Annotated in this window: 114 protein-coding genes and 1 tRNA gene (1 of these 115 running past the window's edge); 73 read left to right on the plus strand and 42 right to left on the minus strand. The window is 26.5% G+C overall.

What is annotated here, in order from left to right:
• Nucleotides 1–128: 128 nt before the first annotated feature.
• The 3 genes from QZ288_RS02530 to QZ288_RS02540 all read left to right on the plus strand — a co-directional run bounded on the left by QZ288_RS02530 (nt 129) and on the right by QZ288_RS02540 (nt 5,387).
• Nucleotides 129–2,927, plus strand: coding sequence for a TaqI-like C-terminal specificity domain-containing protein (locus QZ288_RS02530; RefSeq protein WP_295154864.1), 2,799 nt, complete (start codon nt 129–131; stop codon nt 2,925–2,927).
• 605 nt (nt 2,928–3,532) lie between these two features.
• Entirely contained in the window at nt 3,533–4,489 is a 957-nt protein-coding gene (locus QZ288_RS02535) for a reverse transcriptase family protein (protein ID WP_295154626.1), read from the plus strand.
• 76 nt (nt 4,490–4,565) lie between these two features.
• On the plus strand, nt 4,566–5,387 hold the full coding sequence (locus QZ288_RS02540) for a hypothetical protein (protein ID WP_028330795.1): 822 nt from the start codon (nt 4,566–4,568) through the stop codon (nt 5,385–5,387).
• An 86-nt stretch (nt 5,388–5,473) separates the two neighbouring features.
• Here the strand turns inward: QZ288_RS02540 and QZ288_RS02545 are convergent, their stop codons facing one another.
• Together QZ288_RS02545 and QZ288_RS02550 are read right to left on the minus strand one after the other, a co-directional pair.
• On the minus strand, nt 5,474–5,716 hold the full coding sequence (locus tag QZ288_RS02545; RefSeq protein ID WP_295154629.1) for a DUF2442 domain-containing protein: 243 nt from the start codon (nt 5,714–5,716) through the stop codon (nt 5,474–5,476).
• 130 nt (nt 5,717–5,846) lie between these two features.
• On the minus strand, nt 5,847–5,957 hold the full coding sequence (locus QZ288_RS02550) for a DUF4160 domain-containing protein (protein WP_295154631.1): 111 nt from the start codon (nt 5,955–5,957) through the stop codon (nt 5,847–5,849).
• Between the two features lie 207 nt (nt 5,958–6,164).
• Between QZ288_RS02550 and QZ288_RS02555 the strand changes: the two genes are divergently transcribed.
• From QZ288_RS02555 to QZ288_RS02575, 5 genes are all read left to right on the plus strand, one after another.
• Nucleotides 6,165–6,743: a TaqI-like C-terminal specificity domain-containing protein gene (locus QZ288_RS02555; protein WP_295154633.1), complete on the plus strand. Its 579-nt coding sequence runs from the start codon at nt 6,165–6,167 to the stop codon at nt 6,741–6,743.
• An 80-nt stretch (nt 6,744–6,823) separates the two neighbouring features.
• A complete protein-coding gene (locus tag QZ288_RS02560) occupies nt 6,824–7,117 on the plus strand; it encodes a type II toxin-antitoxin system HicA family toxin (RefSeq protein ID WP_295154635.1) in 294 nt (97 codons plus the stop codon).
• Nucleotide 7,118: 1 nt separating this feature from the next.
• Entirely contained in the window at nt 7,119–7,295 is a 177-nt protein-coding gene (locus QZ288_RS02565) for a type II toxin-antitoxin system HicB family antitoxin (RefSeq protein ID WP_295154637.1), read from the plus strand.
• Between the two features lie 244 nt (nt 7,296–7,539).
• Complete coding sequence (locus QZ288_RS02570; RefSeq protein WP_295154639.1) at nt 7,540–9,285, plus strand: DUF4209 domain-containing protein; 1,746 nt, start codon at nt 7,540–7,542, stop codon at nt 9,283–9,285.
• Nucleotides 9,286–9,987: 702 nt separating this feature from the next.
• The gene (locus QZ288_RS02575; protein WP_295154641.1) at nt 9,988–13,329 is read left to right on the plus strand and encodes a TaqI-like C-terminal specificity domain-containing protein; all 3,342 of its coding nucleotides are present in this window, start codon (nt 9,988–9,990) and stop codon (nt 13,327–13,329) included.
• A 41-nt stretch (nt 13,330–13,370) separates the two neighbouring features.
• Here the strand turns inward: QZ288_RS02575 and QZ288_RS02580 are convergent, their stop codons facing one another.
• Nucleotides 13,371–13,520 (minus strand): hypothetical protein, encoded by a 150-nt coding sequence (locus tag QZ288_RS02580; RefSeq protein WP_295154643.1) that lies wholly within the window; start codon nt 13,518–13,520, stop codon nt 13,371–13,373.
• A gap of 434 nt (nt 13,521–13,954) precedes the next feature.
• Here QZ288_RS02580 and QZ288_RS02585 point away from each other — a divergent pair, with 434 nt between their 5' ends.
• Genes QZ288_RS02585 through QZ288_RS02595 form a run of 3 tightly spaced genes read left to right on the plus strand, consistent with a single transcriptional unit; the run spans nt 13,955 to nt 15,481 of the window.
• Nucleotides 13,955–14,521, plus strand: a complete 567-nt coding sequence (locus tag QZ288_RS02585) for a hypothetical protein (protein WP_295154644.1) — start codon at nt 13,955–13,957, stop codon at nt 14,519–14,521.
• A 15-nt stretch (nt 14,522–14,536) separates the two neighbouring features.
• Nucleotides 14,537–15,004, plus strand: coding sequence for a hypothetical protein (locus QZ288_RS02590; RefSeq protein ID WP_295154646.1), 468 nt, complete (start codon nt 14,537–14,539; stop codon nt 15,002–15,004).
• A gap of 45 nt (nt 15,005–15,049) precedes the next feature.
• A complete protein-coding gene (locus QZ288_RS02595) occupies nt 15,050–15,481 on the plus strand; it encodes a hypothetical protein (RefSeq protein ID WP_295154648.1) in 432 nt (143 codons plus the stop codon).
• An 809-nt stretch (nt 15,482–16,290) separates the two neighbouring features.
• On the opposite strand, the gene QZ288_RS02600 is transcribed toward QZ288_RS02595, so the two are convergent.
• The 3 genes from QZ288_RS02600 to QZ288_RS02610 form a co-directional block, all read right to left on the minus strand.
• Nucleotides 16,291–16,995, minus strand: a complete 705-nt coding sequence (locus QZ288_RS02600; RefSeq protein WP_295154650.1) for a phenylalanine--tRNA ligase beta subunit-related protein — start codon at nt 16,993–16,995, stop codon at nt 16,291–16,293.
• A gap of 147 nt (nt 16,996–17,142) precedes the next feature.
• Nucleotides 17,143–17,346: a 50S ribosomal protein L31 gene (gene rpmE / locus QZ288_RS02605; protein WP_295154652.1), complete on the minus strand. Its 204-nt coding sequence runs from the start codon at nt 17,344–17,346 to the stop codon at nt 17,143–17,145.
• 697 nt (nt 17,347–18,043) lie between these two features.
• Nucleotides 18,044–19,438 (minus strand): hypothetical protein, encoded by a 1,395-nt coding sequence (locus tag QZ288_RS02610; RefSeq protein ID WP_295154654.1) that lies wholly within the window; start codon nt 19,436–19,438, stop codon nt 18,044–18,046.
• A 257-nt stretch (nt 19,439–19,695) separates the two neighbouring features.
• On the opposite strand from QZ288_RS02610, the gene QZ288_RS02615 reads away from it, so the two are divergent.
• Both QZ288_RS02615 and QZ288_RS02620 read left to right on the plus strand, forming a co-directional pair.
• Complete coding sequence (locus QZ288_RS02615; RefSeq protein WP_295154656.1) at nt 19,696–20,373, plus strand: transcriptional regulator; 678 nt, start codon at nt 19,696–19,698, stop codon at nt 20,371–20,373.
• Between the two features lie 674 nt (nt 20,374–21,047).
• Complete coding sequence (locus QZ288_RS02620; RefSeq protein ID WP_295154658.1) at nt 21,048–21,401, plus strand: hypothetical protein; 354 nt, start codon at nt 21,048–21,050, stop codon at nt 21,399–21,401.
• A 230-nt stretch (nt 21,402–21,631) separates the two neighbouring features.
• Here QZ288_RS02620 and QZ288_RS02625 read toward each other — a convergent pair whose 3' ends face one another.
• Nucleotides 21,632–22,408 carry a TSUP family transporter gene (locus QZ288_RS02625; RefSeq protein ID WP_295154660.1) on the minus strand — a complete coding sequence of 259 codons (777 nt, stop codon included), beginning with the start codon at nt 22,406–22,408 and terminating at the stop codon, nt 21,632–21,634.
• 317 nt (nt 22,409–22,725) lie between these two features.
• On the opposite strand from QZ288_RS02625, the gene QZ288_RS02630 reads away from it, so the two are divergent.
• Nucleotides 22,726–23,238, plus strand: coding sequence for a chemotaxis protein CheW (locus tag QZ288_RS02630; protein WP_295154662.1), 513 nt, complete (start codon nt 22,726–22,728; stop codon nt 23,236–23,238).
• Nucleotides 23,239–23,241: 3 nt separating this feature from the next.
• Here the strand turns inward: QZ288_RS02630 and QZ288_RS02635 are convergent, their stop codons facing one another.
• Together QZ288_RS02635 and QZ288_RS02640 are read right to left on the minus strand one after the other, a co-directional pair.
• Complete coding sequence (locus QZ288_RS02635) at nt 23,242–23,838, minus strand: 5-formyltetrahydrofolate cyclo-ligase (protein WP_295154663.1); 597 nt, start codon at nt 23,836–23,838, stop codon at nt 23,242–23,244.
• The gene (locus tag QZ288_RS02640) at nt 23,822–24,577 is read right to left on the minus strand and encodes a PilZ domain-containing protein (RefSeq protein WP_295154665.1); all 756 of its coding nucleotides are present in this window, start codon (nt 24,575–24,577) and stop codon (nt 23,822–23,824) included. The genes QZ288_RS02635 and QZ288_RS02640 overlap by 17 nt, the downstream gene beginning before the upstream one ends.
• A gap of 297 nt (nt 24,578–24,874) precedes the next feature.
• Here QZ288_RS02640 and hisA point away from each other — a divergent pair, with 297 nt between their 5' ends.
• The 6 genes from hisA to QZ288_RS02670 all read left to right on the plus strand — a co-directional run bounded on the left by hisA (nt 24,875) and on the right by QZ288_RS02670 (nt 30,040).
• Nucleotides 24,875–25,588 (plus strand): 1-(5-phosphoribosyl)-5-[(5-phosphoribosylamino)methylideneamino]imidazole-4-carboxamide isomerase, encoded by a 714-nt coding sequence (gene hisA / locus QZ288_RS02645; RefSeq protein ID WP_295154667.1) that lies wholly within the window; start codon nt 24,875–24,877, stop codon nt 25,586–25,588.
• Nucleotides 25,589–25,694: 106 nt separating this feature from the next.
• The gene (locus QZ288_RS02650) at nt 25,695–26,672 is read left to right on the plus strand and encodes an FkbM family methyltransferase (protein ID WP_295154669.1); all 978 of its coding nucleotides are present in this window, start codon (nt 25,695–25,697) and stop codon (nt 26,670–26,672) included.
• A 73-nt stretch (nt 26,673–26,745) separates the two neighbouring features.
• The gene (locus QZ288_RS02655) at nt 26,746–27,210 is read left to right on the plus strand and encodes a polymer-forming cytoskeletal protein (RefSeq protein WP_295154671.1); all 465 of its coding nucleotides are present in this window, start codon (nt 26,746–26,748) and stop codon (nt 27,208–27,210) included.
• 14 nt (nt 27,211–27,224) lie between these two features.
• Nucleotides 27,225–28,019 (plus strand): type I methionyl aminopeptidase, encoded by a 795-nt coding sequence (gene map / locus QZ288_RS02660; protein ID WP_295154673.1) that lies wholly within the window; start codon nt 27,225–27,227, stop codon nt 28,017–28,019.
• 95 nt (nt 28,020–28,114) lie between these two features.
• Entirely contained in the window at nt 28,115–28,921 is an 807-nt protein-coding gene (locus QZ288_RS02665) for a hypothetical protein (RefSeq protein WP_295154674.1), read from the plus strand.
• 114 nt (nt 28,922–29,035) lie between these two features.
• The gene (locus QZ288_RS02670; RefSeq protein ID WP_295154676.1) at nt 29,036–30,040 is read left to right on the plus strand and encodes a hypothetical protein; all 1,005 of its coding nucleotides are present in this window, start codon (nt 29,036–29,038) and stop codon (nt 30,038–30,040) included.
• 85 nt (nt 30,041–30,125) lie between these two features.
• Here the strand turns inward: QZ288_RS02670 and QZ288_RS02675 are convergent, their stop codons facing one another.
• Nucleotides 30,126–30,545, minus strand: a complete 420-nt coding sequence (locus QZ288_RS02675; protein WP_295154678.1) for a hypothetical protein — start codon at nt 30,543–30,545, stop codon at nt 30,126–30,128.
• Nucleotides 30,546–30,805: 260 nt separating this feature from the next.
• On the opposite strand from QZ288_RS02675, the gene QZ288_RS02680 reads away from it, so the two are divergent.
• From QZ288_RS02680 to QZ288_RS02705, 6 genes are all read left to right on the plus strand, one after another.
• Nucleotides 30,806–31,783, plus strand: coding sequence for an ankyrin repeat domain-containing protein (locus tag QZ288_RS02680; protein ID WP_295154680.1), 978 nt, complete (start codon nt 30,806–30,808; stop codon nt 31,781–31,783).
• Nucleotides 31,784–31,870: 87 nt separating this feature from the next.
• Complete coding sequence (locus QZ288_RS02685) at nt 31,871–32,206, plus strand: hypothetical protein (protein ID WP_295154682.1); 336 nt, start codon at nt 31,871–31,873, stop codon at nt 32,204–32,206.
• A gap of 312 nt (nt 32,207–32,518) precedes the next feature.
• On the plus strand, nt 32,519–33,205 hold the full coding sequence (locus QZ288_RS02690) for a TrkA family potassium uptake protein (protein ID WP_295154684.1): 687 nt from the start codon (nt 32,519–32,521) through the stop codon (nt 33,203–33,205).
• 2 nt (nt 33,206–33,207) lie between these two features.
• Nucleotides 33,208–33,414, plus strand: coding sequence for a DUF2905 domain-containing protein (locus QZ288_RS02695; RefSeq protein ID WP_295154686.1), 207 nt, complete (start codon nt 33,208–33,210; stop codon nt 33,412–33,414).
• 156 nt (nt 33,415–33,570) lie between these two features.
• Nucleotides 33,571–33,999, plus strand: coding sequence for a YkvA family protein (locus QZ288_RS02700; RefSeq protein ID WP_295154688.1), 429 nt, complete (start codon nt 33,571–33,573; stop codon nt 33,997–33,999).
• Nucleotides 34,000–34,010: 11 nt separating this feature from the next.
• Nucleotides 34,011–36,101 (plus strand): ATP-dependent DNA helicase RecG, encoded by a 2,091-nt coding sequence (locus QZ288_RS02705; RefSeq protein WP_363322953.1) that lies wholly within the window; start codon nt 34,011–34,013, stop codon nt 36,099–36,101.
• Nucleotides 36,102–36,339: 238 nt separating this feature from the next.
• Here the strand turns inward: QZ288_RS02705 and QZ288_RS02710 are convergent, their stop codons facing one another.
• From QZ288_RS02710 to QZ288_RS02720, 3 genes are all read right to left on the minus strand, one after another.
• Entirely contained in the window at nt 36,340–38,142 is a 1,803-nt protein-coding gene (locus QZ288_RS02710; RefSeq protein ID WP_295154692.1) for a LysM peptidoglycan-binding domain-containing protein, read from the minus strand.
• Between the two features lie 31 nt (nt 38,143–38,173).
• Nucleotides 38,174–38,452: an acylphosphatase gene (locus tag QZ288_RS02715; protein ID WP_295154694.1), complete on the minus strand. Its 279-nt coding sequence runs from the start codon at nt 38,450–38,452 to the stop codon at nt 38,174–38,176.
• Between the two features lie 120 nt (nt 38,453–38,572).
• Nucleotides 38,573–39,238, minus strand: coding sequence for a phosphatase PAP2 family protein (locus tag QZ288_RS02720; RefSeq protein ID WP_295154696.1), 666 nt, complete (start codon nt 39,236–39,238; stop codon nt 38,573–38,575).
• Nucleotides 39,239–39,406: 168 nt separating this feature from the next.
• On the opposite strand from QZ288_RS02720, the gene QZ288_RS02725 reads away from it, so the two are divergent.
• From QZ288_RS02725 to QZ288_RS02735, 3 genes are all read left to right on the plus strand, one after another.
• Nucleotides 39,407–40,159 (plus strand): pyridoxine kinase, encoded by a 753-nt coding sequence (locus QZ288_RS02725; protein WP_363322954.1) that lies wholly within the window; start codon nt 39,407–39,409, stop codon nt 40,157–40,159.
• Nucleotides 40,147–41,190, plus strand: coding sequence for a hypothetical protein (locus QZ288_RS02730; protein WP_295154700.1), 1,044 nt, complete (start codon nt 40,147–40,149; stop codon nt 41,188–41,190). The genes QZ288_RS02725 and QZ288_RS02730 overlap by 13 nt, the downstream gene beginning before the upstream one ends.
• Before the next feature lie 131 nt (nt 41,191–41,321).
• The gene (locus tag QZ288_RS02735) at nt 41,322–44,432 is read left to right on the plus strand and encodes an efflux RND transporter permease subunit (protein ID WP_295154702.1); all 3,111 of its coding nucleotides are present in this window, start codon (nt 41,322–41,324) and stop codon (nt 44,430–44,432) included.
• Nucleotides 44,433–44,719: 287 nt separating this feature from the next.
• Here the strand turns inward: QZ288_RS02735 and QZ288_RS02740 are convergent, their stop codons facing one another.
• On the minus strand, nt 44,720–46,306 hold the full coding sequence (locus tag QZ288_RS02740) for a DUF262 domain-containing HNH endonuclease family protein (protein WP_295154704.1): 1,587 nt from the start codon (nt 46,304–46,306) through the stop codon (nt 44,720–44,722).
• Nucleotides 46,307–46,503: 197 nt separating this feature from the next.
• Complete coding sequence (locus QZ288_RS02745; protein WP_295154705.1) at nt 46,504–48,930, minus strand: hypothetical protein; 2,427 nt, start codon at nt 48,928–48,930, stop codon at nt 46,504–46,506.
• A gap of 297 nt (nt 48,931–49,227) precedes the next feature.
• Here QZ288_RS02745 and rbsK point away from each other — a divergent pair, with 297 nt between their 5' ends.
• The 3 genes from rbsK (at nt 49,228) to QZ288_RS02760 (ending at nt 50,907) form a co-directional block, all read left to right on the plus strand.
• Nucleotides 49,228–50,115, plus strand: coding sequence for a ribokinase (gene rbsK / locus QZ288_RS02750; RefSeq protein WP_295154707.1), 888 nt, complete (start codon nt 49,228–49,230; stop codon nt 50,113–50,115).
• Nucleotides 50,116–50,257: 142 nt separating this feature from the next.
• Nucleotides 50,258–50,485 (plus strand): hypothetical protein, encoded by a 228-nt coding sequence (locus QZ288_RS02755; protein ID WP_295154709.1) that lies wholly within the window; start codon nt 50,258–50,260, stop codon nt 50,483–50,485.
• A gap of 8 nt (nt 50,486–50,493) precedes the next feature.
• On the plus strand, nt 50,494–50,907 hold the full coding sequence (locus QZ288_RS02760; protein ID WP_295154711.1) for a hypothetical protein: 414 nt from the start codon (nt 50,494–50,496) through the stop codon (nt 50,905–50,907).
• On the opposite strand, the gene QZ288_RS02765 is transcribed toward QZ288_RS02760, so the two are convergent.
• The gene (locus QZ288_RS02765; protein WP_295154713.1) at nt 50,908–51,618 is read right to left on the minus strand and encodes an LrgB family protein; all 711 of its coding nucleotides are present in this window, start codon (nt 51,616–51,618) and stop codon (nt 50,908–50,910) included.
• Between the two features lie 85 nt (nt 51,619–51,703).
• The gene (locus QZ288_RS02770) at nt 51,704–52,063 is read right to left on the minus strand and encodes a CidA/LrgA family protein (RefSeq protein ID WP_295154715.1); all 360 of its coding nucleotides are present in this window, start codon (nt 52,061–52,063) and stop codon (nt 51,704–51,706) included.
• A 632-nt stretch (nt 52,064–52,695) separates the two neighbouring features.
• Between QZ288_RS02770 and rpmG the strand changes: the two genes are divergently transcribed.
• The 10 genes from rpmG (at nt 52,696) to rpoC (ending at nt 64,164) form a co-directional block, all read left to right on the plus strand.
• A complete protein-coding gene (gene rpmG, locus QZ288_RS02775; protein WP_008723772.1) occupies nt 52,696–52,872 on the plus strand; it encodes a 50S ribosomal protein L33 in 177 nt (58 codons plus the stop codon).
• Nucleotides 52,873–52,907: 35 nt separating this feature from the next.
• A tRNA-Trp gene (locus QZ288_RS02780) sits at nt 52,908–52,980 on the plus strand.
• Nucleotides 52,981–53,021: 41 nt separating this feature from the next.
• A complete protein-coding gene (secE, locus tag QZ288_RS02785) occupies nt 53,022–53,342 on the plus strand; it encodes a preprotein translocase subunit SecE (RefSeq protein WP_295154723.1) in 321 nt (106 codons plus the stop codon).
• 6 nt (nt 53,343–53,348) lie between these two features.
• Nucleotides 53,349–53,936, plus strand: coding sequence for a transcription termination/antitermination protein NusG (nusG, locus tag QZ288_RS02790; RefSeq protein WP_295154725.1), 588 nt, complete (start codon nt 53,349–53,351; stop codon nt 53,934–53,936).
• An 83-nt stretch (nt 53,937–54,019) separates the two neighbouring features.
• Nucleotides 54,020–54,442, plus strand: a complete 423-nt coding sequence (rplK, locus tag QZ288_RS02795) for a 50S ribosomal protein L11 (protein ID WP_295154727.1) — start codon at nt 54,020–54,022, stop codon at nt 54,440–54,442.
• Between the two features lie 74 nt (nt 54,443–54,516).
• Complete coding sequence (gene rplA / locus QZ288_RS02800) at nt 54,517–55,218, plus strand: 50S ribosomal protein L1 (protein WP_295154729.1); 702 nt, start codon at nt 54,517–54,519, stop codon at nt 55,216–55,218.
• Between the two features lie 103 nt (nt 55,219–55,321).
• Nucleotides 55,322–55,846, plus strand: coding sequence for a 50S ribosomal protein L10 (rplJ, locus tag QZ288_RS02805; protein WP_295154731.1), 525 nt, complete (start codon nt 55,322–55,324; stop codon nt 55,844–55,846).
• Between the two features lie 60 nt (nt 55,847–55,906).
• Nucleotides 55,907–56,290, plus strand: coding sequence for a 50S ribosomal protein L7/L12 (gene rplL / locus QZ288_RS02810; RefSeq protein WP_295154733.1), 384 nt, complete (start codon nt 55,907–55,909; stop codon nt 56,288–56,290).
• Nucleotides 56,291–56,420: 130 nt separating this feature from the next.
• Nucleotides 56,421–59,942: a DNA-directed RNA polymerase subunit beta gene (gene rpoB / locus QZ288_RS02815; RefSeq protein ID WP_295154735.1), complete on the plus strand. Its 3,522-nt coding sequence runs from the start codon at nt 56,421–56,423 to the stop codon at nt 59,940–59,942.
• Nucleotides 59,943–59,961: 19 nt separating this feature from the next.
• Nucleotides 59,962–64,164, plus strand: a complete 4,203-nt coding sequence (gene rpoC, locus QZ288_RS02820; protein ID WP_295154737.1) for a DNA-directed RNA polymerase subunit beta' — start codon at nt 59,962–59,964, stop codon at nt 64,162–64,164.
• A gap of 762 nt (nt 64,165–64,926) precedes the next feature.
• Here the strand turns inward: rpoC and QZ288_RS02825 are convergent.
• From QZ288_RS02825 to hisG, 3 genes are read right to left on the minus strand one after another with little or no spacing between them, the layout of a single operon-like run.
• Nucleotides 64,927–65,691, minus strand: a complete 765-nt coding sequence (locus QZ288_RS02825; RefSeq protein WP_295154739.1) for a site-specific DNA-methyltransferase — start codon at nt 65,689–65,691, stop codon at nt 64,927–64,929.
• 6 nt (nt 65,692–65,697) lie between these two features.
• On the minus strand, nt 65,698–66,972 hold the full coding sequence (gene hisD, locus QZ288_RS02830) for a histidinol dehydrogenase (protein ID WP_295154741.1): 1,275 nt from the start codon (nt 66,970–66,972) through the stop codon (nt 65,698–65,700).
• Between the two features lie 24 nt (nt 66,973–66,996).
• Nucleotides 66,997–67,617 (minus strand): ATP phosphoribosyltransferase, encoded by a 621-nt coding sequence (gene hisG, locus QZ288_RS02835; protein WP_295154743.1) that lies wholly within the window; start codon nt 67,615–67,617, stop codon nt 66,997–66,999.
• Nucleotides 67,618–67,785: 168 nt separating this feature from the next.
• Between hisG and QZ288_RS02840 the strand changes: the two genes are divergently transcribed.
• The 4 genes from QZ288_RS02840 to QZ288_RS02855 all read left to right on the plus strand — a co-directional run bounded on the left by QZ288_RS02840 (nt 67,786) and on the right by QZ288_RS02855 (nt 69,355).
• The gene (locus tag QZ288_RS02840; RefSeq protein WP_295154745.1) at nt 67,786–67,983 is read left to right on the plus strand and encodes a hypothetical protein; all 198 of its coding nucleotides are present in this window, start codon (nt 67,786–67,788) and stop codon (nt 67,981–67,983) included.
• A gap of 2 nt (nt 67,984–67,985) precedes the next feature.
• Nucleotides 67,986–68,666 carry a hypothetical protein gene (locus QZ288_RS02845; RefSeq protein WP_295154747.1) on the plus strand — a complete coding sequence of 227 codons (681 nt, stop codon included), beginning with the start codon at nt 67,986–67,988 and terminating at the stop codon, nt 68,664–68,666.
• Nucleotides 68,647–69,021 (plus strand): hypothetical protein, encoded by a 375-nt coding sequence (locus tag QZ288_RS02850; protein WP_295154748.1) that lies wholly within the window; start codon nt 68,647–68,649, stop codon nt 69,019–69,021. Before QZ288_RS02845 ends, QZ288_RS02850 begins: the two co-directional genes overlap by 20 nt.
• 202 nt (nt 69,022–69,223) lie before the next feature.
• The gene (locus QZ288_RS02855; RefSeq protein WP_295154750.1) at nt 69,224–69,355 is read left to right on the plus strand and encodes a hypothetical protein; all 132 of its coding nucleotides are present in this window, start codon (nt 69,224–69,226) and stop codon (nt 69,353–69,355) included.
• Between the two features lie 77 nt (nt 69,356–69,432).
• Here the strand turns inward: QZ288_RS02855 and QZ288_RS02860 are convergent, their stop codons facing one another.
• From QZ288_RS02860 to QZ288_RS02875, 4 genes are all read right to left on the minus strand, one after another.
• Nucleotides 69,433–70,542 (minus strand): ATP phosphoribosyltransferase regulatory subunit, encoded by a 1,110-nt coding sequence (locus tag QZ288_RS02860; RefSeq protein ID WP_295154752.1) that lies wholly within the window; start codon nt 70,540–70,542, stop codon nt 69,433–69,435.
• A gap of 231 nt (nt 70,543–70,773) precedes the next feature.
• Nucleotides 70,774–71,406 (minus strand): DUF2726 domain-containing protein, encoded by a 633-nt coding sequence (locus tag QZ288_RS02865; protein WP_295154754.1) that lies wholly within the window; start codon nt 71,404–71,406, stop codon nt 70,774–70,776.
• Between the two features lie 17 nt (nt 71,407–71,423).
• Nucleotides 71,424–72,044: a DUF2726 domain-containing protein gene (locus QZ288_RS02870; protein WP_295154756.1), complete on the minus strand. Its 621-nt coding sequence runs from the start codon at nt 72,042–72,044 to the stop codon at nt 71,424–71,426.
• Between the two features lie 269 nt (nt 72,045–72,313).
• The gene (locus QZ288_RS02875; RefSeq protein ID WP_295154758.1) at nt 72,314–73,000 is read right to left on the minus strand and encodes a pseudouridine synthase; all 687 of its coding nucleotides are present in this window, start codon (nt 72,998–73,000) and stop codon (nt 72,314–72,316) included.
• Between the two features lie 324 nt (nt 73,001–73,324).
• Here QZ288_RS02875 and QZ288_RS02880 point away from each other — a divergent pair, with 324 nt between their 5' ends.
• From QZ288_RS02880 to QZ288_RS02920, 9 genes are all read left to right on the plus strand, one after another.
• Complete coding sequence (locus QZ288_RS02880; protein WP_295154760.1) at nt 73,325–74,035, plus strand: flagellar filament outer layer protein FlaA; 711 nt, start codon at nt 73,325–73,327, stop codon at nt 74,033–74,035.
• A 17-nt stretch (nt 74,036–74,052) separates the two neighbouring features.
• Complete coding sequence (locus QZ288_RS02885) at nt 74,053–74,751, plus strand: flagellar filament outer layer protein FlaA (RefSeq protein WP_295154762.1); 699 nt, start codon at nt 74,053–74,055, stop codon at nt 74,749–74,751.
• An 86-nt stretch (nt 74,752–74,837) separates the two neighbouring features.
• Complete coding sequence (locus QZ288_RS02890; RefSeq protein WP_295154866.1) at nt 74,838–74,990, plus strand: hypothetical protein; 153 nt, start codon at nt 74,838–74,840, stop codon at nt 74,988–74,990.
• A 12-nt stretch (nt 74,991–75,002) separates the two neighbouring features.
• Complete coding sequence (locus QZ288_RS02895; protein ID WP_295154764.1) at nt 75,003–75,521, plus strand: hypothetical protein; 519 nt, start codon at nt 75,003–75,005, stop codon at nt 75,519–75,521.
• A 46-nt stretch (nt 75,522–75,567) separates the two neighbouring features.
• Nucleotides 75,568–76,362, plus strand: coding sequence for a nucleoside triphosphate pyrophosphohydrolase (mazG, locus tag QZ288_RS02900; protein ID WP_295154766.1), 795 nt, complete (start codon nt 75,568–75,570; stop codon nt 76,360–76,362).
• The gene (locus tag QZ288_RS02905) at nt 76,359–76,832 is read left to right on the plus strand and encodes a glutathione peroxidase (protein ID WP_295154768.1); all 474 of its coding nucleotides are present in this window, start codon (nt 76,359–76,361) and stop codon (nt 76,830–76,832) included. Before mazG ends, QZ288_RS02905 begins: the two co-directional genes overlap by 4 nt.
• A 332-nt stretch (nt 76,833–77,164) precedes the next feature.
• Nucleotides 77,165–77,710, plus strand: coding sequence for a TetR/AcrR family transcriptional regulator (locus tag QZ288_RS02910; protein ID WP_295154770.1), 546 nt, complete (start codon nt 77,165–77,167; stop codon nt 77,708–77,710).
• Between the two features lie 27 nt (nt 77,711–77,737).
• Entirely contained in the window at nt 77,738–79,465 is a 1,728-nt protein-coding gene (locus tag QZ288_RS02915) for an ABC transporter ATP-binding protein/permease (RefSeq protein ID WP_295154772.1), read from the plus strand.
• Between the two features lie 24 nt (nt 79,466–79,489).
• Nucleotides 79,490–81,148 carry an ABC transporter ATP-binding protein gene (locus QZ288_RS02920; protein ID WP_295154774.1) on the plus strand — a complete coding sequence of 553 codons (1,659 nt, stop codon included), beginning with the start codon at nt 79,490–79,492 and terminating at the stop codon, nt 81,146–81,148.
• A 56-nt stretch (nt 81,149–81,204) separates the two neighbouring features.
• Here the strand turns inward: QZ288_RS02920 and QZ288_RS02925 are convergent, their stop codons facing one another.
• From QZ288_RS02925 to QZ288_RS02965, 9 genes are all read right to left on the minus strand, one after another.
• Complete coding sequence (locus QZ288_RS02925; RefSeq protein WP_295154776.1) at nt 81,205–82,407, minus strand: ABC transporter substrate-binding protein; 1,203 nt, start codon at nt 82,405–82,407, stop codon at nt 81,205–81,207.
• A 30-nt stretch (nt 82,408–82,437) separates the two neighbouring features.
• Nucleotides 82,438–83,247: an ABC transporter permease gene (locus QZ288_RS02930; RefSeq protein ID WP_295154778.1), complete on the minus strand. Its 810-nt coding sequence runs from the start codon at nt 83,245–83,247 to the stop codon at nt 82,438–82,440.
• 29 nt (nt 83,248–83,276) lie between these two features.
• Complete coding sequence (locus tag QZ288_RS02935; RefSeq protein ID WP_295154780.1) at nt 83,277–84,086, minus strand: ABC transporter permease; 810 nt, start codon at nt 84,084–84,086, stop codon at nt 83,277–83,279.
• Nucleotides 84,083–85,141 carry an ABC transporter ATP-binding protein gene (locus QZ288_RS02940; protein WP_295154782.1) on the minus strand — a complete coding sequence of 353 codons (1,059 nt, stop codon included), beginning with the start codon at nt 85,139–85,141 and terminating at the stop codon, nt 84,083–84,085. The genes QZ288_RS02935 and QZ288_RS02940 overlap by 4 nt, the downstream gene beginning before the upstream one ends.
• Nucleotides 85,142–85,441: 300 nt before the next feature.
• Nucleotides 85,442–85,945, minus strand: a complete 504-nt coding sequence (locus tag QZ288_RS02945) for a GNAT family N-acetyltransferase (protein WP_295154784.1) — start codon at nt 85,943–85,945, stop codon at nt 85,442–85,444.
• A gap of 97 nt (nt 85,946–86,042) precedes the next feature.
• A complete protein-coding gene (gene ruvA, locus QZ288_RS02950; protein ID WP_295154786.1) occupies nt 86,043–86,621 on the minus strand; it encodes a Holliday junction branch migration protein RuvA in 579 nt (192 codons plus the stop codon).
• Nucleotides 86,622–86,642: 21 nt separating this feature from the next.
• Nucleotides 86,643–86,852: a cation transporter gene (locus QZ288_RS02955; RefSeq protein WP_295154787.1), complete on the minus strand. Its 210-nt coding sequence runs from the start codon at nt 86,850–86,852 to the stop codon at nt 86,643–86,645.
• A 106-nt stretch (nt 86,853–86,958) separates the two neighbouring features.
• Nucleotides 86,959–88,689 (minus strand): HAMP domain-containing sensor histidine kinase, encoded by a 1,731-nt coding sequence (locus QZ288_RS02960; RefSeq protein WP_295154789.1) that lies wholly within the window; start codon nt 88,687–88,689, stop codon nt 86,959–86,961.
• Between the two features lie 15 nt (nt 88,690–88,704).
• Entirely contained in the window at nt 88,705–89,388 is a 684-nt protein-coding gene (locus QZ288_RS02965) for a response regulator transcription factor (RefSeq protein ID WP_295154792.1), read from the minus strand.
• A gap of 162 nt (nt 89,389–89,550) precedes the next feature.
• Here QZ288_RS02965 and QZ288_RS02970 point away from each other — a divergent pair, with 162 nt between their 5' ends.
• Nucleotides 89,551–89,973 (plus strand): metal-dependent transcriptional regulator, encoded by a 423-nt coding sequence (locus tag QZ288_RS02970; RefSeq protein ID WP_295154794.1) that lies wholly within the window; start codon nt 89,551–89,553, stop codon nt 89,971–89,973.
• Between the two features lie 36 nt (nt 89,974–90,009).
• Here QZ288_RS02970 and lysA read toward each other — a convergent pair whose 3' ends face one another.
• Nucleotides 90,010–91,248, minus strand: coding sequence for a diaminopimelate decarboxylase (lysA, locus tag QZ288_RS02975; RefSeq protein ID WP_295154796.1), 1,239 nt, complete (start codon nt 91,246–91,248; stop codon nt 90,010–90,012).
• A gap of 43 nt (nt 91,249–91,291) precedes the next feature.
• Nucleotides 91,292–92,191, minus strand: a complete 900-nt coding sequence (locus QZ288_RS02980) for a divergent polysaccharide deacetylase family protein (protein WP_295154798.1) — start codon at nt 92,189–92,191, stop codon at nt 91,292–91,294.
• 339 nt (nt 92,192–92,530) lie between these two features.
• Here QZ288_RS02980 and QZ288_RS02985 point away from each other — a divergent pair, with 339 nt between their 5' ends.
• Nucleotides 92,531–93,280 (plus strand): SDR family oxidoreductase, encoded by a 750-nt coding sequence (locus QZ288_RS02985; RefSeq protein WP_295154800.1) that lies wholly within the window; start codon nt 92,531–92,533, stop codon nt 93,278–93,280.
• Between the two features lie 220 nt (nt 93,281–93,500).
• Here the strand turns inward: QZ288_RS02985 and QZ288_RS02990 are convergent, their stop codons facing one another.
• Nucleotides 93,501–94,892: a DUF4132 domain-containing protein gene (locus QZ288_RS02990; protein ID WP_295154801.1), complete on the minus strand. Its 1,392-nt coding sequence runs from the start codon at nt 94,890–94,892 to the stop codon at nt 93,501–93,503.
• A gap of 54 nt (nt 94,893–94,946) precedes the next feature.
• Nucleotides 94,947–95,948: a C45 family autoproteolytic acyltransferase/hydolase gene (locus tag QZ288_RS02995; protein WP_295154802.1), complete on the minus strand. Its 1,002-nt coding sequence runs from the start codon at nt 95,946–95,948 to the stop codon at nt 94,947–94,949.
• A 378-nt stretch (nt 95,949–96,326) separates the two neighbouring features.
• Here QZ288_RS02995 and QZ288_RS03000 point away from each other — a divergent pair, with 378 nt between their 5' ends.
• From QZ288_RS03000 to QZ288_RS03010, 3 genes are all read left to right on the plus strand, one after another.
• The gene (locus QZ288_RS03000; RefSeq protein WP_295154804.1) at nt 96,327–96,977 is read left to right on the plus strand and encodes an amino acid ABC transporter permease; all 651 of its coding nucleotides are present in this window, start codon (nt 96,327–96,329) and stop codon (nt 96,975–96,977) included.
• Complete coding sequence (locus QZ288_RS03005) at nt 96,961–97,734, plus strand: amino acid ABC transporter ATP-binding protein (protein ID WP_295154806.1); 774 nt, start codon at nt 96,961–96,963, stop codon at nt 97,732–97,734. The genes QZ288_RS03000 and QZ288_RS03005 overlap by 17 nt, the downstream gene beginning before the upstream one ends.
• Before the next feature lie 213 nt (nt 97,735–97,947).
• Nucleotides 97,948–98,760, plus strand: a complete 813-nt coding sequence (locus tag QZ288_RS03010; RefSeq protein ID WP_295154808.1) for an amino acid ABC transporter substrate-binding protein — start codon at nt 97,948–97,950, stop codon at nt 98,758–98,760.
• 136 nt (nt 98,761–98,896) lie between these two features.
• Here the strand turns inward: QZ288_RS03010 and aroD are convergent, their stop codons facing one another.
• Together aroD and aroE are read right to left on the minus strand one after the other, a co-directional pair.
• The gene (gene aroD / locus QZ288_RS03015; protein ID WP_295154810.1) at nt 98,897–99,652 is read right to left on the minus strand and encodes a type I 3-dehydroquinate dehydratase; all 756 of its coding nucleotides are present in this window, start codon (nt 99,650–99,652) and stop codon (nt 98,897–98,899) included.
• A 40-nt stretch (nt 99,653–99,692) separates the two neighbouring features.
• Nucleotides 99,693–100,544, minus strand: a complete 852-nt coding sequence (aroE, locus tag QZ288_RS03020; RefSeq protein ID WP_295154812.1) for a shikimate dehydrogenase — start codon at nt 100,542–100,544, stop codon at nt 99,693–99,695.
• A gap of 186 nt (nt 100,545–100,730) precedes the next feature.
• On the opposite strand from aroE, the gene QZ288_RS03025 reads away from it, so the two are divergent.
• The 4 genes from QZ288_RS03025 (at nt 100,731) to QZ288_RS03040 (ending at nt 104,146) form a co-directional block, all read left to right on the plus strand.
• Nucleotides 100,731–101,114, plus strand: a complete 384-nt coding sequence (locus QZ288_RS03025) for a RidA family protein (RefSeq protein WP_295154814.1) — start codon at nt 100,731–100,733, stop codon at nt 101,112–101,114.
• 25 nt (nt 101,115–101,139) lie between these two features.
• Entirely contained in the window at nt 101,140–101,997 is an 858-nt protein-coding gene (locus QZ288_RS03030; protein ID WP_295154816.1) for a DUF368 domain-containing protein, read from the plus strand.
• 132 nt (nt 101,998–102,129) lie between these two features.
• Nucleotides 102,130–103,086, plus strand: a complete 957-nt coding sequence (locus tag QZ288_RS03035) for a hypothetical protein (RefSeq protein WP_295154818.1) — start codon at nt 102,130–102,132, stop codon at nt 103,084–103,086.
• A 19-nt stretch (nt 103,087–103,105) separates the two neighbouring features.
• Nucleotides 103,106–104,146, plus strand: coding sequence for a tetratricopeptide repeat protein (locus QZ288_RS03040; protein WP_295154820.1), 1,041 nt, complete (start codon nt 103,106–103,108; stop codon nt 104,144–104,146).
• Between the two features lie 34 nt (nt 104,147–104,180).
• Here the strand turns inward: QZ288_RS03040 and QZ288_RS03045 are convergent, their stop codons facing one another.
• Both QZ288_RS03045 and pfkA read right to left on the minus strand, forming a co-directional pair.
• A complete protein-coding gene (locus tag QZ288_RS03045) occupies nt 104,181–104,930 on the minus strand; it encodes a WecB/TagA/CpsF family glycosyltransferase (RefSeq protein WP_295154822.1) in 750 nt (249 codons plus the stop codon).
• A 24-nt stretch (nt 104,931–104,954) separates the two neighbouring features.
• Nucleotides 104,955–105,935 (minus strand): 6-phosphofructokinase, encoded by a 981-nt coding sequence (pfkA, locus tag QZ288_RS03050; protein WP_295154824.1) that lies wholly within the window; start codon nt 105,933–105,935, stop codon nt 104,955–104,957.
• A 110-nt stretch (nt 105,936–106,045) separates the two neighbouring features.
• Here pfkA and mgtE point away from each other — a divergent pair, with 110 nt between their 5' ends.
• From mgtE to QZ288_RS03075, 5 genes are all read left to right on the plus strand, one after another.
• Nucleotides 106,046–107,410 (plus strand): magnesium transporter, encoded by a 1,365-nt coding sequence (mgtE, locus tag QZ288_RS03055; RefSeq protein WP_295154826.1) that lies wholly within the window; start codon nt 106,046–106,048, stop codon nt 107,408–107,410.
• A 270-nt stretch (nt 107,411–107,680) separates the two neighbouring features.
• Nucleotides 107,681–108,373 carry an ATP/GTP-binding protein gene (locus QZ288_RS03060; protein WP_365970301.1) on the plus strand — a complete coding sequence of 231 codons (693 nt, stop codon included), beginning with the start codon at nt 107,681–107,683 and terminating at the stop codon, nt 108,371–108,373.
• Between the two features lie 7 nt (nt 108,374–108,380).
• The gene (locus QZ288_RS03065; protein WP_295154830.1) at nt 108,381–109,142 is read left to right on the plus strand and encodes a hypothetical protein; all 762 of its coding nucleotides are present in this window, start codon (nt 108,381–108,383) and stop codon (nt 109,140–109,142) included.
• Nucleotides 109,143–109,197: 55 nt separating this feature from the next.
• Nucleotides 109,198–110,187 (plus strand): glycosyltransferase family 9 protein, encoded by a 990-nt coding sequence (locus tag QZ288_RS03070; RefSeq protein ID WP_295154832.1) that lies wholly within the window; start codon nt 109,198–109,200, stop codon nt 110,185–110,187.
• Nucleotides 110,177–111,022: a glycosyltransferase family 2 protein gene (locus tag QZ288_RS03075; RefSeq protein WP_295154834.1), complete on the plus strand. Its 846-nt coding sequence runs from the start codon at nt 110,177–110,179 to the stop codon at nt 111,020–111,022. The genes QZ288_RS03070 and QZ288_RS03075 overlap by 11 nt, the downstream gene beginning before the upstream one ends.
• Nucleotides 111,023–111,024: 2 nt before the next feature.
• Here QZ288_RS03075 and QZ288_RS03080 read toward each other — a convergent pair whose 3' ends face one another.
• A complete protein-coding gene (locus QZ288_RS03080; protein ID WP_295154836.1) occupies nt 111,025–112,035 on the minus strand; it encodes a hypothetical protein in 1,011 nt (336 codons plus the stop codon).
• Nucleotides 112,036–112,213: 178 nt separating this feature from the next.
• On the opposite strand from QZ288_RS03080, the gene QZ288_RS03085 reads away from it, so the two are divergent.
• The 4 genes from QZ288_RS03085 to QZ288_RS03100 all read left to right on the plus strand — a co-directional run.
• Entirely contained in the window at nt 112,214–113,140 is a 927-nt protein-coding gene (locus tag QZ288_RS03085; RefSeq protein ID WP_295154838.1) for a flagellar filament outer layer protein FlaA, read from the plus strand.
• A gap of 143 nt (nt 113,141–113,283) precedes the next feature.
• On the plus strand, nt 113,284–113,847 hold the full coding sequence (locus QZ288_RS03090) for an isochorismatase family protein (RefSeq protein ID WP_295154840.1): 564 nt from the start codon (nt 113,284–113,286) through the stop codon (nt 113,845–113,847).
• 20 nt (nt 113,848–113,867) lie between these two features.
• A complete protein-coding gene (gene tpiA, locus QZ288_RS03095) occupies nt 113,868–114,629 on the plus strand; it encodes a triose-phosphate isomerase (RefSeq protein WP_295154841.1) in 762 nt (253 codons plus the stop codon).
• A 237-nt stretch (nt 114,630–114,866) separates the two neighbouring features.
• Nucleotides 114,867–115,343, plus strand: the 5' portion of a protein-coding gene (locus tag QZ288_RS03100) for a DUF4163 domain-containing protein (RefSeq protein WP_295154843.1). The gene runs 441 nt beyond the window's last position; the window shows 477 of its 918 coding nt (coding positions 1–477); it begins with the start codon at nt 114,867–114,869; its stop codon lies off the right edge, out of view.

Genomic DNA, 115,343 nt, shown 5'->3' on the forward strand with positions numbered 1-115,343 from the left:
GTCAACAGTCAACAGTCAACAGTCAACAGTCAACAGTCAACAGTCAACAGTCAACTAATTTAAACAATTTTCAGGATTATGTAAACTTTGATTTAAAAAATCAAGCATACGATAAATTACATTCTTTAATTACAAAATTTAAATCTAACTATTCTCAATACACAAATAAAAATTATAATGAAACAGAGACTAGAAGGGATTTTTTGGATCCTTTCTTTGAGGCATTTGGCTGGGATGTTTCGAACAAGGCAGGTAAATCGCAGACTTATCGTGATGTAATTCATGAGGATAAAGTTAAAGTGGGAAAAGAGACTAAGGCACCTGATTATGCATTTCGTATTGGTGGAAATAGAGTTTTCTTTGTGGAGGCTAAAAAGCCCGGCGTTAATCTTAAAGATGATAATCTGCCTGCTTTTCAGCTTAGGAGATACGGCTGGAGTGCTAAACTTGGCATAAGTTTTCTCACTGATTTTGAGGAGCTTGCCGTTTATGACTGCACTAGAAAGCCAAATGTTAATGATAAGGCTTCTACTGCTAGGATTGAGTATATTCATTTTGAAGATTATCTTAATAGATTTGATTTTCTTTATGAGATACTTAATAAAGAGAGGATTGAACAGGGTTCGCTTGAAAAATATATTGCGGGTACTTCAAACAAAAAAGGTACTGAAAGTGTTGATATTGATTTTCTTAATTCACTTGATAGTTTAAGGACTAAACTTGCATCTAATATTGCGAAGCTTAATAAAAATTTATCTGTACGCGATTTGAATTATGCGGTTCAGCAGATTATTGACAGGATTATATTTTTGAGGGCGGCTGAAGACAGAGGCATTGAGGAGTATGGGGATTTAAAAAAGACCTGTGAAAATAAGGGTGAGAGTTTTTATGGTAATCTTTTAAAAATTTTTGAGAAGGCTGACGGCAGGTATAATTCGGGGCTGTTTGATTTTTCTAAAGACAGTATTAGCAGCAGTATTGAGATTGATAATAAAGTGATAAAAGAGATTATTAATGAGCTTTATTATCCTTTGAGTCCTTATGAGTTTTCTGTTATATCGGTTGAGATAATAGGGAATGCTTATGAGCAGTTTTTGGGAAAGACAATCACTATAGGTAAGAATCATAGTGCGAAGATAGAATTAAAACCAGAGGTGCGTAAGGCAGGAGGGGTTTATTATACACCTGAGTATATAGTTGATTATATAGTAGCGAATACAGTTGGGGAGGCTATAAAGGGGAAGAAGCCTGAGGAGATAGCGAATATAAAAATATTGGATCCAGCTTGCGGCAGCGGAAGTTTTTTACTTGGGGCGTATAAATATTTACTTAATTATCATATTGAATATTACAACAAGATAAAGGACAAGGCAAAGTTTAAGGGTTCAAAAGAAGATGTAATAAAAGAGAATGGGGATTTAACAATTTGGATAAAGAAGCAGATATTACGCAACAATATATTTGGAGTGGACATAGACAGCAATGCGGTAGAGGTAACGAAATTATCATTACTTATGAAATGTTTGGAGGGGGAGAGTCCAGCGTCAATACAGAACAATCAGGATTTATTTAATGAGCGTGCTTTACCTTCATTGGAGGACAATATCAAATGCGGCAATAGTTTAATAGGCAATGATTTTTACGAGAGTCAGTCGGTGCTTGATTTTGACGAGGAGACGCAATATAAAATAAATTGTTTTGATTGGGAGGACGAATTTAAAAATGTTTTTAAAGGGGGCGGTTTCGATGTGGTGATAGGCAATCCGCCGTATGAAACATCAAGATCAGAAGGTATTGATAATATAATAAAAAATTATCTTAGAGATAATTATAAAACTTCAGAAGATAAATTTGATTATTATACATTTTTTATGGAAAAGTCTAGTATATTGTCAAAAAATGAAACTGGTATTGTATCATTAATAACGCCAAGTACATATTTGATGAAACCTCTTTCTAAAAAAATTAGACAGTTTTTATTATTTAAACATAATATTTTGAGAATAGATGAATTTAAAGGTATGGTTTTTAAAGCTGTAGTACCAACTTCTATAATTATTTTTAAAAAAACTGATGAAGTTAATATTAATAATAAAATAAAAGTTAGGTATAATATTTTTACTAGAGATAATTTTGATAATGAAGAATTTAATTTACAGTATATAGAACAAGATAGATTTAATAAAGAGCCAGATTTTTATTTTAATATCTATGCAGATGAGAGCTACTATAATATTTTAGAAAAAATAAATAAATTAGATAATGTAGTCAAACTTGGTGAATTGTCTGAGATTTATAACGGAATACAAACAGGCAACGACAAAGAATATATTAGTATGGATAAAAAGAATAATAAATGGTTTCCAGTAATAGTTGGTTCAGATATTAATAGATATACTAAAACTTGGGGCGGTAAGTATGTTTATTATGTTCCAGAAAAACTGCATAGTAATACAAGGGAAAATATTTTTAAAACGAAAGAAAAAATTATTATAAGACAGACAAGTAATAAAATAATAGGTACTTATGATGATGAAAGTTTCTTTACACTTGCTAGTACTTTTATAATTAAGCAATTTAATGAACAAATGGATTATAAGGCTTTATTAGGTATTTTAAATTCTAAATTATTCTATTATTTATATGTTAATTTAAATAATGAACAAGGACGTGTTTTGCCTCAAATTAAGAAGAAACATATATTTAATTTACCTATTATAATTGGATATAGTGATTTACATAATGAATTATCATCATTGGTTAATGGAATATTAGATTTAAATAAAAAGTTAGCTGTTGAAAAAAATCCTAATGCTGTTACTATGATTAACAGGCAGATTAATGCTGTTGACAAGCAGATTGATGCGTTGGTGTACAAGTTGTATAATTTGAGCGATGAGGAAGTTAGAATTATAGAGGGTGATTAAATAGAAAATAGGTATTATATATTGATTAAATAATTTTATATTATATTGACAAAAAAATTATGTATAGTATTATTATATAAGAATTGCCACCAAGCAATAAATATTGCTCTTTGAAAAATTTCACAATTAATTGAATTGTTTGATTATTGTGTTCATTGCTTATTTACTTAAATGTATTTTACATTAATTATGAATTGCTATTGTTTGTATTTCATTTATTCATTTAAAATATGTTTTGGGTGGCGATGATTTATCGCTCGTTATTAGCAATCATATATTGCATTAACTAACAATAGACTCGCAAAGCGAGTAATTTGTTAGAATATTGCAATAATTTATTGCTCGTTTACGAGCTAATGGTCTTAAACAGGGATATAATTTTTTCACTCCTTTATGGGTGGCATAGTGCTTCTTACATTGTGTAAGAAATCCAAAGTACTATATAAAGGAGATATTATGGTAAATTTTATCAAAAATAAAATTATATCACTATTCCTAAATATGATATTTTATTATGTAAAATATCATAAGTTGATACACTTTATTATTAAGGTTGTATCTTCCATTATGGATTACCTGTTTAGGTAACCAGCTTATTATTTTTGATGATAAAATACAATTTGGATATATTTAAAAATTTTACTTCTATAGAAAAAGTTTGTAAAGTTCTTTGTGTTAATAAAGTATTAAAATATAACATTATTAACAATAATATAAAAGAATGTTATATAACAGAAATTAATGACAATGGTAGAGAAATACACAAACCTATGTATTTTCTTAAAAAATCTCAAAAAAAATTATTAAAATGTTTATTACCAAAAGTTTTACCTAAATATTTATTTGCTCCAAGTATAAAAAATACTAATAAAAATAATATTGAAAATGCTAGATATCATTTAGGAAAAAAATATTTTTTGACTATGGATATATCAAGTTTTTATAATAGTATCAAAGGGAATATAATATATGATTTATTTTTTAATAAGTTTAAATTAAATAGTGATGTAGCATTATTTATTACAAAATTAACAGTTTATGATAATGGGGAAGAAACTTTTTTATCTACAGGAAGTCCATCAAGTCAAATATTAGCATATTTATGTTATAGTGATGTTTTTGATAATATTTATAATCTATGTTTAAAAAAAGGAATAAGATTTTCTTTATATGTAGATGATATGACATTTTCTTCAGATATAAAGTTTACAAATAAATTGCCTAATAAGATAATAGATATTTTTGAAAAAAATAATTTAAAGATAAAACCTGAAAAAACTAAGCGGTATAATAAAGGTTATGCTAAAATAACAGGTGTAATATTAAAAAATAATAAACTATATATAAAAAATTCAAAAAGAAAAGATATTATTGAAAATTTAAAATTATTAAATAAATCTAATGATATTATTAAAAAAGAGATAGAAAATAATAATATTGAAATTATTAAAACAATATCAAAATTAAATGGCTTACTTAATTATACTAAACAAATAGAAGAAGATCATTTTTTAGCTAATAGAAATAGAATAAGAAAATTATATAAATTAATACCTAAGTAATTTAATTTTTTATTAAATGTTTGGTATTATTATATTGTTTTATAAAGTAGTAATAAAGATTATTGAGAGGTAGTAAATGGAAAATAAAGATTTTATTTTAATAGAAAATTTATTAAATTCTCGTATAGAACAAATTAGTAAAATTAGACTTGTTCCAGATATTATTAATAATATGCATAAAACTCAAATACAATATTTGGAAGCGTATAAAAATTTACCAATAGCAAATTTTGATAATGTATTTAATAAAATTAATTTTGAAAAGATTTTAATTCCTAGATTTTCTGATGAAATTCAATCGACTATTTCAAAATTAGTAGATGTTCTTACATTTAGAGATATTAATATTTTAGGATTATCTAATGAATTTCAGCGTACTATTTCAATGCTAACTAATGTTTTTACATTTAGGAATATTAATATTCCAATGTTGCAATACAAAGAAATTATTTCTAATTCTATTGATGAAGCATTATTAAAATTAGAAGAGAATAAAGATATAAATTTAGAAAATATTGATAAAAATGAGATTGAAGAGTTAAAAAACGACTTAGAAGAAATACACAAAGAAAATGTCATATCACTTAATTGGCAGCAAAAGATATTTGATGTTTATAAAAAATGGGCTAAAAAAAATCCTATTATAGCACTAATATTATCTATAGTTGTTACGGCTATTATTAGTTTTTATGTAGGTCTTTGCTTGCCTGTAAGAAAAGATGCTAGTTCTAATTCTCAAATAATAAATAAAACTACTATTAATAATGTAACTATTATTGGGGATGTTAAATATTATTATGAAGTAGAAACTAAAGATAATGAAGGTAATATTATTAATGGTTATGTTAGTAAAAGAAAATATAATCAATTAAAGTCAAATAAAACTTTTCAAAAATAATATTGAGTAATAAACCGCACCTACATTTTACTGTCCTTAATATTAAGATATACGGCGCGGGAAAGCCCCTACTGTAATGAGTGCGTTTAGCTATGCGAGTAGTACAGAGTATTGCATGATATATCCAAATCATCGTTCCAAGAAATACCGTATCCGCCAATATCTACTTTTACAAGATTAAATAAGGTTTTATCATTCAAAATTTCAAACTCTTTATGTTCAGCGATTAATTTTTTCATATCATAATGTTTTATTTCTTCATTTTCAAATATTATTTCTAAAATGAGATTATCCAAAGCCTTAACATTTTTAATTTTATAGAAAGTCATAATTACTCCAAAGGTTCTAATTGTTTAAAATTTTGAGTATTCCAAATATTTAAAAGTTCGTCTTGATTATTTTTAGCCCATTCTAATACAAGCGGGTAAATCGCCTTCTATCATTTTTAATTTATTAATATCAATAACTCCTACATATTCCCATATATAGATGAAAATGCGGAGAATTATGTTCTTTTTGCTGAAAATACATTTTTATAATAATACCATAAAATCTTGATATAACAGGCATTTGATATCCTTATTTTTTTATCAATTTTAACATATAGATTATATTTTTACAAATAGTTTATTTCTTGTTTCTCGCTATAGGGAGTCTTGCCTTTGCAAAAAAAAATTATCCAATTATTCAAAATTAGGTTCACATTGTGATATTATCAGAGGTTTTGAATGCGGTTTTAATAATGAGAAAATTAATAAAGAAAAAAGTCAATATAAAATGATACGAGGTGAAAATATTAGTAGATATATTATAACAGAGGGCGAATATTATGTGCATCCAGATTTTAAAAATGAATCAAAGATTTTTAAAAGAGAAGAAATATTTACTAAAGTACCTAAAATGGTAACTAAATTTGTATCTAACAATATAGAATTTGCTTTAGATGAAGTAGGTTATTGTAATACTAATGTAGTTTATAATGTTCATATAATTGATGAAACTCATATTAATTATTTATTAGCTGTTTTGAATTCAAAAGTTGTTAATTTTTGGTTTAAAAATATATATGTTAATGATGATACCTTATTTCCTCATATACAAAAAAATCAATTAGAATCAATACCCATACCACTATTAGATATTTCTGATAAGCAAGATAAAGAAATGCATGACAAAATTGTTAATTTAGCTGACAATATAATTGAGTTAAACAAAAAGTTAGCCGTTGAAAAAAATCCTAATACTATTACTATGGTTAGCAGGCAGATTAGTGCTGTTGATAAGGCTATTGATAAAATTGTGTATGCTTTGTATTGGATTACTTATGATGAGATTAAAATTATAGAAAGTGAATAATATTTTATTATAGTTTTATGTTAATAGAGCGAAGAAAGTTATGCATATTAATACATTATATATTATGAAGTTTGCATAAGGTGTTCAAAATACTTGATTTTATATTTAATGGTTTTATAATTATATTAGATATGAATAAAAAAGAAATTATTGATAAACTTACAAATAATAATAAAAATATTAAATATTCTTATTTTTGTAATATTGTAGAATCTTTTGGTTTTGTATGTAAAAGACAAAGAGGAAGCCATAGAATATATTCAAGAATTGGTATTTCTGAATTAATTAATATACAAAATGTTAATGGAGAAGTAAAACCTTATCAAGTTAAACAATTTTTATATCTAATTAATAAATATAATTTGGAGGAATGATATGAAATACAGTATTAAAATTTTTTATAGCGAAGAAGATGAAGGTTATATAGCTTTATCAGAAGAGTTGGATAGTATAAGTGTTTTTGGTTCAACAGAAGAAGAAGCGTTAAAAGAAATAAAAAATGCGATATGCCTTTATTTTGAAGAGAAAAATATATCATTAAAAAGATCATAAAATTTTGTTATTACATATTCATCTATATAGCATGAAAATACTTAGGATAGAGAAAAACCTGCAGCTCTAAAAATATAATTGAAAGGCAGATTAAGGCTATTGATAAGCAGGTTTAACCGTTTAGTTTATAGGCTGTATAATTTGAGTGATGAGGAGATTAGAATTATAGAAGGGGAGTAAATAGAGCTATAATAGGTGTAAATAAATTATATTTTATTATATCATATATTAAGAGGGGCTACATATGTCTGAATTACAACTAACAAAAGAAAAATTTTTGGAATTACAAATAGATGAATTATTATTAAATATTGAAGAAAAAACATATTTAAATTATTCACATGTTTTTTTAGAGTATTATAAAGATACTAAAAATGAAATATTTCATCTATTATATAAAATTTGTACTATACAAATGGATATTAATAGTAATAACAAAGTTACTTATGACAACAACATATTATACAGAATAGATAATATATCTGAAATAGAGTTTAATTTTCTTGATGAAATTTTAGAAAGTATTTCAGATAGTTTATTAAAATCTAGGGTAGCAGATTTTTTATATATAAAAAAGAAAAATCATAAATATGCTGAAACAGCTATTGATAGTTTTTCTAAAATTAAATTAGAAAATAATTATAATAGTATATTAATTTGGAGTAGGATCGTAGATATTTTATTATATATAAAATGTAAAGATGAAAACTTAATAAATAAGTTATATGATATTGTGTTCAATGAAATAAATAATAATGATTTTAATATAAATAATGAAGAATATTTCCGTCATTTATTTTCAATAATAGTAAAATATCCATTAAAAGATAAAGATTATAATGTTGTTTTATCAAAAATAGATAATATATTTAATGGTATAAAAAATATAACAGAACCTGATTATACTTTTATTATTTATGAATATCTTAGTATAATAGACTTTATATTAAAAGATGATATAAAAAAATACGATTATTATAATGATATAGCTCAATATTATATAAATGCCAAAGAAGATGGTATTAAAAGAAATATAAATTTAGATAAAGCTATTAGAATTTTTTATAAAATTCCTTTAGACTATAGAATAAATATTATAAGTGATGAAGAATTACAAAAATTATTTATAGAACAAAAATATTCTAATGTAGAACAGATATCTAATATGTTTACAGATGAATTAAAGATAAAAATAAATATTGATGATGTAGAAGATGAATTTGAAAATTATATTAAGTCTTTTAATTATGAGCCTATTAAAAGTTTGCAATGTTTTTTTGATTTTATTCATTTTGACTATTATAATATAAATCCTAAATGTTTAGAACCTCAAATAATAGACTTTATAGCTACAAAAACTATATATGATAAAGATAAGTTAAGACATGTTTCTAACCCCGATTATAAAGATAATGAAGAAGAATTTAAATTATTTAAAAAAAGAAAATATTACTATTATCATATATCGTCATTTTCTTTCTTTTTTGACTATAGAAAAAGAGTATTAGAATTTAACTGTAATATTGATTATAGATTAATATATAATATATGTTTATATTCTGGAATTATAAAAGATGGTAGAATTAGTATTTTTGCTCATGCTCTTTTTTTATGTTTTAAAGGTGATTATGTTGCTGGATTATCAATATTAGTTCCACAGATAGAAGATTGGATTAGATATTTATTAAATATATGTGGAGTTAATACTAGAAATAAAGATAGATATGGTAAATTTGAAAAAGAGTTATCTTTAGATGAAATATTGAAAGTAAAAAAAGATGATATTATTAAAATATTTGGAGAAGGTTTATATTTTGAATTAAATACTTTATTATCAAATGAAGATTATTGTCTTAATTTAAGAAATAATCTTTGTCATGGATTAATAAACATTAATGATTTTTATTCTCAAAATTATGTATATTTGTGGGCTTTAATTTTTAAAATTATATTATATTTTTATATACAAAATAATAAACTGAATTCGTAATTTAATGTTGGATAATCAACTTCTACTATTCTTAAAGTCAAGATATGCAGTGCGGGTTGTTCGTATGGCAAATACTCATCAACATATTTAATTATATTATTATTTCAGTATAAAAGGCTTTAGCCTGCGTTCTATATTTAATAAAAATTTGCTTTAGTATTTTTGTATATTGCCAAATCGTTTTGATTATACCACAGTATATAAATGCTTTTTGTTTCTCGCTGTAGGCGGGCTTTGCCTGTGCTGCAAAAGAAGTAGTTTTTTGGTACTTTTTTCCTATGAAAAAAGTACAATCTTTTTCTAAAAAATTCAATTTATAGGCTTATTCTTTAGAAAAATTCTGTTTAACTTTAAAGTGTGGGTTAGGTAAATTTAAAAAAAATATTTTTTGGTAATGATTGTATAATTATACATTATGTAATTGTTTTTGTTTCTAGCTGTAGGCGGGCTTTGTGCATGTACCAAAAAAGAAATACCTTTTCGCATAACATATCTAAGAAAAGCGAAGACATAAGGTTCTTTTTTTGTATAAGCAAAAAAGAAAGATATTTTTTCGTGTTTTTCTAAAAAAATCTTGTTTTTAGATTTGTTTTTTTAAATTGAATGATAAAAGGATAGCTGTTTAGTAATAGCTGTCCTTTTTTATTTGTTTTTACTTCGTTATTACTGTATAATAATATAATTATAATCGGAGTATTATTTATGAAGTCTATTACTAAAAATGCAAAAGAGTTATTAAAATTAAGAAATTTATTAAATTATGAAATAGATAATGATAAATTAGATTTTTTTAAAAGAGATATTCAATGGTACAGAAATGAAATAAATAATGCCAAAAATAAAGGAGAAACAGAAGAACATTGTAAGGGTATATTAAATAAGTTTTTAGTTGATGCTTTTGGGTATAACTGCAATACAAGCGGTAAAATAGATTTGGTGATAAAATTTGATGATAATATTAAAACTATTATAGAGGCTAAAAATTATAATAATACATTAGAGATGATTGAGGATAATAATTATAATAATAAAGCATTTTATCAGACTATACTTTACTATTATAAAAGCAGAAAAAATAAAGATAATAAAGATTTTAATATTGATAATATTATTATTACCAATTTTGAAAAAGTGTATTTATTTTCTAAATATGATTTTGAAAAACTTATTAATGATAATCAGATAGCAAATTATTTTAATGAAAACGGTAAAGTGAAAAATGAAACTTTTTATAAAATTTGCGGCGGATTTTTAGAGAATATTAATCTTGAAGTTATAGGCTACAGATTAGATTTATTTAATGATGATTTAGAGACAATATATAGATTTTTTAATAGATATAATATTTGCAGTGTAAAACTTGAAAATGATATTAATTCTATATCTAATACTTTTTATAAAGAAATAATTTATATGATGGGGCTTGAAGAAGATAAGGATAAAAAATTACGCTTATCTAATACTCATAATAGTTTGATAAGGCTTACTATGGATATAGTCAGAGATAATTTTGATAATGAAAATGAAATATTTGAAGAGGCTTTGAAACTTAATATTATATGGGTTAATAGAATACTATTTTTGAAGATACTTGAGGCACAGCTTAGAATTTTTAGAAATGACAGCAATTTAGATATATTAAATCCTTTTAAGATTAAAGATTATAATTATTTGTATACATTATTTTTTAATGTGCTTGCTAAACCTAAAAATATGAGGCATTCTGATAAGATTTACAAATATATACCTTATCTTAACAGTTCATTATTTGAAGAGGGTAAAGATGAGATTATTTTTTCTATAACAAAACTGAATAATAATTCAAAAATGAAAATAATGTCTTCAAGCATACTTTATAATGACAGGGATTTTAATTTAAATCAATTAACATTTTTGGAGTATATACTTAGATTTTTGAACTGCTATATATTTAATGCTGATGTTAAGAATGCAGATAAAAATACAATAATAAAATCTTCAGTTTTGGGGCTTGTATTTGAAAGACTTAACGGCTATAAGGACGGCTCTCATTTTACTCCTCCTGCTATTACTATGTATATGGCTAAAAAATCAATAGAAAAAATTATAATTGAGAAGTTTAATAAATTTTTTACAGAAACACATTTTAATAATATAGATGAAGTAAAAAATTATGTTAGGGCTAATATACATATTTATAAAGAAAGAGTAAAAGATATTTTGAATTCTATAAAGATAATAGATCCAGCCTGCGGGAGCGGACACTTTTTAGCAGCTTGTCTGAATGAGCTTATAAGAATAAAAAGCGAGTTTAGAGTTTTGCATGAAATGATAGATATTGATATATTTCAAGATGAGTTAGTTATAAATTATATAGACGGTACTCATTTTAAGTATAATATAGAAAATGATAATATTACAGAGAGAAAACAGGATATACAAAAAACATTGTTTGAAGCTAAGGAGTATATTATAAGCAATCAGCTTTATGGTGTTGATATAAATCCGAATTCTGTAAATATATGCAGGCTAAGACTTTGGATAGAATTATTAAAGAGCAGCTATTATACGGATATTAAGAGTAATGAGAAATTTATAGATTTGGAGATACTTCCTAATTTGGAGTTTAAAATAGTATCTGCTAATAGTTTGATAGAGCTTGATGAGACGGAAGTGAATTTAATTTCTCTTACTTGGGATAAAAACGAGCTTGTAAAAAATATGAATAAATATTTTAATGCTAGTTATGAGAACAAGAAGAATATAAGAAAAGAGATTTTAAGGCTTATAAAAGAATATTCGCATAATAATACAAAATTAGAAAATTATAATCCTTTTGATATGCTGAAAAGCTATGATTTTTTTGACAGCGGTTTGATGTTCGGTATAGATAAATTTGATTTGGTTATAGGCAATCCTCCTTATGGCATAAAGATTAGTAAAGATTTGAGAATGATATATGAAAAATGTCATGGAAAAGTACCTGATGTACAAATTCAATATTGGTTTATGATATTAGCTAAAAAGATAGTATCTGAAGATGGATTTATAAGTTATATAATACCAAATTCTATTATGTTTAATGTATTTGCTGAATCATTTAGAAAAAAATTATTAGATGATAAAAACATAGTCAGTTTAATTGATTGTTCTAATTTTGATGTATTTGAACATGCAATTGTTAGAAATGTAATTATAACTATGTCATTGAAAAATAATAATAAAATAGAATATATACCTTCTCAAAATATCAATGATATTAATACATTATTAAAACAAAAATTGCAGTTATTAGATATAAAAATGCTATATGCTTTCATTAGAAATTGGAGCTTAATATATTTAAAATCAAAAGAAAATTTAAATATTGTACAAAAAATAGTTTCAAGCAATACAGTAGAATTAGAACATTATTATAAAGAATTAGTTTCTCAGGGTCTTATTGCTTATGATAAATATAGAGGGCAATCTGAACAAACTATAAAAAGTAGAAAATTTCATTCTTATAAAAAAATAAATGATGATTATAAAAAATGGTTATATGGTGAAGATGTTACTCCTTATTCTGTTAAATGGAATGAAAAAGAATATTTTAATTATTGTGATGAAGTAGCCAATCCCCGTAAACCCTTTTTCTTTAATTCTAGAAGAATATTAATAAGAGAAATTACAAATCCAAAAATATATGCAGCCTATACAGATGAAGAAATGTATAATGATCCAAGTTTGATTATTATTGTAGAAAATAAAGATAATCCAAAACATTTATTATTTTTATTGGGTTTATTAAATTCTAAATTAATGACTTTCTATCATTTTAATTCATCACCTAAGGCATCAAAAGGAATTTTTCCAAAACTTTTAATTGATGATGTGAAAAAATTACCTATAGTAAAAACTGATTATAAAACGATAGATAAAGTTTGTAAATTAGTTCTTGATATAATCGATTTAAAAAAAGAAAATAAAGATATTTCTAAACTTGAAATAAAAATTGATAAAATTTTTTATAAGCTTTATAATTTATCTGATGATGATATTAGGATTATAGAGAGAGACAAATAAAAAGCCCAAAAAATAATTTTTATTTTTTGGGCTTAGAAAAGTTAAGATGGTTTTACAAGTTCAAATGAAGTATTAGAACACTTTGGACAAGGAGGGCAAACATTATTAAGGCCTAATGATATTTGCTCACCATCTTTAGTACACTTATATATACCACCTTTTTGACACTTTTCACCTGTATTAATTTTCATAATGTTTCTCCTTAATTAATATATGATATAATATATTAATTAAAATTATTTTGTCAACTATATTTATAAAAATATTGATAATATTATCTACTCATTATTGATTGATGAGGAAATGTATATTATTGATATTAATTTCTTTGTGAAAGCAAACTTTTTATGTTCTTTTTTTGCTTACCCAAAAAAGAAGCAAAAAACATTTACAATATTAAAATATAACTCTTTATTTTTGGTATTGAGTTATACTTCTTTTTTCTACGCCGTAGGCGGACTTAGTCAAAAAAGAAAAAAAATTTTATTAAGTTTATGATGCGGGCTGTTAGCCCTTGTTTAGAATTTAAGGGTATATATAGTGGGTTGATAATTTACTTTTATTTGATTATAATTAAATAAAGATTATAACAATATATATTATATTGTTAACTTAGAGGTTATTTGTGAGTATAGTTGTATTTTATTATTTATTGAAATTTAGTATAGTAGCACCTATTTTTATAATAGTATTGTCAAAATTACTTGAAAATATATTCAAAGAAAAAATTAGTAGTATTATTTTTGTACAAAACAATATTTACTCTATATTATTAATAATTTTTTATTTGATTTTGTTATTAATATTATTTCTATTTATTTTATATATAAAAAGAAATAAATCTAAAAGTGGAAATATTACAATAGATAAAGTATCTAATGTTGGTAATGAATTTTTCTTTGATTTATATACTTTTATTTTATTAAGTTATGAATTTTTTGATAAAAACATTGGAGAAATATTAAATAAATATATTATTTGGATTTTATTTATAATACTACTTTTTATATGTTTATCAAATATATCTAATAATTATATATTAAAGATATTAGGGTATAATTATTATATAATTGGTACAAAATCAGAAGATGAATATATTTTAATTACAAAAAGAAAAATTTTCTTTTGTAATGGAAATAAGAAAATTGAAGTTGTTCATTTATATTCAAATACATACTTGGAAATTATATAATTTAAAGGAAATATTATGGATTTATTAAAAGTTTTTGCTGTAAAAGATATAAAAGGAACTAATTGTTTTAAGGATAGACTATTAGATATCAAAATAAATAATGACGGCTTTAAAAAAATATCTAACATTATTTCAAATCAATTTTTTAATTTTAGAAAGTTTGATGAAGAAATTGACTTTTCTAAAGTATGTAGTTTTTCTCTAGAAAAAAAACAAGTATTTTTTGTATGTAATGAAGAATATTTGAATAACACTTCTGATTTGTTTGATAATAATATTAATTTTAATCCATTTAAAATTGAATTAATGCAAGAAAATATGATTAAATCTTTTGCATATCTTGTTGAAGAGGATAATAATAAATATATACTTTTTCAACAATTTAGAAAAAATCATTTATATAAGAATAAAAATATACCTATAATAACTAAACTTATAGAGAATACCATAGGAGTATCTGGGGAAGAGTATACTACTTTTTAACAACCTTTGATAGTATTTCCAGACTTTATAGTCGGGTATTATGATTTGCAGAGTAAAAAGTTATATTTTAGATATACCCAATCTATTACTAGTACAGTTGATGTTTCTATTTATTACAAGGAAGCTAGTGCTAAAGAAATAGAAAATGATTTTTTAGGTAGTAATAGTTTATTTGTTGCTGATAACTGTCAATTTGTAATAGATAATACTACAATAAATGATAAAAAAAAGATATTTGCTATAATATCTAATTTAGAAAATATAAGAAAAATAGGTGTAGATTTGATTATGTCAGAAGCTAAAAAAGTTGGCATAAGCATGTCATTAGATGAACAAAATAAAATAATAATACCAGAAGATAAAAAAGAATTGCAAAAATATTTAAAGTTTCTTAATGCCGATTTGTATCATAATCCTTTATTTGATAAAATTTTTGAAAGTAATAGTAAAAAAGAAGTTAAGTATTCAAAAAAATAAAAAATATTTGTTGTTTAATATTGGGTAATCATCCGCATATTTAATTATATCATTATTTCAGTATAAAATGCTTTATCCTGCATTCACTATTTAATAAACATTCGCGTTATCATTTTCGTATATTGCTAAAATGCTTTTGTTATCCTGCAGTATGTAATTATTTTTTTGCTTCTTTTTTAAAAATAAATAGTATATTGGGAACTTTTATATTAATTATTTCGTCTAACAATACAAATAAAACAGCAGGATACTATTATGATAAAAAAATTACTTTTATAATTACATCTATAATATCAGTTTTTTTATTAAGTTCATGTTATCCTGCATTTGATAGAATATTCCGTATGCATCCTGCAAGGCATTATTTTTATTTTCCAGCACATTTTAATATTAACAGCATACTTAATATTATTATAAAAATATTAATAATTATTGCATTAATATTTTTAATAAAGATACTATACAATAAAAATAATAAAAAAGAGTAATTAATTTTATATATGCTTTTTAGAAATTTAAAATTGTATTTACATAATATTTTTATAATTAATATAGCTTTTTTTGGTACAGAAACCTGTCATTGATAAAATACTTTTGTTTATTCTAGTTTCAAAAGTATATTAAATATAAAAAATAATAAACTATTAAATTTACTATTTATAAAAGTCAGCTAACTGTGCTTTAATTAAAATTACAAATCTAATAAAAACTTGGGAAAATTTGCTTTTACAGTGTATGCAATAAATATAATTGGAATTTTTATTTTTTATTAAAACAATAAAATTAAAAGGGCGGGTATTAGAATAAAGTTAAAATTCTATATAATTATTTTTAGAATCTATCATACCTATTTTTATATCGCAGTTAAAAAATTTTACTAATAATTCAGCAAGTTCATCTCTGGCATTGATAGCTTTATCATCATTAATGCCTATAAAAGCATCTATAGGAAATATTATATTTGAAGAGTTTTCAGTAATTTTTCCGTATTCGCTTTGCCTCCATATCCATCTTCTAGTTCTTATATCATTAGCAGCAGCATAAACCAATTCATTATCATCAGCTTTTTCTGTTTCAGTTTCTCCGAATGGAAGGAATGTATCATCGCTTACAGAATATCTAATATAAAAATCTTCATTATTCATAGAATCTAAATCATGTGCTCCCATAGGAAGTTTATATTTAATAGAAACAGCATTAACTAAGTCTACTACGGAATTTATTTCAGGCATTCCTTTCTTTTTTGATATTCTTGTGAGCAATGCCTCTATAGAACACATAAATTTATTAGGATTAATATTTAATTTTTGAAAAGCTTCTCTATAACATTTTATATATTCGATTTCTTTCACCTTTATATTTTCAAATTCTTTTTCAGCACTTGAAATACTTTCTTTAAGCATTATTGATATATCATTTATCTTATTTTTATTATTAATTTTTTTAGCTATTATTACAGCAATGCATAAGTTATTTAAAGTTTCAAATACTTTATTTTCTATGATAAATTTCATAATGAATCCTAATATTTAATTATTATTTAGATTGAGATTATTTTTTATTTTGTTAAAAGGATAATATATTCTTAAATAAAAAAATAATTAGTTTAAGCAGGAAAATAACTTAAACTAATTATAATTTTAGATAATTTATGTTGGGTATTATTTTTTTAAGCCATAACGTTTTTTAAATTTATCAACTCTTCCAGCTGTATCAAGGATTTTTTGTTTGCCTGTAAAGAAAGGGTGGCAGTTATGACAAATATCTACATGCAAATTTTTTTGTACAGAATGTATTTTAAAATTAGCACCGCAGGCACAATTAACATCTGTTTCAAAATACTCAGGATGTATATCTTTTTTCATTGTTTTTATTCTCCATTATTAAAAGTAAAATTATAAATAATAGTGTATTATATTATAAACTTACTCTTTTTGCAATACTGTAAAATAATAATTTTATTTATTTACTAATAAAAAACTTGTTCATTAATTATTTCCTGACATTCTGCGAATGTCAGGTACTCACAAGTTTTTTATTTTATTGCTAGCTATAAACTCGCTTTAAAATAGCTAATAACCTCCTTATCGTCGGTTATTAGCTGCTCGTTTATTGCTTTATTTACTAATAAAAAACTTGTTGCCGATATCGGCATATTCCCTGCCATTCTTTGAATGTCAGGTACTCACAAGTTTTTTATTTTATTGCTAGCTATAAACTCGCTTTAAAATAGCTGATAACTTATATTATAAAAATTGTGAGCGTCTGCTAAGTTTACTTAACAGACCAATAAAAGCGAACAATTTTTATTAGCAACAATAAAAAATAATAATTTGTTATTATTGCTATCGATAAACTCGCTTTAAAATAGCTGATAACCTCCTTATCGTCGGTTATTAGCTGCTCGTTTATCTCTTTATTTACTAATAAAAAACTTGTTGCCGGTATCGGCATATTCCCTGCCATTCTTTGAATGTCAGGTACTCACAAGTTTTTTATTTTATTGCTAGCTATAAACTCACTTTAAAATTTTTATTATATTTAATTATCAATTATAAATTATTAATTATCAACAATTGTGTCATAATAGTTAACTATATACCAATATTTTCCCATTCTTCTTAAAACGAAAGTTCTTTTTACAACAGGATCATAAATATCTCCATTATCAGCATTAAAGTATCTATGATAAAGTCTGGTTTCTACTTCAGCTTTAGGAAGTCCGTATTCTTCTATAATAGTTATTTTATCAATAGTAAAATTGAGAAGAGTATAAGTTACGGCAGGATCATATTCTGTTTTAATAAGATCTAATATAGCTGTATAATGCTCTCTTTCTTTCGCATTTCTGGCAGAAATAATATCTCTTTGAAGTTCTGCTATAAATCTATTTCTCACTTGTCTGTCATAAGCAGAAGATAAATATTTTTTGAACTCTTCAAACAGTATTTTTCTGTCTTCAGGCAGAGAAGTTCTATAAAGAATATCAAATCTTATAGCAAGCTCTCTTATATTACTTGATTTATAAGCCATTTCAAGATTATTAAGGAAATTATTTCCAAAATTTGTTCTAATCATATCAATACTTACATTATCAGAGAACTGATTTCTTAAAAAAGCTTCAAAACTTAATTCTCTTGCCTTTTGACGAATGCCTGTATCTGTAAAATCTTCCAAATATGCATTGCTGTAATTATTTCTATATGCTTCATAATATCTCTGACTTATACTTATTATAGAAGGCATATGCATATATCTGTAATAATTATTCCAATCTTTATTTTTCATAGCAAATAAAGTATTTGATATGATGCTTGAAGGCGAATAGTCCTCTAAAATATTTTGATTTGTTGAAGCAATATTATCATAAATAGGCATACTGTTAGTATTTTGATTTTGATATGATCTAGCTTCATCTAATAGAAAATATGCGGTATCAGCCTTCATATAAAAATTTCCGCTTATTTCAGGCATAGGGTTAAAACTTCCCTCTATTCTGTATCTTCCTATTTTATCAAAATAGAACCAATTATTTAAATCTATATAATATGAAAAACTTTCTCCCTCATTAAGTGTTACAATTCTATCTTTAGAAGTGTCTAAAGATTTTTCATTTTTATATTTCCAAAGAGTATAATTATCTGATGATACTACAGGATTATTATAATTATCATAAACGGTAAAATTATAATTATTAAAAGGGTTAGATGAATTAGTAAAACTTATAGTTCCCTTTTCAGCATATATTTTTATCTCCATAGTAATAGGCTGATTTAATCTATACCTATTTAGGTCAAAACTCATACTTATTGTATAGCTTGAAGGCGAAACAACATTATCATCAGGGTAAATTCTTTTTATTTGATCCAACATAATTGTATCTAAAAAGTTATCGTTTTGAGCAAATATATTAGAACAGCCCATTATAAACAAAAGAAATAATATTCTATATTTCATATCTAATTACCTTAAAAAATACTATTACAATTATTTATCGGAAAAAAACAAAATAATATGAGAAAAATTATATGTATTTTATATTATAGCATATATAAGAAAATATAGTAATAAAAAAACAATATTATTTATGCTTTGTTTTGTGTTATTAAGTTTTATAATATTCAATTTCAAAAATCTCATAGTTAATTATTATATATTGAAATTTAATTTATATAATAGTATCATCAATATACTTTTATATATAGGGGATTATTATGGATATGGAATATGCTAAGCATTTGATGGGAATATACAAAGATAAAGTTCTTCATAATAGAATGAAAAGAAGACTTGAATATTTTGAAAGAGTTTATAAAAGAGATAATGATAAAAGATTATTTGCTGAATTGGCATTTTGTATATGTACTCCTCAAACAAAGGCTAGAAATGGTGCTGCTGCTATTATTGATTTATATAATAATAATTTGCTTTTTAGAGGAAATGCTGAGGATACAGCTTCTATATTGATTAAGCATGTAAGATTTCATAATATGAAAGCTGATAATATTGTACTTGCTAGAAATATTTATTTTCCTAATGGAGAATTTATTTTGAAAGGTAGAATAAATGATGCTTTAAAAAATGATTCTATGGTAGAATTAAGAAATCAGCTTGCAAAAGAAGTAAAAGGCTATGGACTTAAAGAGGCTAGCCATTTTCTTAGAAATATAGGCTTCGGTCAGAAAATAGCTATACTTGACAGACATATAATGCGTGTAATGGATAAATTAAATATTCTGCCTGATGGTATGACTTCAAAAACAAGCCTTACAAAAAATAATTATCTTAAATGTGAAGCAAATTTGTTAGAATACTCCAAAAATGAAAAAATACCTATGGAATATTTAGATTTTGTATTTTGGTATGATGCCACTAATGATATTTTTAAATAATATATTTTTTCGTATATTAATAAATATATATTCATTGCTGCTAACTTTTAGTTAATTTAATGCATTTTATAATTAAGTTTTAACAAATTTAGCTTGTTTAATACATATAAAATTTTATTTTCGCTTTCTGCCATATATTTTTATAGCTTTTATTTGTTGTTATATTGTAATATTGTTCTTTTTAGTTTTTACTGTTATTTTAATGACAGCCCTAGCATTATTTAAATTTACAATTAATATACAAAAACGCTATTAAAAATATAAATTTATTTTATATAAAAAATAGATGTATTAAAAAATTATATATACTTAATTTGCAAAAAAAAATAATTTTTTATTTTTATTGACTTTAAAATTATTTTATTTATACTAGCTTATAGAATTAAAATTTATTATGCTGTTAAAATAAAACACTTAGAAACATTTATTAGAATTAAATGGTACAAAAATGACAGAAGTTTAATACTATATTTAGAAGAAATTATATTTTATATTAAGAAATAATATCAGAAGTTCTTTAATCGGATTAATATCCCAAAGGGTTTATGTACTGATTATAATTTGATTGGCAATAAAGAATTAAGTGTTTTTTATATATTTCTTATTAATTTAGTTTTGTTATGTATTTAATATTTAAAAAATAAATTATTTAAGTATTAAGGAGATTTATATTTATGAAAAAGCTATTTATATTATTAGTATTATGCCAATTAATGCTTTTATCTTGCAATATTTTTACCAAACCTGGTTTTTTAATTTCTAATTTGATTGGCGAATGGGTTAATAAAAATAATTCTCAGGATCGTTTTTTTATTACAAAAAATGGCGATTTAATTATTGATGACGGCATCGGTAATTCTCATAATTTTATTATACAGAATTGGGATCCTTATGAAAAAGTTGTAGAATATAAATTGAATGCTTCAAGTTCACTATACACTTTAACTTTTAGATTTACTAGTCCGAATTACTGTGAATGCACTTTGTCTAGTTTGCCTAATTATATAGAAGTTTTTATAAAAAGATAATTTATTTTTATGTAAATATCATTTGTTTATTTATTATACAAATATAATTTTAGTATTATATATAAAGCTATATCTAATTTTTAGTTAGTTTATCGCTAGCAATAATAAAACAATTTTTATTTATTAAATATTAAAGAATCTAGTTTTAAATTTTATAAGATAAAGCTATTAGATACTGTTATCACTTGTATAATATTATTAATTATAGTTTATAGCAAAACAGCAAAACATTAATATTTTATCTTAATTATATCTATAAGTATTTTTAAAGTAGTCAGTAATGATATGCTTACAAATATAGGTTTTATAACTTTTATTCCTTTTTTTATTGCAAATTTAGCCCCAAAATATGTTGATATCATTATGAATGGTATGATAAATATGCCTGCCATATAATTAACCTTTCTTTCTATAGCAAATATTATTAATGAGCATAAATTACTAGTAAGATTTAAAGCCTTAGCATTTCCAGAAGCAAGAAGAAAGTCCATTTTATAATAAAGTACAAAAAACATTATTAAAAAACTTCCTGTACCCGGACCGAATACCGCATCATAAAAACCCAAAAGAAAAGCAAAAAGCATTCCTATTATATAGTTTTTTATTTTTAGATTATTTTCATCAAATTTATTTTCAGTTCCGAAAGTTTTAGAAAATAATGTATATATTCCAACCGCTAAAATAAATATCATTATCAATGGCTGCAGTATTTTAGAGTTTATTAATACAACTACCCGAACGCCTGCAATAGAGCCTAGTATTGTCATAGGTATTAAAAACTTTATTAGCCTAGCTGTCAGTTTTCCATTTTTGAAAAAAGTAAATGCCGAAACTATGGCTCCTGAAGCAGATGTCAATTTATTTGTAGCCAATGCTGTATGCGGAGGAATGCCCGCTATTAAATATGCAGGCAAACTTATAAGTCCGCCTCCTCCGGCAGCTGCATCAACAAATCCTGCTATTGAACAGCCTATTATTAGTATTATTAAACTTTCTATACTCAGCATACAAAATCTTTTAATTTTTTAATGATATTATATCTGTGCTGCTTTTTTGTCAAATTTTATTTAAATATATATTTTTAGTATTTTATACTATTATCACTGAATATGTTTTTTAAATAAAAAGTATGCTGTATTTATAACTATTAAATATAATAGAATTTTATAGATTATTGACTTTTAGATAAAAATGATTTAAAATAACAAAAATGTTTTCACTGCATTATTGTTATGTTTTAATTGCAAATATTTCTTATTGATATAAAATATACGCAATTATTTCCGATAATGGAATGACTGTAAATTTTATGGAGGCATATTAAATGGCAGAGCAGACAGAGCAACAACCTATTGAAAGTACAGAAAATAGAGTTGATCTCGAAGATAGTACAAACCTTGTTACTTTTAGATTAGGCAGCGGTGAGTATGCTATAGATATCATGCAGGCTAAAGAGATAATAAAAATGGAAAAGATTACTCTTATACCTAATGCCCCAGATTTTGTAGAAGGTGTAATAAATTTACGCGGTAATATTATACCTATAATAGACTTGAAAAAGAGATTCAATTTAGAAGAAACAGAAGGCGATAAAAACACAGGTATTATCATAGTTAAAATAGAAGATGTCGATATGGGTATTATTATAGATGCTATATCAAAAGTAGTATCTATTTCCAATTCAGATATTCAGCCTCCTCCTCCTATGCTTTCAGGTATAGGACAGAAATATATTAAAGGTGTAGGCAAATTAGAAGATAAATTGCTGGTAGTATTAGATTTAGAAAAATTATTTAGTACAGATGAAGAGGAAGAAGAGGCTGCTGCTGACAGTTAAATATTAGAATGCGGCAGTTATTACTTTATTTTCGCTTATAATTATATCAAGTATTTCATCATTATCATCTTTCGGTATTAGCGGAAGTATTTGATAATCATAAGCTAATCCTATCCTTAAAGCGTTTTTATTTACTTTTAATATATTATCGTAGTATCCGCTGCCGAATCCCAATCTTCCGCATTTTTCATCGAATGCTAAAGCTGGTATAATAAACATAGATATTTCTTCTATATTGCAGTCTTTACAGTATTCAAATGGTTCTCCGCATCCGAATTTTGTATTTCTATTAATATCTTTATCATAATCATTAATATATTTCAATTTCATATTATGATTATCTATAATAAACGGTACAGACACTTTTATATTATTTTTTAATGCATATTTTATTATTTTATTAGTAGCAACTTCATTATTAAAATCGGAGTATACAGATATAGAATGAAATTTATTAATATTAACCATATTTTTAAATTTTCTAAAAATTACATTACTCTTATCCTCTATAAAGTCCGAGTTTAAATTACTTCTAATGAGCTTAAATGATTCTCTTATTATATTTTTTGCTTCTTTAATATTATTAAGAGAAGTTTTCATCTTTTAGTTCTACTAGCAATTCTTGTAATAGTTTATCTCTAATGATTTGATCTATAATTTTTTGCGAAGCCATACCTATATCTATAAACTGTACAGCAAAACCTTTAGGTAAATCAGGTTTTTCTTTTTCATTATTAATCCAAACAACTTTTGCTTCAGTAAATAGTTTAAAATCTTTGAAAGATATGGTAAGTCCTAATATATCGCCTTTATCAGGTATATTAGTATCAGATGATATATAAGCTCCGTTTCCGCTGATAGAAAGTATATTTCTGTCTATAGAGCCTCTAATTTTATCTTTATATGCTATAATAACATTAAGAGGCCAATTTACTCTTGAATACTGTCTTCTTTTTTGTACGCTTTCATCTGACATTTTAGATATTTCAGTTTGTATAGCCTGTACTATTACACTAGCATCAGTATTTTTGTAAAACATCAAAGAATAAGGATATAAATTTTTATCCAAACCGTCTAATACATCTGTAAGCACCAATTTTATCTGAGGATTAATTCTTTTAACTTTTTCTATAAATAAATTAATACTGTCTTTTTCATCTTCATTATATCTTATTATATAAAAATATATATTTAGATTATTTTCTAAAATATATGCTAAGGACGAATTAGTATCATTAAAAGTACTTATATCAAATTCATTATTAAAAGCACTTTTATATTTCATTAAGATAGAAGGGTTATTTTCTATAATCACGCCTTTTATTTGTTCTTTATCCATTCTCTTAACTCTCCTGATAATTTATGCGTTTCAAGTTTAACATAATTTTTTATTTATGCAATATTTCAAATAAAAAAATTAAGTATTTAAAATTTAATACCATTAAAAGAGCTTATTGTTATATATATAAGCAAATGATATAAAATAAATGACTTTTATAATAAAATTAGTTATTCTTAAAAATTAAAAAATAATTAATGCTTAAACAATCTTTAATTATTATGAATTATATGCTATAATGATTTATTATAATTTAATGATATATATTATAATTTAACAATAATAGAGGTGATTAAAATGTATATACTTCCTGCAATAGATTTGAAAAGCGGCGAGGTTGTAAGGCTTGTTGAGGGTGATTATAATAATAAAACTATTTATTCTAAAAATCCTTTAGAGGTATTAGATTTTTTTATAGAAAACGGAAGTAAATATCTGCATATTGTTGATTTAGATGGGGCAAGCGATGGAGAAACTATTAATTTTAATACAATAAAGCAGATAATAAAGAAATGCAGTTTACTTGTAGAAGTAGGCGGCGGCATAAGAAATGAAGATACTATAAAAAAATATTTGGATATAGGTGTAAAAAGAATTATACTAGGTACTCTTGCTGCAGAGAATATTGACTTTACTGAAAAGATGATTAATAAATATATGGAGCATATAGCAGTGTCCGTTGATTCAAGAGATAGAATGATAGCAATTAAAGGCTGGAAAGAGATAAAAAAAGAAGATTCTGTTGAGTTCTGTATTAAATTAGACAGTATGGGAATAGATACAATTATATATACAGATATTTCAAAGGACGGAAAATTATCAGGCACTAATTTAGATATATATAAAGAGTTAAGAGAAAAAGTTTCATGCAGTATCATAGCTTCGGGAGGTATAACTTTTGAAGAAGAAATTATAAAATTAAGAGATATGAATATTGACGGAGCTATAGTAGGAAAATCCATATATGAAAAAAAAATAGATTTGAAAAGAATAATAGAGATTGCACAATAATAAAATATAAATTATTTATAATAAAATTATAAAGCTCTAAAAATAATCTCATAAAAGATACTTATTACTATTAATAATATTAATAATTTAAGAAGATAATTTAATTATGAAAAATATAAATAAAGTAAATAAAATAAATGAAATCTTAGAAGAATGCAGAAAAATAGCAGGTAAAAAATTAAGTAAAGAGAAAATAGAAAAAATAGAGAATACTGATAATTTTATAATAGCTATGAAAAAAGAAGAAAATAACAGCTTTGAAATTTTTTATAATATGCTTGAAGAAACATATTCAAAACAGTTATTTAGAAAAATAGTAAGATATAGATATTTGCTTTCATTTAATAGAGATGCCTATACTAATATTAAAGAAAAAATAAAATTGAGTATAAAGTATGGTTCTATTAATATATTTTCTTGGGGTATAAAGAGAGTTTTATTTATTTTGCAGAAGTATAAATATCCTAAAGAAATAGAAAATTTTTTACTTTTTTATATATTCTCACTTGAGCAGTATAATATAAAAAATATTTTTGAGGCATCAGATGACAGCATTATATTTGATGTCGGAGCTTGGAAAGGTGATACAACTTATTTCTTTTCTAAAAAATGCAATGATAATGCCAAGATTTATGCTTTTGAACCTGATAATAATGCCTATAAAACATTAAAATTAATGAAAGATAAATATAAATTAAATAATGTAATATTAAATAATATTTTATTTTCTAATAAAAAAGAAATTATTGATTTTGTATCTATGACTCCTAATACTCCTATAGTTAAGATGGAGGCAGTTACTATAGATGAATTTGCTGAAATTAATAATATAGAAAGAATAGATTATTTAAAAATGGATGTTGAAGGAGCAGAAATGCATATATTAGAGGGTGCTTCAAAAACAATAAAAAAATTCAAGCCTTCTCTTGCCGTTGCTATATATCATGGCGGAGAGCTTTTTATGGAAGATTTTTATAAAGTTCCAATTTTCATTAAAGAAATAACAGAAAATTATAATTATTATATAAGGACTTTCTCGCCTTGGGGAGGGGAGACAGTGCTTTTTTGTATACCTAAAAAATAAAATTATGTTATAATTAAATAATATTGACTTTTTCTAACTATCTTATAAAATCAAACTTTAGGAGTTAAAATTTATGGCGAGAAAAGACATAGTAAATAGTGTTATAGGCGACGGTTCTTCTTTCAAGGGTACTTTTATTGTGAAGGGTTCTTTTCAAATAGACGGAAAATTTGAAGGGGAATTAAAGATAGACGGACATTTAATTATAGGACCTAACGGCAAGGTAAAAACTAGTACAATTATAACAGAAAGCATTACAATAGCAGGTACTTTAATTGGAAATATTGATGCAAGGAAAGAAGTTATACTTATAGAAACAGGCAGGGTTTTAGGAAATATAGAAGCCCCTAAAATAGATGTAGGAGAAGGTGCTGTTATACAGGGAGAGATGACTATTACAGGCGGACAGAAAAAAGATATTACAAAAGTAGTTCAGGAGTCATTTACAGGTATCAAAACAATAGAAGAAGATAATAATACTTTTAATAATGATAATACTCTAAATACAGGCAGCAGTTCAAATAATATATTTAATTAAGGTGAGTATATAAAATGGCTATAAAAATAAAAACTCAGGCTGAAATTAATTTAATGCGTGAAAGCGGACATATATTAGCTAATGTATTTAAAGAGGTAGGTAAGATAGTTCATCCGGGTATTTCAACAAAGGAAATAGATAAATTTGTATATGACTATATAAGAAAGCATAATGCCAAGCCTTCATTTAAAGGTTATGGAAATCCTCCTTTTCCAGCTTCAGTATGTGCTTCTATTAATAATGAAGTAATACACGGCATACCTAGTAAAAAAAGAATTTTAAAAGACGGCGATATTATAGGGCTTGATATAGGAGTATATTATAAAGGATATCATTCGGATAGGGCTTTCACTTATAAAGTAGGAAATGTATCAGAAGAGGCATCTAGGTTAGTAGAAACTACAATGGAATCATTCTTTAATGGAGTAAAAAAAATAAGAAACGGCGTTCATTTGGGAGATATTTCTTATGCTGTGCAGAAAACTGCTGAAGATGCGGGCTATTCTCTTGTAAGGGAATTTCAAGGTCATGGTATAGGTGCTAATTTGCATGAAGAGCCTGCTGTTCCTAATAGAGGAAGACAGGGAACAGGTCCTATACTCAAAACTAATATGGTTATAGCAATAGAGCCTATGGTTAATATGGGTCATCATTCTATTTTGATAGAAGATGATGATTGGACTATTATAACAAGAGACGGCTCATTATCTGCCCATTATGAACATACTGTTGCTGTTACAGAAAACGGTGCAGAAATACTGACTGCTTTAGAAGATGATGAGATAGTAAATAAATATCTTAAAAGTTAGATTTTTTTATGTTTTTGTCATATAAAAATAATTTAATGTAAAAATTTATTATACCGATATATTAAGCAGTAAAAAACTTTATTTTGATGCAGATTATGAAACATATTTTTTTAACATTTAATATATTAGTATTGGCTTCTTTATCAATATATGCACAAAATCTTAATACCATAACAGATGATATATCAGCAGTTACCAATGAGTACGGTGCATTATTCAATAGTAAATTAGAACCTGCTTGGGTATATATAGGCGAGGCTAAAAGAGCTATATATAAAGGCGATATTTCTTATGCACTTTATATAATGAATAAAACTCTGATGTATTATCCTGATAATGCTGATGCTCATTATTTTTTAGGTTTAATATATGAAAAAGAAGGCGGAGATCCTGCTGAACAGGGAGGAGCAGCCTCTTATCGCTTGGCTATAGAAGAATATAGAAAAGTTATAAACTTCTCTTCTAATCTTACAATACCTGCTTATAAATTAGATTCTTATTTCAGACTTTTATATATATATGAAAAATTAATAGATGAAAATAATTATGCCAATATAGAAAAAGAAATTATAGATATGGCTGAGAATACATATAAGAATTATGATAAAGGAAGAATATATTTCAGATTGGCAGAACATTATGGAAACAGAAATAGAGGAACTGCTGCTATAGATTATTATAGACAGGCTTATATGAATGGATATAGACAAAAATTATCTCTTTTTAGAATGTCTTTAATTTATAGAAGAATGCGTAATTATGTTCAGGAAAAAGAAACTTTAATACTTGCAAATAAATATGAGTTCTCTAATGTAGAGCCTAGCAATTTTGATGTTCAAAAAGCTATTGTTCAAAGGTTAGAGGCATTAAGAAATGTAAGGATACCTAGAAAACTAAATTAAACTATTATAAAATAATTAGTATTTTTTATTATAATAATATTATGTTTTTTAGCTTAAAATAAGTATGTTGACATTTTTTATTATTTATATAATAATTATTATTGGGGCTTTCCTATGCATAAAGCACACAGCACAGCACAGCACAGCACAGCACAGCACAGCACAGCACAGCACAGCACAGCACAAATAATTAATTATTTTTTTATATCCGTCAAACTTTATATAAGTAAAATTTATTCTATAATATTTATTTTACTGTCTATATCTATTGCAAATTTATACTCTCAGGAAAATGATTACAGTTTTAAAAACCCATTTCGTATATATGAAGTTGATAAATATTATATGGGCTGGCAGGACCCTAGGGCATTTATAGGAAGAATATTATTTGCAAAAAATTTTGACGCCTATAAAAATTTATCTCTTATTGCTCCAAATGTAAATTGGGATTTTAAATCTGTATCGGTTTATATTGAAGGGCGTTTGGCAAGTGAAATAATGTTTTATAGAAATAAATATTTTTCTGTAGGTATGGGCGGAGCTATGGAGATTTCCATACTTGGAAGAAACAGCGGATTATTTGATGTTTATGATTTTTCGGGGCAGTTTATGGTATTTGCTGATCTTTGGCTTCAAAATCTTGCAGGAATAGATATGAAAATAAGATTTATACCTATTTATCATCAGTCTACTCATTTGGTTGATGGTTTTAAAGGAGATACTAAGATTAAAAGCGGAAGCAGTTATGAATTTGCTTCTATATCTGTTTATTATTTCATAAAAAAATTCAGTGTTTATTTGGGCTCTGAAATTTCTTATAATGCTGTTGGAAACAGCCCGCAGTTATTTAGAATACATGCAGGATTAGATTATAGATTTGCTTTATACAAAGATGAAATTAGTTTAATAACAGGAATAAATATTGCTGCTCTTTTGGATAAAAAAGACAAGTTAGGATTAATAAAAGATACTTGGCATTCTGCAGTTAATTTCGGTATTGGAATAGAGTTTTACAGATATGCAGTGTCTTTAAAAGTTGGTTATGGAAAGCCTAGAGGTGCTTCAAGTTATTTCGGATATGAAACTAAAGTAGGGCTTGAAATAAGTTTAATATTTTAAATATAAAAAATGCTTTATGAAATAAAAATTATATGTTAATAATTTTTTTCAGTTTTTTTAGATATAGATAATCAATAAAGCAATATTACTTCCTTATTAAACTGCCCGATATAGTATAATTATCATTAGCTATATTAAGCTCCATTATTTTATCATTAAATGTAAAAGTATATTTGTCTAATTCTCCAATTAAATCAGCTTCAGCAGTATAATTATTATCTGCAGTTTTGAATATGTTTCCTTTCGAGAATTTAATTTCTATAGCTTCTCCGTCAATATTAATTACTCCTTCTATAGAACCGTCATTATTAACAGTAAAGTCAGCTTTCCCATTTTCTATAATAATTCCTTTCGCATTTTTCTCTATTGAACTTGAAAAATATTTTCCAGCATATTTTTTGTCTATTCCTTCCCCTGTTTTAGTAAAATCATTTAAACATGATACAGCAAATACAAAAGATATCATCATCAAAATAGTAAATATTGTTTTTATAAAAGTTTTCATTTTTTTATCCTATTATTTTTAATTTAATATTTATAATATATAACTGACAAAAAATATATTAGTGAATAGTTTTTATAATAAATATTTAAATTTTTTATATAAAAAATAATTAGTTTTATATAATAATGATTTTTTCGTTTAATACTAAAAAAGAATATTGGTAAATTACTTTATAAAGTTATATGTTATAATTGATAAAATTAATAATATATGTTAATATATGATTGTTTCTTAATATATTAATATTATTGGAGTTTATTATGAGATTCTTAATATATGCATTTTTACTTTTATCTATTTTATCATGCGGTAATAAAAGTGATTCTGATATAAATAAAGACAGACAAAATGATGAAAAATCTATAGAAAGCAGTAATATAGTTCAGGATTTATCTTTAGAAGATGCTTTAGCAAAATATGATGGAAGTCCTTCTATAGATATAATAAAAAATTTAATTTCTTCAGGCAATGTGAATAATACTTTAACAGAAACTACAAATATAGTAAATAAAGAAGATACAGAATATGATCTTAGTATAACTTTCGATGAGGGAACTACAGCTTTAATGATAGCTTCTTATTACGGATATGCCGATTTAGTAAATGCACTCATACAAAATAATGCTGATGTCAATATAAAAAACAAAAGAAATTACACAGCTCTTTTATATGCTGTAGATATATGGACTAGACAAGGTATAGGAATATATGACAGTAATTTTAATACTGTTGAACTTTTGGTTAATGCTAAAGCAGATGTTAATGCTGTTAATAATTATGGCTGGAGTCCTTTATTTTTTGCTGCCGATAATTCTAATTCTGATGTAGTGGCATTTTTAGCTGATAATGGTGCTGATATTAATTTAGTAGATTCTAAAGGTATTACTCCGCTTTTAATTGCTAATGATGTGGAAAGTATAAAAGTATTAGCTAAAACTTCTAATATTAATAAAGCAAATTTTGCAGGTGTAACTCCTTTGATATCTTTTTCAGGCAGAGGTATATCAACAGATGCTATTAATATATTGCTTGAAAATGGTGCTGATGTGAATATGATTGATAAGGACGGAGAAACAGCTCTTTCTTATGCTATAGAAAACGGCAATTTTGAAACAGCATTAATACTTCTTAATAATAATGCTAATCCTAATCTTGCTAATAAAAAAGCTAAAGAACTTGCAGAAATTGCAAGAGAGTTAGGAGATGAAGAGGCAGCTGCTATATTAGATAAATATTAATATATGTTACTGTGAATTATTTTGACAAAATTGATATATTCTGATATATTAGTTATGCTAGAAAATATATTACTTGGAGTTTTTATAATGTTTGATAATAATGTTCATTATATAAGAAAAGAACTTGAGTCTATTTATAAGATTATAGTAGAAAATTTAGGCAAGGAATTATTAAATGCTGAGATTAAACGCTTAGAATATGAGCCTAAAATGGATAGAATCAATATAAATAATTTTATATTCATAAGACTTAGTTTTGAAAATGAATATGATCATAAAGAATTATACTATGATATTTATATTGAAGATGAAGACGGAAATAATGTTGAGAGAGCTTTAATTAGTGTTGAAAAGCCTTTCACTAAAGTTGTTGATAAAGTAGATTATTTAGTTAAGTTAAATTATCAGGCTGATAATGATTAAAAATAATTTTTATTTGAAATAAAATGGGACTTAAAATTTTTAATCCCATTTATTTTTTGTATATTCATTTATATTAAACATATCTTTAAGTACTTCTTTTGATTATTATATATTTTTGCTGAATTTAGATTGACGCATCAAAATATATAAAGCATATTTATACAATTTTATATTCTATTAATTTTAGAACTTACTCATATAATTATTTTTTATATAAATTATATATTAATTTAATTAATAATATTTTTTTGACAAATTTTAATATTAATTTTATAATGTATAAATGAAACTAATCAAAGTAGGAGTATTTATATGCTTCAGTATGCTGTTATAGGGGTAGGAACTTTAGGCAAGGCATTAATTAATAGACTTATGACAAAACCTTCAATAGAAGTGTTTGCTATAGATAATGATATAAATGAGATAGAGGCTATAAAAAATAATGTTACTCAGGCTATGCGTTTAGACTCTACTCAAAAAGAAGCATTAGAAGCTATTGAAATTAATAAATTTGATGCTGTTATACTCACAATCGGTGAAGATATGATGACAAGTATATTGACTGCATTACTTTTGAAAGAGCTTAATGTAAAAAATATTATAGCAAGATATTCAAATGAAAAACATAAAGCTATACTTAGTATGATAGGAGTAACGCATTTGGTAAGCCCTGAAGAATCTATGGGCATACATATAGCAGAACAGCTTGAGGTTGGAGATACTGTATTGCTTTATGATTTAACCGAATATCATTCTATAGTGGAATTTCCTGTTCACGGAGGACTTGCAGGAAAGAATTTTAAAGAACTTGATTTGAGAAAAAAATATAAAATTAATGTTGTGGCAATAAAAAAAGAAACGGTAGGAATATTAGGGGAGAAAAAAATAGTAGTTGATTGTACTCCTGATCCTGATGAGCCTATGGTTGAAGGCGATATACTTATTATTGCAGGACATGATAAGGATATAGAAAAAATGAATAAAAAAATGGCTGAATAACTATGAATACTTATCTTGCAAAAATCTTTATAATTATTGGCATAATATCAATAGTTGTTGGAATACTTCTTTTATTTAATATAAAAATTCCTTTTGGAAAACTTCCGGGAGATATAATTATAAAAAAGGATAATTTTACTTTTGCATTTCCTTTAGTTACTTGTATTATACTTTCTTTTATTATTTATATTATTTCTAAACTTAGGTAGTATTATTACTTTTTTATTTGCTTAAATGCTTAATTTTTAATAGAAAGCGTATATATGTTTGATGAAGTTTAAAAAATACTTATGTCTTATTATTTATAATTTTTTATTATTATGTTATAATGTATTAATAAGTATTAATTTTGGAAGGTATTATTTATGAGAGCAAAAGAGATATGGAATAATATTTCTTTAGATATTACTTTAGAAAAATTAAAATCTATTATTGATAAATCTAAAGACATATTAAATTTATCTTCATCAGTACATCTTGCAAAGTTTTTAGAAAAAATTCAATTGATGTTAGATATGATACAGGATTATATTAATGGTAATTATAAAAATATACCTTGGAAAACCATTGCATCTATAGCAGGAGCTTTATTATATATAATAATGCCTATAGATGCTATACCTGATATTATACCTTTAGCAGGGTTATTGGACGATGCATTTATTATAGGCTTATGTTTGAAATATTTTTCTGAAGATTTAAATCAATATAGAGAATGGAAGTATGGAAAGACTAAAGATACAGAACATAAAAATATTGATAATATTAAGAATATAGATTATGAAGATAAATAGGAAATAAAGTTTTGATGAATAATGATTATAATAAAGAGATATTCACAAAGAGCATCAAATATTTAAAAGGCGTAGGTTCTAGGTATTCTGAAATACTTGCAAAAAAGAATATAATTACCTTATATGATTTAATATCCTTTTTTCCTAGAACTTATGAAGACAGAAGAAAAACTTTAAAACTTTATGAAGCATTAGAAAATAAAGATAAAACTAGTGTTGTATATGTTGAAGTTATAGATGTATCGAGTTTTACTTTTCAGTATAAAAAAAAGCCTTTAGTTATAGTAACAGACGGGGCTGCTATATGCGAAGTACCTATTTACGGAGGGAGATTACCTGCAGGAGTTTCTAAGGGAGCTAAACTGTATTTAACAGGTAAATTTTTAAGAAGCGGCAGAGGAAAACTTCAATGCCGAATGACAGAATTTGAAGAACCGTCTTCTAATGCATTGTCTTATGGTAAGATTGTACCTATATACCCATTGACTGAAGGACTTTCTCAAAAAAAATTAAGAACTTTAATTGTAAATGAGCTTGTAAACTTTGAAAAGAATATGAAATATGATATTCCAAACATTATTAAAAAAAAGTACAGACTTAAAAGTTTTGTTTCTTCTGTTATGGAGATGCATTTTCCTACTTCTTTTGAGGCTCTTGATGAGGCGAGGAAAAGTCTGATTTTTGATGAGTTTTTAACTTTTCAGTATATACATTTAAGTGAAAGAAGACCTAATATATTAATAAAAGAAGAAAGATATAATTCTTCAGATTTGCTGGAGAAAGTAAAATCAAGCTTAACATTTGAGCTCACTTCTGATCAATTAAATGCAATAGAAGAGATAAAAAATGATTTATTTTCAAATAAGCAGATGTTCAGACTGCTTCAGGGAGATGTAGGAGCGGGTAAAACTATAGTAGCATTTTTAACTTCATTGATACCTGCAGAGTCAGGATTTCAAACTGCATTTTTAGCACCTACAGAAATATTAGCATTACAGCATTATAATACATTTAAAAAAATAATTAAATCATCAGGCTTGGAAAATATTATAAAGATAGATATATTAACTTCTTCTGTTAATCAAAATGAGAGGGGATATTTATTAAAAAGACTTAGAGAAGGAAAAATTAGCATATTGGTAGGAACTCACTCTATACTTTATGATGAAGTTATATTTAAGGATTTAGCCTATGCAATAGTAGATGAACAGCAGAGATTCGGAGCAGCACAAAGAAATAAATTACTTTCAAAAGGAAAAAATGTTGATTATATTCTTATGACGGCTACTCCTATTCCTCAGTCTTTGGCATTAACATTATTTGGGGAGCTTGATTTATCTATCATAAAAAGTATGCCCAAAAACAGAAAAGGCGTGCTTACAAAATATAAAGAACTTTATGAAAGGGATCATTGCTATAAATTTTTAAAAAGCAGAATATTAAAAGGAGAGCAGGGATATGTTGTATTTCCTTTTATAGAAAATAATGATTCTAGTTTTATTACTCTTTCAAGCGAATTTCAAAGGGCTAAAGAAAGTTATTTTTCAGATATTCAAATAGAAATAATATATGGAAAAATGAAAGATGATGAAAAAGAATATATAATGAACAGATTTTCAAAAGGAGAGATAAAAGTATTATTTTCTACAACAGTTATAGAAGTAGGAATAGATAATCCTAATGCCACTACAATATTAATAGAAGGTGCTGAAAGGTTCGGCTTATCTCAGCTTCATCAGCTTAGGGGAAGGGTAGGAAGAGGCGATAAACTTGGATATTGCTATTTAATACTTCATAGCGAGCTTAATGATATAATAAAAGAAAGAATCAGTATAATATGCGAAACTACTGACGGATTTAAAATATCAGAAAAAGATTTAGAATTGAGAGGGGCGGGCGAGTTTTTGGGAGATAAGCAAAGCGGAATACCTGATTTTAAACTTGGAAACATAATAAAAGATAATGAAATAATGCGTAAAGCAAAAGATGAAATGCGTTCTTTACTTAGAGATGAAAATTCAAAAGAAAATTTTTACAAAGAAAATGAAGCATTTATATTAAAAGCTAATTATTTGAAAGAGCGGATAATTAAAAGTGATTAAGTTATTTATATGTATCAGTTTGTATTTTTTATGATTTGATTAAATAATTAATCTTATATTTTAGTTTGATTATTAAGATAGTAATATAGCAACAAAATAAGATAAAAATAAGCATAGTAAGAAATAAATAAAATGCCTTAATACAGCAATAATTATAACAAATTTTATTTACACTATCTAATGCATATTGTACTATACTTATTTTCTTTTGATGCGTTCTATTTTTAGCTTTTTATTATCAGCTTTTAGGAAGAAGCTTTATAGGATCTATAGCCATTCCCTGATATGAAATTTTAAAATATAATTCGCTTCTGTCTATCATTCCTGTATTTCCTATATCTCCTATATAATCTCCTTTTTTTACAATATCTCCAAGTTTAACATTAACTTTTGATAAATGAGCATAAGAAGTATTATATCCGTTTTTATGTTTAAGTATTATAACAGTGCCGAAACCTCTAATATTATCAGCATATTCTACTATACCATCATCTGAAGCCGAAACTTTATCTCCTACATCTCCCAATATATTTACGCCTCTATTTGCAAGTTTATCAGAAGTTACCCCGTATCCTGAAATTATTATTCCTTTATAGGGCCATATAAAAGAGCTTTCAGGAAGCAGAGTATCATCATTGAAATTATATACAAGCATTTTTTTTGTTTTTACCTTTATATTTGCTCCTATATATAATTTATATTCATCTGCATTTTTTATATTATTTAACTGCATTAAATCTCTCAAATCCATTGTATGCTTTTTAGCTATTGAATATAAAGTATCGCCGCTTTGAACTTTATAATTTGATATAACGGCTGCAGCTGTTTTTTTAGGACTTGCATATACCTTAAGAGTATCTCCTATCTTAAGCATATACTTATCATTAATATTATTTATAGAATATAATTCTACTAAATCCATTCCTCTTGAAAATGCTATCTCGCTTAATGTATCACCGCTTTTTACTTTATAATTTTCTAAAGCTGTGTATGATGCTGGTTTTGATGAAGTGTTTATATTAATATTATCATATATTTTTAGAGTATCTCCTGCTTTTAGTATATAGCTGCTTTTTAAATTATTTAATTCAAGCAAATCTTTTAAAGACATTGAATGTTTTAATGCTATTTCTCCGAGAGTATCCCCATTTTTTGCTTTATATGTTTTTATAGTTTTACTTTGAGTATTGGAATTATTTTCTTTTGCATATATTTTTAATTTTTCGCCTGTTCTTAATTTATATTTTAAAGGATCATCTATATTATTAATCTTCAAAAAATCATTAACGCTTATATCATTTTGAAATGCTATGCCGTATAGAGTATCACCGCTTTTTACAGTATAGTATTCTGTTTCTTTTGTATATTCTTTATTATTATTTATGCTGTTATCTTTTTTAGATGACTTTATATACATAATTTTTCCGACATATAATTTATATTTATCAGGATCATCTATATTATTAATTTTTAAAAATTCATTTACTTTCATATTATGAGAGAAAGCTATTCCATATAAAGTATCTCCGCTTTGTACTCTATAAGTATCATAATTTTCTGAATTATTATTTTGATTATTATCAGTTGTTTTATAGTTATTATCATATACTTTAAATGTTTCTCCGATTTTCAGATTATATTTATCAGCATCTTTTATATTATTCACAGTAAGAAATTCATTTGCAGTCATATTATGCGAAAATGCTATGCCGTATAAGGTATCTCCGTTTTTCACTTTATAATCTTTATATGATTTTTTTTCTTCTCCCTGTTTTAATCCGTAAACTTTATTTTGAGAATCATATACTAAATTATATTCTGCTTCTCTTACTTTTAAAGTTTCTCCGATTTTCAGATTATATTTATCAGCATCTTTTATATTATTCACGGTAAGAAATTCATTTGCAGTCATATTATGCGAAAATGCTATGCCGTATAAAGTATCCCCTTTTTTTACTTTATAATCAGTATAATTTGCTGCAAAATTTATAGAGGCAAAAGTACATCCTATAATGGAGGCATATTTAAAAATATTTTTCATAATAGTTATTTTTCAAGTTCAATTAAGAGTTTTAATTTGTTATTTCAAAAACTTCGTCTATAAGAGGATCAACAGGAGTAATTACAACATTTACTTCTTTAACGCTTGACATTTGAGGACCTATTTTTATTTTTTCTACAAATTCATCTATTTCAGCTTTTGTTTTCAAATATCCGATTACTTCAACAGAACCGTCATAATTATTCCATACTTTTCCGCCGATTTTCATTTCATCAGCTACTTGTTTTGAATAGTATCTGAATCCTACTCCCTGAACTCTTCCTTTTAATGTGATATCTACTTTAAACATATACTAATTATCGGAAATATATTTTATTGAATTTATATGAATATTAAAAAATTGACAATTTATATAAATAATTATAAAATACCTAATATAGAAATTTCCATAAAAATATAGATATAAAATTTATAAATGCCCTATTATAGGAAGCCCTGTTATATAGAAAAATGCTGTATTGGATAAAAAACCTATTATAGTACCGAATATTATTCCAAAAATAACGTCAAAAGGATAATGCAGTCCTACATATACTCTGCTGAATGCTATTAAAGATGCTATAGGGTAGAATAATAAAGCTGAATATATGCTATAGCTTCCCATACAAAATGATACAGCAAAAGCTACCATTGTATGACCTGAAGGGAAAGAATGCTTATCAGGAGGGTACATAATTGGTATTTTTGAATGTTTTTTATAAGGACGCATTCGGCTGAAAAAACTTTTTATATATAAAAATAGAAATATGCATATAAAAATTGCAGCTGCAGCTCTTGAAAAATACAAGGCAGCATAATCTATTCTAAACATATAAAACAGTAAATAAATCAGAACCCATATATATCCGTCTCCCATTCTGCTCATAAATTTCATAAATGTTTTTACAGGACCTTTTCGATTATCTTTGAAAATTGTTAAGAATAATTTATTGTCTAAATTGGACATAAATTTTATTAAAGGAAGACTATTTATATAGTTAATTCTTTTTTTTTTCCTTCTTCTTTTTAGTATTTTTTTTATTTTTTTTCTTCTTACTTGATTTCTATGTTTATTACTTTTTTGTTCATTATTCATATAAAGAAGCCCAAATTTAGCTGTATATAATAATATTATTATAAAATACAAATAAATCAACTGCTAATATTTAAATTGAAATATTTTAAAATATTTAGTGATTTTTTTAAAGTTTCCGAATATAGTAAAGACATATAGATGAAAATTTATTTTTTAGGATATAAAAAAGTGCTTGTAGGAAATGATGCTTATGAAAAGTTTATTGATTATATAGAAAATAATATAAACTTTGGTTTTTTATCTCATATACCGGGTTATGATGATGCAGTAGAAATTCAAAAAGAATCTATAATTAATTTGATAAGAAGATCAAATAATAATGAATCATTTTTAGATTATATATCATATACTTATACTATATTTGAAAATAATATAATTAAACAGGTATTATCTATATCTTGGCTTAAAGGAAACGGAGAAAAAGATAAAATAATTAATGATGATAAATTTAATCTTGATGATGATGAGCTTTTTAATTATATATCTATACTTTTAGTATTAAGAGATATAATGCATACCAGCTATATAGCTTCTCTTCCTATATTTTATGAATATAAATATGAGCAAAAAGAGTTTATAGATAAAGCAAGAGATATGATAGAACATTCTATATCTAATATATCAACATTAGAGCATATTAATCCTATATTCATAGCAATAGCTGCAAAAAGCGTTTTACCTTATTCTATAACAAATGATGAGCTTTCTAGTTCATCAAAATTGATAGCAATACTTTTTAATTTATCAAGAATAATGGCTTCATATCCGTATACAGATAAAATTATTGAAAATACACAGCCTATATTTCCAAGTGCAGTATTTAATTTGGTAAATAATGCCTCTTTTCTAGGCTTGGATTATAAAATGATTAGAGTTATATATGATAAAGCAAAAATAGGAGAAATAAAGTGGAAAAATTAAGTAAATATAATATTAACTTTATAGTATCTGCTGTATCATCTTTGACTATAATATCAATGTGTGCATATATGATATTAGATTTGCATACATATATTATGAGAGTTTTAATATTTATAGAATTTTTATGTTCTTTTTATTTTGTATGCGTATTCTTTTATAAAGTAAATAATTATTCGAGAATTGAAACTTTTTTTTATCTTGTTGTATATCTTGTTCCTTTTATACTTTCTATATTGGGGCTTTTTTATATAATTAACTTTTTTTCTTTAAATAGAGTATTTTTAAGAGAAAATATTATATCTTCTTTCCTTACAAGAGGATATCATGTGCTTTTTATTTTTTATATATCTCATATAATATATTTCTTTTATCTCTTTAGTGTAGAAAATAAGAATACTTTTTATTCTTTAATATCTTCTCATTTTATTATAGTTATTTCTATTATTACAGCTTTAATATTTATGATATTATACGGAATAATAAATTGGGTATTTGATAATAAGATAGTAACTTCGTATGAGAATACTAAAAGCGAAATAATATATGAAGCAGGCTTAGCATTCTCTCAAAATATAAATACTGATGAACTTGAATATGAGGGATTTGCAAAAAGCTATAATATGTCTTTAATATATTATGATAATGAACTTAAATACAGAGCTGATGATTGGGATAATTTTGAAAGAAAACATCTGCTTTTTGAAACTGTTATTATGATTGGAAACGGCTTCTTTTTTATCGGAAGCGGAAAAGAATTTGTATATCCGTATTATATGTTTATACTTATATATGTAATAGTTAATTCTATTATAGTTACATTTTCTATAATTTTCTTTAAATTATTCTTTGATAGAAAATTTAATAATTATATTAATATTATGGTAAAAGGTTTTAAAGAAGACAGCTATATATATGCTATAGATACTGAAAGTATGGATAATACAGAAATAAAAAAATTGTCAGAAATGTATAATAAAAAGTTATTAACTTATAAATACAGAGAAAGATTTATAAAAACTTTTACTAGATAAATTCATAATGTTTTACTTTAATTATTAATCAATTTGAAACTTTTTTTCGCACTTTATCGTCTAATATGATATAATACTTAATCAGCTTTTATGATAATAAAAAAATAAAATAATAATTAGAAAAATAATTTATGAAATTGATAATAGAAACAGTTGTAAAAAGACCAGTTGCTGTACTTATGATTATAGTATCAATATCAATATTAGGCTTTATCAGTTTATCTAGGCTTTCAATAGATTTTATGCCTAGTATTCAGATTCCTTATATAAGTATTAATACCAGATATAAAAATGCAGGACCTCAGGAGATAGAAAAATCAATTACAAAAGTGATTGAGGGTGCTGTTGCTGCTGTGAATAATATAAAAAATATTACCTCTACATCAAGAGAAAATTCATCAAATGTATTAATAGAATTTGATTGGGGTACGGATTTAACAGATGCTTCCGAAGATATAAGAGAAGCTTTAGAACAAGTTTCGCATTTACTTCCGGATAATGCTGATAAACCTATAATAAGAAAATATAATACGGATGATACATCATTGATGGATATTGCTGTTTATGGTATCGATGATCAGGCAGTATTATATAATATAGCAGATAATCAAATAGCTCCTCAAATAAAACAGGCTGAAGGAGTGGCACAGGCTCAGGTTTTGGGAGGATTAAAAGCTCAGATAAAGATAGATGTTAATCTAAACAGATTAAAGGCTTATAATATTAATATTAATGAAATAGCTTCTGCACTTGCACGCGATAATAATAATTTGGTAGGAGGGCAGGCAAATCAAGGCTTTTATAAATATACTATAAGAACTATGGGAGAGATAACAAGCATTGAAGATATAAAAAATACTTCTATATCTTTAAAAACTGACGGAGAAAATAAAACTGTAGTAAAAATACAGGATTTAGCAGAAGTTTATGAGGGTTATGATGATACTATTAATATAATAAGAGTTAATGGAGAAAATTCTATATCCATAGCTGTGAGTAAAGAGTCAGGAGCTAATACAGTTCAAGTTTCTAAAAATGTTATAAAAAAACTTAAGGAATATAATTTTCCTGAAGGCGTAAAATATCAGATAATGTTTAATACAGCTGACAGTATAAATGAGGCTATAAAAGGCGTTCTTTATGCAGCTTGGCAGGGCGGACTTTTTGCAGTTATAGTGCTTATGTTTTATATATGGAATATAAGAACTGCCTCTGTAATAGCAATATCAATACCTATTTCAATAATAATAACTTTTACTCTTATGTATTTTATGAAAATAACTTTAAATGTGATATCTCTTTCAGGGCTTGTATTGGGTATCGGTATGATGGTTGATAATTCTATTGTTGTGCTTGAAAATATTTTTTATTATAGAAATAATGGTTTTGGAAAATACTCATCTGCTGTTAATGGTGCATCAAAAGTTTCTCTTGCAATTTCTGCTTCTACTCTTACAACAATAGCCGTATTTTTACCTTTTTTGTATATTGAAGGAATGACCAGCCAGATTTTTAGAGATTTATGCATTACTGTTACAATATCAATGATAGCTTCTTTATTAGTTGCTGTTTTAATAGTTCCTATGCTGGGGGCTAGACTTATAAGCGATAAGAGATTAAAACTTTTAGGAAAATTAGAAATTTTAACTAATAAATATATACATAATAATATAAGCAGTTTATATTATAAGCTTTTATCTTTTTCTATTAAAAGAAAAAAAAGAGTATTGATACCTTCAATAGTTTTAATTTTTATAATTTTAATATTCGGATTTAATATCATTGGAAAAGAGGGATTTCCAAGCACAGATGAAGGACAATTTATGGTTATGGTTACTATGCCTATAGGTACAAAGTATGAGCAGACTCAGTCATTTATTAATTTGATGGAAGATGATATAAAAAATATAGTAAAAGAAGATTTGAATAGAATTCAATCAAGGATAAGAAAACAGAGCGAAGCTAATAGTGCAAATATAAGAGTGCAGCTGAAACCTAAAAATTCAGGAAGAACAGGCGATATAAATTACTATATAGAAAGAGTAAGAGAAAAATTGCAGCTTTATCCTGCAGTAGTTCATGTGATACTATTAGGTTCAAGAACGAGGGCAAGCGGAGGGGAAACTATAAGAATAGAAATGCTCGGCGATAATATGGAGCAGGCTGAAGAGCTTGGAAATAGAATAGTAAGTGCCATATCAAATATAGACGGCGTAAGGGGTGCTATGGTTGATATTGATGAGTCTAATAGAGAACTTCAGGTTTATGTTAATAGAGATATAGCGGCTAAAATGGGACTTAAAGTTAATGATGTAGCTAGAATAATAAATACAAGTTTTGCAGGAAGGACGGCTACCACAATAACGCCTAAGAATTCCGATTTTACTGATATAGATGTTAATGTGCAGTTAGAGAATTCTGATAAAGTTACTATCGAAGATGTAAAAAAAATAAGCATACCTGTAAAAGGAGCACTTATTCCATTATCATCGATAGCGGATATAGTAAAAAGCTATGGTCCGAACAGAATAGAAAGAAAAGATAGAAAAAGATTTACGGTTGTAATAGCAGGTACTTATGGAAGAGCCTTAAATGAAATAATAGCCGACATAAAAGAAGTTATGCAAAAAGATATATTTATACCAAATGGAATATCAATAAATTACGGCGGAGATTTTGAAGAGATGAATGAAGCTTTTGTTCAGCTTATTCAAACTTTAATATTAGCATTAGTTTTAGTTTATGCTGTAATGGCTAGTCAGTTTGAATCTTTAATAGCACCTTTTGTTATAGCTTTTGCAATTCCTTTTGGTTTTGCCGGTTCATTAATTGCATTGCTTATAACAAATACAACTTTAAGTGCATACAGTGCTATAGGCTGCATAGTATTAATAGGAATTGTAGTTAATAACGGTATAGTATTAATTGATTATATGAATCAGCTTATTTATGAAAAACATATAAATGGAGATGAAGCTGCCTTACTTGCAGGAAGCAGGAGATTAAGACCTGTGCTTATGACAACGCTTACAACTATACTTGGAATATTTCCTATGACTTTGGGTATAGGAAGCGGAAATGAAATGTACAAGCCTCTTGCTACAGCTTTATTAGGAGGGCTTATTTTATCAACAATATTTACTTTAATAATAATTCCTACAATGTATGCTGCTGTAAGAAATAAAATACCTCTTAAAGATTATGATAAAAAAGACAGGGATAGTGCTAATGATTTATTATAATTATATTTTTTTGCAGGAGTTTCTAATAACTATATTGAGATAGTACTATATTATACATAAAAAATCTGTATGCCTAATATATTAAGCTAAAAAAATACAAAATATTATGATAATAAAAAGTATAATATTTTGATTTAGTATAGCAGTCTATTCTTTCAAAAAATATACTCATACAGTTTAATATCAATCTTACTATTTTTATAAAAAGATTAAGTTTTCAAGCCCCTTTTGAAAATTTACTAAATGCCTGAACAGTCTGCACCGAGCTATAATAAATAAAATGCATATTAATTAAATAAGAAATATATTAATCTGTCTTTTATATCATTAAATCTTTTACTGCATTCTTTCGGAGTCCATTTTTTTAATTTGCATAATTCTTTTTGTACATCTATAATTTCAGAATTTTTATATATTTCTTTCTTTTTATCAAAAAATTCATTTTTTGCTTTAATATTATTTTTCTTTTCAAGAAGTGTTAAATTTCCTAAACTATTTAAATGTGAATCATACTCTTCTTTATTCCAATTATCGTAATTTTGGTATGCTTTAGGTAAGATATGTTCTATATGTAATTTATTGTAATCAAAGTTTATGTAATTTTGTTTTTCATTTAAATTATGATATAAAAATAGTATTGATTTTGTATATTTATCTCTATTTGTTAAACTAGATAAACTATCAATAAATTTATTTTTTTCTTTTTGAATGTTTGGAAATATATTTTTTACTTTTTTCTGCATTATATTAACATAGGCTTTATATATATCATGCTTTATTGAATTTGCTGTTCTGTATATTATACCCTTTACATATACATATTTTATTAAATCTATTAATATATTTTTTAAACTATTTAAATCTTTATCAACTAATTCTAAATATCCATTATGGTTTAAATGTGAGTATTTATACATAAATACATAATATACATGTACAATTATATCTACAGGATAAGCCCGTATCAAACTTATATATTTATCTATCATTTCATTATTATAACTATCTATTAATAAAATTTTTTTTATATCTTCTATTATGTTTTCAACATTATTTTTTTTTATTTTATCTTTAAAAAATTTTCTCAAATTTATTTCATTATCTTGTATTCCTTCCTTAGCTCTTAAAATATGCATATATATTCTGAAATACCAATCATAGGAAGAGTTAATATCATTATTCCAAAAGTTTATAAAATCATCTTTTTTTTCTTTGGTATTTAGACTATTATATATATGAGATTTAAATATATCTGAATCATTTAAAGGAGTTCCTCTATTATTTAAAGTTTGGAATATTTTTAAAGCATTTTCTTCTGTACCGCAATCTATTGGTAAAATTTTGACATTATTTAGTAAAAAACGAGTGAAATCTTCTAAATTATTATTTTTTTTCCATTCTTTTATTTCTTTTTTTAAAAGTTCATAATTTAATTTAAATATATTTTTAGAATCTAGACTAGCATCATCTCCAGATATTATTTTGTATAAATCTTCTTTATTTTGTTCAATTACTCTTGATTCTATTTTTATTTTACTTTTATCTACATCATCACTTAAACTATCAAATATATACATTTTTCTTTCTATACCTTTAAATTGATGATGCTCATATAAAGCTCTTAATAAAAGCATTAAAGAAGTTAATCTTTGTTGACCATCTATAACTTCAAAAATATTATCTTTTTTTATTAGAACCATCGTACCTAAAAAATATTCATTTTCTTTATCTTCTTCATATTGTCCCTTCACATCGTTCCATAAATCTTCACATTTTTCTTCGTCCCAAGAATATGGTCTTTGATATTCTGGTATTACATATATTTTATCAAAAATTTCGCTAACAGATTCTGGATTTGCTTTAATTACTTCCATATATAAAACTCCAACTTTAATATATTATTTCTTAAATTATAACCCAAATATATAAATCATCAACAATATATAATACGAATTAAAAAATTGTAAACAATGGCTAATAGTCCGAATGCTAATATTATTAATATCTTTTGGTTATTTTTTTGGGCAAGCAAAAAAGAACAATAATAATTTGCTTTACTTTAATAGAGTAGTTATTCCTTCAAAAATCCATGCTCATACACCTTAACAGCAATCTTTTTAGCAAGAACGTCAAGATTAGATTTGAGTTCGGAAAGTAAAGAATTGTAAGTCTCATCTTTGGAAGTAGGATTCATACGCCCCTTATCGTTAAATTTTTGGAAAAACGCACGTATGTCATAGTAGGACGCATTAACATTGATGAGATCGAAAGAATGATAATACTTCCATAGTTCCAAACCAGCCTTAAAAACCGCCTTAGCCTCTTTTGAAAATTTCAAAGGCTTTGAAGATTTTGTACTATTAGTAAATAAATCGCCTGCACTATTACTGCTTTTGATTTTACCTGATAGGAAATCAGTCATGAAATGCGAAGAGAAAGAATCTTTTGCATCAACTTCAGCTTCAGTGAACGGTATCCAATGATTAACGCCGTGCTCTGAAGAAATTCTGTTTTTAGAGTGGAAAAGCGTAAAAGCTAAACAATCATTTTTGAATTCTGTATCTTCTTCCCAAGAGTCATTAGGATAAAAAAATTGGTCGTTGTGATTAATCCAAGTATGCTCAATACAATGACGCACTGAAAAATATATACACATATATATGATATTATTTACATTTACAGGCATAATTTTTCCATGTCTTTCTGGTTTCATATTTGAAATGTTTACAAAATTATTCGTTTGAAAATCTGGACTATCTCCAACTATAATACCAAGATTAATTTCGCCTGATAATAATTTGTAAAAGTCTATCCAAGTATTAATATTTTTTTCATTTGTATAAAAATTTCTTACACCTATTTTATTTTCTTCATCATTAAAAATTTCCAATCTTATTTCTTTTATCTTTTCTTTTTTAGAAGTATCCCAAATCATAAAGCCTATAGGAAATTGTCCATTAACATTATCAAAAGTATAAGCTGGCACCATAAAACCATTTAAAAATTTCGCTTCAAAAACTTCTCTAAATTTTACAAAATTAGTAGAATTAATATATTTTAATGTAGCAAAAGAAGCTAACACGCAATTAGGAATTTCTTTATAAACTCTTATAAAAAATTGTGCAAATATCTCATTACTTGCTTTACTAAGTAGCTTTTTATATTTTATATATGTATTGTTGTCAGTAGAAACTTTATCTTTATGCTCTCCTGTTGCTGACATTTTCTTTTTATTTCCAGCCTCGGCGTAAGGTGGGTTGATATAGATTACTAATTTCTTCCTACTCTCTTCATCTTCTACTATTCGCCTCAAATCTTCTGGAAGCTTATCAAACTCGTCATTCAAAAAGTCAAATTGAAATATATGATTCTCTAGCAAGTTCGCGCCATTCTTCACTCGCTCTTTCATTATCTCTACATCTGCCTTGTCCAAAGTAGATGCCCATATGTTATATTTATTCGTAAGCCCCGCAAGCAAATTCCCCGTGCCGGCCGCACAGTCCCATATATAATATTCCTCCTGCCAATTCTCCCCCAATACTTCCGCTATATATTCCTGACTCTTCTCAACCCATATCTGCGGCGTGAAAAACGACCCCTTTCGCTCTCTTATATCCTGCGGCACAAGTAAATCCCGCCTCTCTATTATATAATCCCAATACTCACTTTTAGGCGGTCTTTGATACCTCTTCCAAAACTCATTATGTGCCTTCTGCTTATCATAAAAATACGCTTCCTTACTCGATGCAAGCCCCATATCGTCTATTTTTCTGTCAAGCTCATAATGGTCAGTTTTTAGTATTACATATAGTTTTTCTTTTAATGTTAAATTATTCTCGCTTAGTAAATCCGCCAAATAAAAATCGGCATCTATTATACCAAAACTTTTAGCCCTATCCCAATCCACAGATATAGATTCTTTTACCGCATTAAGCCACTTTGAATATATATTAACAAAATTATTTTTATCAATCTGCACTTTCGATAACGAGTTTTTACCCGCTATAAAATTAGCCCTTATAAACTCTTTTAATTCCCTCTCATCATCATCAAATTTATAAATACAGCTTTCATTTTTCAAAGTATTTTCTACTAATTTATAAAGCTGTTTAAACTCTTTAGACTCATGGTCAGAAGGGGTTACATTCCAATTAAAATCATTTTGATTAAATACATCAAGCACTTTATAATACTGAATAAAAGCGATTTTCTCAGCATCAAAAGCACCCAAGAAAGGCGGCGGCAAATGTTTATCAAATACTCTTTTTTTTCCGATAGTGAGTATAAGCTGCACAAAGGATTCATAAATATCATTTTTATTTCCTTTTTTAGCTTCCGCCCACAAAAAATATTCTGTTTCCTTTTTATCCGCTTCTTTTTTCGGAGCGATACTAAAATCAATCTCTTCTATGATTTGAGTATTATCGAAAGAGTGAAAATAATCTCTAGCTATTTTATTTTTTAATTCTTCTTCTCTGATACTATTACTATAAGCCATAAATTTATAATATTTGAATTTATTTTAAATGTCAATATTTTATCTTTGCAATAAGCTGTTATACTATGCTTTTTAATAAAAAGTAATTTGTATTGATATAAATATGAACATATATTAGAATTATATAAGCTAAAAAATTATAGAGTTTAGAAATAGTATTTTTGTCAAAAAAATGCAGAAGTTTCTCTAATAAAAGAATAATATTAAAAAAAAATAATATTCTAAAAATATTAATATTCAGATTATAATTAATATTTTTTATAGATTGCAGATTTTAATTATTGCAGAGTTTAATTTATGAGCAAAAAAATTTTGGTAATAGGAAGTATAAATAAAGATTTGGTAGTCAGAGCCTCAAGGTTTCCTAAAGAAGGCGAAACAATACTCGGCAGAAATTTTAATACAGGAAATGGAGGAAAAGGAGCAAATCAGGCATCTGCTATAGCCAAATTAGGCGGAAATGTCAGTATACTTGGTGCTGTAGGAGATGATGCTTTTGGTAAAGATTTATCAGATAGTTTATATAGTAATAATGTAGATATTAGCAATTTATTAATAAAGAAAAATGTTTCTACAGGAATTGCTTTTATAACTGTTGCAGATAATGGGGATAATAATATAATAGTAGTTCAAGGTGCTAATAGCCATATTAATAAAGATGATATAAATGAAGAATTATTAAAACAATATGATATTATTGTTATGCAGCTTGAAATACCATTAGAAATAGCTAAATATGCGGCTTGTATTTCTAAAAAACTTAATAAAACAGTTGTGTTAAATCCTTCTCCTGCTGTTAATCTTGATAAAGAGTTTTTAAGCTATGTGGATATATTGATACCTAATGAGATGGAAATAGATATTATAGGCAGTATAGAATATATATTTGAATGCGGTGTAAAAAGTATAATATTAACTTTAGGTGCTAAGGGATGTGATTTTATAAAGAAAGATAATAATACAATAATTAGAAAACATTTTGATGCCTATAATGTTGATGTTATTGACACCACTGCTGCAGGAGATAGTTTTTTAGGCGGTTTAGTTAGAATGCTTGCAGATGATAGAGATATAGATGAAGCAGTATCTTTTGCTATTAAAGTTTCTAATATAACTGTAACAAGAAAAGGGGCTGTAGATTCTATACCAAGCTATGATGAAGTAATAAATAATAAATGGCAGTAATTTATTAAAAAAAATAAAAATCAGTTTTTTATTTTGTAATTAAGCTATACATATAATATAGCTTAAATATATATTGACTTATTAATTTTTTTTAATATACTAAAAATTATAATTCTTATTTAAAAAAGAAGAGATTAATTTTATGAAAAAATATTTATTTATGCTTTCATTTATGCTTTTAGTCTTATTTTCAGAACAGGAATGCAAAGGACCTGACGGCGACAGTAAGCCCACTCCATTTAGAAAAGAAAATGAAATAGTTTACAGTATTAAATATGATGCAGATACAGAAGGTATTTTTTATAGTGCTATGTTATTTTTCGGTATTGTATTTTCTTCGTTTTATTTTTTTAATAAAAAAGTAAATTAGGAATTGTTATGATAAATATAGAAGATTTAACGGATGTGGAAGATGCTAATATAGTTGAAGATGATTGGAAATTATATAAAATATTCAAGCCTATGAAAATTTTTGGAAAGGAATTGGAAAGTTTATTTGATATAGGTGTTCATAAGGTTTTGAAATTAGAAGATATTATTAAAGATTTGAAAGAGCATATTAATCTATTATCAGATTCTAAAGATAAACTTAAAACAGCATACGGCGATTTTATGTTTATAGATGTAGATGATAATTGGTATGATAATTTAGAGATATATAAAATATTAATAAAAATCAATGAAGACAGCAGTATAGAATCAAAAGTTGACTGCGGAGATAATGAAAATATATTCAGCGTATATTTTAAGAATAATGATATTATTAATATAATGGAATCTATAATAAGATAATTAATTCCATATTGCTAAAAGCATTTTATATAGTATAGGAAGAAGTACAACAGTTAAAGCCCCTGCTATTCCTATTGCAAGTCCTGACATAGCACCCTCAGTTTCTCCTATTTCTATAGCCTTGCTTGTTCCTACAGCATGCGAAGATGTGCCTATTGCAAGCCCTATAGCTAAAGGAGATTTTATCTTACATATTTTACATATATAAGGTGCTGTAATTGCTCCTATCATTCCAGATATTGTAACAGATAAAACAGTAATTGATTTTATTCCTCCCATATTGGCAGTTATATCTACAGCAATCGCAGTTGTAACAGATTTTGTAAGTAAAGATGGAAATAAAGCTTCAGATATTCCCATTAATTTTGCCGATACAAATATTCCTATTATGCCTATAGAACTTCCTATTGCTATGCTTATGAGTATTACAGCTAAATTTGCTTTAAGTATAGGCAGATTTCTATATATAGGAAGAGCTAAAACAACTGTTGCAGGTCCTACCATAGCATTTACAAACTTTCCTCCGCTTTCATTATAAACTGAATACGGAACCTGCATAAAATATAGAGAAAAACCTACTAGTATTACACTAGTGACTAATGGTGTTAAAATAGGAAATTTTGTTTTTATATATATAGTATATGATATTATATATGCTATTAATGTTATAGCTATTGGTATTATAGGATTTTGTATAAATAATTCTTTCATTTTTAATGTCCTTATTATTATTAAGTTCGCCTCCATTAGTGTAAACAAAGGTAATCAAAGTTTCAGCTTACTCAATTAAATATGCTTATTTTCTAAACTTTGATAATAATTTTTCAAAAAACTGTGCTGATATTCCTGTAGTTATCATAATAATTATTCCCATAAACAAGCATATTACAGCAAAAGGTATAATCTCATCTTTAACATATTTATATTCGTCTATTATAGCTAAAGTACCGGGTATAAATAATAATGCCATATTATTTATAAGTATATTTCCTGCATCATCTATATGATTTTCTTTTATTATTCCCATAAGAAGCAGAATAAACAAAAATATCATGCCTATAACATTTCCGGGTATAGGCAGTTTAAATACTTTGCTAAAAATATCTGATATTGAGTATATTGAAAATATTACAGCGAACTGTTTTATTAGCTTCATTTTTATGCCTTTTTGTTTGTATTATATATATAAAGCTTTTGTTTTTCAATAGCAATAAATAATAATTTATTATTATTGTTATAGATAAACTTGCTTTATAATAGCTAATAACTTATATCATAAAAATTGTGAGTGCCTGACATTCGTAGAATGGCAGGAAAGATTAACGAACAATTTTTATTAGTAATGATATAAAATAAAATTTTTTAAATGCTAGAAAGCTAAATATAAAAATTATGAGCGTCTGACATTCATAGAATGGCAGGAAAAATTAACGAACAATTTTTATTAGCAATGATAGAAAATAAAAATTTTTTAAAGCGATAAACGAGCAGCTGGCAACTGACATAAGGCAGTTGCCAGCTATTATTAAGCGAGTTTATCGCTAGCAACAATAAAGATAAACGAACAGCTTATAACTGACGAAGGAAGTTATAAGCTAGTTTAAAGTGAGTTTATCGCTGGCAATAATAAATAATAATAATTTGTAAAAATATAATAAAGTTTATTAAAAGATTATATATTTTATTTAGTTTTTTCTTGACATAAAATTTATTTAGCTATATAATAGCATACCTTGTAAATTATAGGTTATCTTAAAATCTGTTTAAGATATATTTAAGGAGCAAAAAATGGCAGGTGCTAAAGTAAAAACTGAGCAAATACATCTTCAATGTACAGAATGTAAAAGAAAAAATTATATAACAACTAAAAATAAACAAAATGTTCCTGAGAAATTAGAACTTAAAAAATACTGCCCTCATGATAAGAAGCATACAATTCATAAGGAATTAAAAGTATCAAGATAAATAATTCTTAAATTTAAGAGTATTTATAAATTTCTGGGTCAGTAGTTCAATTGGTAGAGCATCGGTCTCCAAAACCGAATGTTGCGGGTTCGATTCCTGTCTGACCTGATTATTTTTTTGTTATGATAATATAATTTAGGGTAAGTTTTATGGCTGATAAAAAGAAAAATAATATAATAGATTCTTTTAAAGAGATAAAAAAAGAGCTTTTTGAAAGAAGTGTTTGGCCTACTCGTCAGGATGTTATAAATCAAACAGTTATTGTTATAATACTGCTTATTTTAGCATCGGCTTTTTTGGGAGCTATTGATTATGCTGTAACATTCTTGATAAGAGCTTTATTAGACGGTTCTGTTTTGAGTAGCTTAATATCTTCTAAAATTACATTAGTTTTATTGATTGCTGTAATACTGCTTTTTATTGTATATTTTGCTATTCGTTATATGAGAAAAAATAGGTATAATAGGTGATAAGATATGTCTGAAGAAATATCTGATATGAAAGATTATAAATGGTATATAGTTCATACTCAGCACGGTTATGAGAATAAAGTCCGCGAGCGTATAGAAAAAAGAGCCAAAGAAAATGGAATGACAGATTTAATAGTTGATATATATATACCTTCAGAAACGGTAACTTCTACCAAAAACGGTAAAAAGGTTTCAAAAGAGGAGTTTTTTTATCCGGGTTATGTTTTGGTGAAGATGATAATGAATGATGCAACTCAGTCGATGGTAAGAAGAACTCCCGGAGTTGCAGGATTTATAGGAAGTCATGCTACAACTAAAGAGGAGGGTAATATTATTCCTACTCCTTTGAGTGAATCTGATGTAGCCCGCATATTTGAAAATAGAGAAGAGAAATCCAAGACTGGTATTAATGAAATTATAGGAATGGAATTTGATATAGGAGAGAAGGTTCAGGTTATAGACGGACCTTTCAATGGGCTTAATGGTATTATAGAAAATATTAATGCTGATAAGGGTAAAGTTACAGTAAAAATAGAGATATTTGGAAGAAGTACTCCTACAGAATTAGAATTTAATAAGGTGAAAAAGCTGTAAAAATTTTAATAATATAAAATTTAATTTATGAATATAAAATTTAATTAAATATAAAAAATAAAATTAAATCAAGAGGTAGTAAAATGGCTAAAAAAGTAGTTGGTATTGTAAAGGTCCGCATACCCGGAGGAGAGGCAACACCTGCTCCGCCATTAGGACCTGCATTGGGTCAGAAGCAGATACAAATAGCCGCTTTCGTTAAGGATTTTAATGCTAAAACTTCCAAGATGAAAGGTCAGCTATTGAATACTTATATAACAGTGTATGAAGATAAAACTTATACATTTGTTACTAAAGGAACATCTACTTCTGCATTAATCAAGAAAAAATTAGGTATTGAAAAGGGTTCAGGAGCTCCTAATAAAGAAAAAGTTGCTTCAATCAATCAAAAGCAGCTTGAAGAAATAGCTCAGGAGAAAATGGCTTATATGTCAGCTAATGATATAGAAGCAGCAAAGAAAATAGTTGCGGGTACAGCCCGTGCTATGGGTATTAAAGTAGAATAATAATAAGCACACCATTTATTTATATGATTAAATGGAAGTAAACGTTTGAAAGTAAAAAAAGGAAGAAAATAATTATGGCTACAAAAGAGAAAAAAATAGGCGGCAAACGTTACGACGCTCTAAGAAAGCAAGTAGAGAAATTAAAACTCTATTCAGTAGAAGAAGCTATTGATTTAGCTAAAAAAAATGCTACCTGTAAATTTGATGAAACTATTGAGGTAACAATAAATCTCAATATATTGCCTAAGCACTCAATAAGAGATACTTTATCATTTCCAAATGCATTTGGTAAAGAAAAGAGAGTAGTAGTATTTGCTCAGGGCGAAAAAGCTGATGAGGCAAAAAATGCCGGAGCTTTAGAAGTTGGTTTTGAAGATTTGATTGATAAGATTAAAGGGGGATATACTGACTTTGATGTTGCTATTTCTACTCCTGATTTGATGAAGGAAGTGGGTAAATTGGGGCAGATTCTTGGAAGAAAAGGACTTATGCCTAACCCTAAAACAGGAACAGTTACTCTTGATATAGCTCAGGCAGTAAAAAGCTTTAAGGCTGGAAGAATGGAATACAGAGCCGATAAAAACGGTATAGTAAGAATGGGTATTGGAAAAGCTTCTATGGATGTTAGTAAATTAAATGAGAATTTCAAAACATTCTATGAAGAAATTTTAAGAAAAAAACCTACAGATTTAAAAGGCGAATATATTAAAGCTATAGGTGTAACATCTACAATGGGTGTTGGTATAAAAATAGATCATAAAAGAATAAAAATGTAATTAATTTAGTAATAAACTTATTTTGTTTAAGCGAAGTCATATTTTGTGATCCCATTATATGAATAGTATTATCAAAGTAGTTTAATATAATAGAGGTGGTATTATGCCTAATAAGAAAAACATTGAAACGGTATCATTGCTTAAAGAATCTATGGGAGCATGTGCAGGTTTGGTATTCTTTGATTATAGAGGAACAACAGTAGCACAGCTTACGGATTTAAGAAGAGAATTAGCAAAGACTTCTTCCTCAATGAAAATATGTAAAAACTCTTTAGTGGATATAGCTTTAAAAGAGTTAGGCAGAGAAGTAAAAGATGAGATGTTTATTAATCCTACAGCTGTAGTATTTGCTAAGGAAGATGTACCTAGTGCAGCTAAAGTGATAAGCGAAGCAGCTAAGAAAAATGATAAAATCAAAATCAAAGGCGGCTATATGGGCGAAGATTTGCTTAACCCTGCAGATGTTCAGGTAGTAGCTAATATTCCGCCGAGAGAGGTTTTGCTTTCTCATCTTGTTACAGCACTCGAGTCTCCTATATCAAGTTTTGCAAACAGCTTGCAGAGTATTATATCAGAACTTGCTTATGTGCTTGACAGTGTTGAAGAAGAAAAGAAAAAATCAGCTTAATATACTGATTATTTATTAAAATTAAAGAAAATTATTAAACAAATTTTAAGGAGATAAAAAATGGCTTTAAGTAAAGAAGAAATATTACAAGCAATAGAAGAAATGAAAGTTATAGAGCTTCACGAATTAGTAGAAGCTATTAAAGAAAAATTTAATGTAACAGCAGCTATGCCTGTTGCAGTAGCAGCAGCTCCTGCAGGCGGTGCGGCAGCTCCTGCAGAAGAAGAAAAAAATGAATTTGATATCATTCTTACAGGTTTTGATGCAGCTCAGAAAATTGCCCTTATTAAAGAAGTTAGAGCAGTTAGCGGTTTAGGTTTGAAAGAAGCTAAAGATGCTGTTGAAAAAGGCGGAGAAACTATCAAATCAGGCGTTTCTAAAGAAGAAGCTGCAGCTATTAAGAAACAATTAGAAGCAGCAGGCGGTAAAGTTGAAGTTAAATAATTATTTTTGTAAACATATCATTAATTATTAATGGTTCATATTTAAGGAGGGTATGATTATTTCTACCCTTCTTATTAGTGTATATAATCAAGTCAAAAAAATAAAAGCGTAAATGCGGAGATCTTTTAATATGTCTAATAATATTCAGATAGATAATAAAGTATATTTTGAACGAGGGGTAGAGTTCGCTAAAAAATATAGGATAGAAAATGGACGCGTGAATTTTTCACGTGCTGTTTCTGTAATAGAACCTCCTGATCTTCTCGCTATACAGAAAGAATCTTATGAAAGTTTTCTTCAGAAAGATATACCTGAAAATAAAAGAAAAAATGAAGGATTGCAGGAAGTATTAACTTCTATATTTCCTATAGTGGCATCTAATGAAAAAATGCAGATAGAGTTTATATCTTATTCTATAGGAGAGCCTAAAATTACAGAAAAAGAGGCTAGAAGAAGAGATAAAACTTATGCTTATCCTTTTAAAATAAAGGTGCAATTAACAGTAAGAGACCCTGAGAGAATCATAGAACAGGAAATATTTGTGGGTGATATACCAGCTATGACTGACAGAGGTACATTTATTGTTAATGGTGCTGAACGGGTTATAGTTTCGCAGATTCATAGATCTCCGGGTGTTGTTTTTAATAGAAGCGACAGAGATGCTATGTTTGTAGCAAAAATAATTCCAGACAGAGGTACTTGGCTGGAATTTGAGCTTGATACTAAAAAAGATATAATGTATGTCAGAATTGACAGAAAGAAAAAACTTCCTGTTACCGTATTTTTAAGAGCTATAGGAATCACAACTAATGAAGAAATTTTGAAATTATTTTATGAAGTAGATAATATATCATTAGAAAAGCTTTCAGATGAAGAGAAAAAAGATGCTTTGATAGGCAGACGCTCTTATTCTACAGTATTTGATACAGAAAACCCTGATGAAATTATATTGAATCCGGGCGAACTTATAAATACTAACCTTGCTGAAAGACTTTTAATGAGCGGAATTAAAGAGATATCTGTATTAAATATGGAAGCAATAAAGGATAATGTTACTATAATTAATACTTTAGATAAGGATACTACTAAAAATCAGGAAGAAGCCTGCACTAAAATCTATAATGTTATAAGACCTGGAGAGCCTGCTTTAATAGAAAATGTTGTAAGAACTTGTAATGATTTGGTATTTGATCCTAAATCTTATGCTTTAGGAGATGTAGGACGCTATAAATTAAATAAAAGATTAAATTTTCCTGAAAGCGAGAATGATAAAGTTTTAAGACATAAAGATATAATAGAAACGATTCGTTTTTTAATAAAAGTATTTATAAATGAAGAGCAGTTAGATGATATTGACCATTTAGGAAACAGACGCGTAAGAAGTGTAGGAGAATTATTATCCATACAAATAAAAGCAGGATTTACCAGAATGGAGCGTATAGCAAGAGAAAGAATGCAGATGCAGGATATGGATGCCGTAACTCCTCAGTCTCTTGTAAGTATTAAGCTTATACAGGCTGTTATAAAGGAATTCTTTGGTACAAATCAGCTGTCTCAGTTTATGGATCAGAATAATCCTTTATCAGAAATTACTCATAAAAGAAGATTAAATGCTTTAGGGCAGGGAGGACTTACAAGAGATAGAGCAGGATTTGAAGTAAGGGATGTTCATCATACTCATTATGGTAAAATTTGTCCTATTGAAACTCCTGAAGGTCCTAATATCGGACTTATAGTTTCTCTAGCTACTTATGCTAAAATAAATAAGCATGGCTTTTTAGAGACACCATATAGAAAAGTTATTGACGGAAAGGTGACAGATGAAATAGAATATTTAACCGCTCATGATGAGGAAAAATATCATATAGCAGATGCTAATGCTCCTTTAAATGAAGACGGAACTTTTAAAGATAATCTTATATCAACAAGATTTAGAAGCGAATTTCCATATTCTTCGCCTGATCAAGTGCAGTATATGGATGTTTCCCCTCAGCAGATAGTATCATTATCAAGTTCTTTGATACCATTTTTAGAGCATGATGATGCTAACAGAGCCTTGATGGGTTCAAACATGCAGCGTCAGAGTGTTCCTCTTTTATATCCCGAAGCTCCTATAGTAGGTACAGGAGTAGAGGCTAAAATTTGTCAGCCTGGCACTGGTATTGCTGTTCATGCTAAAAGAGCTGGTAAAGTTATTAAAGTTGTTCATAATGAAATAGTTATAAAACCTACTAAGCAAAATAGCGATGATGATCTTGATGTTTATGAATTAGTAAAATATCAGAGAACTAACCAAGATACTAATTATCATCAAAGACCTGTAGTAAATGTAGGAGATATGGTTAAGGCTGGAGGGCTTTTAGCTGACGGTCCTGCTACAGATCATGGAGAGCTTGCTTTAGGAAGAAATGTACTTGCTGCATTTATGATTTTTGAGGGATATAACTTTGAAGATGCTATACTTTTAAGTAAAAGACTAGTTCAGGAAGATGTATTTACTTCTATACATATAGAAGAGTTTTCAACAGAAGCCAGAGAAACTAAATTAGACAGAGAAAATATTACTAGAGATATACCTAATGTATCAGAATCAGCTTTCAAAAATTTAGATGAGAGGGGTATTGTAAGAATAGGTGCTAAGGTAAAAGCTGGAGATATATTAGTTGGTAAAGTAACTCCGAAAGGAGAAACAGAAATTACTCCTGAATACAGACTTCTTCATTCAATATTCGGAGAAAAGGCAAGAGATGTAAAAGATTCTTCTTTGAGATTGCCTCATGGTAAAGAAGGTACTGTCATAGATGTTAGGGTTTACAGCAGAGAAAACGGAGATGAATTAAAGCCGGGTGTAGAGGAAGTAGTAAAAGTATTTGTTGCTAAAAAGCGTATAATACAGGAAGGAGATAAAATGGCAGGAAGGCATGGCAATAAAGGAGTTGTTGCTAGAATTATGCCTATAGAGGATATGCCTTTCTTAGAAGACGGTACGCCTGTGGATATATGTCTTAATCCTTTAGGAGTACCTTCCCGTATGAATATCGGGCAGGTAATTGAGATGCTTTTAGGCTGGTCCGGTCATAAAATGGGATTAAAATATGCATGTCCTGTATTTGAAGGTCCTAAAGAAGATGCTTTGAGAGAGGCTTTCATTGCAAGCGGTATGAATCCTAATGGTAAAGTCAGACTTTATGACGGAAGAACAGGAGAACCTTTCAAAAATGATGTAGCTGTCGGATATATGTATATGCTTAAGCTTAATCACTTAGTTGAAGATAAGGTGCATGCAAGAAGTACAGGTCCTTACTCGCTTGTTACTCAGCAGCCTCTTGGAGGTAAATCTCAATTCGGAGGTCAGAGATTGGGAGAGATGGAAGTTTGGGCATTAGAGGCTTATGGAGCTGCTAATATGCTTCAGGAGTTTTTAACTGTTAAATCAGATGATATGACAGGACGTGCTAGAATATACGAATCTATTGTTAAAGGAGATGTTATATCCTCTCCGGGCATACCAGAGAGCTTTAATGTATTAGTTCAGGAACTTAGAGGTTTGGGGCTTAATATTACTATTCACGATGAAGACGGCAATCAGCTGCCTTCTAGTGAAAAAGAACTTAGACAAAAAGCTAAAAAGCAAACCAAGATTTTTAAATAATTAGGAGAAGTTTAAGTATATGCAATTTTCAAACTTTGACCAAATAAAAATTAGTATAGCAAGTCCTCAGGTTATGAGAGAATGGAGTTATGGAGAGGTAAAAAAGCCGGAAACTATTAATTACAGAACTTTAAGACCTGAAAGAGACGGACTTTTTTGTGAAAAAATATTCGGAACTACTAAGGAATATGAATGTTATTGCGGTAAATTTAAAAGTATTCGTTATAAAGGAGTAGTTTGCGATAAATGCGGAGTTGAAGTTACTCATTTCAAAGTTAGAAGAGAGAGAATGGGACATATAGAATTAGCTGCTCCTGTTGCTCATATTTGGTATTATAGAAATACTCCTTCAAGAATAGGGCTTCTTTTAAATATGAATATTGCTCATTTAAGAAGCGTTCTTTATTTTGAAAGATATGTTGTTATTGATGCAGGAGACAGTACTTATTCTAAAGGAGATCTTTTAACCGAAGAAGAATATAATGAAGCTTTAGATAGATATGGTGATAATATAAGAATTGGCATAGGTGCTGAGGGTATAAGGGATATGCTCAGAGACCTAGATATGGATGAAGAGATTAGAAAACTCAGAGAGGAAATGATTAAAAAAGGTGAAAAGAGCGATAGGCGTTTAAGAAAGCGTCTTGAAATATTTGAAGATTTTAAAGCAAGCGGAAATGATCCTACTTGGATGATACTTGATGTAGTTCCTGTAATTCCTCCTGATTTAAGACCTATGGTTCAGCTTGACGGCGGAAGATTTGCCACTTCAGATTTGAATGATCTTTACAGAAGAGTCATAAATAGAAATATTCGTTTAAGAAGATTATTAGTATTAAGGGCTCCTGATATAATTATAAGAAATGAAAAAAGAATGCTTCAGGAGGCTGTTGATGCTTTATTTGATAACAGCAGAAGAAAGAAAGTAGTTAAAGGACACGGAAACAGACCTTTAAAATCTCTTTCGGATATGCTTAAAGGTAAGCAGGGGCGTTTCAGACAAAACCTTTTAGGAAAACGCGTTGACTATTCAGGACGCTCTGTAATTGTTGCAGGTCCTAGACTTAAAATGCATCAATGCGGACTTCCTAAAAAAATGGCTGTTGAATTATTCAAGCCTTTCATTATGAAAAAATTAGTTGAAATTAATTCGGCTCATAATATAAAATCTGCTAAGAAATTTGTAGAAGAGGGCAGAGAAGAAGTTTGGGGAGTATTGGAAGATATTGCTAAAGAACATCCTGTACTTTTAAACAGAGCTCCTACGCTTCATAGACTAGGTATTCAGGCATTTGAACCTGTACTTGTAGAAGGAAAGGCTATTCAGCTTCACCCATTAGTTTGTCATGCTTATAATGCGGACTTTGACGGCGATCAGATGGCAGTACATACTCCGCTTTCTGCTGAGGCTCAGATTGAGGCTTGGACTTTGATGCTTGCTCCTCATAATATATTAAATCCTGCTAACGGCGAGCCTATTGTTAATCCTACTCAGGATATAGTACTTGGCATTAGTTATTTAACTAAATTAAGAACAGGTATTAAAGGCGAGGGAAAAATATTTTCATCTGCTAAAGATGCATTGCTTGCTTATGATAATAGTTTGGTAGAGCTTGAATCAAGAATTAAAGTTTTAATGAAAAATAAAGACGGAGAGGAAGAGTTTATTGAAACTTCTGTCGGAAGAATAAAGTTTAATGAAGTTATTCCTGAAGATTTCAGATATCAGAACAGAGACTTTAACAGTAAGGATTTGGCTAAATTTATTCACGAAGTATATTTAAAGCATGGTACAGCAGTAACGGTTAATATGCTTGATGATATTAAAGAACTTGGCTATCAAAGTGCAACAGTATTTGGTTCTACTATTTCTATAGCTGATATACTTATACCTCCGATGAAAAAACAGGAGATAGAAGAGGCTACTAAACAGGTAGAGTTTATTGAAAATCAGTATATGAATGGTATTATCACTACAGATGAGAAAAAGCAGAAGGTTATGGATCTTTGGACTACTGTTGAAGGTAAAATAACAGAAGCTATGATGGATAATTTGAGACAAGATCAGGACGGATTTAATCCTGTATATATAATGGCAGATTCAGGAGCAAGAGGCTCTAAACAGCAGATAAGACAGCTTGCTAGTATGAGGGGACTTATGGCTAAGCCTTCAGGTGAGATTATTGAACTTCCAATTATTTCTAACTTTAAAGAGGGTCTTACTGTACAGGAATACTTTATTTCTACTCACGGTGCTAGAAAAGGGCTTGCCGATACCGCTTTGAAAACATCAAGTGCAGGATATCTTACTAGAAAGTTGGTGGATGTTGCTATAGGTGTTGTTATTTCTGAGCATGACTGCGGTACTGTTAAAGGTATTTCTATAGAGGCTATCAAAAATGGAGATGAAATTAAAAAATCTCTTAAAGAACGCGTTGTAGGATTCTTCACAAGCGAGCATATATATCATCCTGTTACTAAAGAACTTATATGTCCTGCTAATACAGAGATTACAGAAGAGATTGATGATTTGATAGAAAAAGCAGGCATAGAAAAAATAAATATAAGACATCCTCTTACTTGCGAAAGCAGAATGGGCGTATGCCAGAAATGTTACGGCAGAAGTTTATCTACAAATAATCTTGCTTCTATAGGCGAGGCTGTCGGAGTGGTTGCTGCTCAAAGTATTGGTCAGCCCGGTACTCAGCTTACAATGAGAACTTTCCATATAGGCGGTGTTGCTACTCAGATGGTAGAAGAAAATGAAATAAAAGTTAATTATCCTATATATATAGAACAATTCTCTAATTATGTTATTCAGCCTAATGGAATTAAAATAACTGCTAGAAAAGGCGATTTAATTATTAGAAGAGTTTTAGATAAATGGGAAAAATCTTCATTAAAAGATATTTTAGCTGAAAACAATGCAAAAGTGCTTATAGGCGATGTTATAGCCATTCTTAAAGACGGTACAGAAATTAAGTCTACTCATAATGGTACTTTCAAAATTACTGATGATGATAAATATATAATGATTACAGGTAATAAGCATACAATTGTTATTAAAGTAGGAAGCGAATATAAAGCAGATGAGCATATATTTATAGAGGCTAATACAGTTATAGCAAGCTTTGATACTTATAATGAACCTATAATTTCTGAGAAAGCTGGTATTGTAAGATATCAGGATATAATACCCGGAAGAACTTTGATTGAAGAGATAGATGATCAAACAGGAAATAAAACTAATATTATTCAAGAGTTTAAAGATGCTAGTATGCAGCCTAAAATATTGATTGTAGGCGATAATGATACTTTTGAAACCGATATACCTAATGGTGCTCAGCTTATGGTTGAAAATAATCAGAAAGTAGAAGTCGGAGAGGTTATAGCTAAAACAACCCGTATACAGCAAAAAAGCAGGGATATTACAGGAGGTCTTCCTAGAGTACAGGAATTGCTTGAAGCTCAAAAACCTAAAGATACGGCTATTATTGCAGGTATTGACGGAGAAGTTGAAATAGGCGGTTCTCATAAGGGTAAAAAAGTAGTTAAAATCAGAAATGAATTTGATGAAACTAAGCATTTAGTTCCTCATGGTAAGATGCTTTTAGTTAGAAACGGCGATCAGGTGAAAACAGGTACTCAATTATGTGCTGGTAAAATTAATCCTCATGATATATTGGAAACTCAGGGAGATTTAGCTTTGCAGACTTATTTGCTTGAAGAGATTCAGGCTGTATATAATCAGCAGGGTGTAGGTATTAATGACAAGCATTTTGCTCTTATAATAAGACAGATGCTTAGAAGACTTGAAATAACAGATCCCGGTGATACTAAATATATTGTAGGACAGTATGTTGATAAATATGAATTTGAAGAAGAAAACAGACGCTATGAAGAGGCTGGAGGTTCGCCTGCAAGCGGTAAGCCTGTACTTTTAGGATTAACTAAAGCTGCACTTAATACAGAAAGCTTTATATCTTCTGCTTCTTTCCAAGAAACAACTAAAGTTTTGACTAATGCTGCTATTAAGGGTAAAGTTGATAAATTACTTGGGCTTAAAGAAAATGTTATCATAGGTCATTTGATTCCTGCAGGTACAGGTGTAAAACTTTATAATAAACTTCATGTTTATAACAAAGAAATAGGAGATTTGGATCAAAAAGATAATATAGATAATAATTCTAAAGAAGAAGAAGTTATAAAAATAGAAGTATAAATAATATTTTTAATATAAAGAGGTTTTCATTATATATGAGAGCCTCTTTTATTATTAATTTTTTATAATTGTTTGAATTATGATAAATTTTCTTAATTTTATTTAATAGAATTTTTTCTAATTTGGTTATTCAACTGACTTTTGCTTTTCAAACTTACAGCAGGGTTTTACTTAATTCTATTTACGGCATTGCATTATTTAAATTATATTTCTTATTAGTTATGAAATATAGAAAATAATATTTTGGCAATTAATAGATATGATCTTTTTATGTGTTTATAAATTTTAATACTGAAGTAATATTTAATTAATAATATATTTTGCTTTTTTATATAAATAAATGCTATTATAATTATTTATATCTTCAAATTTAAACTCCCAAATTAAATATTCCTTGTTTCTTTTTTCAAAAAATAAAGTTCTTACATTTTTATTTGTATATTCAGACCATTGTCTATATGGATAATATAATTGTCTTATTATTGTATCTTTAGTTTGAGAATTTTTGGCTTATATTCATAAATAAAACTTTTTCGCTTATTATAATATGGCTGTAAAACAGCCATATGCTCAAAAGTTTTATATTAATTAAATCTTATCTATTTCTTTTTTTTACTTTTCTCTTCCTGCATACACATCATTTATCATAGGTTTTATTTTAAATAATTTAATATATCTATATGCTCTGTATTTCTTCTTTTTATATTATATTTATATCAATTCCTATCTTTATTATTTTTATATTTTTAATAAAAAACTCTCCTAATTATCAATGCTTTTAAGTCTTTTATCTGTAAGCTCTATATAATTTTTATCTATTTCTATACCTATGTAATTTCTGTTTCCTATCATTTTGCATGCTACTGCTGTAGTACCAGAACCATTGAAAGGATCTAAAATTGTATCATTATCTTTTGTAGAAGCTAATATTATTCTAGTTAAAAGTTTTAATGGTTTTTGTGTAGGGTGCTTTCCTTGTATTTTTTCACTTTTTGACGGTGCAGATATTGACCATACACTTCTCATCTGTTTTCCCTTAGATTTTAATTTATCATCTTCAAAATCCATATTTTTCATAAGCTCATAATTATAATAATGTTTTGTATTTTTATCTTTTTTAGCCCAAAGAATTGTTTCATGGCTATGAGTAAATACTTTGCAGCTTAAATTTGGTGCAGCATTAGGCTTATACCAAACTATATCATTTAATATGTAAAATCCTAATTTTTCTAATACATATCCGCATTTATATATACTATGATTAGTACCGCTTATCCATATAGTACCATCATCTTTTAAAACTCTTTTGCATTTTGATATCCAAGATTCATGAAATTCTGTATCTTCTTCAAAGCCAAAACTTTTATCCCACTCTCCTTTATTTACACTAACCATTTTACCAGAATGGCATGTTATTCCATTATTTGATAAATTATAAGGAGGATCTGCAAATATCATGTCTATAGATTTTTCTTTTATGGCATCAAGTATTTCTAAACAGTTCCCATTTATTATATTAAATTTCATATATGATTAAAACCTTACTCTTACAGAATTGGCATGTGCTTCTAAACTTTCATTCTCAGCAAAATTAATTACATTGTTCTTTACTTTTTCTAATGCATCTTTAGTGTAGTAGGTAATATAAGATTTTTTTATGAAATCATCTACTGAAAGCGGAGAAGCAAATTTAGCTGTTCCGCTAGTAGGTATTACATGATTGGCACCTGATAAATAATCCCCCAAAGCTTCAGGAGTATAATCCCCCAAAAATATTGAACCTGCATTTTTTATTTTGCTTAATATAGAGAAAGGCTCTTTTATACTTATCTCCAAATGCTCAGGAGCTATTTCATTACTTATATACAAAGCTTCATCTATTGTATCAGTTATTATTATTCTGCCGTTATTTTCTATAGATTCTGATGCTATATCTTTACGGCTTAATTTTTCTAGCTGCTTGTATAATTCTTCCTTTACTTTTTCTGCTATAGATTTTGAAGTTGTTATTAATATGCTGGAAGCTAATTTATCATGTTCAGCCTGTGCAAGCATATCTGAAGCTATATGTATATAATTTGCTGTTTCATCTGCTATTATCAATACTTCGCTCGGACCTGCTACCATATCTATGGATACTTCCCCGAATACTAGTCTTTTAGCCATAGATACATATATATTTCCAGGTCCTACTATTTTATAAACTTTTGGTATGGACTTTGTGCCATAACTTAAAGCAGCTATTGCCTGAGCACCGCCTGTTTTAAAAACTTTATTTACTCCTGCTATTTTTGCTGCAGCCAATATATTATCATTTATTTTTCCTTCTTTATTTGCAGGAGATACTAATATTATTTCATTTACCCCCGCCACTTTTGCAGGTATAACATTCATAAGCACTGTTGATGGATAAACTGCTGTGCCTCCCGGAATATAAACTCCTACTTTTTCTATAGGGTTTATTATTTGCCCCATTATAATGCCGTCTTCTTCATTGGTTATGAAACTATTTCTTAATTGTTTTTTATGGAATTGTTCTATATTTTTATAAGCAATATAGAGTGTTTCTTTAAATTGCTCATCAGCTTTATTATATGCCTCTTCTATCTCTTTTGTACTTACCTCTAAATTATCTATTTCAGCATTGTCAAACATCTTTGCATATTTTATTAATGCATTATCCCCATTTTTTTTTACATCTTCCAATATATTTTTTACCTTCTCATTAACATCATCATAACTAAATTGGCTTCTTAATAATATCTCATCTAATGATTTGCATTCTTTATAGTTAATTACTTTTATCATAATATTTTTTCCTTAAATATAATTTTATAAAACTTTTTCTATATTATTTACTATTTTTTTTATTAAATCATTTTTAAATTTATAGCTTACTTTATTTACTATCAATCTTGCACTTATATAATCAATAATTTCTTTTATAATAGTAAGATTATTTTCTTTTAATGTGCTTCCTGTTTCTACTATATCAATTATAACATCAGATAAATTTAGTATAGGTGCTAATTCAATAGAGCCGTTTAATTTTATTATCTCAACATCTCTATTAATAGAATTAAAATAACTCTTTGATATATTAATATATTTAGTAGCAACTCTTAATCTTCTTTCAATATCTTCTTTATATCCTTTTACAGAAGCCATACAAACTTTGCATTTTCCGAATTTTAAATCAAGAAGCTCATAAATATCATGATTATTTTCAAGCAGTATATCTTTGCCTACAATACCTATATCAGCAACATTTTTTTCAACATATATTCCAACATCAGAAGGCTTTACTATTAAGTATCTTACATTTTTCTTATCATTTTCAAATACTAGTTTTCTGTTATCTTCTAATATTTCTTTATTTTCATAACCTATTTTTTCAAATAGATTATATACTTTATTTACTAATCTTCCTTTCGGTAATGCTATATTAATCATAATCCTAATTCTTTTTTATTGTTTTAGTAGATTATTATAATATATTAAGATATTTTTTCAAATAGTAATTTGTAAAAACTTTCAACCTTATGTTATTTATTAGAAGTAAAAGATAGTTGAAATTTATGGTAATATTATATATACTATAAAATATAAATGGAGATGCTTATGTTAGAAAAAAATGGCAAAGTAGTAAATATTAAAGATAGTAAAGAATTATGGTCTGAGTATATACTTGATGATGATACTATAATCAGAGTTAAATATGTTGTTACAGAGATAAGGTTACTAGATGAAAAAAATGAAGACGGATCTCCTAAATATAATTTAAGCATACAGCCTGTAATTTCTACTTTAAAAAAATAATTATGAATATAATTATAGAATCTAATTTAATATATAAAAAATCTGATTTTAATAATACATTTTTAATTTATGAAAATTCTAAATATAATAATTGTGTTAATTTTAGTTTAAATTCTAACGGCGTAAATTTTTCTATTGAAAATGGAAGCAAATTTGCATACTATTCGTCTAATAAAAATATTATACAATTAGAAAATTATCATAATGAAAATGAATATAAAGACTATAGTTTAATAATAGAAGCAAATGATAATACTGAAAGCTATGAATATAAAAAAGCAGATAAAATTTTTAGTGATTCTGTAAATATTAGCAGTTATAATTCATCTTTATCTCAAGATAAAAATAAGGATAAATTGAACAGCATAAGAAAATTGGAATATAATTGGAATGATAATGATGCAGAAGCTATAGATAAAATTATTTGTGATAATATTCTAAAAATAATAGAAGAAGTTATAATACAGCCTAAAATATTTCCAACAGCTAATAACAGTATACAATTAGAATATTATGATTATAAAGATAAAAATAAATATCTTGAATTTGAAGTTTTTAAAGATTATATTAATATTTATGAAGTTTTATCTAATTCTAAAGAAAAATCATATATAATTAATTCAGTAAATGTAAATAAAATTAATTCTATAATTATGGATTTTTATGAACTTAATAGAAGATAATGAAGAAATTTTATATAGAAAAATACATCCGAAAGCTATTTTTTGGGATGATGATAATAACAGACCTTCATCGGCAGCATATAAAGATAAAAATGGTTTATCAGTTGATAGGTTAGGAGATAGGGAAGAAAATGAAGTTATTAACTCTTTTATTAAAAGATTTGGAATAGATAAAGTAAGATCTGTAGTAAAGGTCTCTGTTGCAATCTGTAAAGAATTAGAATTATATCCTATTTATAAACCAAGTTTAAATAATAAGTATCATGCAGAAATACATGATTCGGAGAATAGTGTTTTAATATCTTCTTCTAAAGCCAAAAAATTAGCAGAAAATGTGAAAATAGTAAATATATAATATTTTTATTTCTTCAATAAATATAATAAATATTAGAAAATAATTAAATTTATATATAGTAAAAAAGAATTTTATATTTATTACTTTTATTATTAAATAATAATTTATAATATATAAAAATATCTTAATAAAAACAGTATTTGCTGATATTCTCTTGACAATCTTGATATGATTTATATACTTTAAACTAGGAGTTGTTTATATGCCAAATAAAAAGACTAAGAAACTGCAAAATTCAAAAATTATGTTAACTGAGCATAAACTTGATGATGGTACAGTTGTCAAAGTTAATCCTACAGTTACGAGAATAATATTATTTGATAATAAAGAATAAATATTAAATTATTTTTTTATTAATTAAAAAATATAGCTTTTAAAGTATTATTTTTTAATTAAGTTTATGATTTTTTATTAATTAATTCTTAAATCGCTGTTTTCAAATATGTATTTTTCTTTATAATTATAATCTGTATTATAATTATCGCTGTACATATCTGTTCTTACTTTCTTTCCTTCTTTTATAAATCTTTGTACTTTGTCTAGTAAAATTTTTTCATCTCCGCTTTTATATAGTATCAATATATCAAAATCATATTCATTTTTAGAAGAATATCCTGTATATAATTTATCCATATAAACTGCAAATCCTATAGCATTTTTTTTGTTTTCTTCATCTGAAGTATGGGCATTGAATTTAGCAAGAAGCTTATCATATCTTCCTCCTGAAAGAACAGCATCATTATTTCCTTTTATATATCCTTTAAAAATTATTCCATTATAATAACCAAGTTTGCTTTCTATTGAAAAGTCAAGCAGTATTTTATCAAAGTTATTATAATTTTCAAATACTGCTAAGAGGCTTTTTAATTCATTATAGGCTTTCTGCATTTTTTCATTTATGATTATTTTATCTATTTTTTTTAATATATCTTTATAGCTTCCGCATAAGTCTATCAATGATATAATATTATTTGTATATTTTTCATTTATATTATTAGATATTAATACTTTTTGTAAATCATGCTTATTCTTGCTGTATATAAAATTAAGTATTTCAAGTTTTTTATCTTCATCTAAATTAAGCTCATCTATTAAGGCGAACATAAAATCTATGCTTGATATTTCTAATATATATTCATCGCTTATTGATTTTAAACTGTCTACAGCCATACTTATTATTTCTAAATTTGAATATGTATTTAAAGTTCCTATTATTTCAACGCCTATTTGCTGTATTTCTTCATATTCATTTGAAACATTATTTATTTTGTATATATCTTCTATATAGTAAATTTTTTTAGTATATTTATCATTATCTTTTAAAATTTTTTTTACTATTGATAATGTAACATCAGGTCTTAATGATTGAAGATTTCCATTTAAATTCATAAATGTTAATATATGTTCAGTCTGAAGAAAATCTTTATAATTATTGTATAAATTATAATCTTCAAATTTGCTTAATTTAATTTTTTTGTATCCGTATTTTTCGTATATATTTGCTAATTTATATGCTGTCATTATTAATTCTTCTTTTATTTAGAATTTTATTTAATTTTTATTATAATATAAAAAAATAAAAATAACCATATATAAAAAAAATTATGAAGCATCAAATGATTTATAAATTTATTTCAAAAACATTTTATGCATAAGTTAAAAAATATAAATGATTTATGTACTATATATTTTACTTAATATATTTTTGACTGCAAATGATAATGGCAGAAAAATATTTTTTATTTGATAGAGTTAGTCATTATTTTTTATAGAATCCATTATATTAAATAAACAGCTTTCTAATTTTTTATCATCTATAAATTTTGAATCTATTTTTATATTATTTTCTTCTATGATGAAGTACTGCATTCCTGCTTTATTGATTAATTTCTCTTTTACAGTATCATTATTTTTTATTCTTTCTTTCATATCTTCAGTATTTCCAAAATGTCCCGCTCCGTCATATTCTATGATTGCTATAGGCTCATTTATCCTATCGCCTTTTTTATATGTTATTAAAAAATCACAGTAAAAATCTCTGAAAGTTTTCCAGACATCTGTATCTTCTTCTGTATCTAAAAATGCTTTGAATGATACCTGTTTGTAAATATTATAGTCTTTAAATATTTTTAATATAGAATAAAAAATTTTAGTTTCTTCTATATTCATAATCTTTTTTACTTTTATATTTCCTGTATCCATATTTGATAATCTTTGCTCAGTAATACTTTTTTTAATTTTTTTATTATATCTTTTATATTTATTATATTTTTTATAATAATATTTTTTAAAAGGTTTTTTATAACCATTTTTATATGGGTTCTTTCCTAATTTAACTATAAAAAATAATACAAAAATTAAAATTATTAAATATATAAAAGACATAAATATACTCCAAAGTTTTAAGATAAAATATTATTAATATCTTTAAGGTATTCATTTAATTTTTCAGTATCTATTAAACCTGATTTCATTTTTATATCATCATCTTTTATTATAAAATATTTAAGCCCTATTTTATTAAAAAGCTTTTCTCTTATCATATCATTATCTTTTACTCTTTCAGCCTTTTTTTCATTATCGCCGAAGTGTCCGCCCCCATGATATTCTATCACTGCTATAGGTTCATTCATTTTGCTTCCTTTTCTATGAGTTATTAAAAAATCACAGTAAAAATCTCTGAAAGTTTTCCAAGAATCCGTATCTTCCTCTCCTTTCAAAAATGCTCTGAAAGATACCTGAGGATTTACATTATAATCATTAAATATTTTAACCATAGAATAAAAAATTTTAGTTTCTTCTATATTCATAACCTTTTTTGTTTTTATACTGCCGCTTTCCATATATTTTAATCTTTGCTCTGTTATTTTATTTGATGTATTAGATTTATTATTTTCTATATTGTCTGTATCGATTTCATATTCTTCATAAATTGTCTTTCTTTTTTTTCTAAATATGAATATAAATATAGCGGGAATTAAAATAAAAAGAACAGCAGAAATTATTAAGTCTTTTTCATTCATAATAAAAATCCCTATTATTGCAATTAATATATTTATTTAAATATTATAATTTTACAATATTTCAAATATAATATTTAATTTACTATTTATTCATATTAGGTATTTTATAGTTTTGCCTATTATTATATCAACTATCTAATTATATTATATTAACTATCTGATATATTTTTAAATACTAGTTTTGCAATAATAATTATAGTATAGTAAAAATTGCTGAAACTGTCAATATGATTTTATTTTTTTGTATGATATTTATTTTTATAAATTTATTAATTTTTTATAAGAATAGAATCTATTTCATTTTGCGATAAATGTTTAAAAGTGCCTTCTTTTATATCATCTAAAAAAATTCCGCCTATTCTTAATCTTTTAAGTATTATAACTTCAAAGCCTATCTTTTGGCACATTCTTCTTATTTGTCTGTTTTTACCTTCTGTAAGAATTATATTAAATGAATTTTTATTTATCCTTTTTATTTCAGCAGGCTTTAATTTTTGTCCGTCTAAAGAAATTCCGTATTCAAGTTTTTTTAATGCACCGTCAGGAATATCATCATTAACTTTAACATAGTATTCTTTTTCGCAATTACTATTTTCGCCTATAATTTTTTTTGCAAATACTCCGTCATTGGTAAGAATTATAAGTCCTTTGCTGTCTTTATCTAATCTTCCTATTGGATATATACTCTTAAAATCTTTTTTTACTAAATCATATATAGGCTTTCCTTCTTTTTTATTAGATGATACAACATAACCTATAGGCTTATTTAATTTTATATATATTTTGCTTTCTTTATACTGTTTTATATTACATTCTACTTTATCATTTTCAGATACTTGAACTGCAGGATTATTTATTATTTCTCCATTAACTTTAACATTTCCCTCTTGAATAAGTTTATCAGCTTCTCTTCTGCTCGCTATATTTAATGATGCTATATATTTGTTTAATCTCATACTTTGCTAAACTCAATAAATTTCCAGCATATATTAACATAATATCATTTTTTATCAAATTTTAATAATATTTTCTAAAATTATAGTATTATTATATCGATATAATAATTATGAGAATTTTATATTTTATAGTTGACAATTTTTGCTGATTATAATATAATTATGCTAAGTTATTGGATATAATTGCTTAGCTATAAATATTAAGGAGAGTGCGCTATGAAATTCTATAGAAGTACGGGAGATTTTTCTCGCTACCTCATAATCATTTGTCTATTCATTAGCATATGTACAGCTGCTGTCTATGGACAAACTTCTAGTGTTTATATGGAAACTAGACTACTTTACAACTTTGAAACATTAGATGAATGGCAGCCTATATCAAATGCCAGCCGATTTATGTTTAAAGGAGATAGAACAAATGAAAATGGAGTTGTAATGAAATATCCTAATATGAGATTATTCGCTACAAAGCCATACGGTATGGGTAACCAAAGTTATAATTCAACCAATTCATTATCAGTAAGTGTTTCTTTTTTCAGAAAATCATATAATTTCTTTGATTTAGTTCCAACAGTACAAAAAATCATACCTGGTAAAGCTCAGACTTTTGATGTTTGGGTATGGGGTGGTAACTATGACTATACTATGGAAATGATATTTGAAGATTATCGTGGTTATACTTATACATTGCCTTTAGGATCAATAAGATACATAGGCTGGAAAAATATGAGTACATCAGTACCATCATTTATTCCTCAGGAAGAGCCTTATGTTCCTAGAGCTAAAGGTTTAAGATTTATGAATTTCCGTTTCTGGTCATCACCAGAGGAAAGAGCTGATAATTTCGTAGTTTTATTGGACTATTTCCAAACAGTTACAGATACATTTAGAGAGGCTTATGACGGTTCTGACATAGAAACTACATTAGGTCAGGAAGTAGGCGGAAGATCTTCTGAACAATATACAGAAAACGGAGCTCAGGTAGTAGGCGAAGGCGGCGGAGCTGCTGCAGAAAATACGCAAGAAGCACAATAATAAGGAGAAGAATGAATATGAAAAGATTAAGTATCTTGATAACAATGTTAATTCTAACTGTTGCATTCTTGTTGTTTGCCCAAGATGCAGCTCAAACAGGCGATCAGAATGCTCAGAATAATGATGGTAATAATTTTGTAACAGAAGCTATAACTAATTATTTAATAGATGATTTTGAATTTGCTAATACATGGCAGGCTTCTATGCCTAGAGATTATGGCGTAGTAGGCATCATTCGCCGTGAGGGCGGACCTGCTGATGTTATAGCTGAAGGCGAAGAAAATAATAAATATATTTTAGGTGCCAAAGTAGAGTATTTTAGAACTGGTTATCCTTGGTTCTCTGTTACTCCTCCTAGACCAGTTAAAATACCTGGTTATACTAAAGAAATTAGTGTTTGGGTAGCAGGCCGTAACCATAATAATAGAATGAGTTTCTATGTTTATGATATAAATGGTAAGCCTCAGTCAATAGGTAATGAACCTCTTAATTTTATGGGTTGGAAAAATATTACTATACAGGTTCCTGCTAGTATAGAACAAGAAGATTTTAGAGGTCAGGTAGAGCAGGGTATTAGCTTTATGGGTATACATGTTAAAGTTGATCCTAGGGACTCTTATGGTAAGTATTATATCTATTTTGATCAATTAATGGCTAAAACTGATATGTACTTAGAAACTTATAGAGAAGAAGATGACCCATTAGATACTTGGTAATTTATTAAGTATTTGAAGATATTAAAGGTAAGGTGTTATTTTTATGCCTTACCTTTTTTATAATTAAATTTTGTTTCGGAGGTTTTATGTCTTTTTTTATGAATTTATCTTTAGTAAATAAGCTTTTATTAATAGGCTTCATATTGCTGGCAGTATATTCTATAACAACTAGAATTGTAAATAATAGAGTAAATAAAGATAAAAAAGAAAATGATAATAAAAAAGAAAATGATAATTAATAAGGACTTTTTATGAGTGAATTACTTGTATATATTATAATAGGTATTGTATGGCTTATAGCAAGCTTAATAACAAAAGCAAATAAACAAAATAATAAAAAAAGAATAAATACTAATAAAACAAGAAATAATAATACAAGTACTTATACTTCAAAAAATATAAAAGCTGATGATGAAGAAGAAATATTTAGAGAATTGCAGAAAAATATCAGAAATTTAAAGAACTATAATGAAGAAGTTCTTAGAGAAAATACAAAAAAGGAAGAAGTATATACTAGTAATTATGAAACTTCAAATTATGATAGAGAAATATTAGAACTTCAGGAAAAATATAATTCAAAAATTACACAAATAAATAATATAAAAAATGATTCAAATTACAGTGATATTAATAATTTAGATAATAAATCAGAAAGTGAAATATATATAAATTCTATACTTTCTTCTTTGGATATAAAAAAAGCCATAATATATAATGCTATACTTGAACCTAAAAGAATTAATTATAGAAGACTAAAAAATAGAACTTAATAATAAAACTTTAATTAGAGTTTATTTATATATAGAGAGTTTAATAATGAAATCATTTGAAGAGCTTATATCTGTCATACAAACTTTGAGAGGAGAAAATGGCTGTGCTTGGGATAGAGTACAAACTTTTGATAGTCTTATTCCCTGTTTTTTGGAAGAGGCTTATGAGGTTATAGAGGCTATAAATAATAGAGATTATGAAAATATAAAAGAAGAATTGGGAGATGTGCTTTTGCATGTGGTATTTTTTTCGGAACTTGCTAAAGATGAAAATAAATTTGATATAAATGATGTTTGCCTTAATATTAATAAAAAACTCATAAGAAGGCATCCTCATGTATTTGGAGATAGTGATGTTAAAGATGTGCAGGGTATATTAAAGCAATGGGATAAAATAAAAAAAGAAGAAAAAGAGAATAATAATATAAATGAGTTTAAAAGCATACTTGATGAAATCCCTAAATCTTTACCTATAATGGAAAAATCGTACAAATTGATGAAAAAAGCTGCAAGTGTTGGATTTGAATACAAAAATATTGACGATTCTCTTTCAAAAATAGATGAAGAACTTTTAGAAGTTAAAGAGGCTTATAAAGAAAAAGATAAGGAACATTTAGAAGAGGAAATCGGCGATTTAATTATGACAGTTCTTGATTTTGCCCGTATGAATAAAATTAATCCTGTCAATTCTCTTATAAAAGTTAATAATAAATTCAAAAAAAGATTTAATTATATAGAAGAAACTGCTGCTGAAATGAATAAAAAATTAGAGTGTATGACTTTAGAAGAAATGGATAATCTTTGGAATGAATACAAGAAAAAAGAAAGAGAAGATAAATGAGTATATATGACTTTAATGTTAAAGATATTAATGGCAATGATGTATCTTTAGCAAAGTATAAAAATAAAGTTGTTTTGATAGTTAATACTGCTACTAAATGCGGTTTTACCAAGCAGTACAAAGATTTAGAAAATATATATGAAATGTATAATAGCAGAGGGTTTGAAATATTGGATTTTCCTTGTAATCAATTTTTGAATCAAGCACCTCAATCAGATGAGAAAATAGATAATTTTTGTAAACTTAAATATAATACAACTTTTGATAGATTTAAAAAAATAGATGTAAAAGGAAAAAATATAGAACCTTTGTATTTATATCTTATTAATAACAGCAATTATTTTCTTAATAAAAATATAAAATGGAATTTCACTAAATTTTTGATAAATAGAGAAGGGTATATAATACATAGATTTTCTAGTATTGATTCAATAAATAAAATTAAAAAATATATAGATAAATTTATATAATAATCTATTTATTTTGTGAATATCAAAGTTTATAATTTATATTCATTAATATAAAAATTCAATTATAAAAAAATAATCAAATAATTTTATGCTTTTAAATATTTTTGCATTGACAATTTTTTTTATTGATATATAATGAACAATGTTCAATATTTAGACATATAACAGCTGTCTTAATTTTTTTATATTAGAAAACTAAATATAAAAATTGTGAGCGTATAGCAAAGTCATTTGCTATACACTTTGTGGGAACAATTTTTATTAGCAATAATAAAGAGGTTATAAACTAATTCAAAGCGAGTTTATAGCTAGAAATAATAAATAATAATTTTATGATTTCAAAAGAAGAAATACTCAAAGCAAGCAGAGAGCTTATAAAAAAGAAAGGACTTAATTCTATTAATATGCGTTCTTTAGCAGAAGCAGCAAATATATCTGTAGGTTCTATTTATAATTTTTTCAAATCAAAAGATGAGCTCACAATTGCAGTTATTTCAAGTGTATGGTTTGATATATTTCATACTCAAAATATTTCTTTGGAATCTGATAATTTTATTAATATTATAGATACTATTTTTTACTGTTTAGATAATGGAAATAAAAAATATCCAAATTTTTTTTCTATGCATTCTACAATGATATTTGGAAAGAATAAAGATAAAGGAATTAAAATGATGAATCATATAAAAAAGCATATCAGAGATAATTTGTATAAAACTTTGATGAATGATAAAAGAGTAAAAGAAGATGCATTTAATGATAATTTCACTGCTGATAAATTTATTGATATTATATTTTCTTTTATCATTACTTATATTATAAATGGTAATTATGACAGCTCTTCTATAAAAGAGATAATTAGAAGAACTATTTATTAGTATATAAATAAAAATACAGAGGATTTTATGATTAATAAAAGGCTTATATCTTTAATGGGAAATGCCAAAAAATATATAGCTTGGCATGTTATAATACAGCTTATTAATTTATGTCTTAATATAACAGCTGTATTTTTTATGGCTGATATTATACAAAAAGCGGCTTATGGAAATATTATAAAAGAGGATTTAATAAAAGTATCTGCTGCTATTTTTATTATAGTGATACTTAGATTTAGATTTAATATTTTAATGTCTGATATGTCATACAATGCTTCTGGAAGAGTTAAGCAAATTTTAAGAGAAAAAATATATTCTAAACTTCTCATATTAGGAAGCAGATATAAAGAAAAGTTTTCAACAAGCGAGATAGTACAAATATCTATGGAAGGTGTTGATCAATTAGAGATATATTTTTCACGCTATTTGCCTCAGTTTTTTTATAGTATGATAGCCCCTATAATTCTTTTTGCGGTTCTTTCTTTTATCAGTTTAAAATCAGCTTTTATACTTTTAATATGTGTTCCTCTTATACCTATATCAATAATTGCTGTAGTTAAAATTGCTAAAAAAATATTAAAAAAATATTGGGGAAGCTATAGTGATTTAGGAGAAATATTTTTAGAAAATATTCAGGGACTTACCACTTTAAAAATATATAAAGCAGATGAAAAGAAAAATGAGGAGATGAATATAGAAGCTGAGAAATTTAGAATTGCTACTATGAATCTTTTATTTATGCAGTTAAACTCTATAACTATAATGGATATAATTGCTTATGGAGGTGCTGCTTTAGGTATTATAGTTTCTATGCTTGAATATATGAAAGGCAGTATAAATTTAGCAGGCACATTTTCTATAATAATGCTTTCAGCTGAGTTTTTCATTCCGTTAAGACTTTTAGGCTCTTTTTTTCATATAGCTATGAATGGAATGTCTGCAAGCGATAAGATGTTTGAAATACTTGATATGATAGAAGATGATAAAAGAATAAATAATATAAATAAATACAATGAAGAGATTACTTTTAAAGATGTAAGTTTTTCATACAATGAAGATAACACTATACTTAAAAATATAAATATGACTATAAAAGAAAAATCATTTGTATCAATAGTTGGAGTTTCTGGTTCTGGTAAAAGCACTATTGCAGGATTAATATCATTAAAAAATGAAAATTATAAAGGCTCTATAAAGATAGGGGATATAGAACTTTCCTCTATTAATAAATCTGATTTGCATAAAAAAATAGTTTCGGTTGATCATAACGGCTATTTATTTGAAGGCACTGTATATGATAATTTAAAAATGGCTGGAGATAATATAACAGAAAATGAAATGAATGAAGCATTAAAGCAGGCTGAACTTTATGATTTTTTACAGTCTGAAAACGGACTTAATACAAAAATAATGGAAAATGCCGCTAATCTTTCAGGGGGACAGAAGCAGAGATTAGCTTTAGCAAGAGCAATACTTTTTGATGCGGATATATATATATTTGATGAGGCTTCTTCAAATGTTGATACTGAAAGTGAGGAGAGCATTATGAATATAATAAGAGATATAGCTGAAGAAAAAACTGTTATACTTATATCGCATAGACTTTATAATTGTATTCTTTCGGATAATATATATTTCTTAAAAGACGGAATCATAATTGAAGAGGGTACTCATAATCAATTAATGAATTTACAAGGAGAGTATGCTAAAATTTATAATGAGCAGACTAATTTAGAGAGCATAACTAGATTATAAAGTTTAATAAATAGGAGTTTAATAATGAGAAGAAGCGGTATAAAAATTATGGCACAGCTAATTGTTTTGATTGCTCCGCTTATGCATATTATGATATTAGCTGTAATTACAGGCGTATTAGGTTTTTTATGTGCAATATTTATAACTATATTAGGCGGATATGCTGTTTTAACATATTTAGGCTTAAGTTCAGTATTTAGTATAAAAACAATATTTATAACTATTTTAGTAATTGCAGTTTCAAGAGGAATACTTCATTATATAGAACAGCTTAGCAATCATTTTATAGCATTCAAATTATTAGCATTGATAAGAGATAAAATTTTTAAAGCTTTAAGAAAATTATCTCCTGCAAAACTTGAGGGAAAAGATAAAGGAAATTTAATAGCATTAATCACAAGCGATATAGAATTATTGGAGGTTTTTTATGCTCATACTATTTCTCCTATAGCAATAGCAGTATTAACTTCTTTTATAATGATAGTTTTTATAGGAAGTTTTAATATTATATTGGGTGCTGAGGCTCTTTTGGGGTATTTTACTATAGGCTTTATTATTCCATATTTTTCATCAAAGTTCGGTAAAAATGACGGAATGACTTATAGAAATGATTTTGGAAAATTAAATAGTTATTTTCTTGATAGTTTAAGGGGTATAAAAGAGATACTTCAATTCGGATATGCTGAGAAAAGAAGTAAAAATATAGAAATTAAAACTGATAATTTAATGTATTTAAATAAAAAGCTTAAAAAATATGAAGGTTTTATATCGGGTATAACATCTTCTGCAGTATCAATATTTATATTGGCAGTACTCATTACAAGTATTATAATGTCAAAAGATACAAATTTAAATTTTGCAGATATTATAATACCAACTATAGCTATGGCAAGTTCATTTGGGCCTGTTATAGCATTAAGCAGTTTATCTAATAATTTATTTATGACTTTAGCTAGCGGAGAGAGGGTGCTGAATTTACTTGCTGAAAAACCTGCTGTAGAAGAAGTTTATGACGGTAAAAAAGATTTGATTTTTAGCAATGCTGAATGCGAAAAAGTATACTTTGATTATGAAGGCGATAATATATTAAAAGATTATAATTTGTATATAGAGCCTAATAAAATAATAGGTATAAGCGGAAAAAGCGGAAGCGGTAAATCTACTCTTTTAAAATTATTTATGCGTTTTTGGGATACAAAGAAAGGAAATATAAAAATATCTGATACCAATATAAAAGATATTAATACAGATACTTTAAGAAATATTGAAAGCTATGTAACTCAGGAAACTTCCATTTTTAAAGATACTATAGAAAATAATATAAAAATTGCAAATCCTAATGCCTCTTATGAAGAAGTTGCTGAAGCCTGCAAGAAAGCATCTTTACATGATTTTATAATGACTTTGCCCAATGGCTATAATACAAATATAGGAGAGCTTGGAGATACATTATCCGGAGGAGAAAAGCAGAGAATAGCTATAGCCAGAAGTTTTTTACATAAAGCCCCTTTTATACTTCTTGATGAACCTACGAGTAATTTAGATAGTTTGAATGAAGCTGTTATATTGAAATCTATAAAAGATAATAGCAAAGAGAGAACTATTATACTTGTTTCTCATAGGCTTTCAACTCTGAATATAGCAGATAAAGTTTATAAAATGAAAACTGACAGAGTAAGTTAATACAAATAAAAAAAATCCAAGCATATTTTTTTTAATATACTTGGATTTATAAAATATTAATTATCTCTTTTTCTCATTTTACGAAGCACTATAATAACAATGCATAGCAGTACTATAATACCCAAAGAAACAGGTATTGTCCAGCCTTTATATGTAGAATCATTAGAAAGAATTTCATTCCATAAATCTTCCATTAATATATTAGCTTCATCAGGCAAAGTTATATAAACCTCGCAGTTATCTAAAATTCTCTGCTCTGGGTATATTATTTTATTATTTTTAGTTTTGCTGTTCATTATATTAATAGCTCCTTCATTAGGAGATGCATAATTAATAAACTCTATATTAGCCAAAGCTATTTCAGGTTCTGATAAAAAATTAATATACATTTCTGCCAATTCAGGATAAGCTGAAGAAGAAGGTATGCATATAGAATCTACAAATAGATTAGCACCTTTTTCAGGTATAACAAAGTTTAAATCAGGATTGCTTTCAATCATAGATAAAGAATCTCCTGCATAATAAACTCCTATAGAAGCCTCTCCTGATTCCATTTTATCATATATCTCATCCATTACATAAGACTGTACTAAAGGTTTTTGCTGCTTTAAAATTTTTGCACATTCTCTTAACTGCATTTCATTAGATGTATTTAGAGAATAACCTAAATATGCCTCTGCTACCCCAAAAGCATCTCTAGGGTTATAATACATAAGTATTTGTCCTTTATATTTTTCATCAAAAAGTATTTTCCAATCTATATCTTTTTCATCTTCATCTACTAATTGTCTGTTATAAATTATTCCTGTTACTCCCCAAGTATAAGGCACAGAATATTCCCCTGTAGGGTCAAACGGAAGATTTGTAAATCTTTTAGATATATTAGTATAAGCTGGTATATTATTAAAATTTAATTTCCTTACTAAATTTTCTCTTATAAGTCTTTCAATCATATAATCTGAAGGTATAATAATATCATACTGAATTCCTCCCACTTTTAACTTTATATACATCTCTTCATTAGATGCAAAAGTAGAATAATTAACTTTTATTCCAGTAAGCTCTTCAAATGCTTTGTTTACATTTAATGATCCTTCTGAGCCGTCTGATATATATTCTCCCCAATTATAAACATTAATGGATAAATTCTCTCCCTTATATTTATGATAATAATTTTCATCAAATTTTATAAGTTCAAAAGTCTGTCCGTTTGCCGCTATAATAATTAACATTAAAAAGGCAAAAATTTTTTTTATCATTTTATATTCTCCTTTAATTTAAATACTTTATTAATATTTATTTATTTTTCTTTTTAACTGCATCAAATATTTTTCTTTTTTTATCTCTTTTAAATTTACAATAATAAGGCTTATAAGCACAATTATGAATATAACAGTAGATATAGCATTAATTTCAGGGCTTACTCTTTTTCTAGTCATAGAATAAATGGTTATAGGCAAAGTCTGAGATGTAATTCCAGAAGTAAAATAACTCACTACAAAATCATCTAATGAATAAGTTAATGACATCAAAAAACCTGCAAGTATTCCGGGAAGTATATCAGGTATAACAACTTTCCAAAAAGCCATTGAAGGAGTACAGCCCAAATCTAATGCAGCTTCATACAAGCTATTATCCTGATGTCTTAATTTCGGCAGAACATTTAATATAACATAAGGAACATTAAAAGTTATATGTGCTAAAATCAAAGTTGTAAAGCCGAATTTTAATTTCATTATTACAAATAAAAGCATTAAAGATATTCCTGTTACAATTTCAGGATTTATTATAGATATATAAGTAATGCCCATAACAGCATTTTTCATTTTTTTATTAAAACCATTTATACCAATAGCTGCAGCTGTTCCTAATATAGTAGCAAGTATAGATGAAGCTGCCGCCACTATTATAGTATTAAGAAATGAACTTAGTATTAAATCATTAGAAAATAATTCTTTATACCAATGCAAAGTAAAGCCTGTAAATACTCCTCTTCCTCTGGCTTTATTAAAAGAGAAAAAAATCAGTATAGCTATAGGGGCATATAAAAATAAAAATATAAAAGATATATACACTCTTGAAAATATTTTCTTTAACATAACGGCATATCCTTTATCCATTATTAAAATTATAAAAACATACCATCAACATCTTCATCATCTACCTGCTGCATAAGCATAATAGCACATAAAGATATTACAATTAATACTAAACTTATAGCAGAGCCTAAATTAGGATTATAAGACATACCTAAAAACTGCATTTCTATCAAATCGCCTATAAGAATATTGGATCCTCCGAGCATACGGGAAATTACAAATGTGCTTACAGCCGCTACAAACACCATAGTAACGCCTGCCGCCATACCGGGAAGACTTAATGGAAATATTATTTTACTGAAAACATTAAAAGAATTAGCTCCCAAATCCTGAGATGCTTCTATTAAACTTTGATGTATTTTAGTCATTATAGAATAAAGAGGAAGTATCATAAATGGAAGACAATTATAAACCATTCCTATTAATACTGCTGCCTGAGTATTTATAAGTTTTAAAGGAGAAAATCCCATAAATATAAGCATTCTATTAATAACGCCGTTATTTTCAAGTATAGTCATCCAAGCATAAGTTCTAAGAAGGAAATTCATCCACATAGGAAGCATTACAAGCATTATCAAAGCATGCTGAATAGTTTTATTCTGCCTTGATATATAAAAAGAAAGTGGATATGCTAAAATCAGACATATAATAGTAGCAGCAGCAGCAAGTATTACAGAGCGTATTATAACAGGGGTAAATGCTGTAACATTAGCAAAATTATTAAGAGTGAAATTTCCGCTTTGATCTGTAAAAGCAAAATATATAACTAAAATAAGAGGAACTAATACAAAAACTAATGTCCAAATTAAATATGGTACAGCAGGTATCTTTGTTTTCATATCATCACCTCTTCTTCAGTTTTTTTCATAATATGTATATTTTCTTTAGCAATATCTATTCCTATTTCAGTACCAGCCTCCCATTTCTCTGTAGAATGTATTATCCATTTATATCCATGTGCATCAAGTATCATTTCAAAATGTACGCCTTTAAATATGGCTGATTCTACCAATCCCGATATATTAGCATTATCAGCAGGCACTACTATAATATCTTCAGGGCGAATAACAACATCAACTTTTTCCAGCTTTTCAAATCCTTTATCAACGCAGTCAAATACATATCCTGCAAACTCTACAACATAATCATCATGCATTATACCGTCTATAATATTGCTCTCTCCTATAAAGTCGGCTATAAATGCATTTTTAGGTTCATTATATATATCTTCAGGAGTGCCAATCTGCAGTATTTCGCCGTCTTTCATAACAGCAACCGTATCGCTCATTGTTAATGCTTCTTCCTGATCATGAGTTACATATACGAAAGTGATTTCTAATGACTGCTGAATTTTCTTTAATTCTATTTGCATTTCCTTTCTAAGTTTTAAATCCAATGCTCCCAAAGGCTCATCAAGAAGAAGAACTCTAGGCTTATTAATAAGTGCTCTTGCAATGGCTACTCTCTGCTGCTGTCCGCCTGAAAGTCTGTTAATATTTCTGCTGCCGTAATTTTCTAAATTAACCATTTTAAGCATTTGATAAACTCTGTCTTTAATTTCTGATTTAGGAACATTTTTTAAATTAAGTCCGAATGCAATATTTTCAAAAACATTAAGATGAGGAAATAATGCATATCGCTGAAAAACAGTATTAACTTCTCTTTTGTAAGGAGGAGTATCATTTATAACTTTACCGTCAAAAAGCACCTCTCCTGAATTAGGCTTTATAAAACCTGCTATAGTTCTTAATATAGTAGTTTTGCCGCAGCCTGAAGGACCTAAAAGAGTTAAAAATTCTTTATCTTTGATATTAAGATTGAGATTTTCTAATATTGTATTTTCATCGTAGGAAACATTTATATTTTTTAAAGACACGATAATATTATCGCTCATACAACGACTCCCTATGCGTATATTTGCAATAGCCTCCGTAAAATTACGTATATACATTTAACGTATAAAACGCAGTTTACTCGTCGCTTACCCGCATAGGGTTTTTTTCGTTCTAGCTAATTTATAGATGATAACTATTAATAAGCCTTTCTTAGTCAACAGATACACCTGCAAAGAATATCTATTACTCGAGCTATTGCATAATCATTTTTTATTGTCTTTCACTATAATATAAATATAAATAATGTCAATACTATATTATAATTTTTTTGTTTAATAATATATATATAAAATTATTTTTTAAATACTATAAATATAAACATTTTCTTCTATATCTTCATTTTCTATTTTAAGAGTATTTTTTTTGCCGGAATCTTTAAATCCGTTCTTTTCATAAAATTTTTTAGCCCTTTCATTTTTATCAAAAACGCAAAGACATATATTATTATATCCTAAGCCTTTTATATATTTTACAGCATGCTCAAGCAGCAGACTTCCTATACCTGAACACTGATATATAGGATGTACATATAATGATATTATTTCTCCATAACCTTCCATATCGCATCTGCTTTTACCATGAGAAATAACTGCTATAGGCTTATCATCAATGTATGCTATATGTGCTTCTCTAGTTTTATTATTAATGCCGTCTTCAAACTCTTCGCACCAATCATCTAAATATATATTTTTTAAATATGAATCAGGTATAATATTTTTATATGTATCTTTCCAGCATATAGCGTGAAGCTTGCTTATATCAAAAACATCTTTTAATTCTGCTTTTTTTATATCTATATCCATTAATTATACCTCTTATAATAATGATTATTATTAAGCAAAATTATATATCTATAATAAGTAATTTTCAATTATTTATTTTTTATATTTTGATAAAAAATTATAAACTGCTGAGATTTCTTAAAGCATTGCTTATCAAATCTTCTGCAGACATATTCTCTTTATTTTCTATAGAAGATAAAGCCCTAACAGCTTCATTATTTGAAAAACCTAATGATATCAAAGCTTTTATAACATCGCTTTCGTTATCATTATTAACTGAAGATTTTGAAATATTAATATCGATTTTTTCTATTTTATCTCTAAGCTCAAATAAAAGTTTTTCAGCCTTTTTTACTCCCATACCTGATACTTTTTTAAGTAAATTTATATCCTTATTAAAAAGTATATGCATAAGATCATTTATTGAATAGGTAGAAAGTATTTCCATAGCCAATTTCGGTCCTACACCCGAAGCAGATATCAGAGTATTAAACATATTCTTTTCTTCTCTTGTGAGAAACCCATAAAGTATCATAGCATCTTCTCTATGTATAAGTTTTGTATAAAGTCTTATATTATCATCATTTTTTATATTCATATTTTTTGATACTATAATCTCATATCCCACGCCATTACAAAGAAGAGCAATGATACCTTCTGATATTATATGTACTTTACCTTCTATAAAAGCAAACATAAACAAAAGCAAACATAAATATTATAAACTAGGTTCGTATTCTAATTCTTTTATTGCCTCAAGCATTTTATCAGTATTTACTTTAGTCTCATCATATTCAACTTCAGCACAAGCATTTTCTAAACTCACATTAACTTTGCTTATTCCCTCTAAAGAACTTAATTCTTCATTAACTGCATTAACACAATTTTGACATCCCATACCTTTTATTTTTATAGTAACATTTTTCATTTTTTGCTCCTTTGTTTTGATTATCTAATAATAATATACTATATAAGGGTATTTTTCAATAATATTTAACTTATTTTTTATATTTTTTTATTATATTTAACTATTTTTAAGCTTCTTTTTTATATAAATTAAATTCCACAGTCATTTCAGTACCCACATTTTCTTCGCTTTTTATATGTATATCAGCATTATAATAATTGCATATATTTTTTACTATCGTAAGTCCGAGCCCTGTGCCGTTAATTTTTAAATATTTATTATTTTTAACTCTGAAAAATCTTTCAAAAATTCTATTTAAATACTGAGGAGCTATTCCGCAGCCTGTATCTTTTACTGTAAATATAGCTTTATTAGAATCATTTTTCAAATATATATCTACATTTCCTTCATCATCAGTATATTTTATAGCATTGTCAATTAAATTATTAATAACTTCGGTAATCTTTTCTCTATTAGCCATTATAACAGCAGACTCAAGATTTAACTGTACATTTATAGCTCTCTTTTCAGCTTTTATTTTATTGCTTTCAAATACATCAAGAACAACATCTTTAATATCTATTTCCTCATCAATAGTTTCTTTCCAATTAGCTTCTATTCTGCTTAATGTGAGCATATCAATAACCAAATCTTTCATTCTAAGTGCTTCATTATTAATTCTCTTAATGAAATCTGCCTGATTCTTTCCGCCTCCTGTAGCAATAAGAAGTTCAGAATATCCTATTATAGAGGTAAGAGGAGTTTTTAATTCATGTGAAGCATTAATAAAGAAGTCCTGTTTTTCTATTTCAATCTTTCTTATATCTGTAACATCTTCAAATTTGATTAAAGCTGATATATTCTTATTATTTCTTATAGGTATAATGCTTATTTCTATATCCATAGTATGTTCTTTAACATCAAATTTTGAGAATTTGATTGATTCTATTGCATTATCTATCTTTTCTATTACATCTTCATCTTTTATTATTTCATTTAATTTTTTTATATTACTGTCTGAAATTTCAAGCAAATCTAAAGCATACTGATTAATAAAAAATATCTCTTTATTTTTATTAACAGCTATAATGCCCTGTGCTATATTTTCAAGTACATAATTGAGTTTTTCTTTTTCTGTCTGATAACCTGTAATATTTTCATTCAAATTTACAGCAAGCTCATTTATATCATATAAAATAGCATTTATATCATCATATCCTGTCAAATTTTTCGCTGCAGCAGATTTATTATCATATATATTATCAAGCATTTCTTTTATCATATAGAAAGGAATCATAATATTACGGCTCATCAAAGGAAGAACAAAAGCCATAATTATAACAACTATTCCTATAACCATAGCAGCTGTGAATAAAAAACTTATCAAATATTTATTGACAGATTCTATAGGAACTGAAACCCTAAGTATATAATCTTTATTATCATCAGCCTTAATTTTTTTTGATACATATATATAAGGAGTTTTCTGGCTAATAGAAGTATTTATAGAAAAAGCGGGCTTATTTTCTGTGCTATGCAATGCTTTTATAACATCGCTTCTATTTGTATGATTGTCTGATATATTTGTAATGGTATCAGCTACTACAATTCCATTAGTAGATATTATGCTGATTCTTAATTCCTCTCTATCTGACTGAAGTACGAATTTTTTAAAAGCATCTTCTGTCTGTACATCATATAAGTCAATTTCTTTTTCAAGCATATCTATAATATTTTCTATCATAGCCTGACTGTACATAATATTATTATGCTGAACAGTAAATAGTATGCCTATAAACATCAAAGCACTTGAAAGTATTAAAATGAGTAATGATTTATAAAATATATTCTTAATCATATTTAAGTAAAATTATTATGCATCTGTCAATTTATAGCCCATACCTCTAACAGTTATAATATTTTCTTTAGTTAAATCTAATTTTTGTCTTATTGACTTTATATGCATATCGATAGTTCTAGTTTCCATAGCATGATCAGAACCCCATACTTCTTCAAGCATAGTTTCTCTGTCTACTACATTATTAGAATTTTCCATTAAAAGCTTAAGCAAATCAAATTCTTTTTGAGTTAAAACAACTTGTCTCTCTCCTACAAATACATTTCTCTTCTTTACAATAAGTTTTATATCTCCAAGTGTAAGTTCTTCTGCATCCAATCTTGTATCTTTTTTTCTTAAATTTGCTCTGATTCTGGCAAGAAGCTCTAATACAGAAAAAGGCTTAGGTATATAATCATCAGCACCCAAATTAAGCCCTGTAACAATATTTATCTCATTACTTTTTGCTGTAAGCATTATTACCTTAATAGGAAGATGTGCATAATCTGTTCTAATGATTTTTAATATTTCTGTGCCTTCTATATCAGGCAGCATTATATCAAGAAGCACCAAATTTGGAGTATGTTTTTTTAATGCTTCAAGCATATCATTGCCGTTTGAAAAACATTCTATAGTATATCCAGCCTCTTCAACTGTATATTTAATTAAATCTCTGATATTATCATCATCTTCTACTGAGTAAATAAGTTCTTTATTCATAATAAATCTGCCAAAAAAATTTTATTATTAAATTTTAAAAATTATATAATATATATAATATAATATAAAAAATATATTTTGTCAAAATTTTATATTTTATCTAATGTAAAAAATATATATTTAAATATTGACTTATAATATTTTTATATTAAAATCATTGATATGAAGCAGGAAATAACTCCTATATTAGAAAACTATTTAGAAACTATCTACAATCTTGAAGTAGAAAAAAACTTTAAAGAATCTATTAGAATAACGGATATTGCTGATTTGGTAAAACGTTCTAAGGCAAGTGTTAATACTGCAATAAAAACTCTTTCAAAATTGGGACATATCAAGCATGAGCATTACGGAGATATTGAACTTACAGAATCAGGAAGAGCTATAGGAAAAGATATTGCAGAAAGACATGCTATATTCTACTATTTTCTTACAAAAGTGCTTGATGTAGATGAAAAAATAGCTGATGAAGAAGCCTGTTTAATAGAACATGCTATGAGCAGAGATACTGTGCATAAATTTAAAGAGTTTCTTTGCGGATACTGCAAAAAAGAAAATATATTTAATAATTCCAATAAAAATTAATTTATTCTAATAAAGAATTAAAAAAAATTATCTAAATTATATTATTTCATCTTTTATCATATCTTCAAAAGTCTGTTTTTTTCTTATAATATAATGCTTATCTTTATCAATCATAATCTGAGATATTAAAGGTCTTGAATTATAATTGCTTGCCATACTAAATCCGTAAGCACCTGCATCAAGTAAAGCAGCATAATCTCCCTCTTTTAACTCTGAACATTCTCTGTTATAAGCAAAAAAATCTGAGCTTTCGCATATAGGACCTGCAAAATCATAATTTGAAACATTTTCTTTTTTTACTAAAGGATATATTTCATTATAAGCATCATACATAGCAGCTCTTATATAATCATTCATTCCGCCGTCTAATATAATATATTTTCTTCCAAGCTCCTCTTTGACATATTCAACTCTCATTATCAAAGCTCCTGATTCCGCTGTAAAATATCTTCCAGGTTCTGTTGTAACTTTTAAATTCATTTCTTTTAATAAATTAATGCTTTCTGTTTTGAATTTATCAAAATCAAATCCTAAGTTATCTCTATTATATCTTACTCCATAACCTCCGCCTATATCTATATCTGTAATATTAAATCCCATATTTTTAATTTCTTCTATTAAATCTTTCATAACTAAAATAGCTTTATAAAAAGGTTCTGCATCTGTCATTTGAGAGCCTATATGCATTGATAATGATTCAATTTCTATATTATCCAAAGATTTTAATAATTCAGCATTCTCTTTTATAGTTTTAATACTTAAGCCGAATTTATTGCCGTTTATACCTGTAGTTATCTTTTGATGAGTATGAGCATCAACATTAGGATTAACTCTTATAGAACATTTTACTCTTTTTTTTAATTCTTTAGCTATATCATTTATTCTTACAGCCTCAGGAATAGACTCTATATTAAAACGTTTTATATTAAGTTCTATTGATTTTTTTATCTCTTCTTTAGTTTTAGCCACACCCGAAAACACTATATTATGAGGCTTTCCTCCAGCCTTTATATATTTTAAAATTTCGCCGATTGATACTACATCTGCACCTATTCCCTCTTCAATCATCATTTTTAGTATAGATAAATTATTTTCAGCCTTAACAGCATAAGCTATTAGTACATCATTCAAAGAAGAAAATATATCTTTCAAAAATCTTATTTTATTCAAAATATCATTTCTTGAATAAATATAAAAAGGACTTTCATAAATTTCAGCAAGTTCTCTAATATCAATATCTTCGCACATTAATATATTATTCCTATATTCAATCATTATAAATAATTCTCCTAATTTTATTTATTTTTTATTCACTATATTAATATAAAACTTCTGTTATATTTACAGCAGTAATTCCCTCATCTTTCAAAATAGGCATATTATATTCAAGAATTTTTAATGTTTCTTCGCTTTGATAATGCCCTATTCCAATTGCAATGCCGTACTCCTTTGAAATATCAATTAATTTTCTCCACTGCTTCATTATAGAAGAATAATCTCTTTCATTATCTAAAAATACAGATCTTCTTGCCGTTTTTACACCATATTCTAAAGCCATATCATATATTAAACTTTCAGATGAAGTATATGAATCAATAAAATATTTATCATTATTTTTAGCATAATCAAGCATATAAGAAACTATATTTTCATCAGAGCTTGCCAAAGAACCTGTATGATTATTCATTCCTATAGCATAAGGAACTTTTGAAAATGAATAATCCAATAATCTGTAAATTTCATCTTTATTCATTCCTCTTTTTATTATAGTATGCTCTCCGAAACTTCTGCTGCCTTCCATAGGAATATGCAAAATAACATTAACATTGCGTAGATAAGCCTCATAAGAAAAATCAATGCTATGAGAAGAATCAGGAAGAACTGCGAAGGTTATATTATATTCATTTGCCAAATCAAAATATCTATTCAAATTATCCAAAGTATTGCCGCTGTCATCTATTATTATGCTTATATAATTGCTGTATTCATTTACTTTATTTAATATGGGTTTTGCTATATTCGGGGCATTTATATCTGCTGAATGGAATATATCATCTAAATCTTTTTCTATTGTATTATTTTTTATATTGTTTTTATTATTATAAGAATTATTTGAATATTTAAAATTTATATTATAATTCTCTTTAACTTTAATAAAAGTAAAAGCAAATATTAATACTAAAATAAATGAAAGTATAAAAATAAATATATTTTTCATAAAAAAATCATTACAGAAAAAATAATGTGCTAATGATATGTTAAATAATAATAAAAGTCAATTATTGCTTAATAGCTATTATGTTTAAGAATTATAATATAGAGAAATAAACATTTAAAATTTGTATAATATTTATTTATAATACTTTGTAATTTTAATTTTTTCTATTGAAATACCTGCTGAAATATCTGCTTATAATTACTGTAATTATAACTTGACAATATATACTATAAAATTTATTATGCTTCTTTTATAAAAAATAATGTTTATAAAAGGCAGTTAAAACTTAATATAAAACTTCGTTCTGTCTTTATATAATTTATAATAGGAGTTATAAAAATGAAAAATAAGATTTGTATCATAACAGGTGCATCAAATGGCATAGGAAAGAAAATTGCATTATTATTTGCTGAAAATAACTGCGATATAGCTTTTATCGATAAAGATAATGAAAATGGTTTGAAAGTATATAAGCAGATAAAAGATATGGGCAGAGAATGTTTATTTATAAATGATAATATTAATAATGAAAAATCTATAAAATTATTTACTGATAAAATAATAGAAAAATTCGGAAATGCAGATTATTTGATAAATAATGCATGCTATTCAAATAAAGGACTTTTAAGCAGATGCAGTTATGATGATTTTTTAGAAATTTTAAAAATAGGTGCTGCAGCTCCTTATGAGATTACAAAAAATCTGATGAATTATTTTAATGATAATTCCTGCATAATAAATATAGCTTCTACAAGGGCTTTTATGTCGCAGAAAGATAGTGAAAGCTACAGTGCTGCTAAAGGTGCTGTTATAGCTTTAACACATTCTATGGCAGTAAGTTTATCTCATAAAGTAAGAGTTAATTCAATTAGTCCGGGCTGGATTAATACTATTGAAAATGCTTCATTTAGTAATGAGGATATATTTCAGCATCCTAGTGCTAGGATTGGAAAAACTTCTGATATAGCCAGTATTGCTTGGTTTCTTTGCAATAATGATTTTATAAACGGAGAAAATATAATTGCAGACGGAGGAATGACAAAACTTATGATATATCATAATGATGAGGGCTGGAGATTAGATATTTAATTTATTATATTTAAATAATTAAAAAATTGCCAAAAGTAAAGTTTTAAATTTATTCTAATTCTCCGCCGTATAAATATAATACATCAATCTGTACATATTAATAAAATTTATTTTTTTATTATAATACCCGCCTTAATAATATTTAAATTTTTTTTACTTAAATTAACAATAGCTTAATATTTTTTTTATTATATTATTAAGGCATATATTGATAAAATTGTTATTTTAAATAATCGGATAATACTAAATAAGCCCCATACTTAAATCTATCATCAGAATTTTTAAAAGATATTTCTATATGGGTTTCATCTGAGGCTTGGGAGTCAAAGGACATATTCGACACTTCTATAATAATAGAAGCCTCACTATATGAATCATATAAAGAATAACAGTCAATACAGCCGCCGTCTCCGTAATTTTTATCCATACCAAGCTTTAATGCTGCATTTCTTATATTTCCAACTGTTGTATCATAAGGTATCCTTTCAATTAATTCGTTTAAAGTTTCTAATGATAATTGATTGAAAGGCTGTGTTATATCATAATCATAAAGCTGATTATTCCATTTTTCTATTTCAGTTTTATCTGTTTCTATAGGACTTAATAAAGTGATTAAATCATCATCTTGTATAGATATTTCTTCATCATCGCTGTTATTAAATGAACCGTCTTCCATATACCTAAAAGTATTTAATAATTTATTATCTTTATCATATATTCCCCAAATAAGCTTAACTGCAAATGTCTTCATAAAAGGATTATCGCAAAATACTTCTTTCCATTCTTTTAAAGTCCATTTTCTTCCATTCATTAATACCAACTGCAGACGCTCTGATTGGGTTTTAATCATTTTATTAATTTCGCTTTTCAATTTTGATAATTCTTTTTTCGGCGTCTGCGGGAAATCTTTAGGCAATGTTTTATATTCTTTATTTTTTATCTCATCAAATATAGATATAGTAAAATCTGATTTCAATGTTATTTTGAATTTTTTATCATCGCTTTCTATAATTCTAATTCCATCTTTATTAAAATCAAAATCAGGTATAATTTTATCGATGAAAGCCTCTTTGCTTATTTTTAAGATGCCTGACATATCATCTAAAATAGCAGAACATGCATTTTTTACGCTTGATTGTTTGAATTTTTTTGAGGCATCATAAACGAGCCCTAAGCCTTTTTTAGTGCCGCTTAGAGCTATAGCCCCAAACATATGGCAGGCTAATTTGAATCTTGAACTTGCAATACTTGCAGCTCTTTTATACAAATTATCAAGCTGTATATTATTTGCAAATATGCAGTAAGGATAAAGTATCGATTTGGTTTTATTATCTTCATTCCATACTTTATATACATTCTCAAGTGCTTCGCTTAAACTTTCATTATCCAAAGAATAGCCTATTATATCAGCATTTCTTAATCTATAAGCATCTTTTATATCTAAATATTCCCCTAAAATATATCTTATCACTTTGCTTGAAACAACGCTGCTTTTATCTTTTATAAGAACATTTGATATTAAATCATCATTTATAAATGAAGTAGTTTTATCAAATTTTTTATTATAATTTTTTTCTACCATACTATTAATTTCTTCTAATGAAAGCGGCATAATAAATCCTTGAAAATAATTTTGAAAGAAAAATACATTATTTATAAAAAAAAATCAATATTCAAACTTTAATCTCTTATCTTCTTTAAATTTTTTTCTTGACGGATTACCGTCTGCTATATATATTTTTTTTGTTTTTACTGAGTATACAGCAGACCAAATGGTATCATAATTAAGTTTTTTATTATACTGACATAAAAAACCAAATTTACCTGAAAGTAATTTATAAGCAAAATCCAAATTATAATGATAATTTAGATTTTCAAATGCATTTTTCATAGTAATATATCTTTCATTAGAATAAATATCATCTTCAATATCGGTATTATATTCTTTCATTGACTTGCTTATAAAATGGTTTGATATAAACACATAATCATTTTTTATTATTTCTATTTTTCTGCAATTACATTCTATTAAGGCAATATTTCCGTTTTTATCTGCTAATATTATATTCTGTGCTGAGGATATAGGAATCTCTTTTAAAAATTTCAAAGCTTCATAAACAGTACTGCATTTCTCTAAAATATATCTGATTATCATTCCAGCATTGAATCCGTAATCTATCTTTGTTGGGTATACAAAAGTTAATGCTGCAGCAAGTCCTTTTTCATTTATACCGTCTTCCATTTCTATAAATGCTGTTGTATTTCCTATAAATGAATACGAGCTATTTAATTTATAATACATACTGTCAGAGCAGTCTTTTATATCTTTTAAAAAATCGCTGTTTTTTGCAAGTATTATATCATTATCAGTTTTAAAAGCAAAACAAGAACATTTATTATCAAAAGTAAATGCATATATTGTAAATAAAAATCCGCATATATCCTTATAACATATTTTATTTGTATTTAGTCCTTTAGATATTCCTTTTATTTCTTCTATTATCTCTGGAAAATATTTACTGTATATAGGTATGCATTTTTTAGCAAAATCTTTTCTCTCATTTGATATTTTTATTTTGTCTAATATATTAATATTATTTCTGGCAAGCATTCTTCCGTATTTAAATCCTGCTTCATAATGACAGCCTTTAAATCTTGAATGATACATTTTATACTCCTCAGTAGTTATAAACCTATATTATAAAAAGTATCATAATAAAAATTTAAAGTAAATATGAATAAAAAAATTTATATAATTATGTGGGCTTGTGAGCGGGCAGATTGAAGTTATAAAAAAAGCAGATTGAAGTTATAAAAAAATATGAATGCATTTTTTATTTAAACAAAAAAGATTAAAATATATTATCAAATTTATAATTTTTTTGTATATTTAAAATTATAATAAACTTCTTATATAAAACTATAATAAACTTATATATAAAATCCATTATAATAAAATAATGTTCAGTCTTTTTTATTGATATTTTTACAAATAGTATTATAATGCTATTTTGACAAATAACTTTAAAATTATTGGTTTTTATTTATGGATTATATAATATCTACTACTTTATATCTGCTTAAAGGAACATATATAACTTTATCTCTCTACTTTGTAACAGCGATATTTTCAATTCCATTATCTATGATTTTTGCAGCTTTGCAGTTTAGTTCTCCTAAGTTCATAAGGTATATTTTTGATATATATGCTTGGATATTCAGAGGCACTCCGTTAATACTTCAGTTAATATTTTTTTATTACGGACTTCCTCTTATAACTAATAATATGATAGCTTTTCCTGCATTTACATCTGCGGTAATAACTTTTGTCCTTAATTATTCAGCTTATCTTATGGAGATATTCAGAGCGGGTATTGAAAGTATAGAGAAAGGGCAGTATGAGGCAGGTTTTGCACTTAATTTAAATTATAGGCAGATTATGACTAGAATAATTCTTCCTCAGGCTGTGAGAAGAGTTCTTCCTCCTCTTTCTAATGAAGCTATTAATTTGGTTAAAGATACTGCTTTGGTTATAGTTCTAGGCATAGGAGATTTGATGCTTCATGCAAGGCAGATACTTACAAGAGATTATAAACTTCTTCCTTTTTTAATAGCGGCTATCATATATTTATTATTTACTTCTGTTCTTGTATTGGTATTCAGGCAATTGGAGAAAAAATATGTTATCAGAAACTAATTTAAAAGTTGTAAACATAAAAAAAAATTATAAAGGCACTTCAGCTATAAACGGCGTATCATTTACAGTAAATAAAGGAGATATACTTTCTATTATAGGTCCTTCAGGAGCTGGAAAAAGTTCTCTTTTAAGAAATATTATACAGATAGAGGAGCCTGATTACGGAGAGGTTTATATAGATAATGAAGTTTTATTCTGTAAAAGGGAAGGAGAAAAGTCTCTTAATATTTTGCATTCTGATTTTATGAAACGTAAAGAAAAGATAGGTATGATATTTCAGCATTTTAATTTATTTCCTCATAAAACAGCATTAGAAAATATTATAGAAGCTCCTATTATAGTAAAAAAGCATAATAGAGATGAGGCTGTAGAAGAAGCATTAAAATTACTTGATAGTGTAGGACTTAAGCATAAAAAAGACAGTTATCCTAATGAATTATCAGGCGGACAGAAGCAGAGAGTTGCAATTGCCAGAGCTTTAGCTATGAAGCCTGAGATTTTACTTTGCGATGAGCCTACTTCTGCATTGGACCCTGAGCTGATAGGAGAAGTTCTTACCGTATTAAAAGAACTTGCTAAAGAAAAAATGACTATGATTATAGTAAGTCATGAAATGAGCTTTGTTTATGAATTATCTACTAATGTAGCATTTATGGACGAAGGTAAAATTACTGCAATAGATACCTCTCATAATTTTTTTAATAATCAAAGCAATATCAGAATTAAAGATTTTTTAAATAAGATATTTCATAAGTAAAAAGTTATTATAATTAGTTTAATTTTTTTATTATTATGCTGTTAATATTGACATTTTTTTTAATAGTAATACAATATATAGTAATTAAAAAAATTATTAGTGCTTATTTTATGAACAGCAAAGTTTTTTTATTATAAAGTTATGCATTAATAAAATTTAATTAAATTACAGAAATATTTTCAGATTATCTGCAAAATATTTAAGGAGAAAATTATGAAACATATATTAACATTTTTATTATTAATAGCTTCAGTATTTATTATAAACTGCGGAGGTGATAATACAAAAAACGCCTCTTCTGAAAATGATAATTCATTGCAGAAAGTAAAAGATTCAGGAAAATTAATATTAGGATTAGATGATACTTTTGCTCCTATGGGATTTAGAGACGAAAACGGGGATGTAGTAGGTTTTGATATAGATTTGGCAAGAGAAGTTTCAAGCAGATTAGGAGTTGAATTAGAAATAAAGCCTGTAGAATGGTCAAGCTCAATATTAAGTTTAAATAAAGGCGATATTGATGTTCTTTGGAACGGAGTTACTATAAATGATGCTAGAAAACAGCAGATTAATTTTTCAAAGCCTTATCTTAATAATAGGCTTATTATTGTAAAGGCTGTAGATGATGATTCAATAAATTCTAAAGATGATTTGGCAGGAAAAATTTTAGGTGTTCAGGTTGGAAGTAATGATGAAGCTTTAACTGCAGACCCTTCAAGTAAAAATGCCAAAGAAATTAGAAGATATGATGTTAATGTAAATGCATTTTTAGATTTGCAGGCTAAAAGAATAGATGCTGTTATTATAGATGAGGTTGCAGCTCAGTATTATATATCTGATAAAAAAGCACCTTTTATAGTTGTAGAAAATGCTCCTTTAACAGAGGAATTATACGGTATAGGATTTAGAAAATCTGATGCTGAGCTTTTAGCTGAAATTGATAGAATATTAGATGAAATGAAAGCTGACGGCAAAGCTGCAGAGATTTCAGAAAAATGGTTTTCTAAAGATATTGTTTTGAAATAATTTATATTGTTTTATAAATAAATTATTTTTATCTAATAATAATTTATTTAAAGCTTATATATAATTTAAATAATATTTTGTTTATGAAAAAGGGAGTATATATTATAATATGCTCCCTTTTATGTATATATATATTTCAATTTTTTAAATAAATACTGTCTAATATATATTTAAGTTTCATAGATTCTATTTGTCCTGGTGCAGATGAGCGTTTTGCCGATGCGAATGTAAGTACTGAACCGAATATTCTAGTTATAACTCCAATATCTCCCATAGATATTGCTATTATAGGAAAATTTTTAATTTCGCTTGAAGCATCTAATAAGGTAATAACATCTTTTTTATTTTTAGGCATATATGCTACTTTTGCTATATCGCATTTTAATTTTATCATTCTTCTTATTCTTGATACTATTTCTTTTTTTGAAGGTGTTTTATTAAAATCATGATTAGATATTATAGTTTTTATATTGTTTGAATTTGATAATTTTATCAGCTTTTTTAAATCAGGTTCTTTTATAGTTAATAATTCTAAATCTATCAATTCAAAGCATTTATTTTCTATGATGTTTTCATATAAACTTATAATATTTTCATTATATTTAATATTACCGCCTTCCTTTATGCTTCTTAAAGTAAATAGTATAGGCTTATTTGCTATCTTTTTAATTTCTTTTGAAAATGATATTATATCTTCAAAATTATTATTATATTTTGATATATTATCTATAAAAAAATCTGCCCTCCATTCCATAATATCAACAGGGAGTCTGCTTATTTCTTTTATATATTTGATTATATCTTTTTCATTTTTTTCAACTATAGGTATGCATATTTTAGGAATCTCATTACCCAATTTAATATTTTTAATTTTTACTATATTTTTTTCCATATCTAATTTCCTTAATCATACGCTTTTTATAGTAATTTTATTATTTAAATACAATATTTTTTATATGTTCTATCGGCATTTTTTCATTAGTCCAAAGTTCAAAAGCCAAAGCACCCTGATATAATAACATACCCATTCCATTTATTATTCTGCATCCTTCTCTTTCTGCTATTTTTAGAAGTTTAGTTTTTGCAGGGCTGTATATACAGTCGCTTACTATAAGATCTTTTCTAAAAAAAGTTTTATCTTCTATTAAAGAAATATCTTCTTTCATTCCTACACTTGTAGCATTAATTAATATACAGCTGTTTTCTATTTTTGCTTTCAATGTTTTTTTATCTTCCAAAGAGTATAAAGTTATAGAACAATTAGTTTTATCTGCAATATTATCTATAATTTTTTTCTGCTCATTCCAATTAGTATCTCTTTTAAATACATATATCTCTTTTGCCTTGTATAATGCAGCCTGAGATATTATAGCAATTGAAGCTCCTCCTGTGCCTAGTATTATAATATTTTTATCTTTAATAAATATCTGTTCATTTTCCAATGATTTTATAAAACCTTCTCCGTCAGTACTATGTCCTGTAAGTATTCCGTTATCATTAACTATTGTATTTACGCTTTGAGTAAGTTCTGCTGATTTTGAAATTTTATCCAAATACTTTATAACCTCTTTTTTATTAGGCATTGATATATTAACGCCTCTCATATTAAGAGTTTTTACAGCATTTACAGCATCTTTCAAATTATTTTTATCGACTTCAAAAGATAAATAAGCATAATTTAGATTTAGTTTATTGAAAGCTTCATTATGCATAATAGGAGATATGCTATGTTTTGACGGCGAGGCAAATAATCCTATTAATGTAGTTTTTGAATTTATTGTCATATTTATAAAACCCTATCATTATAATTTTAGTAATAATATTATAATTTTTAATATTGTCAAATATAGATTATAAATAAAAAATAGTATATAAACTGCTTGATATTTTAACAAAAATTATTATAATTAACATAATATAAAAAGTAAAAAAATATTTATATATATAAAACAAGAAAGGAGAATCGATATATGGAAAAAAAGATTATCAAAACGCATAAAGCTCCGAAAACTATAGGACCTTATTCTCAGGCAGTAAAAAGCGGTAATTTCATTTTTGCTTCAGGACAGATACCTTTAGACCCTGTAAGCGGAGATATGGAAGAAAATGATATCAAAAAACAAACAGAAAGAGTAATGGAAAATATTAAAGGTCTTTTAGAATCAGAAAATTTAACTATGTCTAATATTATTAAAACTACTTGTTTTTTAACTGATATGAGTAATTTTGCTGCTTTCAATGAAGTATATGCTTCTTATTTCCAAGAAAATCCTCCTGCAAGAAGTACAGTTGCTGTTAAATCTTTGCCTAAAGATGCTTTGGTAGAAGTTGAAATAACTGCTGTTATAAACTAATTATATTAATAATTAAAGGAGAGTTATGAGAGGCTATATATCATATTTTATAAAAGGAATGGCTATAGGTATTGCCAATGCCATACCCGGAGTATCAGGCGGCACTATAGCTTTTGTGCTTGGAATATATGAAAAATTAACTTATGCTATATCTATTTTGCCTAATGCATTAATAAAATTAAAATGGGACGATATTAAAGAAAGTCTTAAAATACTAATTCCCGTTGCTTTGGGAGCTATCATTTCTATAGTTTTATTTTTAAAACTTATTAATTATACATTTACTTATTACCCTATACCTACAAGAATATTTTTTGTAGGACTTATATTAGGTTCTTTTCCATTTATAACTAAAACAGTGGAAGAGTTTAATTTTAAAGTTTTTACAGCATTTTTTATAGGTGCTTTTATTATGGCTGTATTTGTATATTTTGATATAAATAAGCCTATAGGAGAAACAACTTATTCGGGCGGTTTTTCTATAATTTACGGCATTAAGCTCTTTTTATGCGGCATAGCTGCTGCTGTGGCTATGGTTATACCTGGAATATCAGGTTCTTTGCTTCTGCTTATACTTGGAGAATATGAAAATATATCATACTTCATATCTTCATTTTTGGATACTTTTAATTTTCAGCTCTTAATGCCTTTAGTATTTTTAGGACTTGGTATTATTATAGGAATATTTACAATATCAAAACTTGTAACAATACTCATTAAAAAATATAAATCTGTTTTATTCGGCTTTGTTTTAGGTATTATAATAGTATCATTTTTGAGTTTATGGCCCAATATATCATCTTTAAGTATTTCTATGCTTGCTTCTACTGTTATATCTATGTGTGCAGGTTTCTTAGCTGCTATAGCTATGGAAAAAATATAATTAAAAATATAATTATAAGCTGAATTTTTTCAGCTTTTTTTATTTTTTAATCATATTATTAATATCATTTAGTTTATTAAATTTTATATATATCATTTCCGAAAATGAAAGCAGTATGTAGAGGATAATTGTATGAATAAAATAACAAATAAGAAAAATGGTATTTATTTAATATTTGCATTTATAAGCATAATATTTTTTTATGTATCAATTAATGCTTTATATACACAAACTAACTATTATGATGAAGATTTTATAAATAATCTACCTAATGCTGAAAGATTTGTATCAAAAATGAGAGTTTCATATTCAGACACTAATAATAATGTATTATTGATACAATGGGAAGGAATAAGAGATGATAATTTAATGTATTATGTTTATAGAAGTAAAAGCCCTATAATAGGCAAATCATCTTTCAGCAGTTCTTCTTCTGCTACTGCTATTGTAGATTATATAAAAGCAACTAATACTTCTAAAACATACACTGTATATGACAGCCCTATAATTGGTTCTAAATATTACTATGCTGTAGTTTCATATATAGATGATTTGAGTTTTTATAACGGCAAAGAAAATATTGACACTTCTTCTGTATTATTTAATGGAGCAGATAACATAAGCAGTATAAATTATAATACAAATAATAATTTGAATTATGTAACTAATTCTTTTACAGTAACTAATACCTATTCATTAACAAATATATATACCGTTACTAATACTTATTCATTTACAAATACATATACTATTACTAATACATATTCATTAACTAATAATAATATAAAAAACAGTAATTCTAACGGCAGTAATTCTATTAATAATTATTATAGTAATTATAAAAGTCAGTATAATAGAGCATTGGCAGAGTTTAAAATGAGGAATTATTCTCGGGCAGCCTCTATATTAGAACCTGTATCGAGAAGAAATATTAATAGAGCTTTATACTATGATATTAATATGCTTCTTGGAAAATGTTATAAATATATGGGGCAAAAGAAAAATTCATTAGATGTTTTTAATCGTATAAAATCTTATAATACGCAGGAAGTTAATTTCTGGATTAATCAAGTTTTAAGCGATTTATAATTTGGAGTTATATATATTTATGAAAACTTATGCAGCCGTTTTGGCATCAGTTATTACTATAGTAGCAATATTAGGCGGTGTATTTATCACTAAGGTGTCGGTATTATCATCTCCTGAAAGGTATTTTCAAAAGGGAAAAAGAAGTTATGAGATAGAGAATTATCAGGAGGCTATTAATAATTTAAATGAATACCTGTCTATAGAAAGCAGAACAAGACCTATTAATAATATAGCAGAATCATATTTTATGGTTGCAGATTCTCTAAAGAAATTAAAAAAATATACTTTAGCTAAAGAAAGACTTGCTGATATTATTAATAATACAAATTTTGCACCATATTCTGTAAATGCTGTTTTGGCTTATGCTGATATATCCAGATTAGAAAATAATGCTGATCCTTATATAATGTCAAAACTGCAGGAAAATTTAAAAGCATCAAATTCAAATACAGCTTCAAGAATAAATATACAATATGGATATCAGTTATTTCTGCAAAAGAAATACGGAGAGGCATTGAGCTATTTTTTAAGATATGACGGAGAATTAGCAGTACTTGGAAGGGCAAGAGTTTATTTTAATATGGGCGAGTATGACAGAGCTTTTGAAACTTATGAGGATTTTTTAAAATATAATAAAACAAGTATATATTATGATGAAGTTGTAAGAACATATTTAATACAGGTTCCTGCAATGGCTCATAAAACTTTTGTAGAAACTAATTATATAAAATCAAGAATGTATTATACTAAAATAGCTGAATTATTTCCTAGAACAGAGCATGCAGAAAATGCTTTATTTAGAATAGCACAGTCTTATTATAATGAAAAAAACTATAATAGAGCATTGGATTATTATAATAGAGTAAGACTTAATAATGTTTATACTTTAGATGCTGAAGCTTTGCTTTATATAGGATTATCATATTTTAAAGTTGGAAGATATTCAGACTCTTATAAGGCTTTAGATAATTTCATATCAGAATACCCTGCTAATCCTAATGCAGCAAGGGCTAGAGAGTATATGCAGTCCTTACATGAAACACTGCTTGCTATTAATTAATTTATATATTATTCCGAGCTTATTTATATATTTGTCAGCGAATATTCTGCTTATCTTTTTTTGCAGTTATTTTTTCAAATAATACTAATATCCAAAATCTAATATAATTAAAATATAAAAATATTCTGAATATATTTTTTTTAAGAAAGAAACTTTCGTCTTTATCTTTATTTAGTATTTCCATACTAGGGGGCTTAATTTTACCTGCAAAGCTGTCTAAAGGCTTTTTAAAAGGTATGCAGAATTTAATTTCTAAATTATGCTTATTATTATTAAACCAATGCAAAGATTTTTTTAGTCCCATATGTATCAAAAATACATCAGGTTCTATTTTTTTAAATCCTATGAAAGCTTTATATAATTCTTCTTTGTTTTTAGTATTTTTATAGCTTCCCGCCATATATATTTCAGGATAAATCTTTCTAATTTTTTCTGAAATAGTAAAAAAGTATTTTTCTTCATCTCCGAATAAAAATACAGACATATTTTTATTTTCTATATAATCTAATATATTTGAAAATAAAATAAATTCATTAATATAGCTAATTTCTTCTTTATGAATAAATTTATATGCTTTGGCTATAGACGGGTGTGCTGCAATTACTAAAGAAGCATTATTTACTATTTCTTTTAATTTTTTATTGTATTTTATTTTCAGTAATTGATGCACATCCAAAGATATTATTAATATATTCTTTCCATATTTAAGATAATCAAGTATTTCTTCAATATCGGCTTTGAAATTATCTATTCTTATTCCTAAAATGGATTTATTTTCTATCATAATAAAATTATAGCCTTTTTATTTTTATATAGCAAGAGTTCTGCATAATGCCAAATCTATAGGGTCAACTTTAGGTACTTTTTTAACTGCATCAGTTAAAGGAGTATAAGTATATTCGCCTTTCCAAATACCTACCGCTACATTTTTCTTTCCTTCCAATAAAGCCTTAACTGCAATATAACCGAATCTTGCAGCCATTAAACGCTCTCTTGAAGTAGGAGAACCGCCCCTTTGCATATGCCCCAATATAGTAACACGGGTATCAAAACCTGTTTTACCTTCAATTTGTTTAGCAACTTCCATAGCTCCGCCTGATTCATCTCCTTCGGCTACTACTATTATAGAAGATTTTTTACCTCTTTTTTTGGCAATTTGTAATTCTTCTACTATTTTATCAATATCTGTAACAGTTTCAGGTATTAATATATCCTCAGCTCCTGAAGCTATGCCCACTTCTAAAGCAATATATCCTGCATGTCTTCCCATAACCTCTACAACAAAACATCTTCCATGACTTGTAGCAGTGTCTCTCAATTTATCTATAGCATCCATTGCTACATTAACAGCAGTATCATAGCCTATAGTATAATCAGTACCGAATATATCATTATCTATAGTACCCGGTATTGCAACTATAGGGTATTGAGGATGATTATTATGAAAATCCAAAGCCCCTTTATATGTTCCGTCACCGCCTATTACTATTAAGGCATCTATTTCATGATATTTCATATTGTCAGCAGCTTTTTTCATACCTTCTTTAGTTTGAAATTCGGGCGATCTTGCAGAAAATAATATTGTACCCCCATGATTAATTATACCGCCTACGCTTCCAGCTGTCATTTGATATATATTATTATACATAAGCCCTTGATATCCCTCTTTTATAGCCATTACCTCAAGTCCGTTAGCTATTGCTGTTCTAGCTACGCTTCTTATGGCAGGGTTCATTCCAGAGGCATCTCCGCCGCTTGTTAATACACCGATTCTTTTTATATCAGCCATATTAAAATAACTCCTTTATTCTTTAAAATAATATTGGATTTTTTTTATTATATAATGTATATATTATATAATAATAATAAAAGAATTGATATATAAAAAATAAAAAAAATATGATTGAAAATAAAGAATATACAGAAATTATAAATATAATAGCAAATCAAAGATGGGATAAGCTTAAATATTTGCTTTATGAAATGCATGCCGCTGAGATAGTAGATATTATAAGAATACTGAATAATGACAGAGATAAGAGTATAGTTTTCAGGCTTTTATCAAGGGAAGCAGCAGCTTATGTGTTTTCTGAACTTGAGGCTGAAGAACAGGAAAAGCTTATTGTATCTATGAATGATAATGAATTAAAAGAGCTTATTCACGAGATGAGTCCTGATGATAGAACTTCTCTTTTTGAAGAAATACCTGCAGATATTACAAAAAAGATTTTCTCTTTAATGGGAGAGCAGGATTTAAATATTACAAGGCAGTTATTAGGGTATCCTGAAGATAGTATAGGGCGTATAATGACTCCTGAGTATATAGATGTAGAGCCTTATTATACTGTTAAGCAGACTTTAGAATATATCAGAAAATACGGAAAAGATTCTGAAACTTTTGAGGTTATATATGTTGTTAATAAAGAAGAAACTCTAATAGGGTATATTTTATTAAAGGATTTATTATTTGCAAATCAAGATGATAAAATAGAAAATCTTATGTATACAGATATAATATATTTATCAGTATATTCAGACCAAGAAGAGGCGGTTAGGATAGGAAGAAAATATGATTTGCTTTATATACCTGTTGTGGATTCAAAAAATGCTTTGATTGGTATTGTCACCATAGATGATATATTTGATATTGCAGAAGAAGAGGATACTGAAGACTTTCATAAATTGGGTGCTATAAGTATAGATGATGATTTTGACAGCAATATAAAACAGGCTAATCCTTTTACGCTTTATAAGAGAAGGATATCTTGGCTTTTTATATTGGTATTTGTAAATATTGTATCAGGATATGTTATAGGAATATTTGAAGATACTATAAGCAGATATGTTTCTCTGATATTTTTTTTGCCTTTATTGATAGATAGTGCAGGAAATGCAGGGGCTCAGTCTTCTACTCTTATAATAAGAAGCTTATCTGTGGGGGATGTAAAAAAAAGCGACTGGCTTTTTATGCTTGGAAAAGAGATACTTATTTCTACGGTATTGGGTATAACTATGAGTGCTGCTGTATCATTAATTGCTGTTTTTAGAGGCGGATTAATGATAGCATTGGTTGTATCTCTTTCTATGATATTGGTTGTTATTATAGGAAGTTTAATAGGGCTTTCTCTTCCTTTTTTATTTGTGAAGTTTAAAAAGGATCCTACTACAAGCAGTGTGCCTCTTGTTGCTTCTATATGCGATATCAGCGGTACGGCAGTATATTTATTATTGGCGGCTGTTATACTTGGTAAATTTACTAAATAAAAAACAATAAAATGGGTTTTTATTAAAAAAATAATGCATATAATATTATTTATAAGCATACTTTTTTATATTTGTATAGTTAATAAATATTAATACATTTAGTTTTTATTAAAATAATACCTGCAATCTGTTTTTTATATTATCGATTATTAATTATCAGTTATTTCACTATATTTATAATAAAAATATTATTTTTTATTATTGATAATAAAAAAATTTGGAAAAATTATGAAAAATGTTATATTTTATATATATGGGGTTTTAGAAAATATGAATGATGCTAAATATAATAGAGTTACAATAGTATGCGGACATTATGGTTCAGGCAAAACAACTTTTTCTATTAATTATAGTATCTATATTAGAAATTTTACAGATAAAGATATTTATATTGCTGATTTAGATGTAGTAAATCCTTATTTCAGGTCTAGGGAGCATTCTCTATATTTAAAGGATAAGGATATAAAAGTTATAGGGAGCTATCTTCCTCAGTCCGGTTCTGATATACCTGCAGTATCTGCAGAGGTTTATTCGATTTTTAGCAGAAAAGATATTATCGGAATAGTTGATATGGGAGGCAATTCTGCAGGAAGTTTATCTTTTGCAACTTTCCATAATAATGTAGATATCAATGAAACAGATGTTTTTTTCGTTTTTAATGCTAATAGAAAAGAGAACTCTGATTTTGAATCTGCTTTGGGACATTTGATTGATATTGAAGCGGCACTTGGATTAAAAATTACTGCTATAGTGAATAATACTCATTTGATGGATTATACTACTTTAGATGATATAAAAAAAGGAGAGATAATAGCTAATAAGTTATCGAAAGAAAAAAATATACCGATAAAATTTACATGTATTGATAGTAAATTTTATAGTAAAAACACTGAAATACATAGTCAATATGAACTGTTTTTAATTGATTATGATATTAAAAAAACTATGGGAAATATTATATAACTGCTTTATGAATTACAGAAATGCCAGATTATATGAGATAGCCTCTATGTTATCGCCTAGTGTATATGAAACTATGTTTTATAGTCAGTATCAGGGACGCTCTGATAAAGATGCAATTATTCTTGATGATGAAACTTTTGAAAGATGCTATATACATGATAATGTTTATAAAAATTTTTTATTTTCAAATTCTGTAAGGCTTGGTAAAAGTGCTGATTATATATATGCTAATCAAATGCATAATTCTGTTATAGAGAATATGGAAATAAAAAAAAATGATATTATTATGAAAATAAATGATGTTACTTTAAATAATTTAGCTAAAAGTTTAATAGAAATGAAGTCTATAAATGTTAAGTTAGAAACTTTTTATATTGATTTTATATTTAAAGATATAAATTACTATGCTAATAATTATATAGATGAAAATGAAAAGTTAATACCAATAGATGAAAGTCCTATAAACTCTATATATTGTCAGGATCAATTAATTTTTTTAAATGATAAGCATATAGATATAGTTATTTCTCATAAGTCTCATACCAATAAATTAAGATATCTTGTAATAAACAGCAGTAATATTGAAGTTATAGAATCTGCAAAACAATTGTGGAAAAATACTTTTAAAAATGATTTTTCTATGCTTTATGAGTATTTTATAAATATTAGAAAATCTAATAATTTAATAATGGAATGGGGCGTATATAAGAATATAATAACAGGATATGAAAAGTTTATGTCTGATTTTATGGATTTAGATGATTTTTGAGTTTTGACTATATGTTTTTATTAATTGTTTTATTACACGAAAGATATTAAAAGTTATGAAAGATATTAAAAATTTACTTATACATTCTTCTAATTGGCTCGGCGATATAATTATGTCTATGCCTGCAATCTATCTTATAAAAGAGAAATACAAAGATATAAAAATTACTGTGATGGTAAAAAAATCTATGATGGGTATTTTTACAGCAGGAGATTTAGCAGATGATTGTATAGAATTAACAAATTTTCCAGATTTAAGAAAATACAATTTTGATGCCGCTTTGATTTTTCCTAATTCATTTGAAAGTGCTTTTAGGGTATTCGGTCATGGTATAAAAATGCGTATAGGATATAAAGCTGATTATAGAAGTTTTATGCTTACAAATGCTGTTGATAGAAAACAAGTAAGGTGGATTCATACTTCTGATTATTATATTAATTTGCTTAAATCTATTGGAATAAATGAAAAAAGACCTTCGTTTAAACTTAAAATAAAAGACGAAATATTAAATAAGGCAAAAGAATACTTAAATAATATTAATCCCAATAATAAAAAAATATTTGCCTATGGTATAGGTGCAACTAACAGCTTCGGTAAAATTTGGAAAGAGGAGAATTTTGCTGAAACTATCAATTATTTACAAAATAAATATGATGCTTTGACTTTATTTATTACTACTCCTAATGAAAAATATATATCTGATAAAATATCTGCAATGCTTTTAAAAGAACCTATAATACCATATATGTCTTTGGATATGATAGCTGCAATTCTCAGTTTATGCGATGGATTTATAGGAAATGATTCTGGGGCTATGCATGTAGCTTCTATAGTGGGCATACCTACTTTAGCTTTATATTTTGCAACATTTGCCTATCAAAATTCGCCAATAGGAATTAATAGCCATATAATAGAAAAAAAGCCTGATAATCCTGCCTGTATATGCGGCGGTAAAAAATGTAAATTAAAAACATTTGAATGCAGAGAAATAATAAATCCTCAGGAAGTTATAAAGAAGTTTGAAGGAATTATAAATGTATTATGATGTTAGTTTAATTATAGTGGCATACAATGAAGAAAAATATCTTCCTATACTGCTTGATTCTATAAAAAAACAAAAGACTGATATAAAGATGGAAATTATATTAATAGATGATGCTTCCACAGATAATACAGTAAATATAGCAGAACAATGTAATAGTACAATGGGGGGGGGGTATATACGAATACTTCATAATGATAGGAAGTCTGATGTTCAATATATGAGAAATACAGGACTTAAGGAGGCTTTAGGCAAAGTTATAATATTTTTTGATACAGATGTAGCAATATCCGATACTTTTATTGAAAATATGGTAAGACCTATTATAGATGGGAAAGCTGATGCTACACTTTGTAAAACTTATGCTGTTTTAGAGGCTTTTTATGATGTGCTGCCTGAAAAATATTCTAAAAGTTATGTTAATTTTATAAAACATTGTCCTAGATTTATGATGAAGCGTTTTCCTGTGCAGTTTGTTCCTTGGATAGCAAGATGGTTCAAGATGATGAAAGATAATAAAAAAATTATTAGTATATGGAATGTACCTAATAGAGCCCACACTACAGGAATAGCTGTAAAAACAGAGATAGCCAGAAAAACAGGCGGCTGGAAAGTGAGAATAGGCGACGGAGATGATGCTCAGTATTCAAATGATGTATGCGATGCTAGTAATAAAGTGTTATGGGTAGGAAAATGCATATTATTTATATCGAGAAGAAGAGTTTTTCCTACAGATAACGGCTGGATTACAGATATATTATTTAAACCTATTAAAAAATGGTATAGAAATAAAGTCAGAAAGAAAAATGATAATGATTATACTAAAAGTATAAGATGATATTATCTAATATGAAATTTAGCTATATTCTGCTTTCCGTCTATTAAAGTATTTTTTATCCAAGAACTATTATCATTCATAGGAATCCATCTTCTTTCTTCAACTCTGTAATGCCAATCTTTATCTTCCTGATAATATATCTGTATATTATTTCCTTCGTGTATATTCAGTATTTCATTATCATGATAATTAACTTCGTCATAATCGGTACAGGATTTCTGTCCCATTTCCGAATAGTATTCATTTAATGACATTAAAGACTCATTTAATTTATCATCCATTTCTTTTACATTAAGCCCTAATTTTTTAGCCTCTCTTATAGTAATAGGATAATTATGAGAAGGATAAGCTGAATTAAGAGAATTTGATATTTCGTCTATTAATTTCTGATCTTCCATATGATATGATAGAATATCTTTGCATAGTTTTATTGAAAGACTTGAAGCTCTATCAACTGCCCCTAAAACTAGAGGATGTATATATTTGTATATATGTTCATAAGGATTATTATCATTGTCTTTTGACTGTTCTTTCCATAACTTTATAACTCTTGCCAATTCGTCCTGACTTACATATACAAGACTATTATCTTTATTTACAGGCGATAATTCATGCTGTAAAGATGTATCAACTGCTGTTATAAAGGCTAAAGGACCCATTTGTATTTCATCTGCTCCTAAACACAGCATAGTAGCAGCACTTGCAGCTTCTAAAGGCAGCAATGCTATAACCTTTTTGCATGACTGTCTAAGCAGATGTACTATTCTTAAAGATGCCTGTCCGCTTCCTCCCGAACTTTTTATAAAGAAATATATTTTATCGCATTTTCCTATATGTTTAAGTATATCAGACAGTACAATAACATCATTCTGACATACGCTTCCGCCGTTTGAGTTCCAATATGCAAGCATAGGTGCATCAAGCTGTTTTTGTATTTTATTAATAATTTCCTGAGTTTTAGAAAATAGTACAGGCGGTTTTATAGTTTTAGTTTGCGATTTCTTGTATTCCATAGTACAGACCTCTTTTTAATTTACATAATTACATTTTTTCATTATATTCTACATTAATAATAGATAATGTCAAATAATGATTTATTTTTTAATTAAATTTGCTTGACAAATTAGCAAAATTAGTGTATAAAAGTTATATTATTATGCTTATTAATTAGTACAAGGAGTGCAATAAATTATGAAAAAGTTATTCGTAGTATTAGCTTCCATTTTTATCGCTGCATCTGCTTACGGTTTAACAAACTCAACTTTGATTGATTTTGCTTTAACAGGCAATGCTGATAACTTACAAGCTGGAGAAGGTGATGAAAATGAAATAGTTCCAGTTGCAGAAAATCTTTATAATGATAACTGGGTAGTATGGTTGAACGAATCTGCTAGATTAACAGAGAATCGCAGAAATTCTTATGTTACTAATGTAGATAGTAAAGGTAATGATGGTGCTTGGGAAGCAGGTAAAGTTCTTGGTGTAAGAGTACATTTCCCATTAGCAGCTTGGAACAGTTATGCTTTAGTAAAACCAGTATATGAACTTGAAATGTATGGCGGTGCTGATGGTACTAAATATACAGAAGGTAAAGGTGTTATACATAATGTTGGAGAAATCAAGACTATTAGCTCTTGGGTTTACGGACGCAACTATTTAGTTGCATATTTTGTAAACTTACAGAATGAATTCGGCGAATTAAAATCTTATCCTATGGGTAATATCTATTTTAATGGCTGGAGACAAGTAAAATGGGAAAATAGAGAGTATTTACCTAATGTTAGAGACAGAGTACTTGTAAGAGAGCCTCTTTATCCTAGAATGATTCCTTCTGTTAAATTAGATTCTTTAGGTTTTTACAGAACTAAAGATACTAGAGGCGGAGATTTCATTACTTATGTTAAAGATATAACAATTGATTATGATGTAGTAGTTGTTGAGCCTGAAGAGGATATCGATGATGAAGGTACATGGCAGATTTTAAAAACTGAAAATGAAAGAAAACAAGCTATTGAGTCTGCTAGAATACGCGAACAAGCTGAATTAAGAGAGCTTGAGCAAAGAAGAATCGGTGACGGTACTGGTGATGAAGGTGCTGGTCAGGAACAAGCTCAATAAATAGTTAGTTTTTGGCAATAATATAGAAAAACTAATTAATAAATTAAGGGGAAGCTTATAAAGTTTCCCCTTTTTTATTGTATTTTTTATCATTTTAGAATATAATTTATTTGAAAACATTAAAAATATTTAAGGAGCTATTTATGAGATTAATGAAAAAACCTTTAATTGATAAAGATGATACTTTATATATTTGTATCGATGAACAAGCTAAATTGATACCTGCTGTTTATAATCCTGATGCTGTTATAAAAAATACAAATATACTTTTTAGGGCTGCTGATATGCATAATATACCTGTTTTAGCTACAGAACAATATCCTAAAGGTCTTGGGGCTACTGATGAAAGAATACAATTCCCTAAAAATTGCAAATTATTTGCTAAAGAGTATTTCAGCATATTTGGAGAAGAGGATTTTGTTAAAGAATTTAATTCAATCAATAGAAAAAATATTGTAGTTTTCGGTATAGAAACTCATGTATGTGTTTATTATAGTGTTGTGCATTTACTTGAAAACGGCTATAATGTATATGTTGCTGCAGATGCTTGTACTTCAAGAACAAAAGAAAGCAAAGATACAGCTTTAGAGCAGATGAGAAAACTTGGAGCTAATATTTTAACTACAGAAATGATATTATTCGGACATATAGAAAATTGTAAGGTTTCCTGCTTCAGAGATGTTAGTAAATTATTAAAAGACAATTAATATATTTTGGGAGAAATAAAATGGCTAGAAGAAAACTAATTGCTGGGAATTGGAAAATGAATAATTCTAATAAAGAAGCTTTAGAATTAGTTAACAGTTTAAAAGATTTGGTAAAAGATGTAAAAGACAGAGATATTATGATAGCCCCTGCATTTACCTGCTTAAGTGATGTTTATAATGCTGTTAAAGGAACTAATATTAAATTGGGTGCTCAGAATTTATATTTTGAAGAGAAAGGTGCTTTTACAGGACAGATTTCTGCTGATATGCTTTTATCTGTAGGATGCGAATATGTTATTATAGGGCATTCTGAATGCAGAGATATATTCGGCGAAAAAGATGAGCTTATAAATAAAAAGGTAAAAAGGGCATTAGATAAAAATCTTATTCCTGTTTTATGCGTTGGAGAACATTTAGAAGAAAGAGAAAAGGGAATTACTTCTGATATAGTAAGCAGTCAAACTAAAGAGGCATTCAAAGGATTAACTGAAACTGAGGCTAAAAAAGTTGTTATAGCTTATGAACCTGTTTGGGCTATAGGTACAGGTAAAACAGCTACCCCTCAGGATGCTGATGATGTACATAAAACTATTAGAGAAACTTTAAAGTCCGTATATAATGAGAGTGTTTCTGATAATGCAGTTATACTTTACGGCGGAAGTGTTAATGAAAAAAATGCTGATGATTTATTAAATATGCCTAATATAGACGGTGCTTTGGTGGGCGGGGCATCTTTAGTTTCTGACAAATTTGCAAGGATAGTTAATTATATAGCCAAATAATTTAATGATTATAAGGGTGGTGCTTTATAGTATTACCCTTGTTTTATTTTTTTATTAAATATATAATTTTCTTTCTTATATTTTGTTAAATAATTTTAAGAGTATAGAAATTTGAAAGTTTTTAGATATTTTTATATATTTATTTTTTTCAGCGGTATTTTATTTTCGCAGTCTCCGAAAATTTCTTGTAAGAATTTCTATATTTGCAGCGGCAATATAGGAGATTCAGAAATATCTATGTATTTGTATATAAACGGTAATAATATTACAGGTAAATATTATTATAAAACTATAAATCAGTTTATACATATAAAAGGAACTCTTTATCAAAATGAATTATATCTTGAAGAGAGAATTAATAATCGTATAACAGGATATTTTAAAGGATATCTTTCTGATGATTTTGTTTTTTCAGGACAGTGGTCTTCTTATGACAGTGATAATAAATATGATTTTAAATTCACAAATAATAAATCTTATCCTATAAATAATTTAGAAATAATAACATCATCATTAGAAACAGATTTTAATGATAAGAAATTTGAATCAAGTAAAGATGCTGTTATAATAAAAAATCAAAAAAATCTTGATAATTTAGATAAAATTTCAGTTGATGTTGATGGAATTCAATCTTTAAATCATGATAGAGTAGAATTTCTGCTTAATGATTCTGTTTCTCAGGAATATGATACTTGGAAAATTTCATCATACAGC

Source organism: uncultured Brachyspira sp. (assembly GCF_910578695.1).
Classification (GTDB): Bacteria; Spirochaetota; Brachyspiria; order Brachyspirales; family Brachyspiraceae; genus Brachyspira.

What these genes read in the sequence shown, in the direction of transcription:
- QZ288_RS02925 (WP_295154776.1), bottom strand. Translation starts at nt 82,407, where the DNA reads ATGATAAAAAAAATTTTTGCCTTTTTAATGTTAATTATTATAGCGGCA.
- QZ288_RS02640 (WP_295154665.1), bottom strand. Translation starts at nt 24,577, where the DNA reads ATGGATAAAGAACAAATAAAAGGCGTGATTATAGAAAATAACCCTTCT.
- QZ288_RS02770 (WP_295154715.1), bottom strand. Translation starts at nt 52,063, where the DNA reads ATGAAGCTAATAAAACAGTTCGCTGTAATATTTTCAATATACTCAATA.
- QZ288_RS02625 (WP_295154660.1), bottom strand. Translation starts at nt 22,408, where the DNA reads ATGCTGAGTATAGAAAGTTTAATAATACTAATAATAGGCTGTTCAATA.
- QZ288_RS03090 (WP_295154840.1), top strand. Translation starts at nt 113,284, where the DNA reads ATGAGATTAATGAAAAAACCTTTAATTGATAAAGATGATACTTTATAT.
- secE (WP_295154723.1), top strand. Translation starts at nt 53,022, where the DNA reads ATGGCTGATAAAAAGAAAAATAATATAATAGATTCTTTTAAAGAGATA.
- rpmG (WP_008723772.1), top strand. Translation starts at nt 52,696, where the DNA reads ATGGCAGGTGCTAAAGTAAAAACTGAGCAAATACATCTTCAATGTACA.
- QZ288_RS02990 (WP_295154801.1), bottom strand. Translation starts at nt 94,892, where the DNA reads ATGCCGCTTTCATTAGAAGAAATTAATAGTATGGTAGAAAAAAATTAT.
- QZ288_RS02675 (WP_295154678.1), bottom strand. Translation starts at nt 30,545, where the DNA reads ATGAAAACTTTTATAAAAACAATATTTACTATTTTGATGATGATATCT.
- QZ288_RS02965 (WP_295154792.1), bottom strand. Translation starts at nt 89,388, where the DNA reads ATGAATAAAGAACTTATTTACTCAGTAGAAGATGATGATAATATCAGA.
- QZ288_RS02905 (WP_295154768.1), top strand. Translation starts at nt 76,359, where the DNA reads ATGAGTATATATGACTTTAATGTTAAAGATATTAATGGCAATGATGTA.
- QZ288_RS02710 (WP_295154692.1), bottom strand. Translation starts at nt 38,142, where the DNA reads ATGAAAAATATTTTTAAATATGCCTCCATTATAGGATGTACTTTTGCC.
- QZ288_RS02600 (WP_295154650.1), bottom strand. Translation starts at nt 16,995, where the DNA reads ATGAAATTTATCATAGAAAATAAAGTATTTGAAACTTTAAATAACTTA.
- map (WP_295154673.1), top strand. Translation starts at nt 27,225, where the DNA reads ATGGCTATAAAAATAAAAACTCAGGCTGAAATTAATTTAATGCGTGAA.
- QZ288_RS02885 (WP_295154762.1), top strand. Translation starts at nt 74,053, where the DNA reads ATGAAAAGATTAAGTATCTTGATAACAATGTTAATTCTAACTGTTGCA.
- QZ288_RS02865 (WP_295154754.1), bottom strand. Translation starts at nt 71,406, where the DNA reads ATGTCTTTTATATATTTAATAATTTTAATTTTTGTATTATTTTTTATA.
- rplK (WP_295154727.1), top strand. Translation starts at nt 54,020, where the DNA reads ATGGCTAAAAAAGTAGTTGGTATTGTAAAGGTCCGCATACCCGGAGGA.
- aroE (WP_295154812.1), bottom strand. Translation starts at nt 100,544, where the DNA reads ATGACAATAAATTCAAAAACTACATTAATAGGATTATTTGCCTCGCCG.
- QZ288_RS03025 (WP_295154814.1), top strand. Translation starts at nt 100,731, where the DNA reads ATGGAAAAAAAGATTATCAAAACGCATAAAGCTCCGAAAACTATAGGA.
- QZ288_RS03000 (WP_295154804.1), top strand. Translation starts at nt 96,327, where the DNA reads ATGGATTATATAATATCTACTACTTTATATCTGCTTAAAGGAACATAT.
- QZ288_RS02920 (WP_295154774.1), top strand. Translation starts at nt 79,490, where the DNA reads ATGAGAAGAAGCGGTATAAAAATTATGGCACAGCTAATTGTTTTGATT.
- QZ288_RS02945 (WP_295154784.1), bottom strand. Translation starts at nt 85,945, where the DNA reads ATGGATATAGATATAAAAAAAGCAGAATTAAAAGATGTTTTTGATATA.
- QZ288_RS02620 (WP_295154658.1), top strand. Translation starts at nt 21,048, where the DNA reads ATGAAAAAGCTATTTATATTATTAGTATTATGCCAATTAATGCTTTTA.
- QZ288_RS02535 (WP_295154626.1), top strand. Translation starts at nt 3,533, where the DNA reads ATGATAAAATACAATTTGGATATATTTAAAAATTTTACTTCTATAGAA.
- QZ288_RS02700 (WP_295154688.1), top strand. Translation starts at nt 33,571, where the DNA reads ATGAGAGCAAAAGAGATATGGAATAATATTTCTTTAGATATTACTTTA.
- QZ288_RS02575 (WP_295154641.1), top strand. Translation starts at nt 9,988, where the DNA reads ATGAAGTCTATTACTAAAAATGCAAAAGAGTTATTAAAATTAAGAAAT.
- rbsK (WP_295154707.1), top strand. Translation starts at nt 49,228, where the DNA reads ATGAGCAAAAAAATTTTGGTAATAGGAAGTATAAATAAAGATTTGGTA.
- QZ288_RS02935 (WP_295154780.1), bottom strand. Translation starts at nt 84,086, where the DNA reads ATGAAAACAAAGATACCTGCTGTACCATATTTAATTTGGACATTAGTT.
- QZ288_RS02615 (WP_295154656.1), top strand. Translation starts at nt 19,696, where the DNA reads ATGGATATGGAATATGCTAAGCATTTGATGGGAATATACAAAGATAAA.
- QZ288_RS03045 (WP_295154822.1), bottom strand. Translation starts at nt 104,930, where the DNA reads ATGATAGAAAATAAATCCATTTTAGGAATAAGAATAGATAATTTCAAA.
- QZ288_RS02850 (WP_295154748.1), top strand. Translation starts at nt 68,647, where the DNA reads ATGAACTTAATAGAAGATAATGAAGAAATTTTATATAGAAAAATACAT.
- QZ288_RS02590 (WP_295154646.1), top strand. Translation starts at nt 14,537, where the DNA reads ATGGATTTATTAAAAGTTTTTGCTGTAAAAGATATAAAAGGAACTAAT.
- QZ288_RS02755 (WP_295154709.1), top strand. Translation starts at nt 50,258, where the DNA reads ATGAAAAAATATTTATTTATGCTTTCATTTATGCTTTTAGTCTTATTT.
- ruvA (WP_295154786.1), bottom strand. Translation starts at nt 86,621, where the DNA reads ATGTTTGCTTTTATAGAAGGTAAAGTACATATAATATCAGAAGGTATC.
- rplJ (WP_295154731.1), top strand. Translation starts at nt 55,322, where the DNA reads ATGCCTAATAAGAAAAACATTGAAACGGTATCATTGCTTAAAGAATCT.
- QZ288_RS02765 (WP_295154713.1), bottom strand. Translation starts at nt 51,618, where the DNA reads ATGAAAGAATTATTTATACAAAATCCTATAATACCAATAGCTATAACA.
- rplL (WP_295154733.1), top strand. Translation starts at nt 55,907, where the DNA reads ATGGCTTTAAGTAAAGAAGAAATATTACAAGCAATAGAAGAAATGAAA.
- QZ288_RS03075 (WP_295154834.1), top strand. Translation starts at nt 110,177, where the DNA reads ATGTATTATGATGTTAGTTTAATTATAGTGGCATACAATGAAGAAAAA.
- hisD (WP_295154741.1), bottom strand. Translation starts at nt 66,972, where the DNA reads ATGATAAAAGTAATTAACTATAAAGAATGCAAATCATTAGATGAGATA.
- hisA (WP_295154667.1), top strand. Translation starts at nt 24,875, where the DNA reads ATGTATATACTTCCTGCAATAGATTTGAAAAGCGGCGAGGTTGTAAGG.
- QZ288_RS03070 (WP_295154832.1), top strand. Translation starts at nt 109,198, where the DNA reads ATGAAAGATATTAAAAATTTACTTATACATTCTTCTAATTGGCTCGGC.
- QZ288_RS02630 (WP_295154662.1), top strand. Translation starts at nt 22,726, where the DNA reads ATGGCAGAGCAGACAGAGCAACAACCTATTGAAAGTACAGAAAATAGA.
- QZ288_RS02930 (WP_295154778.1), bottom strand. Translation starts at nt 83,247, where the DNA reads ATGTTAAAGAAAATATTTTCAAGAGTGTATATATCTTTTATATTTTTA.
- rpoC (WP_295154737.1), top strand. Translation starts at nt 59,962, where the DNA reads ATGCAATTTTCAAACTTTGACCAAATAAAAATTAGTATAGCAAGTCCT.
- QZ288_RS02760 (WP_295154711.1), top strand. Translation starts at nt 50,494, where the DNA reads ATGATAAATATAGAAGATTTAACGGATGTGGAAGATGCTAATATAGTT.
- QZ288_RS02720 (WP_295154696.1), bottom strand. Translation starts at nt 39,238, where the DNA reads ATGAATAATGAACAAAAAAGTAATAAACATAGAAATCAAGTAAGAAGA.
- QZ288_RS02680 (WP_295154680.1), top strand. Translation starts at nt 30,806, where the DNA reads ATGAGATTCTTAATATATGCATTTTTACTTTTATCTATTTTATCATGC.
- hisG (WP_295154743.1), bottom strand. Translation starts at nt 67,617, where the DNA reads ATGATTAATATAGCATTACCGAAAGGAAGATTAGTAAATAAAGTATAT.
- QZ288_RS03035 (WP_295154818.1), top strand. Translation starts at nt 102,130, where the DNA reads ATGAATAAAATAACAAATAAGAAAAATGGTATTTATTTAATATTTGCA.
- QZ288_RS03040 (WP_295154820.1), top strand. Translation starts at nt 103,106, where the DNA reads ATGAAAACTTATGCAGCCGTTTTGGCATCAGTTATTACTATAGTAGCA.
- QZ288_RS02995 (WP_295154802.1), bottom strand. Translation starts at nt 95,948, where the DNA reads ATGTATCATTCAAGATTTAAAGGCTGTCATTATGAAGCAGGATTTAAA.
- QZ288_RS02650 (WP_295154669.1), top strand. Translation starts at nt 25,695, where the DNA reads ATGAAAAATATAAATAAAGTAAATAAAATAAATGAAATCTTAGAAGAA.
- QZ288_RS02685 (WP_295154682.1), top strand. Translation starts at nt 31,871, where the DNA reads ATGTTTGATAATAATGTTCATTATATAAGAAAAGAACTTGAGTCTATT.
- QZ288_RS02890 (WP_295154866.1), top strand. Translation starts at nt 74,838, where the DNA reads ATGTCTTTTTTTATGAATTTATCTTTAGTAAATAAGCTTTTATTAATA.
- QZ288_RS02745 (WP_295154705.1), bottom strand. Translation starts at nt 48,930, where the DNA reads ATGGCTTATAGTAATAGTATCAGAGAAGAAGAATTAAAAAATAAAATA.
- QZ288_RS03030 (WP_295154816.1), top strand. Translation starts at nt 101,140, where the DNA reads ATGAGAGGCTATATATCATATTTTATAAAAGGAATGGCTATAGGTATT.
- lysA (WP_295154796.1), bottom strand. Translation starts at nt 91,248, where the DNA reads ATGATTGAATATAGGAATAATATATTAATGTGCGAAGATATTGATATT.
- QZ288_RS02875 (WP_295154758.1), bottom strand. Translation starts at nt 73,000, where the DNA reads ATGAGATTAAACAAATATATAGCATCATTAAATATAGCGAGCAGAAGA.
- aroD (WP_295154810.1), bottom strand. Translation starts at nt 99,652, where the DNA reads ATGGAAAAAAATATAGTAAAAATTAAAAATATTAAATTGGGTAATGAG.
- QZ288_RS02825 (WP_295154739.1), bottom strand. Translation starts at nt 65,691, where the DNA reads ATGAAATTTAATATAATAAATGGGAACTGTTTAGAAATACTTGATGCC.
- tpiA (WP_295154841.1), top strand. Translation starts at nt 113,868, where the DNA reads ATGGCTAGAAGAAAACTAATTGCTGGGAATTGGAAAATGAATAATTCT.
- pfkA (WP_295154824.1), bottom strand. Translation starts at nt 105,935, where the DNA reads ATGGCTGATATAAAAAGAATCGGTGTATTAACAAGCGGCGGAGATGCC.
- QZ288_RS02970 (WP_295154794.1), top strand. Translation starts at nt 89,551, where the DNA reads ATGAAGCAGGAAATAACTCCTATATTAGAAAACTATTTAGAAACTATC.
- QZ288_RS02955 (WP_295154787.1), bottom strand. Translation starts at nt 86,852, where the DNA reads ATGAAAAATGTTACTATAAAAATAAAAGGTATGGGATGTCAAAATTGT.
- QZ288_RS02540 (WP_028330795.1), top strand. Translation starts at nt 4,566, where the DNA reads ATGGAAAATAAAGATTTTATTTTAATAGAAAATTTATTAAATTCTCGT.
- QZ288_RS02960 (WP_295154789.1), bottom strand. Translation starts at nt 88,689, where the DNA reads ATGATTAAGAATATATTTTATAAATCATTACTCATTTTAATACTTTCA.
- QZ288_RS02655 (WP_295154671.1), top strand. Translation starts at nt 26,746, where the DNA reads ATGGCGAGAAAAGACATAGTAAATAGTGTTATAGGCGACGGTTCTTCT.
- QZ288_RS02840 (WP_295154745.1), top strand. Translation starts at nt 67,786, where the DNA reads ATGTTAGAAAAAAATGGCAAAGTAGTAAATATTAAAGATAGTAAAGAA.
- QZ288_RS02980 (WP_295154798.1), bottom strand. Translation starts at nt 92,191, where the DNA reads ATGAAAAATATATTTATTTTTATACTTTCATTTATTTTAGTATTAATA.
- QZ288_RS02855 (WP_295154750.1), top strand. Translation starts at nt 69,224, where the DNA reads ATGCCAAATAAAAAGACTAAGAAACTGCAAAATTCAAAAATTATGTTA.
- QZ288_RS03005 (WP_295154806.1), top strand. Translation starts at nt 96,961, where the DNA reads ATGTTATCAGAAACTAATTTAAAAGTTGTAAACATAAAAAAAAATTAT.
- QZ288_RS02610 (WP_295154654.1), bottom strand. Translation starts at nt 19,438, where the DNA reads ATGAAATATAGAATATTATTTCTTTTGTTTATAATGGGCTGTTCTAAT.
- QZ288_RS03085 (WP_295154838.1), top strand. Translation starts at nt 112,214, where the DNA reads ATGAAAAAGTTATTCGTAGTATTAGCTTCCATTTTTATCGCTGCATCT.
- mgtE (WP_295154826.1), top strand. Translation starts at nt 106,046, where the DNA reads ATGATTGAAAATAAAGAATATACAGAAATTATAAATATAATAGCAAAT.
- QZ288_RS02555 (WP_295154633.1), top strand. Translation starts at nt 6,165, where the DNA reads ATGATACGAGGTGAAAATATTAGTAGATATATTATAACAGAGGGCGAA.
- QZ288_RS02565 (WP_295154637.1), top strand. Translation starts at nt 7,119, where the DNA reads ATGAAATACAGTATTAAAATTTTTTATAGCGAAGAAGATGAAGGTTAT.
- QZ288_RS02695 (WP_295154686.1), top strand. Translation starts at nt 33,208, where the DNA reads ATGAATACTTATCTTGCAAAAATCTTTATAATTATTGGCATAATATCA.
- QZ288_RS03065 (WP_295154830.1), top strand. Translation starts at nt 108,381, where the DNA reads ATGAATTACAGAAATGCCAGATTATATGAGATAGCCTCTATGTTATCG.
- QZ288_RS02670 (WP_295154676.1), top strand. Translation starts at nt 29,036, where the DNA reads ATGCATAAAGCACACAGCACAGCACAGCACAGCACAGCACAGCACAGC.
- QZ288_RS02570 (WP_295154639.1), top strand. Translation starts at nt 7,540, where the DNA reads ATGTCTGAATTACAACTAACAAAAGAAAAATTTTTGGAATTACAAATA.
- QZ288_RS02550 (WP_295154631.1), bottom strand. Translation starts at nt 5,957, where the DNA reads ATGCCTGTTATATCAAGATTTTATGGTATTATTATAAAAATGTATTTT.
- QZ288_RS02665 (WP_295154674.1), top strand. Translation starts at nt 28,115, where the DNA reads ATGAAACATATTTTTTTAACATTTAATATATTAGTATTGGCTTCTTTA.
- QZ288_RS03010 (WP_295154808.1), top strand. Translation starts at nt 97,948, where the DNA reads ATGAAACATATATTAACATTTTTATTATTAATAGCTTCAGTATTTATT.
- QZ288_RS02845 (WP_295154747.1), top strand. Translation starts at nt 67,986, where the DNA reads ATGAATATAATTATAGAATCTAATTTAATATATAAAAAATCTGATTTT.
- nusG (WP_295154725.1), top strand. Translation starts at nt 53,349, where the DNA reads ATGTCTGAAGAAATATCTGATATGAAAGATTATAAATGGTATATAGTT.
- QZ288_RS02985 (WP_295154800.1), top strand. Translation starts at nt 92,531, where the DNA reads ATGAAAAATAAGATTTGTATCATAACAGGTGCATCAAATGGCATAGGA.
- mazG (WP_295154766.1), top strand. Translation starts at nt 75,568, where the DNA reads ATGAAATCATTTGAAGAGCTTATATCTGTCATACAAACTTTGAGAGGA.
- rpoB (WP_295154735.1), top strand. Translation starts at nt 56,421, where the DNA reads ATGTCTAATAATATTCAGATAGATAATAAAGTATATTTTGAACGAGGG.
- rplA (WP_295154729.1), top strand. Translation starts at nt 54,517, where the DNA reads ATGGCTACAAAAGAGAAAAAAATAGGCGGCAAACGTTACGACGCTCTA.
- QZ288_RS02860 (WP_295154752.1), bottom strand. Translation starts at nt 70,542, where the DNA reads ATGACAGCATATAAATTAGCAAATATATACGAAAAATACGGATACAAA.
- QZ288_RS03080 (WP_295154836.1), bottom strand. Translation starts at nt 112,035, where the DNA reads ATGGAATACAAGAAATCGCAAACTAAAACTATAAAACCGCCTGTACTA.
- rpmE (WP_295154652.1), bottom strand. Translation starts at nt 17,346, where the DNA reads ATGAAAAAAGATATACATCCTGAGTATTTTGAAACAGATGTTAATTGT.
- QZ288_RS02690 (WP_295154684.1), top strand. Translation starts at nt 32,519, where the DNA reads ATGCTTCAGTATGCTGTTATAGGGGTAGGAACTTTAGGCAAGGCATTA.
- QZ288_RS02870 (WP_295154756.1), bottom strand. Translation starts at nt 72,044, where the DNA reads ATGAATGAAAAAGACTTAATAATTTCTGCTGTTCTTTTTATTTTAATT.
- QZ288_RS02735 (WP_295154702.1), top strand. Translation starts at nt 41,322, where the DNA reads ATGAAATTGATAATAGAAACAGTTGTAAAAAGACCAGTTGCTGTACTT.
- QZ288_RS03060 (WP_365970301.1), top strand. Translation starts at nt 107,681, where the DNA reads ATGAATGATGCTAAATATAATAGAGTTACAATAGTATGCGGACATTAT.
- QZ288_RS02580 (WP_295154643.1), bottom strand. Translation starts at nt 13,520, where the DNA reads ATGAAAATTAATACAGGTGAAAAGTGTCAAAAAGGTGGTATATATAAG.
- QZ288_RS02715 (WP_295154694.1), bottom strand. Translation starts at nt 38,452, where the DNA reads ATGTTTAAAGTAGATATCACATTAAAAGGAAGAGTTCAGGGAGTAGGA.
- QZ288_RS02635 (WP_295154663.1), bottom strand. Translation starts at nt 23,838, where the DNA reads ATGAAAACTTCTCTTAATAATATTAAAGAAGCAAAAAATATAATAAGA.
- QZ288_RS02895 (WP_295154764.1), top strand. Translation starts at nt 75,003, where the DNA reads ATGAGTGAATTACTTGTATATATTATAATAGGTATTGTATGGCTTATA.
- QZ288_RS02940 (WP_295154782.1), bottom strand. Translation starts at nt 85,141, where the DNA reads ATGAGCGATAATATTATCGTGTCTTTAAAAAATATAAATGTTTCCTAC.
- QZ288_RS02915 (WP_295154772.1), top strand. Translation starts at nt 77,738, where the DNA reads ATGATTAATAAAAGGCTTATATCTTTAATGGGAAATGCCAAAAAATAT.
- QZ288_RS02910 (WP_295154770.1), top strand. Translation starts at nt 77,165, where the DNA reads ATGATTTCAAAAGAAGAAATACTCAAAGCAAGCAGAGAGCTTATAAAA.
- QZ288_RS02880 (WP_295154760.1), top strand. Translation starts at nt 73,325, where the DNA reads ATGGAAACTAGACTACTTTACAACTTTGAAACATTAGATGAATGGCAG.
- QZ288_RS02545 (WP_295154629.1), bottom strand. Translation starts at nt 5,716, where the DNA reads ATGACTTTCTATAAAATTAAAAATGTTAAGGCTTTGGATAATCTCATT.
- QZ288_RS02740 (WP_295154704.1), bottom strand. Translation starts at nt 46,306, where the DNA reads ATGGAAGTAATTAAAGCAAATCCAGAATCTGTTAGCGAAATTTTTGAT.